Here is a 110934-nt window from a genome sequence, read left to right as displayed (position 1 = left end):
CGGGCGATCCTCGGCTACATCGACGAGGCGTTCGACGGCCCGAGCCTGCTGCCGCAATGGGGCGTGACCGCACATGCGCGCGGCGAGCAGTGGATCAGCCTGATCAACTGCCACGCGTACGACGCGATGGTGCGCCGCTACGTGCTGCAGTACATCTTCCCGAAAGGTGAGAACGGCCAGCCCGATCACGCGGTGATCGACGCGGCGCTGCCCGACATCGACAAGCATCTGCAGGTGCTCGATGCGGCGTACGGCGCTCGCGACTATCTGGTTGGTACGGAGCTTTCGATGGCGGACCTGTTCCTCGCGCCGATTCTCGCTTACGTCGGCATGTTCCCCGAGGGCGCCGAGCTGTTGAAGAAGTATCGGAACATCGAGCGCGCGCAGGCGGCGATGCGGGCGCGGCCGAGCTTCGCCGCCACGCAGCCCGTGACGGGCTGAAGCAAGGCCGCACGACGCGAGCGGCAGGTTCGTGCGCACGATCGTCGTGCCGAAGTCGGCGGGCAAATGAAAAAGCGCCGATCGTCGATCGGCGCTTCTCTTCGTCAGGCAGTGCCCGTGGTCAGTGCTTGAGCTGGCCGAGCAGCAGGAATTCCATCAGCGCCTTCTGCACGTGCAGGCGGTTCTCCGCCTCGTCCCAGACCACGCTCTGCGGGCCGTCGATCACGCCGGCCGTCACTTCCTCGCCACGGTGCGCGGGCAGGCAGTGCATGAAGAGGGCGTCGGGGTTCGCGTGCCCCATCATTTCCTCGTCGACGCACCAGTCGGCGAACGCCTGCTTGCGTGCTTCGTTCTCGGCCTCGAAGCCCATGCTCGTCCACACGTCGGTCGTCACGAGATCGGCGCCCTTGCACGCTTCGTTCGGATCGTCGAAGACTTCGTAGAACGGCGCGCTTTCCGGCGCGACCAGCTTCATGTCGAGCGCGTAGCCCGGCGGCGTCGACAGGCGCAGCTTGAAGCCGAGGATCTGCGCGGCCTGGATCCACGTGTACAGCATGTTGTTCGCGTCGCCGACCCACGCGACCGTCTTGCCGGCGATCGGGCCGCGGTGCTCGTAGTACGTGAAGATGTCGGCGAGCACCTGGCACGGGTGGAATTCGTTGGTCAGGCCGTTGATCACCGGCACGCGCGAATTTTCGGCGAAGCGCTGGATGATCTCCTGCTCGAACGTGCGGATCATGATGATGTCGACCATCCGCGAGATCACCTGCGCGGAATCCTCGACGGGCTCGCCGCGGCCGAGCTGCGTGTCGCGGGTGCTCATGAAGACGGCATGGCCGCCGAGCTGGAAGATGCCTGCCTCGAACGACAGGCGCGTGCGCGTCGAGCTCTTCTCGAAGATCATCGCGAGCGTGCGGTCGTGCAGCGGGTGATAGGTCTCGTAGTTCTTGAACTTGCGCTTCAGGATTCCCGTGCGTTCGAGCACGTACTCGTAGTCTTCCAGCGAGAAATCCTTGAACTGCAGGTAGTGACGAATGGTCTTGGCGGTCATGAAACGAAATGCGGCGGGTTCGACCCGGCCGCCAGGGCCGGACGGCGCCGCCGTCGGATGTGGATAACTTCAAAGCAGCATAAAGGATTTTCTGTGCTTTGACGAGCCGCGCCGAAAACCGGGGCGCGATGGTTGCTCACCGTATCGGGGTGCCGCTGAGGGTGCACGAAACGACGCGCGATGGCGCGCTGCGGTATAATCCAAAAGTTTTCTCAAGCCCGGCAGGCAAGCATTCCCCCGCTCTGCCGGACACAAGCCGTGCGCTGCACAAATCCGGTGCGGCGTGCCGGGCGGATCGCGTCGACGGCCTGTCTTCGGGCATGCGGCGCGGGCATCCCGGCTTTTTCCTGCTTCGTGTTTGCGTGTCCAGGCCGTCGCCTGCGCATCGCCGGGCCGTCACCTGGGTAACAACATGGCTGAAACCCCTCCGACCGAGTACTTCATTCAGGGCATCACGAAAGATGGGAAAACGTTTCGCCCGAGCGATTGGTCGGAGCGCCTCGCTGGCGTGATGGCATGTTTCGGGCCCGGTGCAAGCGGTCCGAATGCGCGGCTGAAGTATTCGCTGTACGTGCGCCCGACGTTGCTGGGCGGCACGAAATGCGTGATTCTCGATTCCCGCCTGCGCGACGTCGAGCCGATGGCCTTCGATTTCGTGCTGAACTTCGCGAAGGACAACAACCTCGTCGTCACCGAGGCGTGCGAGTTGCCCGACTACAGCGAGAAGAAGTAAATGCCGCGCGCGGGCGCATGCTGCGCCCGGCCGGTCGTGTGACCCTCCGCGCGCGTCGCGCATCGGCGGGTCGAACCAAACAAAAAAGCCCGCGCATGCGGGCTTTTTCGTCGATCGCAGGAAACAGGGCGCCCGCGCAAGGCGGGCACACCGGACTTACGCTGCTGCCTGCAGGCCCTTGATGGCTGCGGCGAGGCGGCTCTTGCTGCGAGCGGCCTTGTTCTTGTGAACGATCTTCTTGTCGGCGATCGTGTCGATCGTCTTCACGGCAGCCTTGAACAGCTCGGCAGCCTTTGCCTGGTCGCCGGCGTCGACAGCCTTGCGAACAGCCTTGATCGCGGTACGGAATTTCGAGCGCAGCGCCGAGTTGTGCGAGTTTGCCTTCGCTGCCTGGCGGGCGCGCTTGCGTGCTTGTGCGGAGTTAGCCATGACGGTTCCTTATCCTGTCCTGTTTCCAGAGCTTGGAGCCTGACGGCCAAGCGCTGCTTTTCGATCCGTCCCCTGAGAGCGATTGCCCAGGGGCGCATAAAAAACGTTGGTTTTATCCGAGGCCGAGACACGAAAACGGCAGGTGCCGCGCATGCAACAGGCTCAGAAACGGCAGATTATAGCAACAAAATCAAGCGCGTGGCAAGTTTGGCGTCGGCTGCCGCGGGGCGGGGGCGCAACGGATGTCCTTTTCGGCCTGCGCCGTCGCCGGGCCGCGCAACGTCCGTATAATAAGCGCCCCATGAATCTATTCCGAGCCCTGCTGACGGTCAGCGGCTTCACGCTGCTGTCGCGCGTGACCGGACTGGCCCGTGAGACGCTGATCGCCCGTGCGTTCGGCGCCAGTCAATATACCGACGCGTTCTACGTCGCGTTCCGCATCCCGAACCTGCTGCGCCGCCTGTCCGCCGAGGGCGCGTTCTCGCAGGCGTTCGTGCCGATCCTTGCCGAGTTCAAGAACCAGCAGGGGCACGATGCGACGAAGGCGCTCGTCGACGCGATGTCCACCGTGCTCGCATGGGCGCTCGCCGTGCTGTCGCTGGCCGGCATCGCCGGCGCATCGTGGGTCGTGTACGCGGTCGCGTCCGGGCTGCGCACCGACGGGCAGGCGTTCCCGCTTGCCGTCACGATGACGCGCATCATGTTCCCGTACATCGTGTTCATCTCGCTGACGACGCTCGCGTCCGGCGTGCTGAACACGTACAAGAGCTTCTCGCTGCCCGCGTTCGCGCCGGTGCTGCTCAACGTCGCGTTCATCGTCGCGGCGGTGTTCGTCGCGCCGCACCTGAAGGTGCCGGTCTATGCGCTCGCGTGGGCGGTCATCGCGGGCGGCGTGCTGCAGTTCCTGGTCCAGCTGCCCGGCCTGAAGAAGATCGACATGGTGCCGCTGGTCGCGCTCAACCCGCTGCGCGCGCTGCGGCATCGCGGCGTGAAGCGCGTGCTCGCGAAGATGGTGCCGGCCACCTTCGCGGTATCGGTCGCGCAGCTGTCCCTCATCATCAACACCAACATCGCGTCGCGGCTCGGGCAGGGTGCGGTGTCGTGGATCAACTACGCGGACCGCCTGATGGAGTTCCCGACCGCGCTGCTCGGCGTCGCGCTCGGCACGATCCTGCTGCCGAGCCTGTCGAAGGCGCACGTCGACGCGGACGCGACCGAGTATTCGGCGCTGCTCGACTGGGGGCTGCGCGTCACGTTCCTGCTCGCCGCGCCGAGCGCGCTCGCGCTGTTCTTCTTCGCGGCGCCGCTCACCGCGACGCTGTTCAACTACGGCAAGTTCGACGCGTTCACCGTGACGATGGTCGCGCGCGCGCTCGCGACCTACGGGATCGGTCTCGTCGGCATCATCCTGATCAAGATCCTCGCGCCGGGCTTCTACGCGAAGCAGGACATCAAGACGCCGGTGAAGATCGCGGTCGGCGTGCTGGTGGTCACGCAGCTGTCGAACTACGTGTTCGTGCCGCTGATCGGCCACGCGGGCCTCACGCTGAGCATCGGCGTCGGCGCGTGCCTGAACTCGCTGCTGCTGTTCATCGGCCTGCGGCGGCGCGGCATCTACCAGCCGTCGGCGGGCTGGCTGCGCTTCTTCGCGCAGCTCGCCGGCGCATCGCTCGTGCTCGCGGGCACGATGCACTGGTTCGCGATCAGCTTCGACTGGACCGGGCTGCGCGCGCAGCCGCTCGAGCGCATCGCGCTGATGGCCGCATGCCTCGTGCTGTTCGCTGCACTATATTTCGGTATGTTGTGGGTGATGGGCTTCAAATACGCTTACTTCAGAAGGCGCGCCAAGTGACGACCGCAATGACCCGCGTCCTCGATTATTTCAGCACGCTCGTGGCGGAGGACGAAAGCCTGCCCGTCACCGAGGCGGCGCTGTCGCTCGCGCAGGACGCTTACCCCGACCTCGACCTGCAGGGCACGCTCGCCGAGCTCGACATGCTCGCGGCGCGCCTGCGCAGGCGGCTGCCCGACGATGCGAGCCTGAAGGACCGCATCGCTGCACTGAACACGTTCTTCTTCGGCGAACTGGGCTTCGCGTGCAATCACAACGACTACTACGACCCTGACAACAGCCACCTGAACATCGTGCTGAAGCGGCGGCGCGGCATCCCGATCTCGCTGTCGGTGCTGTACCTCGAACTCGCGGAGCAGCTCGGCGTGCCGGCGCGGGGCGTGTCGTTCCCGGGCCACTTCCTGCTGCGCGTGACGCTGTCTGACGGCGACCTGATCATCGATCCGACCAACGGCCATTCGCTGTCCGAGGCCGAGATGGTCGAGATGCTGGAGCCGTACGTCGCGCGCGCGGCGGGCGCGGTCGACAGCGCATTGCGCGCGCTGCTGCAGCCGGCGACGAGCCGCGAGATCATCGCGCGGATGCTGCGCAATTTGAAGACGATCTATCTGCAGACGGAACGCTGGCAGCGGCTGCTCGCGGTGCAGCAGCGCCTCGTGATCCTGCTGCCGGGGCAGCCCGACGAAGTGCGCGACCGCGGCTTCGCGTATGCGCGCCTCGACTACCTGCGGCCGGCGCTCGAGGACCTCGAGCATTATCTCGACGAGCGCCCGGACGCCGACGACGCGACCGTCGTCGAGTCGCAGCTGACCGAGCTGCGGCAACGGATGCAGCGCGGCGACGAAGACTGAGCGCGCGCCGCGCCGGATGCGAAACGCCCGCCATGCGCATTGCGCGCGGCGGGCGTTTTTTTCTGGCGCGCGGGCCGCGCGTTATTTCGGCTGCATCCGGATCGCGCCGTCGAGGCGGATCACCTCGCCGTTGAGCATCGGATTCTCGACGATCTGCCGGACCAGCATCGCGTATTCGGCCGGCTTGCCGAGCCGCGGCGGGAACGGCACCATCGCGCCGAGCGCATCCTGCACCTCCTTCGGCATGCCGAGCAGCATCGGCGTCTCGAAGAGGCCGGGCGCGATCGTCATCACGCGGATCGCGTTGCGCGACAGGTCGCGCGCGATCGGCAGCGTCATGCCGGCGACGCCCGCCTTCGACGCCGCATACGCGGCCTGGCCGATCTGGCCGTCGAACGCGGCGACCGACGCGGTGCTGACGATCACGCCGCGCTCGCCGAGCGCGTTCGGCTCGTTCGCCGACATCGCGACCGCGGCGAGGCGGATCATGTTGAACGTGCCGACGAGGTTCACGTTGATCGTCTTCGCGAACGCGTCGAGCGGATGCGCGCCGTCCTTGCCGACGGTCTTCGCGGCGGGGGCGATGCCCGCGCAGTTCACGAGGCCGCGCAGCGTGCCGGCGCGCGTCGCGGCGTCGACCGCGGCCTGCGCGTCTTCCTCGCGCGACACGTCGCACCGGACGAACACGCCGCCCAGCTCGTGCGCGAGCGCCTCGCCCGCGTCCTGGTTGAGGTCGGCGAGCACGACCTTGCCGCCTTCCTGCACGAGCATCCGGGCGGTGCCCGCGCCGAGGCCCGATGCGCCGCCGGTGATCAGAAAGACGTTCCCGCGAATCTCCATGACTGTCTCCTTGCTAGGGTCTGTTTACATACGGAACGCGCATGCGAATGCCCGAAATCGCTCGTAGGGCAAGAAGCAAGGAGCGCCGTTTGGCCGAGCCAAACAAGCGACGCGCGACGCCGCCATACGGGCGATTTCGGGCATTCCCCTGGCATGGTTTTTCAATTTGGGGTTGCCACGAGAACGGCCGCTCGCCGCGTTGTGCTCCTTGCGAATACGTCCAGTATTCGCGGCGTCGCACGCCTCGCGAGCGGCCGTTCTCGTGGCAACGCATGCGCGTTCCGTATGTAAACAGACCCTAGTGTAAGCGCCGGCCGGCCCGCCTGCATGCGGGCGGCCGGATACGATCGATCCGGCCGATTGTACGGGGCGCCGCCGTCGGCCGGAGAAAAGCGCACGATCGTGCGGGTAACGCCGGCGCGAAAAAAAAGCCGCCTGGGTCAGGCGGCTTCGAGATGCGGGACGCGGTGCTTACTTCAGCGCGTCGAACGCACGGTCGCGGATCTCGTCGACGGTGCCGAGACCGGAGATCTTCCGGTACTGCGGCGCCTTCAGGCCGTTCTCCTCGCCGCGCGCGGCCCAGTCGCCGTAGTAGGTGATGAGCGGCTTGGTCTGTGCTTCGTACACTTCGAGACGCTTCTTGACCGTCTCTTCCTTGTCGTCGTCGCGCTGGATCAGCGGCTCGCCGGTGACGTCGTCGAGGCCTTCGACCTTCGGCGGGTTGAACTTGACGTGATAGGTGCGGCCCGACGCCGGGTGCGTGCGGCGACCGCTCATGCGCTCGATGATTTCCGAGAACGGCACGTCGATTTCCAGCACGTAGTCGATCGCGACGCCGGCTTCCTTCATCGCGTCGGCCTGCGCGATCGTGCGCGGGAAACCGTCGAACAGGTAGCCGTTCGCGCAGTCCGCTTCCTTCAGGCGCTCCTTCACGAGGCCGATGATCAGATCGTCCGTGACGAGCTTGCCTTCATCCATGAAGCGCTTCGCCTCGATGCCGAGCGGGGTGCCGGCCTTCACGGCCGCGCGCAGCATGTCGCCCGTCGAAATCTGCGGGATGCCGAATTTTTCCTTGATGAAGTTTGCCTGGGTGCCCTTTCCCGCGCCGGGCGCGCCCAACAGGATCAAACGCATGGTGAATATCTCCAAGTATGTAGATTCGTATGGCGAGGCTCAAAGGCGCCGGCAACAGCGTGCGCGGGGCTTGCCTGGCGCGCGCGGCGGGACCGGTCTGACGCGGCGCGTCGGCTTGGCGACGCGCGGCTGCCGGCAGGGCCGCGGGCGGGGTCAAGCGAGGACGCGCAGGTCGCGGACGGCTCGCACAACCGTCCGATTATGCCACGGGTTATTTTGAATCCGGCCGAAAAAGGGCCTGCACGCGTTCGAGATCGGCCGGCGTATCGATGCCGGCTTCGGGCGCGTGCGCGGTGATCATCACGGCGATCCGCTCGCCGTGCCACATCGCGCGCAGCTGTTCGAGCTGTTCCGCCTGCTCGATCGGCGCCTGCGCGAGCGACGGATACGTGCGCAGGAAACGCGCGCGGTACGCGTAGAGGCCGATGTGCCGGTACACCGGAAACGCCGGCGCAGGCATCGCCGCGACGTCGGGCCAGTGCGGCTGGTACGCGTCGCGGCTCCACGGGATCGGCGCGCGCGAGAAGTAGAGCGCGACGCTCTGTGCGTCGAGCGCGACCTTCACGATGTTCGGATTGAACACGTCGGCCGCCGTGTGGATCGGGTGCGCGGCGGTCGCGATCGCGCAGGCCGGATGCGCGGCCAGGTGCGACGCTACGTCGCGGACCAGCGCCGGATCAATCAGCGGCTCGTCGCCCTGCACGTTGACGACGACCGTGTCGTCGCTCCACCCGAACGCGGCCGCGACTTCGGCGAGGCGGTCGGTGCCGGACGGATGGTCGGCGCGTGTGAGCACCGCTTCGAAGCCGTGCTCGCGCGCGGCGTCGAGCACGCTCTGCGCGTCGGACGCGACGAGCACCTGCTGCGCGCCTGCTTCGCGCGCCCGTTCGGCGACGCGCACGACCATCGGCTTGCCGCCGAGATCGGCGAGCGGCTTGTTCGGAAGCCGGGTCGACGCGAGCCGGGCGGGAATGACGGCGATGAAGGGCTGCGGATGGGTCATCGGACGGATCGGAAGCGGGTGACGGAAGCGGCGGGCGGCGCGTGCGCGGCGCCCGCGGGGCGGCAAGGCGCGCCGGGGCCGGGATGAGCGGCCGGGTTCAGCGGCTGGATTCAGCGGCCGGCCGGGTCGACCGGCGTGCCTTCGACGGTCTGGCGCGCCTCGTCGACCAGCATCACGGGAATGCCGTCGCGGATCGGATAGGCGAGCTTGTCCGCGTTGCAGATCAGCTCCTGCGCGGCGCGGTCATAGTGGAGCGGGCCTTTGCAGATAGGGCACACGAGAATTTCAAGCAGGCGAGCGTCCACGGAGTTTCTCCACAACGAGGGCAATGAGGCGAGGATCGAGCGCGGCTTCGACAGGGACGACCCAGATTCGAGCGTCGCGCCAGGAAGCGCCCAATTTTACTGCATCCTTCTCGGTGATCAGGATCGTGTCGACCTGATCGCCGTCGAACGGATTGTGCGCGAACGCGTAGTGGTCGGGCAGCGCGCGGGTCGCCGGCGCGAGGCCGGCCGCGCGCAGCGTCGCGAAGAAGCGCTCGGGCGCGCCGATGCCGGCCGCCGCGAGCACGCGCTCGCCGGCAAACTGCGACAGCGGGCGGCGCAGCGCCGGCTGGTCGAGATGCCACGCGGCGCCGGGCGCGAGCGCGAGCGCGTAGGTGTCGGGCCACGGCGGCAGCGCGCCGCTGTACGGATCGTTGACGAGGGTCGCGTCGCGGCGCCGCGACAGCGGCTCGCGCAGCGGCCCGGCCGGCAGCAGGAAGCCGTTGCCGCCGAGCCGGTGGTCGAATACGACGAGCTCGACCGTGCGCGCAAGGCGGTAGTGCTGCAGGCCGTCGTCGCTGACGATCACGTCGACGTCCGGGTGCGCGGCGCGCAGCGCCTGCGCGGCCGCGACGCGATCCGGGCAGACCCACACTGGCGCGTCGGTGCGGCGGGCGATCAGCAGCGGCTCGTCGCCGGCCTCGCTCGCGCGCGAGCCCGGCGTCACCGCGGTCGGCGTGCGCACGTTCGCGCCGTAGCCGCGCGACACGACGCCGGGCGTGAAGCCGGCGGCGCGCAGCGCATCGACGAGCGCGATCACGGTCGGCGTCTTGCCGGTGCCGCCGACGGTCACGTTGCCGACCACGACGACCGGCACGCCGACGTCGACCGGCTTCTTCCAGCCTTGCGCGTAGGCCGCGCGGCGCAGCGCCGCGCACAGCCCGAATACGCAGGCGAACGGCGTGAGTGCCCACGCGAGTGCGCCGCGGCGTTGCCATTCGCGCGTGAGGCGCGTCTCGAGCCGGGCAAGCGGGCCGCCGGGCGTGCTCATCGGTCAGCGCGCGGCGTGTGGCGCCGCGTGGCGTGGGACGGGGTCGTCAAGGCGAATTCTCCGGATGGCGGCGCATGCCGCAGGTTCTGCGGAAGGCGGCACTCTAGCGCGCGCCGCGCCGGCCCGGCAAGCGCCGCGCCGTCACGACGCAGGCGGGGCCGGATCGCCCGGGCCTGTGGATAACTCTGTGAAGAACCCGGCGGGCGATCGCCGCACATGCCCGTCCGGCGGACTTCGAATCGGATGAGAACCATTTCTAAAGATTTAAAACTTTTTAAAAATCAACGTGTTGTCACAAATTGTCAGGGGTTTTGGGGAGTTTTGCGGGGTTTTTTGCAGTCGATTGCCGGGGTGTGGACACTTTCCGCGTTGTGCAATGCACGCATCGCCGTTAGGGCCTGTTCACGCTAATAACGGGCATGCGCTGGCCGCCAGAAGGGCCGATCGCCGCGTCATGCTCCTTGCGAATACGTCCAGTATTCGCTGCGTCCCATTCCTTGCGCTCGGCCCTTCTGGCGGCCAGCCCCAAGAGAGATTTTTTAGTTACGGGAACGTGCCTTGCCGGCCGTATTGTGGCGTCGCGCGTCGCTTGTTTGGCGCGGCCAAACGGCGCTCCTTGCTCCTTGCACTACGACCGGCAAGGCACGTTCGCAAGCCCGTTATTAGCGTGAACAGGCCCTAGACGCCGGGCGGATGTCGGACTATCGTGTCGCCGCCAGCATTCAACCGATCGTCCATGCTTTCCGACTCCTCATTTACCGCGCCGGGCGCGACGCGCGGCGGCGACGAAGTGATCCCCGTCTCGGTCCTCAACCGCGCGATTTCGACGATGCTCGAGCGCTCGTTTCCGCTGCTGTGGGTCGCGGGCGAAGTGTCGAACTTCACGCGCGCCGCGAGCGGCCACTGGTATTTCTCGATCAAGGACCAGCAGGCGCAGATGCGCTGCGTGATGTTCCGCGGCCGCGCGCAATACGCGGAGTTCACGCCGCGCGAAGGCGACCGGATCGAGGTGCGCGCGGTCGTCACGATGTACGAGCCGCGCGGCGAGGTGCAGCTCAACGTCGAGGCCGTGCGGCGCACCGGGCAGGGGCGTCTGTACGAGGCGTTCCTGCGGCTCAAGGCGCAGCTCGAGGCGGAGGGCCTGTTCGCGCCCGAGCGCAAGCGGCCGCTGCCCGCGCATCCGCGCGCGATCGGCATCGTCACGTCGCTGCAGGCCGCCGCGTTGCGCGACGTGCTGACCACGCTCGCGCGCCGCGCGCCGCACGTGCCGGTGATCGTCTATCCGGCGCCCGTGCAGGGCGCGGGTTCGGCCGAGAAGCTCGTCGCGGCGGTCGAGACCGCCAACGCGCGGGGCGAGGTCGACGTGCTGCTCGTATGCCGCGGCGGCGGCTCGATCGAGGATCTGTGGTCGTTCAACGACGAGGCGCTCGCGCGCGCGATCGCCGCGAGCGCGCTGCCCGTCGTCAGCGGCGTCGGGCACGAAACCGATTTCACGATTGCCGATTTCGCCGCCGACGTGCGTGCGCCGACGCCGACCGGCGCGGCCGAACTGGCGAGCCCGCAGCGCGCGCTGCTGCTGCGCGAGGTGAGCGACCGGCAGGGCGCGCTCGCGCGCGGAATGCGCCGCGTGCTCGAACAGCGTGCGCAGCAGCTCGACTGGCTCGCGCGCCGGCTCGTCAGCCCGGCCGAACGGCTGCAGCGGCAGCGCACGCATGTCGAGCAGCTCGCGGTGCGCCTCGCGTCCGCGGCGGCGCGGCCGGTGCGCGACGCGCGCGCCCGCTTCGCGCTTGCGCAATTGCGCTGGCAGCGCGCGCGGCCCGACGTGACGCAGGCGCGTCACGCGCTCGCCGGGCTGGAGCAGCGTCTTTCGGTCGCGCTGCAGCGCCGCCACGAACGCGATACGGCGCGCGTGGCAGCCTGTGCGGCGCGGCTCGAGGTGCTGAGCCCGCAACGCACGCTCGAGCGCGGCTATGCGGCGCTCATCGATGCGCAGACGGGCCGCGCGGTGCGCGCGCCGAGTGCGCTGAAGCCGCAGCGGCGGCTGACCGTGCATCTCGCCGAAGGCTCGGCGGACGTGTCGCTCGCCGACGTGCAGCCGCGGCTGTCGGATACGTTCTGACGCGGCGTCCGGCATCGGGAACGCAACCTGCTCGCTGCCTCGACGTGCTGCGCGAACGCCGCTTTTCCGCATACCGCGGATAAATGGCCCGCGAGTTTGCGGGGTTATTCGTCCTCGCCTACAATCGGACGCTCGGCAGCATTCAACACAGCCTCCCTACATACTCAACGAAGGAATCGCCATGGCTCATACGCTCCCGCCGCTCCCGTACGCTGAAGACGCGCTCGCGCCGACCATCTCGCAAGAGACGATTCAGTACCACTACGGCAAGCATCACCAGGCTTATGTGACGAACCTGAACAACCTGATCCCCGGCACGGAATTCGAAAACCTGTCGCTGGAAGAGATCGTGAAGAAGTCGTCGGGCGGTATTTTCAACAACGCCGCGCAAATCTGGAACCACACGTTCTTCTGGAACAGCCTGTCGCCGAACGGCGGCGGCGCTCCGACGGGCGCGCTGGGCGACGCGATCAATGCGAAGTGGGGTTCGTACGACGCGTTCAAGGAAGCCTTCACGAAGGCGGCAGTCGGCACGTTCGGCTCGGGCTGGGCATGGCTCGTGAAGAAGGCGGACGGTTCGCTCGACATCGTGTCTACGAGCAACGCGGCAACGCCGCTGACGACGGCCGACAAGCCGCTGCTGACGATCGACGTGTGGGAGCACGCGTACTACATCGACTACCGCAACGCGCGTCCGAAGTTCGTCGAAGCGTTCTGGAACATCGTGAACTGGGACTTCGCCGCGAAGAACTTCGCGTAAGTCACCGGCACCTTCGCCGCGCCCCCGCACCGGGCGCGCGGCATCCCGCAAAAAGCCCTCGTTCACGGACGAGGGCTTTTTGCTTTTCGGCCGCCGCATGGCCGAAGGCCGGCCGGGCCTTATAACCGGAGGCAATCAGTCGATGCCATAAATTCAATAGACGCTCGACGGCCCGGCTCCGACACTCGTTCTCCAGCAATTCGTGACACGAATGACCGCGCGCATCGAGACCCCGGCCACGGGGCCGCGCGCCGCTCCTGGAGGAGACACCATGTTTCGACGCCCCCGCGTCAGTCGGTCGGTCCTCGCGCTGATGTGCGCGATGTCGTTCATCATGTACCTCGATCGCGTGAACCTGTCGGCGTCCGCCGGCGTGATCCGCGACGACCTGTATCTGTCCAATACCGGCATCGGCCTCGTGTTCGCGGCATTCGCGTACACGTATGCGATCTGCCAGGTGCTCGGCGGCTGGGCGAGCGACCGCTACGGCGCGAAGCGCACGCTGATCGCCTGCGCGACGATCTGGATCGTCGCGACCGTCGCCACCGGGCTCGCCGGCGGCCTCGTGTCGCTGTTCTGCGCGCGCATGCTGCTCGGCATCGGCGAGGGCGCGGCGCTGCCCGCGCAGGCCCGCGCGCTGACCAACTGGTTCCCGGCCGGCCGGCGCGGTTTCGTGCAGGGGCTCACGCATTCCTTCTCGCGGCTCGGCAACGCGGTGACGCCGCCGCTCGTCGCGTTCGTCGTCGCGATCGCATCGTGGCGCGCGTCGTTCGTCGCGGCGGGCGCGCTCACCGCCGTGTGGGTGATCGTCTACGCGTGGTACTTCGCCGACGATCCGCGCCGGCACCGCCACATGTGCGCGGCCGAAGCGGCCGACCTGCCGCCAGCCCGCGCCGCGGCCGACTCGCAGGCGCATGCACGCACGCCGTGGCGGCGGCTGCTCGCCCGCATCGCGCCGACGATGGTCGTCTATTTCTGCTACGGCTGGACCGGCTGGCTGTTCTTCACGTGGCTGCCGACCTTCTTCATGCACGGGCGCGGCCTCGACCTGAAGCAATCCGCGCTGTTCTCGGCCGGCGTGTTCCTGTCGGGCGTGGTCGGCAACACGGCGGGCGGCGTGCTCAGCGATCGCGTGCTGAAGCGCACCGGCAACGTCGTCGCCGCGCGCCGCAACGTGATCATCGTCGCGTTCGCCGGCGCGCTCGTGTTCCTCGCGCCGGTGATGTTCGCGAAGTCGCTGACCGTGACGGCCGCGTCGATGAGCCTGTCGTTCTTCTTCCTCGAGATGACGATCGGGCCGATCTGGGCAGTGCCGATGGACATCACGCCGCGGCACGTCGGCGTCGCGAGCGGCCTCGTGAACGCGGGTTCGGCGATCGCGGGCATCTTCACGCCGATCGTGTTCGGCTTCGTCGTCGACCGCACCGGCAGCTGGACGCTGCCGTTCGCCGGCTCGATCGCGCTGCTCGGGCTCGGCATCGTGATGACCTTCTTCATGCGGCCCGACCTGCCGCTGCGCGACGATGCACGTGCGCACGCGGACGATGCGGCTTTCGAGATGGCCGGTCCGTCAGGACACTGAACGGGGAGACGACATCGATGAACCTGCCGACCGTCGACGCATCGCCGGCACTGGATGCCGCCACCCGCAAGGCCCGCGCCCGCCTGCTGCCGTTCCTCGTGCTGATGTACGTGCTCGCGTTCGTCGATCGCGCGAACGTCGGGTTCGCGAAGAGCGTGCTGCAGGCCGACACCGGCCTGAGCGACGCGGCGTTCGCGTTCGGCGCCGGCATCTTCTTCGTCGGCTACGCATTGTTCGAAGTCCCGAGCAACCTGCTGATGCATCGCTTCGGCGCGCGTGTGTGGATGAGCCGCATCATGCTCACCTGGGGCCTCGTGTCCGCATGCACGGCGTTCGTGCACGACGCGGCGAGCTTCTACCTGCTGCGCGTGCTGCTCGGCATCGCGGAAGCGGGCTTCTTTCCCGGCATCATCCTGTTCCTGTCGAACTGGTTTCCGGCGCGAATCCGCGCGCAGGCGATGGGCCTGTTCTACTTCGGGCTGCCGCTCGCGCTCGTGCTCGGCAGCCCGGTGTCCGGCTGGCTGCTCGACCTGCCGATGCCGTTCGGCCTGCATCCGTGGCAGGGCATGTTCGCGGTCGAGGGGCTCGCGGCATCGATGGTCGGCGCGATCGCGTTCTTCTACCTGACCGACCGGCCCGCCGACGCACGCTGGCTGTCGGCCGACGAGCGCGCGGCGCTCGCGGCGACGCTCGGCGACGAGGACGCGCACAAGCGCGCGCATGGCCCGGCGTCGGTGGCGGCGGCGCTGCGCGACCCGCGCGTGCTGTTCTTCAGCGCAATCTATTTCGCGATCCAGGTCAGCGTGTACGGCGTCGTGTTCTACCTGCCGACGCGCATCGCCGGGCTGACGGGCGGCCACGTCGGCACGGCGGTGGGTTTCCTGACCGCGATCCCGTGGTGCGCGGCGATCGCCGGCACGTTCGTCGTCACGCGGCGCGCGGACCGCTCGGGCCGCCACCGTGCGTGGGCGGCCGCGATGCTGGCGTTCGCGGCGGCGGGCATCGCCGCGTCGGCGCTTGGCACGTCGCTGCCGGTCGTGCTGGTGGCGTTCTGCGTGGCCGCGACCGGGTTCGTCGCGGTGCAGCCGCTGTTCTGGACCTTGCCGACCGGCTACCTGGGCGGCGCGGCCGCGGCGGGCGGGATCGCGTTCATCAATTCGGTCGGCAATCTCGGCGGCTTCGTCGCGCCGAACCTGAAGAGCGTCGCGGAGCGCGTCGCCGGGCATCCGCAGGCCGGCATGCTGACGCTCGCGCTGTTCGGTTGCGTCGGCGCGGTGCTGTTGATGAGGGCGGGCCGGCGCGGCGACGGCGTCGCGTGGCGCGGGGAGCCGGGGCGGTCGTGACGGGCGCGGCGCGCCGGTGGCTTCTCAGCCTGGCAGCCCGCTTGCGCGCCGCAGCGCGTCGACGTCGACGAGTTCGATCTCGCCGACGTGCAGCCGCACCACGCCGTCCGTCTCCAGCGATTTCAGCAGCTGATTCGTGGTCTGCCGCGTCAGCGACAGCATCGCCGCGAGCTTTTCCTGCGACAGCCGGATGCGCGTGCGGCCGGCGCTGATCCCGCCGTAGCCGTCGGCGATCATCAAGAGGCGCGCGGCGAGCCGCTGCGCGGCCGGCATCACGCTCATCGACTCGACGCTCAGGAAGCTGAGCCGCAGCTTCTGCGCCATCAGCAGCGCGAATTGCCGCCAGTATTGCGGCGTCGCGTCGAGGATCGCGAGCAGCGCCGCCTGCGGTACGTGCAGCAGCAGCGTGTCGTCGAGCGCGATCGCGTCGTGCGTGCGCGGCAGGCCGTCGAACAGCGCGATCTCGCCGAACCACGTGACCGGCTCGGCGACCGTCAGCAGCGCCTCCTTGCCCTGCGGATCGACCGCGCCTATCGTGAGGGAGCCGCCCAGCACCGCGTACAGCCCGCACGGCGGGTCGCCGCGGCGGAACAGCGCGTGGCCTGCCGGCAGGCGGCGCAGCACGGCGCGCGCGAGCAACGCCGCGCGCAGTGCCGGCGGCAGCGCGGCGAACCACGGGTGCGCGTCGAGTTGCGGCAGGTATCGGTCGAAAGACTTGGGGTCGAAAGGCTCGGGGTCGAAGGACTCGGGCATGGGCGGCGCGATGTCGGGTAGCCGACAGAGGTTCTCGGGCGTGACGGGCATCATAGCGCGCATCGAACGACGAGGAGACGCCATGAAGACCCTTGAAGACCATCTCTCCCAGTACGCGGCCTATCACCGCGACGCACGCAACATCGCGACGCATCTGGTCGGCATCCCGATGATCGTGTTCGCGGTCGAGGTGCTGCTGTCGCGGCCCGCGTTCGGCGCGCCGGCGGGCATCGCGCTGTCGCCGGCGCTGCTGCTCACGATCGCGTTCGTCGTGTTCTACCTGCGCATCGACCTGCGCTTCGGCGCCGTGATGACTGCACTGTTCGCGCTCGGCCTGTGGGCCGGGCAGACGCTCGCCGCGCTGCCGACCGCGCAATGGCTCGGCATCGGGATCGGCGCGTTCGTCGTCGGCTGGATCGTGCAGTTCGTCGGGCACTGGTTCGAAGGGCGCAAGCCCGCGTTCGTCGACGATCTCGTCGGGCTGATGGTCGGGCCGCTGTTCGTCGTCGCCGAGGTCGCGTTCTTCGCGGGGCTGCGCGGCGACGTGCGGCGCGCGGTCGAGGAGCGGGCCGGGCCCGTGCACGGCGGCGCGCACGACGCGCATGTCTGAACGGCCGATGGCGCCATCTGCGTGGTCGGCGCCGGCGCGCTCGGCTGCTACGTCGGCGGCCGGCTCGCGGCGGCAGGGCAGCCCGTCACGCTGATCGGCCGCGCGCGGATCGGCGACGCGATCCGGAACCATGGGCTCACGCTGTCGGATCATCGCGGGTATCGCGCGCAGCGCGCGCCGGGGGACGTCGCGTTCGACACGGACATGGCCGCGGCGGCCGACGCGGCGCTCGTGCTCGTCACGGTGAAGTCGGCGGCTGCGCCGGAGGCCGCCGCGCAGCGGCCCGTGTGGCGCGGCGACGCGCTGTGGGCCGCGCTGGCGAAGTGAGCGCAGGACGCCAAACGATTGCGTGCCGATGTGACGCCGTGCAATGACTAAGATGGGATTGGCGTCATGTGACGTCATTGCGGAGCGCAATCGCCATGGTGGATCGCCCGACACTCGACGCGTACGACACCTACGCCGCCGACTATGCACAGCTCTGGCTCGACGAGGGGCCGCCCGACGACATGTATGCGCTCCTCGAACAGCATTTCGCGCCGGGACCGACCGCGGACGTCGGCTGCGGCGCGGGACGCGATACGGCCTGGCTTGAATCCCGCGGCTTCGACGTGCGCGGCTACGACGCGAGCGCGGCGCTGCTCGACGAGGCGCGCCGCCGCCATCCCGGCCTGCGCTTCGAGCAGGCGGCGCTGCCGGCGCTTCCCGGCGTGCCGTCCGGCGCGTTCCGCAACGTGCTGTGCGAGACCGTGGTGATGCACCTCGATCATGTCGAGGCGGCGGCGGCGGCCGCGCGGCTCGTCGAGCTGCTCGCGCCGGGCGGCACGCTGTACATGAGCTGGCGGGTGGCCGGCAGCGGGTCGCTGCGCGACGAGCGCGGGCGCCTGTACACGGCGCTCGACGGCGCCCGGATGCGCGCGGCGCTCGGCGGCGGCGTGCAGGTGATCGACGAGCATGAAGTCGTCAGCGCGTCGTCGGGCAAGCGCGTGCACCGGCTGATCGTCCGCAGGGCGGACGGGGCGGCCTGACGCAGGTTCGCGTGACGCGCGCGCGGCGTTGCGGGCGTCAGTCGCGGTGCGCGGCCGCTTCCCAGTTGATGTCGACGCAGAGCACCTGCATCCCGCCAGCGACGGGCGCGGCGATCGACGCGGTTACGCACAGGTGCGCCTCGTTGATCGACAGGTAGGGCGGCGTCAGGTGCACGCGGCCCGGCGTGCGCATCGCGTGGATGAAGTACGGGCGGCGCTCCCAGCTCGCGCCTTCGGAGTGCAGCAGCGGGCGAAAGCGCTTCGCGCGTTGCGACACGCTGCCGCGCGCGAGCACGTTGTCGCCGATCTGCCGCCCGGACGCGTCGAGCAGGAAGCAGCGCGCGGTCTCGGGCAGGCCGAGCACCGTGGCGGCCGCGTCGACGAGCGTGTCGCCCGCGCCGAGCTTCGTGCCGGCCTCCTCGAGCGCGGCGACGTACGGCGCGAGCCGCGTCGCCTGCGAGCGCTCGCGTTCCGCGACGCGCAGGCGCAGCGCGGCCGACAGCGTATCCATGCAGCCCGCCGCGGCCTGCGGCTGCACCGGCTCGACGCTCGGGCCCGCGAAATACTGGCCCTGCACGAAATCGACGTCGCATTCGAGCGCGATCAGCGCGTCGCGCTCGGTCGCGAGGCCGCCCATCAGCACGAGCTGGCCGGATTCGTGCAGCAGCGACACGAGCCCCGGCAGCACCCGTTCGAGATGCGAATGCTCGCTCGCCTGCGCGAGGATGCCGCGGTCGAGCGTGACGATGTCGGGATGCAGGTGCCAGACGCGGTCGATGTTCGAATGCTTCGCGCCGAAGCCGCCGAGCGCGATCAGGAAGCCGGCCTTGCGCAGGCCGTCGACGATCGCCGCATAGCGCGGCGTCTCGCCGCCCGCCTGCTCGGGCACCTCGAGCACCACGCGGTGCGGCGGCAGGCCGAGCGCCTTCAGGTTCGCGAGCAGCGCGTCGCCGTAGACGGTGTCCATCAGCGCAGCGGGATGCAGGCTCAGGAAGAGCCATTCGTCGTGGCTGTCGAACGCATGGAAGTTGCCGAGGTGCAGCGATTCGGCGAGCCGGCCGAGCTCGAGCAGGTCGCCGCGCCGCGCGGCCTGCGTGAAGACCTCGTGCGACGCGACCTGGCGGCTTTCCTCGTCGTGCGCGCGCAGCGACGCGTGATAGCCGATCGCGCGCCGGTGCGACACGGAAAACACCGGCTGGAACACGCTGAAGACGGTATAGCCGCCGTACAGCACGGTGCGCCGGTTGCCGTCGTCGCCGGCGACGGGGCGGGGCGGCTGAAAGCCGGGGGGATCGATGTCGATCATGCTCATCATGATGTCGGCCGGGGGAGGCTGCCAGTTTACCTACAGAATAGGCGAGCAAGAAGCGTGCGCAATCGCGCGGCCGGTGCGGCCCGCTGACGCGGTGCGAACGCGGGCATCGGCCGGGCCGGTTGCACCGTTGTGGTGCGCCGCATGCCGGTGCGCCGTCCGAACCGGGGCGCGCCGGCCCGCGTCATGCGCGCTCGGACGGATCGGTCTTGCGTGCGGCGCCGCGGATCTCCGGCGCGAGCTGCGCGAAGATCCACGCCGACCCCGCGGTGATCACGCCGACGCAGATGAAGGTCGCGTGGAACGCGGGCAGCGTGTTGCTCGGCGTCACGGTGCGCAGCATCCCGGTGAAGGTCGCGAGCAGCGCGCCCGCAACCGTCACGCCGAGGCTCATCGACAGCATCTGCACGAGCGAGAACAGGCTGTTGCCGCTGCTCGCGCCGCCGGTGCCGAGATCCTTCAGCGTCAGCGTGTTCATCGCGGTGAACTGCATCGAGTTGAAGCCGCCGAACAGCGCGAGCTGCGCGACCTTGAGCCACACGGGCATCGAATCGTGCATCAGCGCGAAGCTTGCCATCATCGCGCCGACCATGACCGTGTTCGCGAGCAGCACGTTGCGGTAGCCGTGCTTCATGATGAGGCGCGTGATGAGGCGCTTCGAGGACATCCCGGCCGCCGCGACCGGCAGCATCATCAGGCCCGCCTCGAACGCGGTGTAGCCGAGGCTCACCTGCAGCAGCAGCGGGATCAGGTACGGCATCGCGCCGCTGCCGATCCGCGCGAACAGGTTGCCGAGCAGGCCGACGCTGAACGTGTGGATCCGGAACAGCTCGAGCGAGAAGATCGGCTGCGGGGCGCGCACCGCGTACAGCCCGTAGGCGACGAAGCACGCGAGGCTCAGGATCAGCAGCACGAGCACGGCCGCATGCTGCATGCCGAGGTCGGCGAGCCCGTCGAGCGACAGCGAGATCGCGACCATGCCGATCGTCAGCAGCAGATAACCCTTCAGGTCGAAGCGGCCGACGGCCGGATTGCGCGCGTCGGGCATCGAATACCAAGTCGCGATGCAGCCCGCGACGCCCACCGGCACGTTGATCAGGAAGATCCAGTGCCACGACGCGACCTTCACGAGCCAGCCGCCGAGCGTCGGGCCGATCAGCGGGCCGATCAGGCCCGGAATCGCGACGAACGACAGCGCCGGCAGGTAGCGCTCGGCCGGGAACGTGCGCAGCACCGCGAGCCGTCCGACCGGCAGCAGCATCGCGCCGCCGATCCCCTGCACGACGCGGAACGCGACGAGCTGCGGCAGCGTATGCGCGTTCGCGCACAGCAGCGAGCCCAGCGAAAAGACCAGGATCGCGCTGAAGAACACCCGCCGCGTGCCCAGCGTATCGGCGAGCCAGCCGGACACCGGGATCATCACCGCCATCGTCAGCGAATACGCGATCACGACCGACTGCATCCGCAGCGGCGATTCGCCGAGGCTCGCCGCCATCGACGGCAGCGCGGTGTTGACGATCGTCGCGTCGAGCGTCTGCATGAAGAAGCCCGTCGCGACGAGCCAGAGCATCACGGTGAGGTTCTTTTCGCCGGCGGCGGCGGCGGTCGGGCGTTGAAACATGGGCGGCGGGCGAACGTTGAAACGTGGGCACGCGGGCGGCGCCGCGTGAACGCAGGACAGCCGACATTGTAGGGAAAGCCGCTGCGCCGCGCAGTTTCGACCCCGTGCCAGCGGGCCGCCCGATGGACCGGTACAGTTCAGCCGAAAGTGTCTGCGGGCGTATCTGTGAGCGTGCTGCTGCTGTCCGGATACTGGACGGGTGCGATCGACCACGACCGGGAGCGGGCCATGCGTGAACTGCGACTCTACGAACTGGATGCCGACGAGCCTGCCGTGTGTTGGCGGCTGGTCCGCCGCAGCGTGCTGCGCGCCACGGCGGGCGAAGTGTGGCTGACGATCGAGGGCGAGCCCGCCGACCACTGGCTGCGGCCCGGCGACAGGCTTGCGCTCGGGCCCGGCGCGCAAATCTGGGTCAGCGCCGGATCGCGCGGGGCGCGCTTCACGCTGAGCCGCGCGGATGAGCGGGCGGCGCCGTTCGCCGCGGCGCTGCGGCAGCGTCTGGCCGCGTGGCGCGGGCGCCGCCGTCAGGCCGGCGCGTCGCTGCCGACGTAGCGTGCGCGCGGCCGGATCAGCTTGCCGTCCGCGTACTGTTCGAGTGCGTGCGCGATCCAGCCGGCCGTGCGGCCGGCCGCGAACAGCGTGAACGCGGCGCCGTCGGGCAGCGCGAGCGCGCGTTCCAGCGCCGCGAGCGCGTAGTCGATCGTCGGGCGCTGCCCGGTTGCCGCTTCGACGCGCGCGGCGAGCGCGAGCGCCGCGCGCAGCGCGGGGCGGTCCGGCACCGCGGCCTGCAGTGCGCCGAGCAGCGCCTGCGCGCGCGGGTCGCCGGCCGGATAGAGCGGATGGCCGAAGCCGGACAGCGCCGCGCGGCCGCCGGCCGCGCGTTCGTCGTGCGCGAGGCGGAACGCCAGATAGCGGTCCGGGTCGGCGGCGCGAGCCGCTTCGTCGAGCAGCGTGCCGGCCCGGAACGTCTCGCCGCCGTGGCGCGGGCCGGCCAGCGCCGCGAGTCCGCCCGCGATCGCGCCGAACAGGTGGCTGCCGGTCGACGCGATGCAGCGCACCGCGAACGTCGACGGGTTCAGTTCGTGATCCGCGCACAGCACGAGCGCCCGGCGCAGCAGGTCGGCCTCGCCGCGTCCGCGCACCTGCCACGCGTCGGCGAGCTGGCGATGCAGCGGCGCGTCGCCGGGCGCGATGCCCGCGAGCGCGGCGGTCGCGACGCGCAGCAGCAGGGCGGCGGTATCGAGCTGCGCGTCGCGCCCCTGCGCCAGGATGCGCGGGATCGACGCGGCCGCGGCCGGCAGCAGCACGAGCGTGCGCTCGAGCGGCGCGAGATGCGCCCACGGGCGCGCCCAGTCCTGCCACTGCGCGGCGTCGAAGCCGCCGGTCGCGGCGGGTGCTGCGGCAAGCCGCGCGGGCGGGCAGTCCCAGAGCAGCGCGGCAGTGGCTTCGAGCGTCGCATCGGCGGCGAGCACGGTCGCGTCGGCGCCGCGATAGAACAGGCGGCCGTCGGCGATCTGCGTGATGCGCGATTCGAGCACCGGCACGCCCCAGTCGAGCGAGCGTTCGGCGACGCCGCCCGCGCGCTTCGCATCGGCGCGGCGGCGCGCGAGCAGGCGTACTTCGTTCGCGTCGTAGCGGCGGCGCTTGCTGTCGCCGTCGGGCAGCGAGCGCAGCAGGCCGCGGCTCACGTACGCATAGAGGGTGCTCACGCTGACACCCAGTACGTCGGCGGCTTCGGGGGCGCTGAGAGACGTCACGCGGATCGCTCCTGGTCGATCGTGATGGCGGGAGGCGCGATCAAGGTTGATCGTGCCTGCGGCGAATTCTAGACTCAATTCGACATTCCCTTCCGCGAGGCGACCGATCATGACGCCCAGGCTCGCGTTGACGCATCTCTGGCAGCTCGCGCACGGCGAGCCCGGCGCGCTCGCGCGCGTGGCGATCGACGGGCAGGATCCGGCGCTGCCGTCGGCGTTCCATGTCGGCACGCTGGCCGCGGCGTCGATCGCGGCGGCCGGGCTGGCGGCCGCCGAGTGCCATCGGCTTCGCACGGGCGTCGCGCAGCGCGTCGACGTGTCGGTGCGCGACGCGCTCGTCGCGTTTCGCAGCGAACGCTACCTGCGCGTCGACGACGGGCCGCCGCCCGAGCTGCGCCATCCGGTGACGGGTTTCTACGAGACGCGCGATGCGCGCTGGATCCAGCTGCACGCGAACTTCCCGCATCACCTGCGCGGGATACTCGGCGTGCTCGGCTGCGGCGAGCGCCGGGCGGAAGTCGCGGCGGCGATCCGCACGCGGGACGGCGCGCCGCTCGACGCCGCACTCGCGGACGCGGGCCTGTGCGCGGCGCTGATCAGAACACCTGACGAATGGGCGGCGCACGAGCAGGCGCGCGCGCTCGCGGCGCTGCCACTGTTCGAGATCGAACGCATCGGCGACGCGCCGGTGCAGGCGCTCGGCGGCGCCGACGCGAGCCGGCCGCTCGCGGGCGTGCGCGTGCTCGATCTCACGCGCATCATTGCGGGCCCGGTCGCCGGCCGCACGCTCGCGTCGCATGGCGCGCAGGTGCTGCTCGTCAATGGCCCGCATCTGCCGAACATCGCGCCGCTCGTGATCGACAACGGGCGTGGCAAGCGGTCCGCGTGGCTCGATCTGCGCGACACCGCGGGCGTCGACGCGCTGCAGCGGCTCGCGCGGCAGGCGGACGTGTTCATCGACGCGTACCGTCCCGGCGCGCTTGCGTTGCGCGGCTTTTCGCCGGACGCGCTGGCGGCGCTGCGGCCGGGCATCGTGTGCGTGTCGATTTCCGCGTACGGGCACGCGGGGCCATGGTCGCGGCGGCGCGGCTTCGACAGCCTCGTGCAGTCCGCGAGCGGGATCGCATGGCGCGAGCGGCAGGCGGCCCACGCGGACGCGCCGCGTCACCTGCCGTGCCAGGCGCTCGATCATGCGACCGGCTATCTCGCGGCGTTCGGCGCGATGATCGCGCTGGCGCGCCGCGCGCGCGAAGGCGGCAGCTGGCAGGTGCGGCTGTCGCTCGCGCAGACGGGCCGCTGGCTGCAGTCGTTCGGCCTCGTGCCGGACGGCGCGCATGCGCCCGAGATCACGCCCGACGACGTAGGCGACCGGCTCGACCGGATCGTGTCGCCGTTCGGCGTCGTCGATGCGGTGCGCCCGGCGGAACGGCTGTCGGCGACGCCGCCGTTCTTCGCATTGCCGCCCGTGCCGCTCGGCGCGGACGAAGCGCGCTGGATCGAATAGGGGCCGCTCGTGTGACGTTGCGGATTACTTGCGCAGCTCGACGACGAAGTCGTAGTAGTCGTTGCGGCAGTAGGTGTCGGTCAGCTCGATTGCGCGCTGGTCGGCCGTGTAGCCGATCCGCGTGATCAGCAGCAGCGCGTCGTGCGGCGCGATGCCCATCTGCCGCGCGATCTCGTCGGTCGCGTTGACCGCGCGGAAGTGCTGCAGCGCGCGCACGATCGGCGTGCCGCGCGCTTCGAGGTAGCTGTACAGCGAATCGCCGATCGCCTGCGGATCGGGGATCAGCGTCGCGGGAAACGTCGAGTTCTCGACGGCCATCACGATGCCGTCGGCGAGGCGCAGACGTTTCAACCGTGTAACCGACGCGGCCGGCGACAGCCCGAGCTGGATCACTTCGTCGCGGCTCGCGGGCTGGATCTCGCGTGAGAGCCACTGCGAACTCGGCTTGAAGCCGCGCCGTTCGAGCATTTCGCTGAAGCTCGACAGGCGCGACAGCGGATCCTCGTAGCGCAACTGGATGAAATTGCCCGCGCCTTGCGTGCGCCGGATCAGCCCCTGTTCGACGAGCAGCGCGATCGCCTTGCGCGCGGTGATGCGCGACACGCCGAGCGCATCCGACAGCACGCGTTCGGACGGCAGCGCCTCGCCGGCTCTCCAGCGGTTGTCGTGAATCGCGTCGCCGAGCTTGCGGGCGAGCTGCAGATAGAGCGGGGTATCGTTGTCGGGGTCCGGGCGCAGGTCCTGCCAGCGGTCGTCCGTCGTTGACTTCATGGAATGGGTATCGATCAGGTTGCGGCCATTCTAAGTCATCATGCGGCGGCGTTATAGCCGGTTTTTGCCGCACGGCGCTCGCGCGCCGCGCCGAATGGCTACACTGATGCGTCGCATTCCGTACCACCGACGCCGCGCGCGGCCACGAATTTGCACGGAGTAACGCATGACGGACACGATTGCCACGGTCGTCCTGCCCGACGGCGAGACGATCCCGAAGCTGGGGCAGGGGACGTGGGAGATGGGCGAGCGCGCGTCCCGGCGCGCGGGCGAGATCGCCGCGCTGCGCGAGGGTATCGCGCTCGGCATGGCGTTGATCGACACCGCCGAGATGTACGGCGACGGCGCGACCGAGGAGCTCGTCGGCGACGCGCTGGACGGCTTGCGCGACGACGTGTTTCTCGTCAGCAAGGCGTATCCGCATCATGCGAGCCGCCGGGGCGTCGTGGCCGCGTGCGAAGCGAGCCTCAAGCGCCTGCGCACCGATCGCATCGATCTCTATCTGCTGCACTGGCGCGGCTCGGTGCCGCTCGAGGAGACGGTCGAGGGCTTCGACGCGCTACGCCGCGCCGGCAAGATTCGCCACTGGGGCGTGAGCAACTTCGATACGGCCGACATGCAGGCGCTCGTCGACGAGGCGGGCGGCGCGGCGTGCGCGACCAATCAGATCCTTTACAACATCGCGCGGCGCGGGCCGGAGTTCGATCTGCTGCCGTGGCTCGCGGCGCGCCGGATCCCGGCGATGGCGTACAGCCCGGTCGATCATGCGCGTCTGCCGAAACACTCGCCGCTCGACGAAATCGCCCGCGTGCGCGGCGTGTCGGTGACGCGTGTCGCGCTGGCCTGGGTGCTCGCGCAGCCCGGCGTGTTCGCGATCCCGAAGGCGGCGCGGATCGAGCACGTGCGAGACAACCGCGCCGCGCTCGATCTCGTGTTGAGCGATGACGAGCGCGCACAGCTGGACGCGTACTTTCGTCCGCCGCGCAGCAAGCGCGCGCTCGAAATGCTCTGACCACGATGGCGCCGGACGGCACCGCCGATCAGTGGCCGTGGCTGCCCGACCCGCCATTGCCATGGCCGCCGCCGTTGCCGTGACCGCCGTTGCCATTACCGACGCCGTTGGCGCCACCGTTGCCGCCGCCGCCACTGCCGTTGCCATTGCCGTTGCCGCCACCGTTGCCGTGGCCGCCGTTGCCATGACCGCCAACGCCGCCGCCGGCGCCACCATGACCGCCGCCGTTGCCGCCGCCGTTGCCGCCGCCGTTGCCGCCGCCGTTGCCGCCACCGTTGCCGCCGCCGTTGCCGCCGCCGTTGCCGCCGCCGCCGCCACCGCCACCGCCACCGCCACCGCCACCGCCACCGCCACCGCCACCGCCACCGCCACCGCCACCGCCACCGCCGCCGCCGCCGCCACCGCCACCGCCGCCACCGTGACCGCCGCCACCGCCGCCACCGCCACCGTGACCACCATGACCACCGCCGCCCGAAGTGCCGCCACCCGAGGTACCGCCGCCCGAAGTGCCGCCGCCCGAAGTGCCGCCACCCGAAGTACCGCCACCCGAACCACCGCCACCGGATCCGCCGCTGTTAGATGCATTGCCCGTAGAGTTGCCGCCGCTGCGACCGTTACCGGTCGCGCCACCCGCAGTCGAGCCTGTCGTTCCGCCGACACTTGCGGGCCCGACGGTGCCGTTTCCGTTACTCCCGCTGCTGCCGCTTCCGCTGCCCGGGCCGGCACCGGCACCACTGCCGGCGCCACCATTGCCGCCGACACCGCCGCTGGCGTACTTGCCTGGCGCGCATGCAGCCGGATCGACGGCGCATCCGGCCGCGTGCCCGGCAACGGGCACCGTGACGTCCTCGCCGCCGATTGCCATGGGCGCGGCGTCGGGCATCGCATTCTGCGCGACCGGCGATGGCGCGGTGAAGGGTGGGGCGTCGTCGCCCGACTGTCCGGCGACGGGTCCGATGGAAGTTGCGTCCTGCGCGACGGCATATGAGCCGCAGCAGCAAGCGAACGCGGCCGCGGCCAGCAAGGTCGCGCGGTAGCACCGTCCCGCGGCGCGGAACGGCTGTTTGGTCTTGTGCATCATTGGTCTCCCAAAGCGCGCGATGCCTCGTCGCCGCGCGACTGTGTGCGTGTAGTGCCCGGGAGCCGGAGATGCGTTGTGGTTTCAGCGGCCGATTCGGTCCGGGCCGGCGCGTGGCGTCGGTCTGGAACATCGATCGGCACGCGGGCCCGCCGTGCGCAGCCCTATCTGCGAGATTCGTGCCATTGGCCGGTCACGCCCGTGCCGCAAGGCGCGCGCGTTGTGCAAGACGGAGCCTGAAAGGTCGGGGAGGAGGTTTTGTTTCCGGAATGAAACGTCTGGAGGAAGGTCAGCGCGCCGGCGCGTCGGCCGCGCGCTGCCAGCGGTGGAACAGGATCGACGCAATCCAGCAGATCAGGAACAGCGCGACGATCCCGTATCCGAGCGCGCCGAACCGCTCGCCGACCGCGTCGAGCGCATCGCGCACGGGGCCCGTCAGCGCGAGCTTGTCCGCGAGCAGCCCCGCGGCCTCGATGCCGCCGATCGCAAGCGCGACGGCCGCCGAGACGAACGTGATGCTCGCGTTGTACAGGAGCTTGCGCTGCGGATCGTCCATCGCCCAGCCGTACGCGTGGATCATCAGCACGTTGTCGGTCGAGTCGATCAGCGTCATGCCGGCCATGAACAGCGCGGGAAACAGCAGGATCGCGTAGAGGGGCAGGCCCTGGCTCGCCTGCGCGGCGGCGATCGCGAGCAGGCCGATTTCAGTTGCAGTATCGAAACCGAGTCCGAACAGCACGCCGACCGGATACATGTGCCAGCTCTTCGTGACGAACCGGAACAGCGGACGCAGCAGGCGCGCGATGACGCCGGCCCTGCGATGCGTGTGCGCGGCGTCGGCGCCGCCCGATCCGCCGTCGCGATAGCGCCGCCACACGTCGCACAGGATCGCGAGGTTCACGCACGCGAGCACGAGCAGGAACGTCGCGGACACCGCGGTGCCGATCGTGCCGCCGATGTCGCGCAACGCATCGAAGCGCTCGCGCAGCGCGAACGCGGTCAGCGCGACGCCGAGCGTCGCGGCGACCACGATCGTCGAGTGGCCGAGCGAGAAGAACAGGCCGACCGTCAGCGGACGCCGGCCTTCCTGCATCAGCTTGCGCGTCGCGACGTCGATCGCGGCGATGTGATCGGCGTCGACCGCGTGGCGCAACCCGAGCCCGTACGCGATCGCGGCCGTGCCGAGCAGCAGCGGCCGCTCGCGCAGCGCCGCGAGCGCCCATAGCCAGACGGCCGCATTGGCGGCGAGCAAGCCCGCATAGAGCATCAGCAGGCGGCGCAGGGCAGGGGTGGGCGGCATCGGCGTCGATTCGTCGGATGGATTGCAGCGGATTGTGGCACGGGCAAAAAAGCGCTGCGGCCCGGTCAAAAATCCTGCGCCGCGTTCTCCGGTCATCTTCGATGAACACAAAAAAAGCCCGTCCGCGAACGGACGGGCCGGATGGACTTCAGGTGCAGCCTTGGCCGACGTTACCGCGTGTCGGTGCGCTTCGCGTTGATCACCGCATCCGACACGTTCGCCGGCGTCTCCGCATAGTGCTTGAACTCCATCGTGTACGTGGCGCGACCCTGGGTCGCTGAACGCAGCGACGTCGAGTAGCCGAACATCTCGGCGAGCGGCACCTCGGCGCGCACAAGCTTGCCGCCGCCGCCCGCGATGTCCTCCATGCCCTGCACGATGCCGCGCCGGCTCGACAGGTCGCCCATCACGTTGCCCATGAAGTCCTCGGGCGTCTCGACCTCGACCGCCATCATCGGCTCGAGCAGCACCGGCTTCGCGCGACGCATCGCTTCCTTGAACGCCATCGAGCCGGCCATGCGGAACGCGTTTTCGTTCGAGTCGACGTCGTGGTACGAGCCGAACGTCAGGTGCACCTTCACGTCGACGACCGGGTAGCCCGCGAGCACGCCGCTCTTCAGCGTCTCCTCGATGCCCTTGTTGACCGCCGGGATGAACTCGCGCGGAATCACGCCGCCCTTGATCTCGTCGAGGAATTCATAGCCCTTGCCGGGGTTCGGCTCGAGCTTGATCACCGCGTGGCCGTACTGGCCGCGGCCGCCCGACTGCTTGACGAACTTGCCCTCGACGTCGTCGGCGGTGGTGCGCACCGTCTCGCGATACGCGACCTGCGGCTTGCCGACCGTCGCCTCGACGCCGAACTCGCGCTTCATCCGGTCGACGATGATCTCGAGGTGGAGCTCGCCCATCCCGGAGATGATCGTCTGGCCCGACTCTTCGTCGGTCTGCACGCGGAACGACGGGTCTTCCTGCGCGAGGCGGTTCAGCGCGAGGCCCATCTTTTCCTGGTCGGCCTTGGTCTTCGGCTCGACCGCCTGCGAGATCACCGGCTCCGGGAATTCCATCTTCTCGAGGATGATCGGCTTGCCCGGGTCGCACAGCGTGTCGCCCGTCGTCGCTTCCTTCAGGCCGACCGCGGCCGCGATGTCGCCCGCGCGCACTTCCTTGATTTCCTTGCGCTCGTTCGCGTGCATCTGCAGGATCCGGCCGAGCCGTTCCTTCTTGTCCTTGGTCGGGTTCAGCACCGTGTCGCCCGACTCGACGACGCCCGAATACACGCGGAAGAAGATCAGCTGGCCCACGAACGGGTCCGTCATGATCTTGAACGCGAGCGCGGAGAACGGCTCGTCGTCGCTCGGATGACGTTCCGCTTCCTTGTCGTCGAGCGTATGGCCGAGGATCGCGGGCACGTCGACCGGCGACGGCAGGTAGTCGATCACCGCGTCGAGCATCGCCTGCACGCCCTTGTTCTTGAACGCGCTGCCGCACAGCATCGGCACGATCTCGTTGGCGATCGTGCGCTTGCGCAGCGCGGCCTTGATCTCGTCCTCGGTCAGCGAGTTGTGGTCGGTCAGGTACTTCTCGAGCAGTTCCTCGCTGGCTTCGGCGGCGGCCTCGACCATCTTCTCGCGCCACTCGTGCGCGATGTCGACGAGGTTCGCCGGGATGTCCTCGTAGGCGAACTTCACGCCCTGGCTGTCGTCGTCCCAGACGATCGCCTTCATCTTGACGAGATCGACGACGCCCTGGAAATGGTCCTCCGCGCCGATCGGAATCTGGATCGGCACGGCAACGCCCTTCAGGCGCTCGCCGATCTGCCGCTGCACGCGGAAGAAGTCGGCGCCGACGCGGTCCATCTTGTTGACGAACGCGATGCGCGGCACCTTGTACTTGTTCGCCTGGCGCCACACGGTTTCCGACTGCGGCTGCACGCCGCCGACGGAGTCGTAGACCATGCACGCGCCGTCGAGCACGCGCATCGAACGCTCCACTTCGATCGTGAAGTCGACGTGCCCGGGGGTGTCGATGATGTTGATCCGGTGTTCCGGATAATTGCCGGCCATGCCCTTCCAGAACGCGGTCGTCGCGGCCGACGTGATCGTGATGCCGCGTTCCTGCTCCTGCTCCATCCAGTCCATCGTGGCCGCGCCGTCGTGCACTTCGCCGATCTTGTGGCTCACGCCGGTATAGAACAGGATGCGTTCGGTAGTCGTGGTTTTGCCGGCATCGATGTGAGCGCTGATCCCGATGTTGCGATAGCGCTCGATGGGGGTTTTGCGGGGCACGTGAACCTCCAGTGGTTCGGGTCGTAAGCCGGCCGGCGGCGCCGGACCGGGGGAATCGATTGAAATTTAAAGCATAGCGCTTGCGTGTGGCTTTTGCAGATGCGGGCCGCATGGCCGGAATCAAGCGGGCGCCGCGCGAAAAAAAAGCCGGCGCGCGCGAGGCGGCCGGCCGGCATGCATGGGGTCGCGCCGCGCGCGTCACTGCGGCTTCGGCAGCCCGTCGAGCTTCATGCCGGGCTTGATGCCCTTCGCCGCGAACCAGCCCTTGCTCATCTCGAGCGCATAGACGCCGTTGTTGCGCGGGCAGTGGTTGCTGGTCGTCTCGGCCTGCATCTCGTCGATGTCGGTAATCGTGCCGTCCGCGCGGATGAAGGCGATCGACAGCGGGATCAGCGTGTTCTTCATCCAGAAGCAGTGCACCGCGTTCTCGTTGAACACGAACAGCATCCCTTCGTTCGGCGCGAGCTGCGAGCGGTACATCAGCCCCTGTTCGCGGTCGGCGTCGTTGGCCGCGACGGCCGCGTCGATCACGTACATGCCGGCGCGCAGCTTCGCGCGCGGAAACTCGCTCGGCTGCTTGGCGCCGGGCGGCATCTGCGCGACGGCGGTTTGCATGCCGAGCGCGGCGACGCCGAACGCGACGGGAAACATGGCGGCGCGCGCAAGGCGGCCGAGCGACGAGCGCAGGGAGAATCGCACAGCAGGGCTCCTTTCGGGAAAACGAGACCCGCATGGTACGCGAAGCGCACACGCGGGCACACAAAAGAAAAAGGCAGATCGCCTTGCGGTGACCTGCCTTTCAACGCCGTAAGAACGGCAACTGCTGGTTCTTGACTGCGTTATTTTTACAGCTTGCTTACTTAGTTCGAAGCAGCAGCCGGGGCTTCAGCGGCGCTAGCAGCAGCCTTCTTCGAAGCGTGGTGCTTCTTTGCGTGGTGCTTCTTTGCAGCCTTCTTCGCCGGTGCCGAAGCAGCTTCTGCCTTTTCTGCTGCCGGAGCTGCCGGAGCAGCTGCCGGTGCCGAAGCTTGTGCGAAAGCTGCCGTTGCGAAGAGGCCAGCGACCAGAGCGGCGATCAGTTTGTTCATGTTGTGTTCCTCAGCTTTAGTTAATTAACCAAATGACCCGGCATAGGAGTCATGTCGTCTAACGGTGCCATCCACCTTTCGGTTGACAGACGCTCCAAGAAATTTCTCTTTGCGCTGCGGGCGCCGAATCGCATTCGAAAAAACGTCGTTTGCACGACGCAAAGCGGCTCGGACGCCAATGCCGGATAGCTCTGGGTGGCATCTGCGTCGTTTAACGCACGATCTTCGCAGGTGGTTGACGAAAAAAATCACGCGTCACGCAAATGTCATTCGGTGCGCGCGTAACCGTCCCACGGCGCACGCGGCGGCAGGGTGATTGTTTCTCTCGGCGCAATGCCGAGCGCAAATATATCCAGTGAACCGATGCCGACCCGCACGAGGCGCAGCGTCGGAAAGCCGACCGCCGCCGTCATCCGGCGCACCTGGCGGTTCTTGCCTTCGGTGATCGCGAGCTCGATCCAGGTGGTCGGGATCGCGGCGCGGTAACGGATCGGCGGATTGCGCGGCCACAGCGCGTCGGGCGGCTCGATGAATTCGGCGCGGCACGCGCGCGTCACGTAGTCGCCGAGATCGACGCCGCGCGCGAGCGCCTTCAGGTCGGCCGGCCCCGGCGCGCCTTCGACCTGCGCCCAGTAGCGCTTGACGAGCTTGTGGCGCGGCTCGGCGATGCGGGCCTGCAGCGCGCCGTCGTCGGTGAGCAGCAGCAGGCCTTCGCTGTCCGCGTCGAGCCGGCCGGCCGCGTAGACGCCGGGCGTCTTGACCCAGTCGCCGAGCGACGGTCGCGTTTCGTGCGCGGAAAACTGGCAAATCGTACCGAACGGCTTGTTGAGGGCGATCAAGGTCATGGCAGGGACGCGCGCCCGGCGCGACGGTGCGCGCCGGGCGGTCTATGGCAAATGGCGGAATCTTAATGCATAATACGGAACGCCAAGTCATCTGTCTTATATAAGACATAAGGGGAGACTTGATACGCAGCGCCGCGCATCGCGCCGCCGCGCCCGAATCGGGCGCTAGAATAGCGGCTCGCTGCGGCAGTCACGGGGGTGCCCTTGATGCGCGCCCCGGCGCACGCAGCTTCGACCAGAATCACCTGCTCAGCCACGTCACTGGAGTCGATCATGCCGTATCAGCACATCAAGGTTCCGGACGGCGGTGACAAGATCACCGTCAACCAGGATTACACGCTCAACGTTTCCGACCAGCCGATCATTCCGTACATCGAAGGCGACGGCACGGGCTTCGACATCACGCCGGTCATGATCAAGGTCGTCGACGCCGCGGTCGAACGGGCGTACAAGGGCAAGCGCAAGATCCACTGGATGGAGATCTACGCGGGCGAGAAGGCGACGAAGGTCTACGGCCCGGACGTGTGGCTGCCGGACGAGACGCTGCAGGTGCTGAAGGAATACGTGGTGTCGATCAAGGGGCCGCTGACGACCCCGGTCGGCGGCGGCATCCGCTCGCTGAACGTCGCGCTGCGCCAGGAGCTCGACCTGTACGTGTGCCTGCGCCCGGTCCAGTACTTCAAGGGCGTGCCGTCGCCGGTGCGCGAGCCGCAAAAGATCGACATGGTGATCTTCCGCGAGAACTCGGAAGACATCTACGCGGGCATCGAATGGGCGGCCGGCTCGGAGCAGGCGAAGAAGGTCATCCAGTTCCTGCAGGACGAGATGGGCGTGAAGAAGATCCGCTTCCCGGAAACCTCGGGGATCGGCGTCAAGCCCGTGTCGACGGAAGGCACCGAGCGGCTCGTGCGCAAGGCGATCCAGTACGCGATCGACAACGACCGCAAGTCGGTCACGCTGGTGCACAAGGGCAACATCATGAAGTTCACGGAAGGCCTGTTCCGTGACGCCGGCTACGCGCTCGCGCAGAAGGAGTTCGGCGGCGAGCTGATCGACGGCGGCCCGTGGATGCGCGTGAAGAACCCGAAGACGGGCGGCGAGATCGTCATCAAGGACTCGATCGCCGACGCGTTCCTGCAGCAGATCCTGCTGCGCCCGGCCGAATACGACGTGATCGCGACGCTGAACCTGAACGGCGACTACATCTCCGACGCGCTGGCCGCGCAGGTCGGCGGCATCGGCATCGCGCCGGGCGCGAACCTGTCGGATTCGGTCGCGATGTTCGAGGCGACCCACGGCACCGCGCCGAAGTACGCGGGCAAGGATTACGTGAACCCCGGTTCCGAGATCCTGTCGGCCGAAATGATGCTGCGCCATCTCGGCTGGACCGAGGCGGCCGACACCATCATCGCCGCGATGGAAAAGTCGATTCAGCAGAAGCGCGTCACGTACGACTTCGCGCGCCTGATGGAAGGCGCGACGCAGGTGTCGTGCTCGGGCTTCGGTGAAGTGCTGATCGAGAACATGTAAGTCCCTCCGGGGTGTGCCGGCGCATGGCCGGCCGCCCCGGCGCCCACTGCCGGCGCCGGGGCGTTTCGTGGATGGCAGGTTTGGCAGGGCGCTCCGGTGCCCGGAAACGCGACGCCGCGTCGCGGCCCGCGTGCCCTGCAAGGTAGAACATGACGGCCCTCGCAATACCCGCGCCCGGTTGACCGCGCGCTTTCTCTTACGCGACCGACCCGGTCGCCCTCCCGCCGGTTACCGCCGGCGATCTTCAGTCCCAATTCTCACGTAGCAACGCATCGACCATGTCCACTTCGCCCAAGATCATCTACACCCTCACCGACGAAGCGCCCGCGCTCGCGACCTACTCGCTGCTGCCGATCGTCAAGGCCTTCACGCGCTCGTCCGGCGTCGCCGTCGAGACGCGCGACATCTCGCTCGCCGGCCGCATCATCGCCGCATTCGCGGACGTCCTGCCGCCCGGGCAGAAGGGTTCGGACGATCTGGCCGAACTGGGCCAGCTCACGCTTAAGCCGGAAGCGAACATCATCAAGCTGCCGAACATCAGCGCGTCGGTGCCGCAGCTGAAGGCCGCGATCGCCGAGCTGCAGGCACAGGGCTACGCGCTGCCGGCCTATCCGGAAGAGCCGTCGACCGATGAAGAGAAGGCCGTCAAGGCCCGTTACGACAAGATCAAGGGCAGCGCGGTGAACCCGGTGCTGCGCGAAGGCAACTCCGACCGCCGCGCGCCGCTGTCGGTCAAGAACTACGCCCGCAAGCATCCGCACAAGATGGGCGCGTGGCAGGCCGACTCGAAGGCGCACGTCGCGCACATGAGCGAAGGCGACTTCTACGGCAGCGAGAAGTCGGCGCTGATCGCCGACGCCGGCAGCGTGAAGATCGAACTGACGAAGGCCGACGGCACGAAGCAGGTCCTGAAGGAAAAGACGGCCGTCAAGGCCGGCGAGATCATCGACGCGTCGGTGATGAGCAAGAAGGCACTGCGCAGCTTCCTCGAAGCGCAGATCGCCGACGCGAAGGCGCAGGGCGTGCTGTTCTCGGTGCACCTGAAGGCGACCATGATGAAGGTCTCGGACCCGATCCTGTTCGGCCACGCCGTGTCGGTGTACTACCAGGATGCGCTCGCGAAGCACGCCGACGTGCTCGCGCGGGCCGGCTTCAACCCGAACAACGGCATCGGCGACCTGTACGCGCGCCTGAGGGACATGCCGGCCGACACGCGTGAAGCGATCGAGGCCGACATCAAGGCCGTGTACGCGGCGCGTCCGCGCCTCGCGATGGTCAACTCCGACAAGGGCATCACGAACCTGCACGTGCCGAGCGACGTGATCGTCGACGCGTCGATGCCGGCGATGATCCGCGAGTCGGGCCGCATGTGGGGCCCGGACGGCGAGCTGTACGACGCGAAGGCCGTGATTCCGGACCGCTGCTACGCGGGCGTCTACCAGGCCGTCATCGAAGACTGCAAGCGGCACGGCGCGTTCGACCCGGTCACGATGGGCAGCGTGCCGAACGTCGGCCTGATGGCGCAGGCGGCCGAAGAATACGGTTCGCACGACAAGACGTTCCAGATTCCGGCGGACGGCGTCGTGCGCGTCACCGACGAAGCGGGCAACGTGCTGCTCGAGCACGCGGTCGAAGCGGGCGACGTGTGGCGCATGTGCCAGGCCAAGGATGCGCCGATCCAGGACTGGGTGAAGCTCGCGGTGAACCGCGCCCGCGCGACCGGCGCGCCGGCCGTGTTCTGGCTCGATCCGGCGCGCGCGCACGACGCGCAGGTCATCGCGAAGGTCGAGCGCTACCTGAAGGATCACGACACGAACGGCCTCGACATCCGCATCATGACGCCGGTCGACGCGACCCGCTTCTCGCTCGAGCGCATCCGCGCGGGCAAGGACACGATCTCGGTGACGGGCAACGTGCTGCGCGACTACCTGACCGACCTGTTCCCGATCATGGAACTCGGCACCAGCGCGAAGATGCTGTCGATCGTCCCGCTGATGGCAGGTGGCGGCATGTTCGAAACGGGTGCGGGCGGCTCCGCGCCGAAGCACGTCCAGCAGTTCGTCGAAGAGGGCTTCCTGCGCTGGGATTCGCTCGGCGAATTCCTCGCGCTCGCGGCGTCGCTCGAGCACCTCGGCCAGGCTTACGGCAACCCGAAGGCGCTCGTGCTCGCGAAGACGCTCGACCAGGCGACCGGCAAGTTCCTCGACGAGAACAAGTCTCCGGCGCGCAAGGTCGGCGGCCTCGACAACCGCGGCAGCCACTTCTACCTGTGCCTGTACTGGGCGCAGGCGCTTGCCGCGCAAACCGACGACGCGGCGCTGCAGGCGCAGTTCGCCGGCGTCGCGAAAGCGCTCGCCGACAACGAGGCGCGCATCCTCGAGGAGCTGGGCGCGGCGCAGGGCAAGCCGGTGAGCATCGGCGGCTACTATCGCCCGAACGTCGACCTGACGAGCCAGGCGATGCGTCCGAGCGCGACGCTGAACGGCATCGTCGACGCGGTCGCTTGACGACGCGCGCGGCCTGGCATCGAGGCCGGCCGGAAAGAGAAACGCCCCGCACGCGCGGGGCGTTTTTCGTTGCAGGACTATTACTTACACGTGGACGATTTCCCATTCCGCGATTTCGTGCGGAACTTCGAGTGTCGCCGTATCCAGATCGGGCAGTTGCGGGCAGTCGCCGCGGGAGATGTGGTCTGCGGCTTGCTCGGGGCACGAGAACGCGCCGAGCAATGCATTGCCGAACGTCGCTTCCCAGCCGCCGTTGCCCGGCAGGATGTAGAACGACCCGAGCGCTGAGCCAAAGCGAAATCCCTTCATTTCCGTTCTCCCTTTCTGATCACATGCGATTCGTTTGCGCCGCCTGCCGGTGTCCAGCAGATGCTGGCTCGACTGGCGGTTGCGTCGGGCTTGTCGATCGTGCGTGCCGAACGTCGTTGCGTAACGCCAGTGCATGTGAGGAAGTCTACGTCCGGGGGCCGCTCGGATGGTGCGTGTAGAAGCACTGATCAAAACAAAAATTCATGTTAAAAAACAATGAATTACATATTTTGTTTTGTATTGCGGAACGGTTTTCGGCATCGCGAAACAGGATATTTGTGCTCTGCACCACGAATTTTTATAAGGCAATGGCGTGTTCCGCATCGTGAAATTTTGGTCAACCTGGACGAGCGAAGCGCGTGACGGACGCGGCATGGCCGCGGAGTGAGCGTCGCGCACGCAATCACGAGGAGGTGGAGCGATGGGAGAGGCACGCGGTCACTTGACAGGGCGGGTACCCGGTTATGATGACGCGGGCAGCCCGGACAGCCGCCACTTCCCGAACCATACCGTCGAGAACGAGGAACGATTGATGATACGGAGAACCTTCCTGTCGCGCGCCGTCGGCGTCGCCGTCGCGTCGCTGGTCGCGCGCAGCGCGTGGGCGCAGCACGCGGGTCACGCCGGCATGGCCGACATGGAGATGGGCGACATGCCCGGGATGCCGGGCACGGCGTCGCACGGGCAGCACGGCAAGCATGCGCCGGCGGCGCGACCGGCCCCGCTCGCCGCCGCCGATGCGTTGCCGGCCGGCGCGCCGCTGGCGTCGCTGCGCACGCTCGCGAACGAGAGCCGCGAGCCCGGGACGTTTCGCGCGACGCTCGTCGCGCAGCCGGTCACGCGCCCGATGCTGCGCGGCGCGCGACCGACGACGTTCTGGCAATTCGGCGACGGCGCCCAGGGGCCGGTCGTTGGCCCGCTGATCGACGTGCGCGAAGGCGAGACGGTCGAGATTCGTTTCGTGAACCGGTTGCCGCAGCCGTCGACGATACACTGGCACGGGCTGCCGGTGCCGCCCGACCAGGACGGCAATCCGTCCGCGCCGGTCGCGCCGGGCGCGTCGCACGTCTATCGCTTCACGCTGCCGAAGGGGAGCGCGGGCACGTACTGGTATCACCCGCATCCGCACATGATGACGGCCGAGCAGGTGTTTCGCGGGCTGGCGGGGCCGTTCGTCGTGCGCGCGGCGGACGATCCGCTCGCCGGCTGGCCGGAACGCAACCTGTTCGTGTCCGATCTGAAGCTCGCTCGCGACGGCACGATCGCGTCGAACGACATGATGGACTGGATGAACGGCCGTGAAGGCCAGTTCGTGCTGGTCAACGGCGCGCGGCGGCCGCGCATCGAGGTCGCGGGCGACGAGCGCTGGCGCGTGTGGAACGCGTGCAGCGCGCGCTATCTGCGGCTCGCGTTCGACGACGGCCGCGCGTTCGAGCAGGCGGGCACCGACGGCGGGCTGCTGGAGACGCCGCGCCGCGTCACGTCGCTACTGCTCACGCCGGGCGAGCGCGCGGAGTTGCTGGTGCGTGCCGGCGACCGCGCGTCGCGCGCGGTGCTGGTCGCGGCCGAATACGACCGGCGCAAGATGGCGATGTCGGACGACGGGCACGGCAGCCTGCCGCCGGATCCGGCGCTGCCGCTCGCCGACGTCGCATTCGCGCCGGCCGCCGCGCGATCGCTGCCCGCGACGCTGCGCGCGGTGCCCGAACTCGGGAAGCCGGTCGCGGACAAGACGGTGGCGTTCGGCGAGGAAATGGACATGGACGCGATGATGGCTGGGCCCGCGCACGGCCGTCCGTCCGGCATGCGCTTCACGATCAACGGTGATGTGTACGCACCGCACCGGGCGACGCTGACGAGCCGTGCGGGCGACGTCGAACGCTGGACGATCCGCAACGAAACCGACATGGATCACCCGTTCCATCTGCACGGAACGCAGTTCCAGGTGATCGAGCGCGCGTCGGGTGGCGCCCGCACGCCGGAGCCGTTCCGAGCATGGCGCGATACGGTGAACGTGCGCAGCGGCGAAACCGTGACGTTGCTCACGACGCAGGACTTGCGCGGCGAGCGCATGTTCCATTGCCACATCCTCGAGCACGAGGATCTCGGCATGATGGGGACGCTGAAGGTCGTATGACGCGCCGTCGACGACGGTCGACGATTCCGCCCTGCCCGCTGGCGCGGGGCGGGCGTTGTCCGCTCAGGCGTGGAGCATGGCGTTCGGTTGACGTCGTCATGACACGCGCCGCCGTTGTTTCACAAAATGGCGCACCGTGTGCGATCTGCACGCACGGCAAGATAATCAACTGCGACTCATCGCAATTAGACGAAAAGCTCGGCCAATCAAAAAGACACCTGCCGACTGCAAAAAAAGAAACCCGGCGTTTCGCCGGGTTTCCTCGTCCGAAATCCGTTGCCCTCAGGCAGCCTGGATATTCGAAGCCTGCTTGCCTTTCGGTCCTTGGACGACCTCGAAGCTCACCTTCTGGCCTTCCTTCAGGGTCTTGAAACCCTGCATGTTGATGGCCGAGAAGTGTGCGAACAGATCCTCACCGCCCTCGTCGGGAGTGATGAAACCGAAGCCCTTCGCGTCATTGAACCATTTGACAATACCAGTTGCCATACCTACTTCCCCTGTCACACAGTCGCTACCTACCACGAGCACGCTCGAAAAGCTAAACGACCGGAAAATACAGCCGTTCCCCCCTCACAGCTCACCTCGGCCTTTCTCGTTTGCCGTTCAGACAAATTGAAAAAAGTGCCAGCTTGATTGTTGGCGCTCTTTATTGGAGTGTCAAGAAAATTTTTAGACGTATAGGGGGCCGTTGTAAAGAACCCATTTTCAGGGTTTTTCCGGCTTTGCCCGTCGGCATCGTCGCAAGCGCGCGGACTTGAAAAGTCGCATAATCGGCTCACATACCAGGCTCGAGTGACACGCGTTCGAGCTTCCCTTGCTTGTGGGATACTGGATGCGGACGCGACGTCGCGGTGCGAATCCCCGTGACGGTGCGTGTCCCGCGCCACCTGTGAAAGCCGGCACCGCAGCCGGCTTTCGCATGGCGCGAGCGCAAGCGCGTGATTCCGGGCTTCCGGGGAGGGCGCCGGCCGGTCGGTCGGGTAATGGCAGGATTGCGGGCCTGTCCGAGTTGTTTAGAATGGGTGTATGGCGATTATCCCGGACAAGCAGGACAGCACCGTCCTGGAACGCAAGCAGCAGAAGCTGAAGCCGCCTTCGATGTACAAGGTGGTGCTGCTCAACGACGACTTCACGCCGATGGAGTTCGTCGTGATGGTCGTGCAGGAGTATTTCAAGAAGGATCGCGAGACGGCCACGCAGATCATGCTGAAGGTCCATCGCGAAGGGCGAGGGGTTTGTGGGGTCTATACGCGGGACATCGCGTCGACCAAGGTTGAGCAAGTCGTTACCCATGCGCGGCAGGCAGGGCATCCGCTGCAGTGCGTGATGGAGGAAGCATGATTGCCCAGGAATTGGAAGTCAGCCTGCACATGGCGTTCATGGAAGCACGTCAGGCGCGCCATGAGTTCATAACGGTCGAGCATCTGCTGCTGGCCCTGCTGGATAATCCGACGGCGGCCGAGGTGTTGCGCGCGTGTGCGGCGAACATCGAGGACCTGCGTCAGAACCTGCGCAATTTCATCCACGACAATACGCCCACGGTCCCGGGCACCGACGACGTCGATACGCAACCGACGCTCGGTTTCCAGCGCGTGATCCAGCGCGCGATCATGCATGTCCAGTCGACTTCCAACGGCAAGAAGGAAGTCACCGGCGCGAACGTGCTCGTCGCGATCTTCGGCGAGAAGGACTCCCACGCGGTGTACTACCTGCAGCAGCAGGGCGTCACCCGCCTCGACGTCGTCAACTTCATCTCGCACGGCATCGCGAAGACGAACAGCGGCGAGGCCGCGAAGGCGAGCGACGCGAATGCGGAGAGCGAGGACGCGAACGCGCAGAAGGAAACCCCGCTCGCGCAGTTCACGCAGAACCTGAACCAGATGGCGAAGGACGGCCGCATCGATCCGCTGATCGGGCGCGAGTCCGAAGTCGAGCGCGTCGTGCAGGTGCTGTGCCGCCGCCGCAAGAACAATCCGCTGCTCGTCGGCGAGGCCGGCGTCGGCAAGACCGCGATCGCGGAAGGGCTCGCGTACCGCATCACGCGCGGCGAAGTGCCGGACATCCTCGCGAACGCGCAGGTCTACTCGCTCGACATGGGCGCGCTGCTCGCGGGCACCAAGTATCGCGGCGATTTCGAGCAGCGCCTGAAGACGGTGCTGAAGGAACTGAAGGAGCGTCCGCACGCGATCCTGTTCATCGACGAGATCCATACGCTGATCGGCGCGGGCGCCGCGTCGGGCGGCACGCTCGATGCGTCGAACCTGCTGAAGCCCGCGCTGTCGTCGGGCACGCTCAAGTGCATTGGAGCCACGACGTTCACCGAATATCGCGGCATCTTCGAGAAGGATGCGGCGCTGTCGCGGCGCTTCCAGAAGGTCGACGTTACCGAGCCGACCGTCGAGCAGACGGTCGCGATCCTGCGCGGGCTGAAGTCGCGCTTCGAGGAGCACCACGGCGTCAAGTATTCGTCGGGCGCGCTGTCGGCGGCGGCCGAGCTGTCGGCGCGCTTCATCACCGACCGTCACCTGCCCGACAAGGCGATCGACGTGATCGACGAGGCGGGCGCCGCGCAGCGCATCCTGCCGAAGTCGAAGCAGAAGAAGACGATCGGCAAGAGCGAGATCGAGGAAATCATCGCGAAGATCGCGCGCGTGCCGGCGCAGAGCGTGTCGCAGGACGACCGCAGCAAGCTGCAGACGCTCGACCGCGACCTGAAGAGCGTCGTGTTCGGCCAGGACCCGGCGATCGACGCGCTCGCGGCATCGATCAAGATGGCGCGCGCGGGCCTCGGCAAGATGGACAAGCCGATCGGCGCATTCCTGTTCTCCGGCCCGACGGGCGTCGGCAAGACCGAGGTGGCGCGCCAGCTCGCGTTCACGCTCGGCATCGAGCTGATCCGCTTCGACATGTCGGAATACATGGAGCGCCACGCGGTGAGCCGCCTGATCGGCGCGCCGCCGGGCTACGTCGGGTTCGACCAGGGCGGCCTCCTGACCGAAGCCGTCACGAAGAAGCCGCACTGCGTGCTGCTGCTCGACGAGATCGAGAAGGCGCATCCGGACATCTTCAACGTGCTGCTGCAGGTGATGGACCACGGCACGCTGACGGACAACAACGGTCGCAAGGCGGATTTCCGCAACGTCATCATCATCATGACGACGAACGCGGGCGCCGAGTCGATGCAGAAGGCGACGATCGGCTTCACGACGCGCCGCGAAACCGGCGACGAGATGGCCGACATCAAGCGTCTGTTCACGCCGGAGTTCCGCAACCGTCTCGACGCGATCATCAGCTTCCGCTCGCTCGATGAGGAAATCATCATGCGCGTGGTCGACAAGTTCCTGATCCAGCTCGAGGAGCAGCTGCACGAGAAGAAGGTCGACGCGCTGTTCACCGACGCGCTGCGCAAGCATCTCGCGAAGCACGGCTTCGACCCGCTGATGGGCGCGCGGCCGATGCAGCGGCTGATCCAGGACACGATCCGTCGCGCGCTCGCCGACGAGCTGCTGTTCGGCAAGCTGGTGAACGGCGGTCACGTGACGGTCGACGTCGACGAAAGCGACAAGGTGCAGTTGTCGTTCGACAAGCTGGCGAATCCGCCGCACAAGCCGAACGAGGAAGCGGTCGAAGTCGAATAAGCCACGGTTCGTTAGTTTCAGCCAACGGCGCGGGAAGTCTTCCGCGCCGTTTCGTTTTGTCTGGCGCCGGCGGCGCCAGCGCGGGTGCAGGGGAGTGAGAGAAGTGTCGCAACAACAACGGACGTTCGACAGCATCGTCGAACGCGAACAAGGGCTGCGCCACGCATTGTCGTCGGGGCAGATGGCGATGATCGCGATCGGCGGCGCGATCGGCACCGGGCTGTTTCTCGGCAGCGGCTTCGCGATCGGGCTCGCCGGCCCGAGCGTGATGGTTTCGTATGCGATAGGCGCGCTGATCGCACTGCTGCTGATGGGCGCGCTCGCGGAAATGACCGTCGCGCATCCGACCGCCGGTTCGTTCGGCGCGTATGCGGAGCATTACGTCGGCCCGCTCGCGGGCTTTCTCGTGCGCTACGCGTACTGGTTCGCGGTCGTGTTCGCGATCGGCACCGAGATCAGCGCGATCGCGGTGTTCATGAAGTACTGGTTCCCGACGGTGCCCGGGTGGTACTGGGTGGTCGGCTTCTCGATGCTGCTGATCGCCGTGAACATGGCGAGCGTCACGCTGTACGGGGCAGTCGAGTACGCGTTCTCGCTGCTGAAGATCGCGGCGATCGTCGTGTTCGTCGTGCTCGGCGCGTATCTGGTCTGGTCCGCGCCGGCCGCGTCCGGCATCGGCTTCGCGAACTACACCGCGCACGGCGGCTTCCTGCCGAAGGGGCCGTGGGGCACCTGGGTCGCGGTGATCGTCGCGATCTTCAGCTACATGAGCATCGAAGCCGTCGCGATCGCGGCGGGCGAGGCGTGCGACCCGGAGCATGCGGTCACGCGCGCGTTCCGCTCGACCGTGTTCCGGCTCGTGCTGTTCTATCTGCTGACGCTCGCGCTGATGCTCGCGATCGTGCCGTGGACGCAGGCCGGCACCGACGAAAGCCCGTTCGTGAAGGTGATGGCCGCGACGCGCGTGCCGTATGCGGCCGGCGTGATCAATTTCGTCGTGCTGGTCGCCGCGCTGTCGGCGATGAACAGCCAGCTCTACGTGACGACGCGGATGATGTTCAGCCTGTCGCGCGCCCGCCTCGCGCCGGCGGTGTTCGGCCGGCTCGGCGCGAACGGCGTGCCGCGCGCGGCGCTGTGGGTGTCGACGAGCGGCGTCGCGGTCGCGGCCGTGCTGGTCGCGCTGTCGCCGGACACCGCGTTCACCGTGATGATGGCGATCGCGATGTTCGGCGCGCTGTTCACGTGGCTGATGATCTTCGTTACGCATCTGCGCTTTCGCCGGCATTATCGCGGCCCGGCGCTCGCGTTCCGGATGTGGTGGCATCCGTTCGGCAGCCTGCTCGGCGCGGGCCTGCTCGCCGCGATCCTCCTGACGACCGCGTTCACGCACGAGTTCCGGATGACGATGGTGGTCGGCATCGCGTTCGTCGTGCTGCTGACGCTCGCTTACGCGCTGCATTACCGGCACCGGCACGCACGCTGAGCGCTCCGGCAACCGCGCACGGCCCGTGCCCGGGATGCACGGATGCTAAGGCTGCGTTAAGCGTGCACCGATTACATTCGACCCATCCGCACGGAGGCGGCTTGCGCCGCCTCGCGTTTCCCGCATGAGGTTCGAATGAAAAAACTGCCCGAAATCACCCTCGCATTCTGGATCATGAAGATCTGCGCGACCACGCTCGGCGAAACCGGCGGCGACCTGCTGTCGATGACGCTGAACGTCGGCTACGCGGTGAGCTCGATCCTGCTGTTCGGTTTCTTCCTCGTCACGCTCGGCGCGCAGCTGAAGACGACGCGCTATCGTCCGGCGATCTACTGGGCGGTGATCGTCGCGACCAGCACCGCCGGCACGACGATGTCCGATTTCATGGACCGCACGCTCGGCCTCGGCTATGCGGCCGGCTCGTCGATTCTCGTCGCGATCCTGCTGGCGATCTTCGCGGTGTGGCGCCTGACGGGCGAGTCGCTGTCGGTCGACACGATCCGCACGCGCAAGGTCGAGTTGCTGTACTGGGTGGCGATCCTGTTCTCGAACACGCTCGGCACCGCGCTCGGCGATTTTCTCGCGGACAGCTCGGGCCTCGGCTTTGCCGGCGGCGCGCTGCTGATCGGCGGCCTGCTCGCGGCGATCGTGCTGGCGCACTATTTCACGCGGATCTCCGGCGTCTTCCTGTTCTGGGCGGCGTTCGTGCTGACGCGCCCGTTCGGCGCGACGGTCGGCGACCTGCTGACGAAGCCGGTCGCGAAGGGCGGGCTCGCGCTCGGTACGGTCGGCTCGTCGGCGGTGCTGCTGGGCGTGCTGGTGGCGATGGTCGCATACGCGACGTTCGCGGCGGCGCGTCGGCCGGCGCCGGGCATGGCGCGAATCGGCCGGCCGGCGCAAGAGTAAGCGGGGAAGGGAGCGGGGCGGCGCAGGCGCCGCCCCGGTTGCCGATCAGTGACGGCCGGTGCTGCCGAAGCCGCCCGCGCCGCGATCGCTCGCGGCGAAATCGCTGACGATGTTGAACTGCGCCTGTACGACCGGCACGATCACGAGCTGCGCGAGGCGTTCGAACGGGTTCAGCACGAATTCGGTCTGGCCGCGGTTCCACGTCGAGATCATCAGCTCGCCCTGGTAGTCGGAGTCGATCAGGCCGACCAGGTTGCCGAGCACGATGCCGTGCTTGTGGCCGAGGCCCGAGCGCGGCAGGATCAGCGCCGCGTAGCCGGGGTCGGCGAGATGGATCGCGAGGCCGGTCGGCACGAGCGCGGTCTCGCCCGGCTTCAGCGTCAGCGGCGCGTCGAGGCACGCGCGCAGGTCGAGGCCGGCGCTGCCGGTCGTCGCATAGGCGGGCAGGTAGTCGCGCATGCGCGCGTCGAGGATCTTCAGGTCGAGTTTCATTCGGTCGTCGATTCGGGGAAGAGACGCGGCGGCGGCCGTTGCGCCGCCGCGCGCGGGTCGGATGAGGTGGTCAGATCAGTCGGTTGTCGGGCAGGCGCTTCGCGATTTCGTCGACGAGCACGTGCGCGAGTTCGTCCTTCGGCGCGCGCGGCAGGCGCGTGATGCCGGCCGCATCGAACAGCGCGACTTCGTTGTCGTCGCGGCCGAACGTCTGCGGGCCGAGATTGCCGACGAGCAGCGGCACGTTCTTGCGCTTGCGCTTCTCGTCGCCGTGCACGTCGAGGTCGCCGCTTTCCGCCGCGAAGCCGACGCAGAACGGCGGATCGGGGAGCGCCGCGACCGACGCGAGGATGTCCGGGTTCTCGACGAACGTCAGCGCGGGCATCTTGCGGTCGGCGGTCTTCTTCATCTTGTGTTCGGCCGGGTGCGCCACGCGCCAGTCGGCCACCGCGGCCACCGCGATGAAGATGTCGGCGTCGGGCACCGCGTTCATCACCGCGTCGTACATCTGCTGCGCGGTCTGCACGTCTTCCCGGTACACGCCCCACGGCGTTGCCAGCGCGACGGGGCCGGCGACCAGATGCACTTCCGCGCCGGCCTGCTGCGCCGCGCGCGCGAGCGCGAAGCCCATCTTGCCGCTCGAGCGGTTGGTGAGCCCGCGCACCGGGTCGAGCGGTTCGAAGGTCGGGCCGGCCGTGATCAGCACGCGCCGGTGCGCGAGCCGCTTCGGCTGGAAATGCGCGACGATCGCCTCGTAGATCGCCTCCGGCTCGAGCATGCGGCCGTCGCCGACCTCGCCGCACGCCTGCGCGCCGGAATCGGGACCGAGCACCGACACGCCGTCCGCGCGCAGCTGCGCGACGTTGCGCTGGGTGGCCGGGTTCTGCCACATCTGGCGGTTCATCGCGGGCACGACGAGCAGCGGACAATCGCGCGCGACGCACAGCGTCGACAGCAGGTCGTCCGCGAACCCGTGCGCGAGCTTCGCGAGGAAGTCGGTCGACGCGGGCGCGATGACGATCGCGTCGGCGTCGCGCGACAGGTCGATGTGCGCCATGTTGTTGTCGACGCGCGGGTCCCACTGGCTCGTGTAGACGGGCCGGCCGGACAGCGCCTGCATCGTGACGGGCGTGATGAACTGGGTCGCGGCTTCCGTCATCGCGACCTGCACGGTCGCGCCCGCCTTGGTGAGCAGGCGAGTCAGCTCGGCGATCTTGTAGCAGGCGATGCCGCCCGTCAGGCCGAGGACGAGGTGTTTTCCTGCGAGTTCTGCGTGTGCCAACTCGGGCCTCCGAAGGGGTCGATCAAGACGGCCGGCGCGAGGCCGGCCGTCGACGCAGAGTATGCGCGCTTAGCGTGCGCCGCGCACGCGACGCAGCTCGTCGTAGATCAGCAGCACCGCGCCGACCGTGATCGCGGAATCGGCGAGGTTGAACGCCGGGAAATGCCAGGCGCCGACGTGGAAGTCGAGGAAGTCGATCACGTGACCATAGACGAGCCGGTCGATCACGTTGCCGAGCGCGCCGCCGAGGATCAGCGCGAGCGACAGGCTGAACAGGCGCTGGTGGCCGTGGCGCTTCAGCAGGTAGCAGATCACGAGCGTCGCGCCGATGCCGAGCACGGTGAACGCCCAGCGCTGCCAGCCGCCTGCCGCCGCGAGAAAGCCGAACGCGGCGCCGCGGTTGTAGACGAGCACGAGGTTGAAGAACGACGTCAGCGCATGCTGCGCGCCGTATGCGAAGGTCTTCAGGATCGCGATCTTCGTCAGCTGGTCGAACAGGATGACGATCAGCGAAATGCCGAGCCACGGCGCGAGCGCGCCACTTGCCGATTTCGACAGGGTTTTCGCCATTTATGCTGCGCTCCGGATTTCGCCGTTTTCAAACAGGTTCGAGAAGCAGCGGCCGCACAGCGTCGGGTGATCGGCGTGCGCGCCGACGTCCTCGCGGTAGTGCCAGCAGCGCTCGCACTTCTGGTACGTCGACGCGGCCACGTCGACGCTCTCGTGCGCTTCGTCGTCGACCTTGACGACCGTCGCGGCCGACGTGATCAGCACGAACTTCAGGTCGTCGGCGAGGCTCGTCAGCGCGTCGTAGCGCTCGCCGCTCGCGTGCACCGTGACTTCCGCCTGCAGCGACGAGCCGATGCGGTTCGCGGTGCGCGCTTCCTCGAGCGCCTTCGTGACGTTGCCGCGCACGTCGCGCAGCAGCGTCCACTTCGCGATCAGCGCGTCGGCGTTGCCGACTTCCGGATACGCGTAGTACGTTTCCGTGAAGATCGTGTCGCTGGCCGGCTGGAATACCTTCCACGCTTCCTCGGCGGTGAACGACAGGAACGGCGCGAGCACGCGCAGCAGGCCCTGCGTCAGGTGATAGAGCGCCGTCTGCGCGGAGCGGCGTGCGGTCGAATCGGCCGCGCTCGTGTACAGGCGATCCTTCAGCACGTCGAGGTAGAAGCCGCCGAGGTCTTCCGAGCAGTACGTCTGCAGCTTCGCGACGACCGGGTGGAACTCGTATTTCTCGTAGTGCGCGAGCAGCTCCGCCTGCAGCTGTGCGGAGAACGCGACCGCGTAGCGGTCGATCTCGAGCCACTCGCCGACCGGCAGCGCATGCTGCGCGTAGTCGAAATCGGACAGGTTCGCGAGCAGGAAGCGCAGCGTGTTGCGGATGCGGCGATAGCCTTCCGTCACGCGCTTCAGGATTTCCTCGGAGATCGCGAGCTCGCCCGAATAGTCGGTCGACGCGATCCACAGCCGGATGATCTCCGCGCCGAGGCGGTTCGCGACTTCATGCGGATCGATGCCGTTGCCGAGCGACTTGCTCATCTTGCGGCCTTCGCCGTCGACGGTGAAGCCGTGCGTGAGCAGGCCCTTGTACGGCGCGCGGCCGTCGAGCATCGACGCGGTCAAGAGCGACGAGTGGAACCAGCCGCGGTGCTGGTCCGAGCCTTCGAGGTACAGGTCGGCCGGGAACTGCAGCGCGTCCTTGTGCGAGCCGCGCAGCACGTGCCAGTGCGTCGTGCCCGAGTCGAACCACACGTCGAGCGTGTCGCGGTTCTTCTCGTACATGTTCGCGTCGTCGCCGATCAGCTCGCGCGGGTCGAGCGACTGCCACGCCTCGATGCCCGACTGCTCGACGCGCTTCGCGACTTCCTCCAGCAATTCGAGCGTGCGCGGATGCAGCTCGCCGGTTTCCTTGTGCACGAAGAACGCCATCGGCACGCCCCACTGGCGCTGGCGCGACAGCGTCCAGTCCGGGCGGTTCTCGATCATGCTGTGCAGGCGCTGCTTGCCCCACGACGGGTAGAACGCGGTCGCGTCCACGCCCGCGAGCGCGGTTTCGCGCAGCGTCGCGCCGCCGTCGTGCGGCGTCACGTCCATGCCGGCGAACCACTGCGACGTCGCGCGGTAGATGATCGGCGTCTTGTGGCGCCAGCAGTGCATGTAGCTGTGCGTGTACTTCTCGTTGCGCAGCAGCGTGCCGGCGGCGTTCAGCGCGTCGACGATCTTCGGGTTCGCGTCCCAGATCGACAGGCCGCCGAACAGCGGCAGCGATTCGATGTAGCGGCCGTCGCCCATCACCGGGTTGATGATGTCCGAATCGGTCATCCCGTGCGCCTTGCAGGACACGAAGTCCTCGACGCCGTAAGCGGGCGACGAGTGCACGACGCCGGTGCCGGTGTCGGTCGTCACGTAGTCGCCGAGATAGACGGGCGACGTGCGCTTGTAGCCGGGGTGGGCCGCGGCGAGCGGGTGGTTGAAGCGCAGGTTGACGAGCTTCTCGCCGGGCGTCGTCGCGACGACGCGGCCGGTCAGCTTGAACTCTTCCATGCACGCGGCGACGCGCTCTTCCGCGATGATCAGCAGGCCGCGCTCGGTGTCGACGAGCGCGTAGACGATCTCCGGATGCAGGTTCAGCGCCTGGTTCGCCGGGATCGTCCACGGCGTGGTGGTCCAGATCACGATGCCGCCGTCGGGGCGCGGCAGCGCGTCCAGGCCGAACGCCTGCGCGGTCTTTTCCGGTTCCGCGAACGTGAACATCACGTCGATCGTCGGGTCGGTGCGGTCCTTGTACTCGACTTCCGCCTCGGCGAGCGCCGAGCCGCAGTCGAAGCACCAGTTCACCGGCTTCAGGCCGCGATACACGTAGCCCTTCTCGATGATCTTGCCGAGCGCGCGGATCTCTTCCGCCTCGTTGACGAAATTCATCGTCTTGTACGGGTTGCCCCAGTCGCCGAGCACGCCGAGCCGCTTGAAGCCGCCCTTCTGCTTCTCGATCTGCTCGGTCGCGTACGCGCGCGCCTTGGTCATCACTTCGGCCGCCGGCAGCGACTTGCCGAACTGCTTCTCGATCTGGATCTCGATCGGCATCCCGTGGCAATCCCAGCCCGGCACGTACGGCGCATCGAAGCCCGCCATGTTGCGCGACTTGACGACGATGTCCTTCAGGATCTTGTTCACCGCGTGGCCGAGGTGGATGTCGCCGTTCGCGTACGGCGGGCCGTCGTGCAGGATGAACTTCGGCCGGCCCTGGCTGGCTGCGCGGATCTTCTCGTAGATGCCGCGTTCTTCCCATTCCTTGACCCACTGCGGCTCGCGCTTGGGCAGGTCGCCGCGCATCGGGAACGGCGTGTCGAGCAGGTTGACCGGATACTTCGCCTGCGGTTTCGAATCGGCTTTCTTGTTGCTCATGATGAGATCGCTATCAAATCGGGGGACGCTCGAGCGTCGTGAATCGGGTGAGCGCGCGCGTCGCGCGGCGCCGGGATGCGGCGCACGGCGCCGCCAGCCGGGGTCAGCTAATTCGGTCGGTGGCCGACGTCGAGAAGCCGGTCGTGCGGCTGCCGGGCGCGTGGTCGCGCGCCGCGAAGTACGCGCGGGCGTTCGCGACGTCCTGCGCGATCGCGCGCGACAGCGCTTCGAGATCGTCGAACTTCGCCTCGTCGCGCAGCTTCTGCAGGAATTCGACGCGCACGAGCTTGCCGTAGGCGTCGCCGTGCCAGTCGAGCAGGTGGACTTCGAGCAGCACGCGGCCCGAATCGACGACGGTCGGGCGCAAACCCAGGCTCGCGACGCCGGGCAGCGGGGTGTCGGCGAGGCCGTGGACCTGGACGACGAAGATGCCCATCAGCGCCGGCCGCTTGTGCGCGATCGGCAGGTTCAGCGTCGGGAAGCCGAGGTCGCGGCCGAGCTTCAGGCCGTGCGTGACGTGGCCGCTGATCGCGTAGCCGTGGCCGAGCGCCTGCGCGGCCGCGGCGAGATTGCCCGCCGCGAGCGCGGCGCGCACGCCCGAGCTGGAGATGCGCGCGCCGTCGCTGCCGGCGACCGTGCCCATCTGCTCGACCTCGAAGCCGTACTGCTCGCCGGCCGCCTTCAGCGTGTCGAACGTGCCCGCGCGCTTCGCGCCGTAGCAGAAATCGTCGCCGACCATCATCCAGCGCGTGTGCAGCCCGCCCACGAGCGTGTGCTCGACGAACGCCTGCGGCGACTGGCTGGCGAACGTATGGTTGAAGTGCTCGACGACGACCCGGTCGACGCCGTGCTCGCGCAGCGCCTCCAGCTTGTCGCGCAGCATCGCGATGCGCGGCGGCGCGCCGGCCGGATTGAAGAATTCGCGCGGATGCGGCTCGAAGGTCATCACGCAGACGGGCAGGCCGCGCGCGTCCGCTGCCGCGCGCACGCGCGCGAGCAGGGCCTGGTGGCCGCGATGGACACCGTCGAAGTTGCCGATCGTCAGCGCGCACGGGGCGCGGCTTTCGGCGTTGGGCAGGCCGCGGAAGACTTTCACGATAGCGGGTGCAGCGTCGGGGAATGAGCGGATCGAGGCCGCAAAGCAGAAGATTATAAACGCTCGGGCGGGCCGGCGGCTCAGGAGGCGGGAAACGCGAGGCCGAATGGTAAAATTCGCGGATGAAAAAACTCGTCATCTTGATTTCCGGTCGCGGCAGCAACATGGAAGCCATCGTCCGCGCGTGCGCGCAGGAGCGTTGGCCCGCCGAGATTGCCGCCGTGATCGCCAACCGGCCCGACGCGGCCGGCCTTGCCTTCGCGGCGTCGCACGGGATCGCGACCGCCGTGGTCGACCACCGGTCGTTCGACGGCCGCGACAGCTTCGATGCGGCGCTGGCCGACGAAATCGACCGCTTTGCGCCGGATCTCGTGATCCTCGCCGGCTTCATGCGCATCCTGACGCCGGCATTCGTCAGACGATACGAGGGCCGGATGCTGAACATCCACCCGTCGCTGCTGCCGAGCTTCAAGGGCATCCACACGCACCAGGCGGCGCTCGACGCGGGCTGCGCGCTGCACGGCGCGACCGTGCACTTCGTCATTCCCGAACTCGACAGCGGCGCGATCGTCGCGCAGGGCGCGGTGCCGGTGCGCGCCGGCGACGACGCGGCGGCGCTCGCGCAGCGCGTGCTCGCGGTCGAGCACGTGCTGTATCCGCGCGCGGTGCGCTGGTTCGTCGACGGGCGCCTGCGCCTCGAGAACGGCCGTGCAGTGGTCGCGCCGGAGGAGGCGCGCTGGATTTTCGCGGATCAACCGCAACCCATGACGAGCGAGGGCGTATGAAGCTGCACGGATTCCTGATCGGCCAGACCGAGACTTTGCTGGCCGAGGTGCTGAAGTTCGCCGGCCCCGCCGACGCGACGACGAGCCGGTTCTTCCGGGCCCATCCGAAGCTCGGGCACGCGGAGCGCGGCGTGATCGCCGAGGCCGTGTTCGCGGTGCTGCGCCGGAAGATGGAGTATGCGCACCTCGCCGAGAGCGGCACCGGCAGCCCGGCGCGGCGGCTCACGCTGCTCGGCCTGATGCAGACGGCCGGCCGCAACGCGCTGAAGCCGTTCGTGTCCGACGCCGAGGCCGCGTGGCTCGAGCATGTGTCGAAGATCGATCCGGCGAGCCTGCCGGTGCGCGTGCGCGCGAACCTTCCGGACTGGATCCAGCAGGCGCTGTCGTCGCGCTTCGACGCCGAGGAACTCGCGCAGCTCGCCGCCGCGATGAACTACCCGGCGCCGCTCGACCTGCGCGCGAACGCGCAGAAGGCGACGCGCGACCAGGTGATCGACGCGCTGCGCGCGAACGGCATCGACGCCGGCGCGACGCCGTTCGCGCCGTTCGGCGTGCGGGTCGCCGGCAAGCCGGCGCTCACCAAGCTCAAGGTGTTCGAGGAAGGCATGATCGAGGTGCAGGACGAGGGCAGCCAGCTGCTGTGCTCGCTCGTCGCGCCGCGCCGCGGCGAGATGGTCGTCGACTTCTGCGCGGGCGCGGGCGGCAAGACGCTCGCGCTCGGCGCGATGATGCGCTCGACCGGCCGCCTGTATGCGTTCGACGTGTCCGAGAAGCGGCTCGCGAAGCTGAAGCCGCGCCTTGCGCGCAGCGGGCTGTCGAACGTGAACCCGGTGCTGATCGACAGCGAGCACGACGCGAAGATCAAGCGGCTCGCCGGCAAGATCGACCGCGTGCTGGTCGATGCGCCGTGCAGCGGCCTCGGCACGCTGCGCCGCAACCCGGACCTGAAATGGCGCCAGTCGCGCGCGTCGATCGACGAGCTCACGCCGAAGCAGGCGTCGATCCTGGCGAGCGCGGCGCGTCTCGTGAAGAAGGGCGGGCGGCTCGTCTACGCGACCTGCAGCGTGCTCGACGCGGAGAACGAGGCGATCGTCGCGCAGTTCCTCGCCGATCATCCGGAGTTCGTGCTGGTGCCGGCGCAGAAGGTGCTGGCCGACCAGCGCATCGCGCTCGATACCGGCGACTACCTGTCGCTGTGGCCGCACCGCCATGCGACCGACGGCTTCTTCGCCGCCGTGCTCGAGCGGCGCGGGCAGGCCGCGCAGGCGTAACGGCGGGCCGCACGGATGATGCAGAACCTGCAGAGCCGCCTGCTGTCGCGCCGCCTCGCGTCGGTGATCCGGGACTTCAACCAGCCGGTGATGCTCTGGCAGGCGGCGATCCTGGTCGGCGCGCTGTGCTTCGCGTGGCTCGCCGCGCGCTTCGTGCACGGCCGCATCGACGCGCGCCGCCGCTCGGCCGGGCGCGGGCCCGGCGCCGGCGCGCAGAGCCTGAAGCGCGCGCTGTTCCCGCTGTTCGGCGGCGTGTTCGTGTGGATCGCGCAGCTCGCGTTCGACCCGTTCATGTCGACGGCGCTGCTGTCGCTCGCGCTCGTGCCGCTCATCGGCATCGGGCTCATCTACGTGCTGTTCTTCTTCGCGCGGCGCGTGTTCGCGCGCGACGGCAGCGCCCATGCGTGGCTGTCGATCGTCGAGAAGATCGTGTCGACCGTCGTGTGGGCCGCGATGGTGCTGACCGTGCTCGGCATCCAGCGCGACGTGATCGCGTGGCTCGACAGCGTGCAGTTCCGCGTCGCGAATGCGCACCTCACGCTGCTGTCGCTGATCTCCGGCGCGCTGTGGATCTGCGTGACGCTGCTGGTCGCGATGTGGCTCGGCTCGGTGCTCGAGGATCGCCTGACGCGCGCGAGCACGCTCGACGCGAACCTGAAGGTCGTGCTGTCGCGGGTCGGGCGCGCGCTGCTCGTGTTCGCGGCGGTGCTGATCGGGCTGTCGCTCGTCGGCATCGACGTCACCGTGCTCGGCGTGTTCGGCGGCGCGGTCGGCGTCGGGCTCGGCTTCGGCCTGCAGAAGATCGCGAGCAACTACGTGTCGGGCTTCATCATCCTGCTCGACCGGTCGCTGCGGCTCGGCGACGCGATCAGCGTGGGCGGCCTGCAGGGCATCGTCACGCAGATCCGCACGCGCTACACGGTCGTGCGCGGCCTCGACGGCAACGAGACGCTGATCCCGAACGAGAAGCTGATCACCGACGTCGTGCAGAACCAGTCGTCGTACCTGACGCGCGGCTACGCGAAGGTCGCGGTGCAGGTCGCGTACACGAGCGACGTCGAGCACGCGCTGACGCTGCTCGCCGAAGCCGCGAAGGGCGTGCCGCGCGTGCTCGACGAGCCGGCGCCGACGCCGTATCTGGTGAGCTTCGGCGCGGACGGCATCGATCTCGAGCTCGGCTTCTGGATCGAGGATTCCGCGAAAGGCACGTCGGGCGTGCGCTCGACGGTGAACCGCAACATCTGGCGGCTCTTCAGCGAGCACGGGATCTCGATCCCGTTCCCGCAGCGCGAGGTGCGCGTCGTCGGCCTGCCGGACGGCTTCGCGGCGACGCGCGCCGAGGACGGCGACGGCACGGCCGCCCGCGCGGTCGTGTAAGCCGGCCAGACGCGGAGCGCCGGGCCGGCGGAGTCCGCCGCTGGACTGCCGGCGTTGCGTCAAGGCAAGAAATATTCATTTTTTACAAAGACTTGGAACGGTTGAAGTAAAATTCTGGTCTATTCAGCGGTATGCTTTCATTTTTCTGACGCCGGCGCGTGCCGGCGTCGTTCACTCCACAGGTAACTGCCTTGTTGAATTCCCTGCTCGACTTTCTTTCTCACGGGCTTCTGCGCTTCTCGTGGTGGCAGATCGTGCTGTTCGCGCTCGCGGTCACGCATGTGACGATCATCGGGGTGACGGTCTACCTGCACCGCTGCCAGGCGCACCGCGCGCTGGAGCTGCATCCGATCGCCAGCCATTTCTTCCGCCTCTGGCTGTGGATGACGACCGGCATGCTGACCGGCCAGTGGGCCGCGATTCATCGCAAGCACCATGCGAAGTGCGAGACCGAGGAAGATCCGCACAGCCCGCAGACCCGCGGCATCTGGAAGGTGTTCCTCGAAGGCGCCGAGCTGTACCGTGCGGAAGCGAAGAACGAAGAGACGATGCGCAAGTTCGGCCACGGCACGCCGAACGACTGGATCGAGCGCAATATCTACTCGAAGTACCCGATTCTCGGCGTCAGCCTGATGATGGTGATCGACGTCGCGCTGTTCGGCGTGGTCGGCCTGACCGTGTGGGCCGTGCAGATGGTCTGGATCCCGTTCTGGGCGGCGGGCGTCGTCAACGGTTTCGGCCACTACTGGGGCTACCGCAACTTCAACTCGGCCGATGCGAGCACGAACCTGTTCCCGTGGGGCATCGTGATCGGCGGCGAGGAACTGCACAACAACCATCACACGTTCGCGACGTCCGCGAAGCTGTCGAACAAGTGGTACGAGTTCGACATCGGCTGGATGTACATCCGCATCATGTCCGCGTTCGGTCTCGCGAAGGTGAAGAAGGTCGCGCCGACGCCGCGCCTGAACAAGCCGAAGACGGTGCTCGACCAGGAAACGCTGCAGGCCGTGCTGTCGAACCGCTACGAGGTGATGGCGCGCTACGGCAAGGCCGTCAAGCGGGCGTACCGGCAGGAGCTCGTGCGCCTGAAGGAGCTCGGCTCGGGCGAGAAGTACCAACTGATGCGCGGCGCGCGCAAGTGGTTCCACAAGGACGCGGACGGCCTCGACGAGCCGCAGAAGAAGCTGCTGCCGGAAATCTTCGCGAACAGCCAGAAGCTGCAGACGTACTTCCAGCTGCGCCAGGATCTCGCCGCGATCTGGGATCGTTCGACCGCGTCGCGCGAACAGCTGCTGGCCCAATTGCAGGATTGGTGCCATCGCGCCGAACAAAGCGGCATCAAGGCGTTGCAGGAATTTGCGATGCGCCTGCGCCGCTACGCCTGATTCGAAATCGATTAGAATCTCAAGACGTCACAAACCCCGCGCTGGCGGGGTTTTTTCTTTTGGGCGACCGTAAAGCATGGGGCGGGAGTAGGTGCTGAAGCGCTAACTCCCGCCGACCGCGAAGCATGGGGCCAGAGTAAGCGCTGAAGCGCTAACTCTGGCCGACAGGAGATATGGAGATGCAATCGACGATCAAACCCGTCGAGTACGACCGGCCGGTCGCGGCAGGCGCAGTCTGCGGCGTCGGGCAAGCTTGGGCAAAGGTGCCCGAGACGCCGTCCGCCGAGGAGCGCGCCGCACTGAAGGCGCGCATCAAGGCGCTGCTGGCCCGCGAGAAGGCAGTCCTGGTCGCGCACTATTACGTGGACGCCGAATTGCAGGAACTCGCCGACGAAACCGGCGGCTGCGTCGCCGATTCGCTCGAAATGGCCCGCTTCGGCCGCGACCACGACGCGCAGACGCTCGTCGTCGCGGGCGTGCGCTTCATGGGCGAAACCGCGAAGATCCTGAGCCCGGCCAAGCGAATCCTGATGCCGGACCTCGACGCCACCTGTTCGCTCGACCTCGGCTGCCCGGCCGACGAATTCTCCGCGTTCTGCGATGCGCATCCGGACCGCACCGTCGTCGTCTACGCAAACACCAGCGCCGCCGTGAAGGCGCGCGCGGACTGGATGGTCACGTCGTCGATCGGCCTTGAGATCGTCGCGGATCTCCACGCCCGCGGCGAGAAGATCATCTGGGCGCCGGATCGCCATCTCGGCAGCTACATCCAGAAGAAAACCGGCGCGGACATGCTGCTGTGGCAGGGCTCGTGCCTCGTGCACGACGAATTCAAGGGCATCGAGCTCGACCTGCTGCGCGCCGAATACCCGGACGCGAAGGTGCTCGTCCATCCGGAATCGCCGGAGAACGTCGTCGCGCTGGCCGACGTCGTCGGCTCGACGACGCAGTTGATCGACGCGGCGGTGAAGCTGGACGCGACGCATTTCATCGTCGCGACCGATCTCGGCATCCTGCACAAGATGCAGCTCGCGGCACCGGGCAAGACCTTCATCGCGGCGCCGACGGCCGGCAACAGCGCGACCTGCAAGAGCTGCGCGCACTGCCCGTGGATGGCGATGAACGGCCTCGCGAACCTCGCGGACGTGCTCGAGCGCGGCCACAACGAGATCTTCGTCGATCCGGCGGTCGGCGCGCGCGCGCGCCTGCCGATCGACCGGATGCTCGATTTCGCGGCCGCTCACAAGAAGCGCGTGCAGGCGAGCGGCGACCTGCAGCGCGACCAGCAACTGTTCGCGAACGTGGGGGCGGCATGACGACCAGTGCCGTTTCCCCGCTTTACGAAGCGATCCGTGCGCAATACGGCGCCGCGTTCGACGAGGCGCTCGCGCGCAACGTCGCCGATGCGATTGCCGAGGACGTCGGCATGGGCGACCAGACCGGGCGGCTCGTGCCGGCCGGCGAGCGCCGCCGTGCGCGCATCATCGTGCGCGAAGAAGCCGTGCTGTGCGGCGTGCCCTGGTTCGACGCGGTGATGCGCCGGATCGATCCGACGATCGACGTGCGCTGGCAGTATCGCGAAGGCGACCGGATGAAGGCCGATTCGACCGTCTGCGAACTCGAAGGCCCGGCGCGCGCGCTGCTGACCGCCGAGCGCAACGGGCTGAACTTCCTGCAATTGCTGTCGGGCGTCGCGACGGCGACGCGCCGCTACGTCGACCGGGTCGAAGGCACGCGCGCGCAGATCCTCGATACGCGCAAGACGCTGCCGGGCCTGCGGCTCGCGCAGAAGTACGCGGTGCGGGTCGGCGGCGGCGCGAACCAGCGGCTCGCGCTGTACGACGGAATCCTGATCAAGGAGAACCACATTGCCGCCGCGGGCGGCGTCGGCGAAGCGCTCGACGCGGCGTTCGCGCTGAATGCCGGCGTGCCGGTGCAGATCGAGGTCGAGACGCTCGCGCAGCTCGACACGGCGCTCGCGCACGGCGCGCAGTCGGTGCTGCTCGACAACTTCACGCTCGACATGATGCGCGAGGCGGTGCGCGTGGCGGCTGGCAAGGCCGTGCTCGAAGTGTCGGGCGGCGTCAATTTCGATACGGTGCGCACGTTCGCCGAGACGGGCGTCGACCGCATCTCGATCGGCGCGCTGACGAAGGACGTGCGCGCGACCGATTATTCGATGCGCATCGTCGACTGACCGCGCGGCGCAATCCGCAGACGAATAAGCCGTTGGCGTTTTGCCAACGGCTTTTTTGCTGATGCGGCGCGCGGCTCAGCGGCGCGCTTTCGGCGTCAGCACGCTCGGCAGCGCCTTCGGCAGCGTGTGCGGCCAGTCGCGGCTGAAATGCAGCCCGCGGCTTTCGCGTCGCGACTGGGCGCTCTTGACGATCAGCATCGCGACGTCGACGAGGTTGCGCAGCTCCAGCAGGTCGCGGCTCACGCGGAAGTTCGCGTAATACTCGTGGATTTCGTCGCGCAACAGCGACAGCCGGTGCTTCGCGCGTTCGAGGCGCTTGTCGGTGCGCACGATGCCGACGTAGTTCCACATCAGGCGCCGCAATTCGTCCCAGTTGTGCGCGACGACGACTTCCTCGTCGGGATCCGACACGCGGCTCTCGTCCCACGCGGGCAGCGCGCCCGGCGAGTCGACTTCGAAGCCGGCCGTCTCGATCGCTCCGGCAGCCGCGCGGCCGATGACGAGGCATTCGAGCAGCGAGTTGCTGGCGAGCCGGTTCGCGCCGTGCAGCCCCGTGTACGACGTTTCGCCGACCGCATACAGGCCGGCGAGGTCGGTACGGCCCGCGAGATCGGTGACGACGCCGCCGCACGTGTAGTGCGCGGCCGGCACGACCGGAATCGGCTGTTTCGCGATGTCGATGCCGAACTCGAGGCAGCGCGCGTGGATCGTCGGGAAATGTTCGCGCAGGAACGCTTCCGGCTGGTGGCTGATGTCGAGGTACACGCAGTCGATCCCGCGCTTCTTGATCTCGAAGTCGATCGCGCGCGCGACGATGTCGCGCGGCGCCAGTTCCTCGCGCGGGTCGTGCGCGGGCATGAAGCGGGTGCCGTCCGGCAGCTTCAGCAGGCCGCCTTCGCCGCGCACGGCCTCGGAGATCAGGAACGACTTCGCGTACGGGTGGAACAGGCAGGTCGGGTGGAACTGGATGAATTCCATGTTCGCGACGCGGCAGCCCGCGCGCCACGCCATCGCGATGCCGTCGCCGGTCGCGGTGTCCGGGTTGGTCGTGTACAGGTAAACCTTGCCTGCGCCGCCGGTGGCGAGCACCGTGTGCGGCGCTTCGATCGTGACGGTGCGGCCGCTGTCGACGTCGAGCGCGTACAGGCCGTGGCAGCGGCGGCCGGGCAGGCCGAGCCGCTCCGACGTGATCAGGTCGACCGCATGGTGATTTTCGAGGAACGTGATGTTCGGATGCCGGCGCGCGCGCTCGGACAGCGTCGCGAGCACCGCGTGCCCGGTCGCGTCGGCGGCGTGGATGATGCGGCGGTGGCTGTGGCCGCCTTCGCGGGTCAGGTGAAAGCCGAGTTCGGCGGCATCGTCCTTCGTGAACGGCACGCCCTGCGAAATCAGCCATTCGATCGCTTCGCGGCCGTGCTCGACGATGTAGCGCGTCGCGCTCTCGTCGCACAGGCCGCCGCCGGCGACCAGCGTGTCGTCGACGTGGTTCTCGATGCTGTCCGCGGAATCGAGCACGGCGGCGATGCCGCCTTGCGCGTTGTCGCTCGCGCCTTCCATCATCGAACGCTTCGCGATCAACGCGACCCGCCGCGTGCCGGCCAGATTGAGCGCGACCGACAGCCCTGCCAGGCCGCTGCCGACGATCGCCACATCGAATTTCATTGCTGCATCTCCATCATTTCACGCTTGATCTTGTGTCTTCCGGCGGCGCCGCCGCGGAAAGGGGAGAGCATACCGCGTCGGGCGAAAGCGTGCGCGCAAAACAAAAAGCCCCGCGATTGCGGGGCTTTTTGGTCACCGTCAGGCTGGCAGAAACCGGAGATTACTTGATCTTGGTTTCTTTGTATTCCACATGCTTGCGGACGACGGGATCGAACTTCTTGATCGCCATCTTTTCCGGCATGTTGCGCTTGTTCTTCGTGGTCGTGTAGAAGTGACCCGTGCCAGCGGTCGACTCGAGCTTGATCTTGTCGCGTGCGCCTTTTGCCATGATTGTGCTCCTTGGGCTTAGGCTTCGCCGCGTGCGCGCAGGTCAGCGAGCACGGAATCGATGCCGTTCTTGTCGATCAGGCGCAGGCCGGCGTTCGAAACGCGCAGGCGCACCCAGCGGTTTTCGCTCTCCACCCAGAACCGGCGGTTTTGCAGGTTCGGCAGGAAGCGGCGCTTCGTCTTGTTGTTTGCGTGGGAAACGTTGTTGCCGCTCATCGGCGCTTTCCCAGTTACTTGGCATACGCGTGCCATGAGAGCACTCCTAATACGCTAAATTCGGGGTTCGATCGCCGGTGAAGGTTCTCATCGAGCAGCCACGTGATCCATAGCTGCACTCAGAACGCCCAAGCCCTTAACAGACAAGGCCCTTCGATGGCTAGAACTGGTTGGAAAAAAGACAGACGGCGATTCTAGCAGAAAAAGTTCAGGAAAATCAAACGCAATTTCATCGTGCCGTCGTGGCGCGCGTGAGTCGTCCGCCGGAGTCCGTCTGGTGGCGGGCTCCGGCGGGCCGGCCTGCGCGGCACGGCGCAGTTTACAGCAAGCCGGCGCGCGCGAACGAGAACGTTTCGGTCGCGCCGACGACGACATGATCCAGCAGGCGCACGTCGAAGAGCGCGAGCGCATCGCGCAGCACGCGGGTCAGGCGCCGGTCCTCCGCGCTCGGCTGCACCGCGCCGGACGGGTGGTTGTGCGCGACGACCATCGCGGCGGCGTTCACCGACAGCGCGCGGCGCACGATCTCGCGCGGGTAGACGGCCATCCGCGTCAGCGAGCCGCGCGCGCTTTCCTCGCTGTCGACGAGCCTGTTGCGCGCGTCCAGGTACAGGGTCATGAACACTTCGTACGGGCGCGTGCCGATCACGAGGCGCAGGTAATCCTCGACCGCGCCGGGGGAATCGATCAGCAGATGCTCGCGCGCCTTCTCCGCGAGCGCGCGCCGCGCGAGCTCGGCGACCGCGGACAGCCGGGCGATCCGGGCTTCGCCGATGCCGGGGCGGCCGCGGAAATCGTCCGGAGTCGCGTCGAGCAGCCCGCGCAGCGACTTGCCGAAGTGTTCGAGCAGCGCACGCGCGCTGTCGAACACGTTGTGGCCGGGCACGCCGGTGCCGAGCAGCAGCACGATCAGCTCGTCGTCGGACAGCGCGGCCGGCCCGCGCTCGAGCAGCCGCTCGCGCGGCAGGTCGGGCCGTTTCGCGCGCGCCGCGCCGCGCTTGGGCTGCCCGGGCGCGCGCGGCGCGGCATCGGCGGCGGCGCGGCATTCGGGGAGGGGCGACAATGATTGCGGCATGGTTGATTCTCCATTGTGGCGGGCAGGCAGGCCTGTGCAACGTCGTCGCACTTTCCGCCTTGCGCGCTCAGGTGACTTACAATATCGGTTTTGCGCCGGGCCTCGCGGCCGCATCGGGCGCCGACTGAACGAGTAATTCATGAGCCTCATCGATCTTTCCGAAGTGAAGCCCGGTTCGCACGTCACGCTGCACTACCGGCTGGCACTGGCCGACGGCGCCGACATCGTCAACACCTTTTCCGACAAGCCCGCGACGCTGCTGCTCGGCGCAGGGCAGCTGGCGCCCTCGCTGGAACAGATTCTCGTCGGGCTCAGGGTGGGCGACCATTCGACTTATCAGCTAGCGCCCGAACAGGCATTCGGGCCCCGAAATCCGGACATGCTCCAGCGCGTGACGCTGAAGACGCTGCGCGAGAACGGGATGATCGGCGAGGACTTCACGCCGGGCGACCTGATCGAATTCAACGCACCGGACGGCGGCCGATATGCAGGGGTGCTGAAGGAAGTCGGCGAAACCTCCGCGCTGTTCGACTTCAATCATCCGCTCGCGGGCCAAGCGCTCAGTTTCGAAGTGAAAATCATCGGGATCCTGTAATCATGAGCACCACCGATACGCTGTCCGGACAGACCGTCGCCGCCGACGCCGAAATCCTGCTGGCCCAGCCGCGCGGCTTTTGCGCGGGGGTCGACCGCGCGATCGAGATCGTCGAGCGCGCGATCGCGATGTACGGCGCGCCGATCTACGTGCGCCACGAGATCGTCCACAACAAGTACGTGGTCGAGGACCTGAAGAAGAAGGGCGCGATTTTCGTCGAGGAACTCGAGGAAGTGCCGTCCGGCAATACCGTGATCTTCAGCGCGCACGGCGTCTCGAAGGCGGTGCGCGACGAGGCCGGCGTGCGCGGGCTGCGCGTCTACGACGCGACGTGTCCGCTCGTCACCAAGGTGCACGTCGAAGTGGCGAAGATGCGCCAGGATGGTGTCGACATCGTGATGATCGGGCACAAGGGGCACCCGGAGGTCGAGGGCACGATGGGGCAGGTCGAGCGCGGTATGCATCTCGTCGAGAGCGTCGAGGACGTGCAGAAGCTCGAGCTGGCCGATCCGGAGCGCATCGCGCTCGTCACGCAGACGACGCTGTCAGTCGACGACGCGGCCGAGATCATCGCCGCGCTGAAGGCGAAGTATCCGAAGATCCGCGAGCCGAAGAAGCAGGACATCTGCTATGCGACGCAGAACCGCCAGGACGCGGTGAAGTTCATGGCGCCGCAGTGCGACGTCGTGATCGTCGTCGGCAGCCCGAACAGCTCGAATTCGAGCCGGCTGCGCGAGGTGGCCGAGAAGCGCGGCGTCGCGGCATACATGGTGGATGCGCCCGACCAGATCGATCCGGCGTGGGTCGCCGGCAAGCGCCGCATCGGCGTGACGGCCGGCGCGTCGGCGCCCGAGGTGCTCGCCCAGGCAGTGATCGCGCGTCTGCGCGAACTCGGCGTGCGCAATGTCCGCGCGCTCGACGGGATCGAGGAGAGCGTGTCGTTCCCGCTGCCGCGCGGCCTGAACCTTCCGCCCGCCGCCTGACCCGCCCTACAACACTGCGGTACACCGAAGCGCGCCCCACGGCGCGCTTTTTTTTCACCTCGAAACCGCAATCGCAACCAACATTCCCGCAGATGGTGCAACCGGGTTGCTATTCTCCGCCCGGCCCTTGTCTCAAAATTGGTTGCAATGCAGGAAAACCCCATCAAATCAGGAATATTGGCGTTCTATAAATGGAGTTACAATTCGCCCGTTTTCAGGCCGGAATGGTCTTGGAACCCGGTTTTGGCAAGGCGCAGGAGACCTATTTAATGCATGTGAAGTTGGCTTACGCCGTGTCCGTCGCCGCAGCGGTTGCAATGTTCGCCGCCTGCAGCAAAAAGAGCGACGACGGGGCGGGCAAGGAGGCTGCGGCGTCCGCGGCACCGCCGGCCAGCGACGTGCGCGTCGTCAAGATCGGTCATGCCGCCCCGTTGACGGGCAGCATCGCGCATCTCGGCAAGGATAATGAAAACGGGGCACGTTTGGCGATCGAGGAAATCAATGCGCATGGCCTGACGATCGACGCGCACCCGGTGCGGCTGGAACTGGTCGCCGAGGACGACGCAGCCGATCCGAAGGTTGGCACGCAAGTTGCACAGAAGCTGGTCGACGACCGGGTCGTGGCCGTGGTGGGGCACCTCAATTCGGGGGTGTCGATCCCGGCGTCGAAAATTTACAGCGACGCAGGCATCGTGCAGATTTCACCATCCTCGACCAACCCCGCTTATACGAAGCAGGGGTTCAAGACCACCTATCGCGTCGTGGCGACGGACGCGCAGCAAGGCCCTGCGCTCGCCAGCTACGCGCTGCATGCGCTTCACGCGAAGCGCTTCGCGGTCGTCGACGACGCGACCGCCTACGGCAAGGGGCTTGCCGACGAATTCGAGAAGACCGTCAAGGCAGCGGGCGCGCAGATCGTCGCGCGCGAATCGGCCAACGACCGCGCGACGGACTTCAAGGCGATCCTGACGAAGATCAAGCGTGACCATCCCGACGTCATCATGTACGGCGGCATGGACGCGACGGGCGGCCCGTTTGCGAAGCAGGCGATGGCGCTCGGTATCGGAGCAAAAATCCTTGGCGGCGACGGCGTGTGTACCGACAAGGTGGTCGAGCTCGCGGGCAACGCGGTGCAGAACCTGGTCTGTTCGCAGGCGGGGCTCGCCCTGTCGCGGATGGAGAAAGGGGCGGACTTCGAGAAGAAGTATGAAGACCGTTTCCACACGCCGGTGCAGATCTACGCGCCGTTCACGTATGACGCGGTCTACGTGATCGTCGATGCAATGAAGCGCGCCAACTCGATCGAGGCGTCCAAGGTGCTGGCTGCGATGCCGTCGACCGACTACCGCGGGGTGATCGGTCACATCGCATTCGCGCCGAACGGCGATCTGAAAGAGGGGGCGATTACGCTCTACGACTTCAAGGAGGCAAAGAAAACCGTCCTCGATGTCGTGACGATGTAGCGACGGGACTCGTGACGGCACCGGAACAGTGCGGTGCCGTTTCTGTATCCGCTCCGGCGGCAGGTCCGGCCGTACAGGCCGGGCGGCGCGCGCCGGGACGATCCACCCTTACCGGTCTTTTCTAGTACCCGCAGTGCCGCCGAGACGACGTGATTCTCCGCTTACCCGCGGGGCGCAGCCTCATCCGGCAGCACGGGCCAAGGAGCTTTAAATGGATATTTTCGTCCAGCAGATCCTCAACGGGCTGGTGCTCGGCAGTGTCTACGCCATCATCGCGTTGGGCTACACGATGGTGTACGGCATTCTCGGCATCATCAACTTCGCGCACGGCGATGTGCTGATGATCGGCGCGATGGTCGCGCTCTCCGCGATCACCGTGCTGCAGAACCATTTCCCGCAGCTCGGCAACGTCGCGACACTGACGATCGGCTTGGGCATCGCCGCGATCGTGTGCGCCGTCGTCGGCTACACGATCGAGCGGGTCGCGTACCGGCCGCTGCGCCGCGCGCCGCGTCTCGCGCCGCTGATCACCGCGATCGGCGTGTCGATCCTGCTGCAGACCGCCGCGATGATCATCTGGTCGCGCAACCCGCTGCCGTTCCCGCAGCTGCTGCCGACTGATCCGATCAACGTGATCAAGGCCACCGACACGACGCCCGGCGCCGTGATCTCGATGACCGAAATCGTGATCATCGCTGTCGCGTTCCTCGTGATGGGCGGCCTGCTGCTGCTGGTGCACAAGACCAAGCTCGGCCGCGCGATGCGCGCGATCGCGGAAAGCCCGAACACCGCCAGCCTGATGGGCGTGAACCCGAACTTCGTGATCTCGGCGACCTTCATGATCGGCTCGGCGCTCGCCGCGCTCGCCGGCGTGATGATCGCGTCGGAGTACGGCAACGTGCACTTCTACATGGGCTTCATCCCGGGCATGAAAGCGTTCACGGCAGCCGTGCTGGGCGGCATCGGCAACCTCGCGGGCGCGATGGTCGGCGGGGTGGTGCTCGGTCTCATCGAGCAGCTGGGCGCCGGCTATATCGGCAATCTGACGGGGGGCGTGTTCGGCAGCAACTACCAGGACGTGTTCGCGTTCATCGTGCTGATCATCGTGCTCGTGTTCCGTCCGTCCGGCCTGCTGGGCGAACGTGTCGCGGACCGCGCGTAACGGAAGGGGAGCAACAACATGACATCCATTCAACCGATCGAAACCTCGACGACGCTCGTCGAAGAACGCAACACCGCGAAGACCGTCACCATCGGGATCCTCACCGCGGCGTTCGTGATCGCCGCGCCGATCATCATCGGCGCAGCGGGCGGCAACTACTGGGTCCGCGTGCTGGACTTCGCGATGCTGTACGTGATGCTGGCGCTGGGGCTGAACGTGGTGGTCGGCTTCGCCGGCCTGCTGGACCTGGGCTACATCGCGTTCTACGCGGTGGGCGCATACACGGCGGCGTTGCTGAGCTCGCCGCACCTGACCTCGCAGTTCGAGTGGATCGCGCAGCTCGCGCCCGGCGGGCTGCACGTGCCGTTCCTGATCATCGTGCCGATCGCGATGGCGATCGCCGCGATCTTCGGGATCCTGCTCGGCGCGCCGACGCTGCGGCTGCGCGGCGACTACCTCGCGATCGTCACGCTGGGCTTCGGTGAGATCGTGCGGATCTTCATGAACAACCTCGACCGTCCGGTGAACATCACGAACGGCCCGAAGGGGATCACGGGGATCGATCCGGTGCACGCCGGCGATTTCAGCCTCGCGCAGACGCACTCGCTGTTCGGCATCCAGCTGCCGTCGGTCTACATGTACTACTACCTGTTCGTGCTGTGCGCACTGCTGGTGATCTGGACGTGTACGCGCCTGCAGCACTCGCGCATCGGCCGCGCATGGGCGGCGATCCGCGAGGACGAGATCGCGGCGAAGGCGATGGGCATCAACACCCGCAACGTGAAGCTGCTCGCGTTCGCGATGGGCGCGTCGTTCGGCGGCCTGTCGGGCGCGATGTTCGGTTCGTTCCAGGGCTTCGTGTCGCCGGAATCGTTCACGTTCTGGGAGTCGATCGTCGTGCTGGCCTGCGTGGTGCTCGGCGGCATGGGCCATATCCCGGGCGTGATCCTCGGCGCGGTGCTGCTCGCGATCTTCCCGGAATTCCTGCGTTCGACGATGAGCCCGCTGCAGCATGCGATCTTCGGCCACGACGTCGTGGATACCGAAGTGATCCGCCAGGCGCTGTACGGCCTCGCGATGGTGATCATCATGCTGTATCGCTCGGAAGGCCTGTGGCCGGCGCCGAAGCATGAGGACAAGATCGCGAAACTGGCGAAGCGCAGCGCCAAGTCGGCGCGCGCATAACGGACTGACAGCGGAAGGAGAAACACACATGAGCGACAAGCAAATCCGACTGTCCGTGAAAGGCGTGAACAAGCGCTTCGGCGGCCTGCAGGCGCTGTCCGACGTCGGCCTCGAGATCAAGGAAGGCGAGATCTACGGCCTGATCGGCCCGAACGGCGCCGGCAAGACGACGTTCTTCAACGTGATCACGGGCCTGTACACGCCGGACTCCGGCGAATTCAGGCTGGACGGCGCGGAATACAAGCCGACCGCGGTGCATCAGGTCGCGAAGACGGGCATTGCGCGGACGTTCCAGAACATCCGCCTGTTCGGCGGGATGACGGCGCTCGAGAACGTGATGGTGGGCCGCCACGTGCGGACCAAGCACGGGCTGCTGGGCGCGGTGTTCCAGACGCCGGCGGAACGCCAGGAGGAGCGCGAGATCAAGGAGCGCGCAATCGAGCTGCTCGAATACGTCGGCGTGCTGCAGTACGCGGACTACACGTCGCGCAACCTGTCGTACGGCCACCAGCGCCGCCTGGAAATCGCGCGCGCGCTCGCGACCGATCCGAAGCTGCTCGCGCTCGACGAGCCGGCGGCCGGGATGAACGCGACGGAGAAGGTGGAACTGACGCGCCTGCTCGACAAGATCCGCTCGGACGGCCGCACGATCCTGCTGATCGAGCACGACGTGAAGCTCGTGATGGGATTGTGCAACCGGATGACGGTGCTCGATTACGGCAAGGTGATCGCCCAGGGTCTGCCGCAGGACGTGCAGAAGGACCCGAAGGTGATTGAGGCATATCTCGGCGCAGGGGTGCACTGATGGCAGCGGCAATGTTGAAAATCAAGGGCTTGCAGGTCAACTACGGCGGCATCCAGGCCGTCAAGGGCGTTGACATGGAAGTCCGCCAGGGCGAGCTCGTGACGCTGATCGGCGCGAACGGCGCAGGCAAGACCACGACGATGAAGGCGATCACGGGTCTCAAGCCGTACTCGGCGGGCGACATCGAGTACGACGGCAAGTCGATCAAGGGCGTGCCGACGCACGAACTGCTCAAGCGCGGCCTCGCGATGGTGCCGGAAGGCCGCGGGATCTTCGCGCGGATGTCGATCATCGAGAATATGCAGATGGGCGCGTATCTGCGCAACGACGCGGACGGGATCAAGAAGGACGTCGACCGGATGTTCGGCTTCTTCCCGCGCCTGAAGGAGCGCGCGACGCAGCTCGCCGGCACGCTGTCGGGCGGCGAGCAGCAGATGCTCGCGATGTCGCGCGCGATCCTGTCGAAGCCGAAGCTGCTGCTGCTCGACGAGCCGTCGATGGGCCTGTCGCCGATCATGGTCGAGAAGATCTTCGAAGTGGTGCGCACGATCTCGAATGAGGGCATCACGGTGCTGCTCGTCGAGCAGAACGCGCGCCTCGCGCTGCAGGCGGCCGACCGCGGCTACGTGATGGATTCGGGCACGGTCACGATGGAAGGCGACGCGAAGCAGATGCTCGACGACCCGAAGGTGCGGGCCGCGTATCTGGGCGAATGAGCGGGCTCCGCGCGTCGCCGCAGGCGGCGCGCAAGGGCTTTCGAAAGGCTGTCACGGTTCGCCGTGACGGCCTTTTTTCATGATGAGCCCCGTCTGCAACCGGCCGTCTGCAAATCGACATGCGCGCGGCGTAGGATGGGAAGTCCATCGGCACACGGAGAACACGCATGAGCCTGGATTACGGTTTCGTGAAGGCGAAGGTCAAGGCAGTGGCGGGGCTGAAGGCGTTGCCGCACGGCAGCGAGATCCAGTACCACATCCACCTGACGCTCGCGCTGCCGGATGGCGACTGGGACGTCGCGATCAACGTCGGCACCAACGACGCGGACGACCTGTTGAACTACAAGCTCGTCTACGACTTCCATCACCCGATCACGCAGACGCTCGCCGACGCAGGGGAGGGCTATGCCGATCTGACGGGGCAGGCCGCGCTGCCCGCGCTCGACTATCTGCGCAGCGACATCCTGAACGAGACCGGCGCGTGGCGCGCGAGCGACGTGATGGACGGCAGCGCGCATCCGGAGCCGATTCCGTCGCTGCTGCGCCTCGTCGAGGCCGCGCAGTCGCAGGGGCTCGACGTGGTCGTGTTCGGCCGCACGTACGTCGAAGGCAACGGCATCCACGACACGCACATGAACCAGGGCTCGTCGGGCCCGCACTTCCTGCATCGCGCGGGCGACGACCACAACGACCACAACGACATCTGGCAGGACGGCGCGCTGATCGTGCGCGTGAGCGACACGCAGTGGGCCGCGTATTTCGCCGCGTTCGAACAGCAGACGGTGCCGACCGACGCGCTCGGCAATCCGCTGCCGGGCGCGGAGCCGATCACGCATTGAGGCCGGCTGACGCCGGCGCCGGCGCGCGCGTCACGCCGCCGGCAGCGTCTTGCCGAACGAAATGCGTTCCTCGATGCGGTAGCCGAGCGCCGCATAGAAACGGCACGCGTCGTCGTTGCCGGGCAGCACCTGCAGGTTGACCTTCAGGCAGCCGCGCGCGGCGAGCGCGGCCTCCGCGTGGGCGATCAGCGCGCGGCCGACGCCGAGCCGGCGCGCGTCATGCGCGACGCCGAACGAATACAGCCAGCCGCGATGCCCGTCGAAGCCGGCCATCAGCGTGCCCACGACGCGCGCGCCGCTGACCGCGACGAAGAACAGCTCCGGCTGCGTCGCGAGCTTCAGCTCGATCGAGCGCAGCGGGTCGCGGTGCGGCGGCGCATCCGTCTCGCTGTACTGAGGGAACGCATCGCGCCAGACCGCGAGCACGGCGTCGGTATCGGCGCGATCGAACGGACGAATCGCAACGTCATCGGCGGCGGCATCCATCGCGCGGATCGCCTCAGAGCGTGTCGAGAATCGAGCGCAGCATCGCCATCATCTGGTCGATTTCGTCGGTCGTCACGTTCAGCGCGGGCATGAAGCGCAGCAGGTTCGGGCGCGCCGCGTTGAGCAGCAGGCCGTCCGGCTGCATCTCGCGCGCCTTCTCGACGATCTGCGGACCGATGTCCTTGCCGAGCAGCAGCGCGCGCAGCAGGCCCTCGCCGCGCTCGCCCTCGAAGCCGCGCTCCTCCGACAGCTCGAGCAGCTTGCGCTTCAGGTATTCGCCGCGCGCGCGCACGCCTTCGAGGAAGCCGGGCGCGACGAGCTGCGAGATCACCGAGTAGCCGGCCGCCGTCATCAGCGGGTTGCCGTTGTAGGTGCCGCCCTGGTCGCCGGCCTCGAACACCGCGACATCGGCCTTCGACAGCAGCGCCGCGAGCGGCACGCCGCTGCCGATGCCCTTGCCGAGCGTCATGATGTCCGGCTCGATGTCCGCGAGCTCGTACGCGAACAGCGTGCCCGCGCGGCCGCAGCCGCTCTGCACTTCGTCGACGATCAGGAGCAGGTTGTGCTGCTTCGTCAGCGCCCGCAGCGCGCGCATGAATTCGCGCGTCGCGGGGATCACGCCGCCTTCGCCCTGGATCGGTTCGAGCATCACCGCGACGGTCTTCCCGTTGATCAGCTTCTCGACCGACTCGATGTTGTTCAGCTCGGCCTTCGGGAAGCCCGGCACCTGCGGCGCGTACAGCGTGTCCCAGCCCGGCTTGCCGCTTGCCGACATCGTCGCGAGCGTGCGGCCGTGGAAGCCGTGGTCGAACGTGATGATCTCGTACGCGCCGTCCTTGAACTTGCGGCCCCACTTGCGCGCGAGCTTGATCGCGCCTTCGTTCGCTTCGGCGCCGCTGTTCGTGAAGAACACCTTGTCGAACGCGCTGTGCTGCGTGAGCAGGCCCGCGAGCTTCGCCATCGGCTCGTTGTAGAACGCCGGCGACGGGTTCAGCAGCTTTTCGGCCTGCGTCTTCAGCGCTTCGACCACGCCGTCGTTGCAATGCCCGAGGCTGTTGACCGCCCAACCCTGAATGAAGTCCAGATAGCGCTTGCCGGTGTGATCGTAAAGCCACGACCCCTTGCCGTGCGTGAACACGATGTCGGGGCGGTTCGTGATGTACATCAGCGAGTCGATCGGAAAATCGTTCAGCGGCATGGCAGCAGACTCCAGCGGAGGTTGAAAGGGAAACAGGCAAGAAAAAAGCCACGGGTGATGCCGTGGCTGGGTGGTTCGAACAGCTTGTGCGTAACGGGGTAGGGGTTACGCGCGAGTCCGTGACGAGCCGGCGGCATCCGGGCGGAGCGGCGAGCGGCGACGTCGGAGAGTGGACAGGAAGCGGTTCATGTGCGCAAGCATACGGCATCCCGCGTCCCACTGTAAACCGCCGCGATGCAACAAATATGTCGCAGCAGTCTTGGGGCGCGGGAGCCGGCCGGGGCTCAGACCGGATGCGCGAGATCGGCGGCGCTCGTGAACGAGTCCGCGTAGAACTCGTCCGCGGGCAGCCCGTGATGCTGCGTGAAGTCGCGCTGCGCGGACTCGACCATCACCGGCGCGCCGCACGCGTAGACCTGGTGCGCCGACAGGTCGGGCAGGTCTTCGATCACCGCGCGATGGACGAAGCCGGTGCGGCCGGTCCACTGGTCGGCGTCGTCCGGCTCGGACAGCACCGGCACGAACCGGAAGTTCGGAATCTCGTTCGCCCATTGCTCGGCGAGCTCGGCGAGGTAGATGTCCTTCTTGCGGCGCGCGCCCCAGTAGAGCGTCATCGGACGCGTGATGCCCCGGTGCTTCACGTGCTCGATGATCGCCTTGATCGGCGCGAAGCCGGTGCCCGACGCGAGCAGCACGATCGGCTTGTCCGAATCCTCGCGCAGGAAGAACGTGCCGAGCGGGCCCTCGAAGCGCAGGATGTCGCGCTCCTTCATCGCGCCGAACACGTGGTCGGTGAACTTGCCGCCCGGCATGTGGCGGATGTGCAGCTCGATCGGGCCTTCTTCGTGCGGCGCGTTCGCCATCGAGTAGCTGCGGCGCGAGCCGTCCTTCAGGATGAATTCGATGTACTGGCCCGCGAGGTACTGCAGGCGCTCGTTGGCCGGCAGCTGCAGCTTCAGCACCATCACGTCGTCGGCCTTGCGCTCGAGCGCGGCGATGCGGCACGGCAGCTTCTTGACCTGCACGCCGTCGACGCCGGCGATCTCGCGCACGTCGATCTCGAGATCGCATTGCGCCTTCGAGCAGCACAGCAGCGCGAGGCCGCGGGTGCGCTCGTCGTTGGACAGCGCCGACGCGGCGTGCGGGCCCTGCTCGATCTGGCCCGACACGATCTGCCCCTTGCAGGAGCCGCACGCGCCGTTCTTGCAGCCGTACGGCAGATGGACGTTCTGGCGCAGCGCGGCCGCCAGCACGGTTTCGTCCGACTCGACCTGGAATTGCCGGCCGCTTTGCTTGAGAGTGACGTTAAATGCCATAGAACCAACTAGAACAAAATGTGGGGACCGTGCATGTTGCGCACGGCAGCTACAATGCAAGCCGTTGCGCGCTGCGCAACGGTGGCTACTGAATTCGCAAACATCATGATCGCGACACGAATCCTGCGCCGTCCGCGCGTGCTGATCGTCGGCTGCGGCGACGTCGGCCTGCGCTGCATCGCGCAATGGCGCGCGCGGCGCGGCGAGCTGCGGATCGTCGCGCTGACGAGCCATGCGGCCCGGCGTGACGAACTGCGCGCCGCGGGCGCGACGCCGATCGTCGGCGACCTCGACCGTCCGTCGACGCTGGCCCGCCTCGCGGGGCTTGCGCCGCGCACGATCCTGCATCTCGCGCCGCCGCAGCCCGACGGCCGCGACGACCGGCGCACGCGTGCGCTCGTTGCCGCATTGACCATGCCCGGGCGGCGGCTCGCGCAGCCCGCGCCGGCATCCGGCAGGCTGCGGGCCGCGCGCGCGGCGCTCCGGCAGGCCGGTGCGTCCTCGCGGGAAACGCGTATTGTACCCGACGGTCTTCGCGCGCCCACGCTCGTCTACGCGAGCACGACCGGCGTGTACGGCGACTGCGGCGGCGCGCGCATCGACGAAACGCAGCCGCTCCATCCCGCCAATCCGCGCGCGTTGCGCCGGGTGTCGGCGGAGCGGCAACTGCGCGCCGCGACCGTGCGCGGCGGGCTGTCGGCGCGCATCGTCCGGATCCCCGGCATCTACGCGGCGAACCGGCTGCCGCTCGCGCGCCTCGAACGCGGCACGCCGGCGCTCGCGCCGGCCGACGACGTCTACACGAACCACATCCATGCCGACGACCTCGCGACGATCCTGCTGCGCGCGGCCGCGCGCGGCAGGCCGTCGCGCGCCGTGCACGCGTCGGACGACAGCGAACTGCGGATGGGGGAGTATTTCGACCGGGTCGCGCAGGCGTTCGGCCTGCCGCCGCCGCCGCGCGTGAGCCGCGCCGACGCCGAGCGCCTGCTCGAGCCGACGCTGCTGTCGTTCATGCGCGAGTCGCGGCGGCTGTCCAACGCACGGCTCAAGCGCGAATTGTGCGTGACGTTGCGCTATCCGACCGTAGACGATTTCCTTCAAACGCTCGCGCCCGGCGGCGCGTCAGGTCAGCGCGGGTAACGCCTCGATCAGCAGGAAGCAGAGCAACGCGCCGATCAGCGCCCCGATCAGGTTCGGATGGTATTTGTGCGTCGCGCGCATGAAGGCCAGCAGCCCGCCGATCGCAAGCGAGCCGACCACGGCGAACGCGATCATCACGTAGGACAGGTAGATCGAATCGGTGATGTGCATGATGTCTCCCCAGCATCGCTGCTCGTAACAGCTTGTAATTCGAGTATAGCGGGGGATCGGGCGGCCGCTGCGCGGCCGATCGCCGAACGGTCGTGCGGATTTTCCCTTACAGGGTTTTGACGGTATTGCGCAGCGACGCCAGATCGGCCTCGCTCAACCAGCGCCAGGTGCCTGGCTCGAGGTCGGCCGGCAGCGCGAATCCGCCGATGCTTTCGCGGTGCAGCGCCTCCACGCGATTGCTCGCCGCCGCGACCATCCGTTTCACCTGATGATATTTGCCTTCGAGCACGGTCAGCGCGAGCACGTGCGCGTCGCGCGCGTCGGCCGCGACCGCGGCGATCGGCTTCGGCTCGCCGTGCAGCTGGACGCCCGTGCGCAGCGCGTGCAGCTGCGCGTCGTCGAGCGGGTGGCGCACGGTCGCGACGTAGGTCTTCGGCACCTTGCGCTTCGGCGACGTGTAAGCGTGAACGAACTGGCCGTCGTCGGACAGCAGCAGCAGGCCGGTCGTGTCCTGGTCGAGGCGGCCGACGCACTGCACGCCGCGCGCGACGAGCGGCGGCGGCAACAGGCTGAACACGCTCGCATGATGCTGCGGATCGCGCGAGCACTCGTAGCCGGCCGGCTTGTTCAGCGCGAGATACGCGCGCGCATGGAACGGCCATGCGACGCCGTCGACCGAAACGACCAGGCCGTCGGTGTCGAATTCGGCGTCGGGGTCGGTGCAGGGCGCGCCGGCGACCGCGACGCGTGCCGCCTCGACGAGGCCGCGGCACTGGCGGCGCGAGCCGAAGCCCTGGGTGAAGAGAATGCTTTCGAGATCCATAGCGCGCGCATTCTATCAAGCGGCGCCCGCTCCCCGGCACGACGGCGCGTGCACTGGTAAGCTGCCGGAGCGCCGCGGGCGGTTCGCGCGCGCGGCATCCGATTCTTCATCACGAACAAGAACATGACCTTCGATCTGCTCTCCCTCGGCCGCAAGGCGGCCGCCGTCGCGCTCGCCGCGACCGTGTCGACGGCCGCATTCGCGCATGCGCGGCCGGCGAAAACCGATCCGGCGGCCAACGCCGCCTTGGACGTCGCACCGGCCGCCGTCACGCTCGACTTCACCGAGCCGCTCGAGCCGGCCTTCAGCTCGATCATCGTCGTCGACGGCGCCGGCAAGACGGTGTCGGACGGCAAGGCGAGCATCGAGGCCGCGAACCGCAAGCGGATGACGGTGCCGCTGTCCGCGCTCGCGGCGGGCGGCTATACCGTCAAATGGGTGGCCGTCGCGACGGACGGACACCGCACGCAAGGCACGTACCGCTTCGGCGTGAAATGACCGCGGTGGCGGGGCGCGTCCGCTGCCCCGCATTCGACACGGAGACGCTCGCATGAACCCGACGACGCTTGACGCACTCGCCGATTTTCCCCGGCTGCTCGAAGCCCACTACGCGGCGGTGCCCGACGGGTACGCGCGCTGGACGCCCGGCGACTGGGAGGGCATGCCGAGCGAACGGTTTTCGCCGCTCGGGCAGCTTTGCCATGTGCGGGACATCGAGATCGACGGGTATCACGTGCGCTTGCGCCGGATGCTCGAAGAGGATCGGCCGCGGCTCGTGTCGCTCGACAGCGATGCGCTCGCGCTCGAGCGGCGCTACGACGACGCCCGCGCATCCGACGTGCTCGCCGCGTTTCGCGACGCCCGGCGCCGGACGGTCGACATCGTGTCGCGCCTCACACCGGCCCAGCTGGCGCGCATCGGCGAATTCGACGGCTACGGCGCGCTGACGGTGCGCGGGCTCGTCCATTACCTGTGCAGCCACGATCAGCAGCACCTGGCCGGAATGCAGTGGCTGCTCGGCAGGATCGACGCCGAGCAGCACGCGCGCTGAGCGTGCGCATAAGGCGCATGCGGCGCCGGATTGGCTCGAATTTCTGGATAATCCATCCAGCCTCGGCCGGCTGACCTGCGGCGCGGACCTGCCTACACTCGGAGCTTCGTTCAACGAGAAAGGAGTCAACCGTGGCCACTCATACGCTCGCAGGCAAGGTCGTCCTGATCGCAGGCGGCGCCAAGAACCTCGGTGGATTGATCGCGCGGGACCTGGCGGGCCACGGCGCGAAGGCGGTGGCGATCCATTACAACAGCGCGGCGACGCAGCCGCAGGCCGAGGAAACGGCCGCCGCGGTGCGGGCGGCGGGCGCCGACGCCGCGACGTTCCAGGCCGACCTGACGACGGCCGGCGCGGTCGAGCGGCTGTTCGACTTGGTGAAGCAGCGCTTCGGCAGGATCGACATCGCGATCAACACCGTCGGCAAGGTGCTGAAGAAGCCGATCACCGAGATCACCGAAGCCGAGTACGACGAGATGTTCGCGGTCAACAGCAAGTCGGCGTTCTTCTTCATCAAGGAAGCGGGGCGGCATCTCGAGGATCACGGCAAGCTCGTCACGCTCGTGACGTCGCTGCTCGGCGCGTTCACGCCGTTCTATGCCGCTTACGAGGGCGCGAAGGCGCCGGTCGAGCACTTCACGCGCGCGGCGGCGAAGGAGTACGGCGCGCGCGGGATCTCGGTGACGGCCGTCGGGCCGGGCCCGATGGACACGCCGTTCTTCTATCCGGCCGAAGGCGCCGACGCGGTCGCGTACCACAAGACGGCGGCCGCGCTGTCGCCGTTCAGCAAGACCGGCCTGACCGACATCGAGGACGTCGTGCCGTTCATCCGCCACCTCGTGACCGACGGCTGGTGGATCACCGGCCAGACGATCCTGATCAACGGCGGCTATACGACCAAGTAATCGACCAAGTAACCGGCCGGGCGGGTCCGCGCACCGCAATGGCCGGTTTGCGTGGACAATGGACGGGCGCGCGGGCATCACGGCCGCGCGCCTTTTTCACATCCGGCGCGCCGGACGACGGCGCGCGCCCGAACCCACGCTTCTTGCCGATGGACAAGCTGGACCAGGTCAGGATCTTTCTTCAGGTTGCCGAGATGGGCAGCTTCATCAAGGCGGCGCACGCGCTCGACGTGCCGCGCGCGACCGTGTCGGCGGCCGTCCAGCAGCTCGAGGCGGGCTTCGGCACGCGCCTCCTGCATCGCACGACGCGGCAGGTGCAGCTGACCGCCGACGGCGCGCTGCTGCTCGAGCGCGGCCGGCGCCTGCTCGCCGAGGCCGACGAGCTCGACCGCCTGTTTCATGGCCGTGACCGGGACGTGGTCGGGCGGCTCAACGTCGACGTGCCGAGCCGAATCGCGCGCCGCGTGATCGCGCCCGCGCTGCCGTCGCTGTTCCGGCGTCATCCGAAGCTGCAGCTGTCGCTCGGCTCCACCGACCGCTCGATCGACCTCGTGCAGGAGGGTGTCGACTGCGCGATCCGGGTCGGCCGGCTCGCGGACAGCAGTCTCGTCGTGCGGCCGCTCGGGCAATTCGTGCTGATCAACTGCGCGAGCCCCGCCTATCTGCGCGAATGCGGCGTGCCCGAGCATCCCGATGTGCTCGCGCACGGGCACTACGCGGTCGGCTACGCAGCGCCGACGACGGGGCGCGAGCTGCCGTGGGAAGTGTGCGAGCACGGCACGACGCGCCAGTTCGCGCTGCCGAGCCGCGTGATCGTCAACAACGCGGAGACCTACATCGCGAGCTGCATCGCGGGGATGGGGCTGATCCAGATTCCGCGCTTCGACGTCGCGGATCTGCTCGCCGGCGGCGCGCTCGTCGAGGTGATGCCGGGGCATCGCGCCGCGCCGATGGACGTGTCGGCCGTGTATCCGCATCGCCGGCACCGGTCGCGCCGGCTCAATGCGTTCATCGAGTGGTTCGCGGAGCTGATGGGCGATGCGCTGCGCGAGACTGGGCGCGCCGGCTGAGCGGCGCGATGGCGGATTGGCCGGGAGAGCGGCTTGTGGCGCCTCGGAGGGCCGCATCGGTCATTCGGTGCGATGCGGGACGTTGTCCGGAAACGGGTAAGGGGCGTGCGGCCCGGGCCAATCCGGCACGGGCGGTTCGCGCAGCACGTCGCACCCGGACAGCGTGAGCCATAGGGTCGACGCGAGCATGCCGCCGCCGAGCCATCGTGAAATCGCTCGCAGGAACATGGGGTGCCTCCGGTTGCGTCTTGGTGCTGTCGGTTGGACAGTCGCACGGGCAGGTGCGTTGCGACGGCGAATGCACTTGGCGAGCGCGCCGAAAAGAAAAAACCCGCGAAGCGTCTGGCTTTCGCGGGTTTCGATGGCAGGCCACGCATGATGCGCGGCGTGTCTGGTGCCCAGGGCCGGAATCGAACCGGCACGCCTTGCGGCGGGGGATTTTGAGTCCCCTGCGTCTACCAATTTCACCACCTGGGCTGATCCTGGCCGCGCATGCGGTTGCGCGCGGCGAAAACGCGGATTATCCCTGAAAACGCGGGGCCGGGCAAGCTCGGAAAGTCGATGGCGCGTGACTGGCCGAGATGGACGAACGCGCCGTGCCCGAAAAAAGGGGCAATGTGCACCCCCTGTCATCATGCGCGCCGGTCAAAGCTCGTACGACTCGGCTTCGCCCTTGAGCGCCTGCTCGATCAGCTTGCGGTTCAGCGTCGGCGACAGCAGCTCGACGAGCGTATACACATAGCTGCGCAGGTACGCACCCTGCTTGAGCGCGACGCGCGTGACGTTGCTGCCGAACAGGTGGCCGACCGGAATCAGCCGCAGGTTGCGGTCGCGCTCCGGGTTGAATGCGATGTCGGCCATGATCCCGACGCCGAGGCCGAGCTCGACGTAGGTCTTGATCACGTCGGCGTCGATCGCCTCGAGCACGATGTCCGGCGACAGCCCGCGCAGCGCGAACGCATGATTGATCTTCCTGCGGCCGGCGAACGCGTCGTCGTAGGTGATCAGCGGGTATTGCGCGAGGTCGTCGAGCGTGAGCGGCGCCTTGCGTTCAAGCAGCGGATGGTCGGCCGGCACCACCACCGCGTGATGCCACTGGAAGCAGGGCAGCGACACGAGCTCCTTGTAGTCGGCGATCGCCTCGGTCGCGATCGCGAGGTCGGCCTGGTCGTGGATCACCATCTCGGCGACCTGCGTCGGGCTGCCCTGCAGGATCGACAGGTGCACCTTCGGGAAGCGCTTCTTGAATTCGGCGATCGCGGCCGGCAGCGAGTAGCGGGCCTGTGTGTGGGTGGCCGCGATCGTCAGGTTGCCCTGATCCTGCGCGGCGTAATCCTTTCCGACCCTTTTCAGGCTTTCGACCTCCTGGAGGATCCGCTCGACCGACGCGAGAATGATCCGCCCCGGTTCGGTGAGCGAACGCACGCGCTTGCCGTGCCGCGTGAAGATCTCCACGCCGAGCTCGTCTTCGAGCTCGATGATCGCCTTCGATACGCCCGGCTGCGACGTGTACAGCGCCTTGGCGGCCTCGGTGAGGTTGAAATTCTGCCGGACGGCCTCGCGCACGAAGCGAAATTGGTGCAGGTTCATTTATAACCCTTCTGCATATCAACAGAATTTTTTAGTCGTTTGAAATATAAGGGGAGTTTATTACGATTCACCGGAGTTTTTCAAATATGGATATCTGTTTTCGTCATTAGCAATCCACCGGCCCGCGGATGGCCGGGCGCGGCGGCGAAACGGAGATTCGGGCGCGACGTGGCTAGGACGTCGCGCGGTCAACACGAAAACCCTGGGGTCCCCGAATGTATCAGTACGACCAGTACGACCAGACGATCGTCGACGAGCGTGTCGCGCAGTACCGCGATCAGGTGCGCCGCCGCTTGTCGGGCGAGTTGAGCGAAGACGAGTTCCGTCCGCTGCGCCTGCAGAACGGCCTGTACATGCAGCGTCACGCATACATGCACCGCATCGCGATTCCGTACGGCAACCTGCGCAGCGACCAGTTGCGGATGCTGGCCCGCATCGCGCGCGAGCACGACCGCGGCTACGGCCACTTCTCGACCCGCTCGAACATCCAGTTCAACTGGATCAAGCTCGAGGAGACGCCCGAGATCCTCGCGAAGCTCGCGTCGGTGCAGATGCACGGCATCCAGACGTCGGGGAACTGCATCCGCAACATCACGGCCGACCAGTTCGCCGGCGTCGCTCAAGACGAGGAGATCGATCCGCGCCCGTGGTCGGAAATCCTCCGCCAGTGGTCGACGTTCCATCCCGAATTCGCATGGCTGCCGCGCAAGTTCAAGATCGCGGTATCGGGCTCGAAGGTCGACCGCGCGGCCGTGCAGATCCACGACCTCGGCGTGTACCTGAAGAAGAACGCGCAGGGCGAGGTGGTCGCGAGCATCCTCGCGGGCGGCGGCCTCGGCCGCACGCCGATCGTCGGCGCGGTGATCAAGGAAGACCTGCCGTGGCAGCACCTGCTGACCTACTGCGAAGCCGTGCTGCGCGTGTACAACCGCTACGGCCGCCGCGACAACCTGTACAAGGCCCGCATCAAGATCCTCGTGAAGGCGCTGTCGCCGGCGAAGTTCGCGCAGCAGGTCGAGGAAGAGTGGCAGCACCTGAAGGACGGCCCGTCGACGCTCACGCAGGCGGAGCTCGACCGCGTGTCGCAGTACTTCCTGCCGCCCGTCTATGAAAAGCTCGCCGACACCGACGCGTCGTTCGAGCAGCACCTGCTCGAGAACAAGGCGTTCGCGCGCTGGGTCGAGCGCAACGTCGCGCCGCACAAGGTGCCCGGCTATGCGGCCGTCACGCTGTCGCTGAAGAATCATCGCATCGCCCCGGGCGACGCGACCGACGCGCAGATGGAGCAGGTTGCCGACTGGGCGGATGCCTATTCGTTCGGCGAGCTGCGCGTGTCGCACGAGCAGAACCTGATCCTCGCGAACGTGAAGAAGCGCGACCTGTTCGCCGTGTGGGAGAAGGCGAAGGCGGCCGGTTTCGCGACGCCGAACGTCGGCCTGCTGACCGACATCATCGCGTGCCCGGGCGGCGACTTCTGCTCGCTCGCGAACGCGAAGTCGATCCCGATCGCGCTCGCGATCCAGCAGCGCTTCGACGATCTCGACTACGTGTACGACCTCGGCGACCTGTCGCTGAACATTTCCGGTTGCATGAACTCGTGCGGCCATCACCACGTCGGCAACATCGGCATCCTCGGCGTCGACAAGGACGGTGCAGAGTGGTACCAGGTGTCGCTCGGCGGCGAGCAGGGCACGGGCCACAACGGCGCGCGCCTCGGCCGCGTGATCGGCCCGTCGTTCTCGGCCGAGGAAGTGCCGGACGTGATCGCCAAGCTGATCGACACGTTCGTCGAGTCGCGCGCCGACGGCGAGCGCTTCATCGACACGTATGATCGCATCGGCCTCGCGCCGTTCAAGGAGCGCGTCTACGCGGCGCGCCAGACGGTGAACGCGTAACCAACCGGGTAGAAGGAATTTGCAGATGGCTTCGATTATCAAGAACCGCGCAGTGATCGACGATGCATGGCAGGTCGTGCGCGCGGCGGAAGACGGCGCGCTGCCCGCGGTCGACGCGTTGCCGGCCGGCAAGGTGCTGGTGCCGTTCGCGCTGTGGCAGGCCGAGCGCGCGGCGCTCGTCGCCGCGAAGACGAAGGACGAGCTCGGCGTGTGGCTCGCGCCGGACAGCGAGCCGGCCGATCTCGCCGCCGACTTCGACGCGATCTCGCTGATCGGCGTCGAGTTCCCGCGCTTCGCGGACGGCCGCGGCTACAGCATCGCGCGCCTGCTGCGCGAGCGCCACGGCTGGACGGGCGAGCTGCGCGCGATCGGCGACGTGCTGCGCGACCAGCTGCTGTACATGTCGCGCTGCGGCTTCGACGCGTTCGCGGTGCGCGCGGACAAGGACATCCACGACGCGCTGAACGCGTTCGGCGAATTCTCGCAGCGCTACCAGGGCGCGTTCGACGAGCCCGCGCCGCTGTTCCGCCGTCGCGGTGCGGCCGCTGACGCAGCGGCGTCCGACGCGAAGGTGGACGCATGAGCGACGCCATCGCCACCGCGCTGACGCCGGAACTCGCCGCGAAGGTCGAACGGCTCGACGCGCTGCTCGCGCAGATCGCCGCGCGCCATCCGAAGGTGAAGTTCGCGAGCAGCCTTGCGGCGGAAGACATGCTCGTCACGCACGCGATCCTGTCGAAGGGCGTGTCGATCGGCATCTTCTCGCTGAACACGGGCCGCCTGCATGCGGAGACGCTCGGCATGATCGACCGCGTGCGCGAACGCTACGGCTACGAGATCGAACAGTTCCATCCGCAGCAGGACGCGGTCGACCAGTACGTCGCCGACCACGGCCTGAACGCGTTCTACGAGAGCGTCGAGCTGCGCAAGTCGTGCTGCCACGTCCGCAAGGTCGAGCCGCTGAACCGCGCGCTCTCCGACGTCGACGCGTGGGTCACCGGCCAGCGCCGCGAGCAGTCGGTCACGCGCGCGGAGCTGCACGAGGAAGAGCAGGACGAAGCGCGCGGGATCGCGAAGTACAATCCGCTCGCCGACTGGACGGAGAGCGAAGTGTGGGCGTACCTGAAGGCGTTCGACGTGCCGGTCAATCCGCTGCATGCGCGCGGCTATCCGAGCATCGGCTGCGAGCCCTGCACGCGGGCGATCCGCCCTGGCGAGGACAGCCGCGCCGGCCGCTGGTGGTGGGAGTCGCGCGACACGAAGGAATGCGGGCTGCACATCACGATCACGCCGATTCCCGCGACGTCCGATGCGAGCGCCGCGCACTGAGCGCCCTACAAGACACTGAATATTGCGCCGCTCGCGAAAGCGGGCGGCACGAACCCGGAAGAGAAGGACTGAAATCATGAGCACGACGCTCGAGCAATCCGCCTTTGCCCCGCCCACCGGCGACAGCAGCCGCATGGGCCACCTCGACTGGCTCGAGGCCGAGTCGATCTACATCCTGCGCGAGCTGGTCGCCGAGTGCAGCAAGCCGGCGCTGCTGTTCTCGGGCGGCAAGGATTCGGTCGTCGTGCTGCATCTCGCGCTGAAGGCGTTCGGCCTTGGCGCGAATCGCAAGACGTCGCTGCCGTTCCCGCTCGTGCACATCGACACGGGCCACAACTACGACGAAGTGATCGACTTCCGCGACCGCCGCGCGCAGGAGATCGGCGCGGAGCTGATCGTCGGCCACGTCGAGGATTCGATCAAGCGCGGCACCGTCGTGCTGCGCCGCGAGACCGATTCGCGCAACGCCGCGCAGGCCGTCACGCTGCTCGAGACGATCGAGCAGCACGGCTTCACCGCGATGATCGGCGGCGCGCGCCGCGACGAGGAGAAGGCGCGCGCGAAGGAGCGCATCTTCTCGTTCCGCGACGAATTCGGCCAGTGGGACCCGAAGGCGCAGCGCCCGGAGCTGTGGAGCCTGTACAACGCGCGCCTGCACAACGGCGAGCACCTGCGCGTGTTCCCGATCTCGAACTGGACCGAGCTCGACGTGTGGCAGTACATCGCCCGCGAGAACCTCGAGCTGCCGTCGATCTACTACGCGCACGAGCGCGAGATCGTGCGCCGCAACGGGCTGCTCGTGCCGGTCACGCCGCTCACGCCGATGCGCGAAGGCGAGACGAGCGAGCGCGCGCAGGTGCGCTTCCGCACGGTCGGCGACATCAGCTGCACGTGCCCGGTCGAGAGCGACGCGGACGACGTCGAGAAGATCATCGCCGAGACGGCGGTGACCGAGATCACCGAGCGCGGCGCGACCCGGATGGACGACCAGACCTCCGAAGCCGCGATGGAGCAGCGCAAGAAGCAAGGTTATTTCTGAAGCACACGAGGACATTCACATCATGAGCATCATCGAGAACAACGAAGACCTCGGCGTGCTGCGCTTCATCACCGCGGGCAGCGTCGACGACGGCAAGAGCACGCTGATCGGCCGCCTGCTGTACGACAGCAAGGCCGTGCTGTCCGACCAGCTGTCCGCGCTGTCGCGCGCGAAGAACAAGCGCACCGTCGGCGACGAGCTCGACCTCGCGCTGCTGACCGACGGGCTGGAGGCCGAGCGCGAGCAGGGCATCACGATCGACGTCGCGTACCGCTACTTCGCGACCGCGAAGCGCAAGTTCATCATCGCCGACACGCCGGGCCACGAGCAGTACACGCGCAACATGGTGACGGGCGCATCGACCGCGCACGCGGCGATCATCCTGATCGACGCGACGCGCGTGACGGTCGAGAACGGCGTCGCCGAGCTGCTGCCGCAGACCAAGCGCCACAGCGCGATCGTCAAGCTGCTCGCGCTGCAGCACGTGATCGTCGCGATCAACAAGATGGACCTCGTCGACTACAGCGAAGCGCGCTTCAACGAGATCCGCGACGCGTACGTCGCGCTCGCGCAGCAGCTCGGCCTCGCCGACGTGCGCTTCGTGCCGGTGTCGGCGCTCAAGGGCGACAACATCGTCGGCGCGAGCGAGCGCATGCCGTGGTACGCGGGCGAGCCGCTGCTCGACGTGCTCGAGTCGCTGCCCGTCGAGACGCAGGCGCATGACGCGCTGCGCTTCCCGGTGCAGTGGGTCGCGCGCCAGGACGGCAGCTCGGCCGACGATTTCCGCGGCTACATGGGCCGCATCGAGTCGGGCGAAGTGAAGGTCGGCGACGAGATCGTCGTGCTGCCGTCGAACCGCACCGCGACGGTCGCCGAGATCATCGCGCCGGCGCCGGGCGGCACCGCAGCCGTCGAACAGGCGTTCGCGGGCCAGACGGTGACGATCCGCCTCGCGCAGGACGTCGACGTGTCGCGCGGCGACATGTTCGTCGCGGTCGCGCAGACGGTCGCGCCGGCGAAGAAGCTCGAGGCGGATCTGTGCTGGTTCGACGAAGCGCCGCTGTCGCCGCAGCGCAAGTACCTGCTGAAGCAGACCACGAGCACGGTGTTCGCGAAGATCGGCGCGGTCAAGGAGGTGCTCGACGTGCACACGCTGTCGCACGCGACCGACCGTCACGAGCTGAAGATGAACGACATCGGCCGCGTCGCGCTGACGCTGCAGAAGCCGATCGTGTGCGACACGTACGACGCGCATCCGGGCACGGGCGCGTTCGTGCTGATCGACGAGGCGACGCATCACACGGTCGCCGCAGGCATGATCCGGGCGTTCTCGGCATAAGCGGCGAACCGCGCCGCCTTTCGGGCGGCGCGGGCCGATGCCGGCGCCTCCGGACAAGTGAAGCGATGAATATGGGCAAGGTATATCTGATCGGAGCCGGGCCGGGCGCGGCGGACCTCATCACGGTGCGCGGCGCACGGCTGCTCGCGCAGGCCGACGTTGTGCTGCACGACGCGCTCGTCGAGCCCGCGATGCTCGACTACGCGCCGAACGCGCGCAGGATCGCGGTCGGCAAGCGCTGCGGGCAGCGCTCGACCGCGCAGCAGTTCATCAACAAGCAGATCGTCGACGCGGCGCGCGAGCATGCGTGCGTCGTGCGGCTGAAGGGCGGCGACCCGATGCTGTTCGGCCGCGCGGACGAAGAGATGCGTGCGCTCGAAGCGGCCGGCATCGACTACGAGATCGTGCCGGGCATCACCGCGGCGCTGGCCGGCGCGGCGACGCTGAAGCGCTCGCTGACGCTGCGCGGCGTCGCGCGCAGCGTCGCGTTCGCGACGCACAGCCGCGCGCCGGGCAGCGACGAGATTCGCGAAGCGGCGCGCGCCGATTCGATCGTCTACTACATGGGCCGCGACAGCGCGCCGGGCATCGCGCAGGAACTGATCGACGCGGGCCGAGCGAGCGCGACGCCGGTCGCGATCGTCGAGGCGTGCAGCACCACGCGCGAGCGCACGCTGACGCTGACGCTCGGCGAGATGGCGGCGGGCGCGGCGCAGGCGTGGCTCGATCCGGCGCAGCCGAGCCTGCTGATGATCGGCGATGCGTTTGCCGAACGTGGCGAGCACGCGAAACGGGCCGGCGGGATGCGCGACGCGGCCTGAGCGGCGCAGGGCGTCCGAAATAAGAAAGCGCCGGCTTGTGAAGGCCGGCGCTTTTTTCTTGTGCGGCAGGCGGGGCAGGTGCAGCGCTTACGCGCCGTCGTCCAGCTGATCGAGGCAATAGCGCGCGATCGCATCGAGCACGCCGTCGTCCTCGCCGACCGCGGTCGCGCAGCGGATCTCGACGCCCGGATGCGCGGCGCGGCACGCATCGACGAGCTGCGGCAGGTCGCGCCGGATGTGGCCGCCCTGGCCGAAGAACACCGGCACCACGGTGACGCGCGTGCAGCCGGCCGCGACCTGCGCGGCGACCGCGGTGTCGAGCGACGGCGTCATCAGCTCGAGGAACGCGAGCGACACGGACGAAGCGGGTTCGCCGCGCGCGGCGCGCAGCCGCGCGGCGAGCCGCTCGAACGGCTCTGCCCAGCGCGGATCACGGGCGCCGTGAGCGAACAGGACGATGCCGTGCGAACCCATGTCGAACTCCGTCGCGAGGCCGGCGCTCAGTGCCGGTCGACCCATTTGAGCGCGAACAGGCCGAGCCCCAGGTAGAGCAGGCCGGGGAGCGCCGCCGTCAGCGGCGCGGGCCATGTGTTCAGCGTGCCCATGTGCGAGAACAGCGTATTGAGCAGCTGGAAGCTCATGCCGAGCATGATGCCGCCGAACACCTTCACGCCGACCACGCCCGCGCGCGTATGCAGGTATGCGAACGGCAGCGACAGCACCAGCATCACGAACACCGCGAACGGATACAGCAGCTTGCGCCACAGCGCGATGTCGTAGCGCTGCGTGTCCTGCTGGTTCTCCTTCAGGTGCTGGATGTAGCGGAACAGGTTGATCAGCGACATCCGTTCCGGCGATACGAGCAGCACCGACAGGATCTGCGGCGTCAGGTCCGAGCGCAGCCGGAACTCGGGCAGCGTGACCTGCTGCGACCGGTACACGGGGTTCAGCGCGTCGGCGGGCTGGCCGCCGATCGGTTTGATCGGCGTGAGCTCGGTCTCGGTGACGCCCGTCAGCAGCCAGTGGCCGGGCGCCTCGTAGCGGCCGGTCTGCGCGATGCGCACGTTCTGCAGCTGGAATTTCGAATCGAATTCGTAGATCCGCACGTTGCTGATCGTCGAATCCGGCGACAGGCTGCCGACGTTCACGAAGCGCGTGACCTGCTCGCCGTTGTCGCGCGCGGCGAGCGTGTCCTTCACCCACACGCCGGACTGGAAGTTCGACGACACCGACGCGCCGAGCGCCTGCAGCCGCACGCGCTCGGACAGCTGGTCGGCGTAGGGGCCGACGAATTCGCCGATCAGGTAGGTGACGATCACGAGCGGGATGCCGATCTTCAGCAGCGAGCGCAGCGCCTGGTTGGTCGCGAGGCCCGACACGCGGAAGATCGTGAATTCCGAGTTCGCGGCCATCTGCGCGAACACGTAGATCGCGCTGATCAGCGCGGCGACCGGGATGATCTCGTAGAAGCGCGACGGCGTCTGCAGCGCGACGCGCAGCACCGCGTAGCCGAACTTGTAGTTGCCGTGCCCGACCGAGTTCAGCTCGTTGATCAGGTCGAAGAAGAAGAACAGGCCCGAGAACGCGAACAGGATGAAGACGAACGTGACGTAGATCTGCCGCGCGAAGTACTTTTCAAAGAGCCGCATCGATCATGCTCCCGTCGAGCGGCTGAACAGCGCGCGCGTGAACAGCGGGCGGTTGCGCACCCGCAGCCAGAAGATGAAGCCGACGATCGCCGCGACGATCACGTGCAGGCCGACGAGGCCGACGCCGAACGGCAGCTTGCCCTGCTCGATCTGCGCCTGCACGACGTTCAGCAGGTTCGAGTAGGTCAGGTAGATCAGCACGGCCATCACGAGGTTGATCGTGCGGCTGCGGCGCGGGTTCTGGTACGCCAGCGGGATGCCGAGCACCATCAGGTTGATCGCGATCAGCGGCAGCCCCGCGCGCCAGGCGAATTCCGCGAGCTTTTCGCGCGTCGGGTCGCGCAGCAGTTCGGGCGTCGGCGTGCTGCTGGTCGTCTGCACGTTGACGACCGGCTTGCTCGTGATCTTCACGCCGTAGCGCTCGAATTCCATGATCTTGAAGTTCGGCTGGCCGGGCGAGCCGTCGTAGCGGCGGCCGTCCTCGAGCACGACGAAGCGGTCGCCGTCCTTCGTGGTCTCGGTGTGGCCCGTCTGCGATACGACGACGTTGACCTTGCCGTTCTCGGTCGACGTGACGAACACGTTCTGCACCTTGCTCTGGTCCGGCGCCATCTTCTCGATGAAGAACACGCGGCGGCTCGCCGCCGATTCGCGGAACTGGCCGGGCGCGAGCAGCGAGATCTCGTCGCGCTGCTGGAAGCGCGCCTTGATCATCTTGCTCTGCTGGTTCGACCACGGCCAGCCGACGAACGCGAAGAACGCGATCAGCAGGATGATCGGCGTCGCGAACACGCCGATCGGCTTGATGAGGCGGGTCAGGCTCACGCCGGACGCGAGCCAGACGACCATTTCGGAGTCCCGGTACCACCGGGTCAGCACGAACAGGATCGACACGAACAGCGTGACGACGAGCATCACGGCGAGGTAGCCGATCACGGTGAGGCCGATCAGCACGAGCACGTCCTTCGGGTCGATTTCGCCGGACGCGGCGTAGCCGACGATGCGGATCATCATCGTCGTGAGCATGATCGTGAGCAGCACCATGAACACGGCGCCAGCCGTATACGCAAGCTCGCGCTGGAGGGAGCGTTCGAAGATCATTCTTGAAGAGAAGAGGGCGGGAAGCTGCGCACGCGTGGGCAGGCGCTCGCGCCGCCACGGGAAAAATAGCGGATAATTGCGGCTTTCATCCTTAGCCCAGATTTTATCCGAGGACAAGCGCGATGGACTTTAGCATAAAAGGCTGTGATTGGAGCAAAGGTGAGTCGAAGGGGTTCCTGACCGGCAAGTCGGACTGCATCGTGCTCGGCATCTTCGAGGCGCAGACGCTGTCGGGCGCCGCGCTCGACATCGATACGGCCACCAAGGGGCTGATCTCGCGCGTCGTGAAGGCCGGCGACATGGACGGCAAGCGCGGCAAGACGCTGTTCCTGCACGAAGTGCAGGGCATCGGCGCATCGCGCGTGCTGCTGGTCGGCCTCGGCAAGCAGGATGCTTTCAATCAGAAAGCCTATAACGACGCGGTCACCGCCGCATGGCGCGCGCTGCTCGCGACCAAGGTCGTTCAGGTTACCTTCACGCTGGCCCAGTTGCCGGTCGACGAGCGCGGCTCCGACTGGGGCGTGCGTGCCGCGATTCTCGCGCTGCGCAACGAAACGTATCGCTTCACGCAGCTCAAGAGCAAGCCGGAACCGGCGTCGCATGCGCTCAAGCGCATCGTGTTCAGCGTCGATCCGGCCGACGAGAAGGCCGCGAAGGTCGCGGTCAAGCAGGCCGTCGCGCTCGCGAACGGGATGGATCTGACCCGCGATCTCGGCAACCTGCCGGGCAACGTCTGCACGCCGACCTATCTCGCGAACACCGCGAAGCAGCTCGCGAAGGACTGGGGCCTGAAGGCCGAGGTGCTCGGGCTCAAGCAGGTCCAGGCGCTCAAGATGGGCTCGTTCCTGTCGGTCGCGCGCGCATCGGTCGAGCCGCCGCAGTTCATCGTGCTGCACTACCAGGGCGCCGCCGCGAAGGCCAAGCCGGTCGTGCTGGTCGGCAAGGGCATCACGTTCGACACGGGCGGCATCTCGCTGAAGCCGGGCGAGGGCATGGACGAGATGAAGTACGACATGTGCGGCGCGGGCTCGGTGCTCGGCACGATCCGCGCGGTCGCGGAGATGGGCCTGAAGATCAACGTCGTCGCGATCGTCCCGACCTGCGAGAACATGCCGGGCGGCAACGCGACGAAGCCGGGCGACATCGTCACCAGCATGAAGGGGCTGACGATCGAGGTGCTGAACACCGACGCCGAGGGCCGCCTGATCCTGTGCGACGCGCTGACCTACGCGGAGCGCTTCAAGCCGGCCGCGGTGATCGACGTCGCGACGCTGACGGGCGCCTGCGTGATCGCGCTCGGCGGCCACAACAGCGGCCTGTTCTCCAAGGACGACGCGCTCGCGGGCGAACTGCTCGACGCGTCGCGCGAGGCGAACGATCCGGCATGGCGCATGCCGCTCGACGACGAATACCAGGACCAGCTGAAGTCGAACTTCGCGGATCTCGCGAACATCGGCGGGCGTCCGGCCGGCGCCGTGACGGCCGCGTGCTTCCTGTCGCGCTTCACCGACAGCTACCCGTGGGCGCACCTCGACATCGCGGGCACCGCGTGGAAGAGCGGCGCTGCGAAGGGCGCGACCGGCCGTCCGGTGCCGCTGCTCGCGCAATTCCTGATCGACCGCGCCGGCCAGTGATGGCAGAGTGGTCGACAATGCGGGCAGGCGGGCGATGACGCGGATCGATTTCCACACGAACGTCGGCGATTCGCTCGCTTACGCGTGCCGGCTGCTGCGCAAGGCCTACCAGGCCGGGCAGCCGGTCGTCGTGCTCGCGGAGCCCGCGCGCCTGCGCGCGCTCGACGAGCGGCTCTGGACGTTCTCGCCGCTCGATTTCATCCCGCATTGCGGGATCGACAGCCGGCACGCGGCCGACACGCCGATCGTGCTGACCGCCGAGCTCGACAAGGCGCCGCATCACCAGGTGCTGCTGAATCTCGGCGCGGCGGTGCCCGCGCAGTTCGCGCGCTTCGAGCGGCTGCTCGAGGTGGTCGGCAACGAGCCGGCCGAACTGAACGCGGGCCGCGAGCGCTACCGCTTCTATCGCGATCGCGGTTATGCACTGAACAACTACAAGCAGGGCAGCTAGCCAGTCGACGGAGTATCACCGTGGGACAAGCCGAAACCTCCTCCATCCCGATGCTGACGGACGTGCTGGTGCCGGGCCATCCGGCGCCCGCGCGCCGGCCCGAGGCCGGATTGCCGCAGGACGACGCGGCGATTCCGGTGCTCACCGACGTGATCGCGCCGGGCAATCCGGCCGCGGTGGCGCCGGAGGCTGCGGCGCAGGCGGTGCCAGCGCCCGAAACGGCTGCGCCTGCCGACATCGAAGCCGGCCCCGCGACGGTCGTGGTCCAGCCGGTGCCGACGCCGGAGGTGCCGGTCGTCGAGCTGGCGCCGGTCCAGCGGGAGGCGGAAGCGCCCGAGATAGCCACGCAGGCTGCCGAGACGGCGGCAGCGTTGACGCCGGAAGACACACAGCACATCGCCGAGCGGCTGCGCGATCGTCTGACGAATTACCTGACCGGGGAAGGGCGGGAGGCGATCGAGGCGCGCTGCCGCGACGCGCTGCACGGCCATACGGCATGGCTCGTCAGCCAGATCACGCGCGAAGTGGCGCTGGCGCTCGAGACCGAGGTGATGGATTGGGTGCGGGACGCGGTCGACGACGAGATTGCACGCCGCCGCATCGGACATTCGGGCTGACCGGGCCGGCCTTATCTGAGCGACATCACCCAGTTCGCGAGGGCGTGCGCTTCGGCGCCCGTCAGCTGGGTATTGGCGGGCATCGGTACGCTGCCCCACACGCCGACGCTGCCCTTCACGATCGTCTGTGCGAGGTAGTCGCTCGCGTCGCCGCGCGGCGCGTATTTGCCCGCGATGTCGTGGAATGACGGGCCCATCAGCGGCTTGCTGACCGCATGGCAGGCCATGCAGTTCTTGCGCTGCGCGAGCGCGAGGCCGTCCGCCTCGGCGGCGTGCGCGGCCGTGCCGCCGAGCAGCAGGGTCAGGAGCGTCGCGCGCAATATCATCTGTTTCATGCCGTTCTCCGCCGGCAGGCACCGCCGGCTTGACTCCCGGGCATTATAAAAGCAAAGGGAGCGCGAGTTTTTCGCGCTCCCTTTGCGTGCGGTCAATCAGGGCCGCATTCCGGCCCGGCCGGGCGTCAGCCGGTCACGGCGCCCTGGTTCGCCGGGCGGGCGAGCGCGGCGAACTTCGCGAGCACGCCGCGCGTGTAGCGCGGCGCCGGCTGCTTCCACGCGGCGCGACGGCGCGCCAGTTCGGCGTCGTCGACATTCAGCTGCAGCAGCAGCTGGTGTGCGTCGATCGTGATCGAATCGCCTTCCTGCACGAGCGCGATCGTGCCGCCGACGAACGCTTCCGGCGCGACGTGGCCGACCACCATCCCCCAGGTGCCGCCGGAGAACCGGCCGTCGGTGATGAAGCCGACCGATTCGCCGAGGCCCTTGCCGATGATCGCCGAGGTCGGCGCGAGCATCTCCGGCATCCCCGGGCCGCCCTGCGGGCCGAGGTAGCGCAGCACGAGGATGTCGCCCGCGTGGATCCGGTCGCCGAGGATCGCTTCCAGCGCGCTCTGCTCGTCGTCGAACACGCGCGCCGGGCCCGTGATGACCGGGTTCTTCAGGCCGGAGATCTTCGCGACCGCGCCGTCTTCCGCGAGGTTGCCCTTCAGGATCGCGAGGTGGCCTTCCTTGTACAGCGCCTGCTCGATCGGGAAGATCACCTTCTGGTCCGCGCGCGGCGCGCTCGACACGTTCTTCAGCTCGTCGGCGAGCGTGCGGCCCGTGATCGTCACGCAGTCGCCGTGCAGCAGGCCGGCGTCGAGCAGGATCTTCAGCACCTGCGGAATGCCGCCGGCCTGGTGCAGGTCGGTGGCGACGTACTGACCCGACGGCTTCAGGTCGCAGATCACCGGCACGCGCTTGCGGATGCGCTCGAAATCGTCGATCGTCCAGTCGACCTCGGCCGCGTGCGCGATCGCCAGATAGTGCAGCACCGCGTTGGTCGAGCCGCCGGTCGCCATGATCAGCGACACCGCGTTCTCGATCGACTGCCTCGTGATGATGTCGCGCGGCTTCAGATCCCGCTTGACCGCCTCGACCAGCACGCGCGCCGATTCGGCCGCGGAGTCGACCTTTTCCTGGTCCGGGTTCGCCATCGTCGACGAATACAGCAGCGACATGCCGAGCGCCTCGAACGACGAACTCATCGTGTTCGCGGTGTACATGCCGCCGCACGAGCCCGTCGTCGGGCACGCGTTCTGCTCGACCCCTTCGAAATCCTCCTGCGACATCCGGCCCGCGGTGAACTCGCCGACCGCCTCGAACGACGACACGATCGTCAGGTCGCGGCCCTTCCAGTGGCCCGGGCGGATCGTGCCGCCGTACACGTAGATGCCCGGCACGTTCAGGCGCGCGAGCGCGATCATCCCGCCCGGCATGTTCTTGTCGCAGCCGCCGACGACGACCACGCCGTCCATCCACTGGCCCTGCGCGCAGGTCTCGATGCAGTCGGCGATCACTTCGCGCGACACGAGCGAGTACTTCATCCCCTCCGTGCCCATCGACATGCCGTCCGAAATGGTCGGCGTGCCGAAGATCTGCGGATTCGCGCCGGCGTCCTTCACGGCCGCGACCGCCGCGTCCGACAGGCGCTGCAGGCCCGCGTTGCACGGCGTGATCGTCGAATGGCCGTTGGCGATGCCGATCATCGGCTTGTCGAAATCTTCCTTCCGGTAGCCGAGCGCGTAATACATCGAGCGGTTCGGCGAACGGGCCACGCCCTGCGTGATGTTCTTCGAGCGGCGGTTGTATGACATGGGGGACTCCATCCTTGTTGGCGGGGACGTCGGCGGGTGCGTTCGGCGGCGACGCATCGACTCGGCTGAGGCAAGCATGCAATGTCCGTTTGCGCGTGTCCAATATATTATTCATCGCTTATTAGGTCGATTTTCATATCACTGACGGATGCCTGACCTGACCCCCGATCTGCGCCAGTGGCGCTATTTCGTGACCGTCGCCGAGGAGCGCCACTTCGGCCGCGCGGCGACGCGCCTGTCGATGACGCAGCCGCCGCTGTCGCAGGCGATCCGCGCGCTCGAGGACCTGCTCGGCGTCGCGCTGTTCGTCCGCACCAAGCGCTCGGTCGCGCTGACCGCGGTCGGCGCGGCGCTGCTGCCGGACGTGCGCAAGCTGCTGGAGGCGGCCGATGCGCTGCCGCCGCGCGCGCAGAGCCTCGCGCGCGGCGAGACCGGCTCGCTCGCGCTCGCGTTCGTGTCGACCGCCGACTACGGGCTCTTGCCGTCGCTGCTGCGCGCGTTCGGCGCGCGCTATCCGCAGGTGCGGCTGCAACTCGAGGAGGCGACCAGCGACGTGCAGATCGAGGAGCTTGCCGCCGGCCGGATCGACGCCGGGCTGATCATTCCGCCGGTGCCGCCGCGTCACGCGGCCGAGCTGTCGTACCTGCCGGTCGTGCGCGAGCCGCTCGTGCTGGCGATGCCGGCCGCCGCGGCGCCGGCCGACGCGCCCGAGGATGCGCCGGTGCGGCTCGCCGACGTTGCCGCGCTGCCGCTCGTGATCTTTCCGCGCCGTTTGGCGCCCGGCTTTTATGACATCATTACGGGCTGCTACGGCGCGGCGGGGGCGACCCCGCGCATCGGCCAGGAAGCGATCCAGATGCAGACGATCGTGAGCCTCGTGTCGGCCGGCATGGGCGTCGCACTGGTGCCGCAATCGCTGCGCAACCTGCGGCGCACCGGCGTGGTCTACCGGCCGCTCGCGGACGGCGCGCCCGTCGTCGAGACGGGCCTCGTGTGGCGCACCGGCGACGTCAGCCCCGTGCTGGCCGGCTTCATCGACATCGTGCGCGCGCAGGCGTTCGTGCGCGCATGACGCGAACGATGGCGCGCCGGTGCCGTCCTATGTGCGACGCGACGCAGGTGCGCGCGCCGCGCCGAATTCGAAAACTTCACCGCTAACCCATGATCATTCACCCGAATTTCGACCCCGTTGCGATCCATCTCGGGCCGCTGGCCGTGCGCTGGTACGGGCTCATGTATCTCGTCGCGTTCATCGCGGCGATCGTCGTCGGCCGGCTGCGTCTGAAGCTGCCGCATGTGGCCGCGCAGGGCTGGACCGTGAAGGACATCGACGACATGATGTTCTACGGCGTGCTCGGCACGGTGCTCGGCGGCCGGCTCGGCTACGTGCTGTTCTACAAGGCGGGCTACTACTTCGCGCATCCGCTCGACGTCTTCAAGGTATGGGAAGGCGGGATGTCGTTTCACGGTGGCTTTCTCGGCGTGACGCTCGCAATGATGCTGTTCGCATGGCAGCGCAAGCGCCACTGGCTGCAGGTCACCGACTTCGTCGCGCCGATGGTGCCGACGGGGCTGGCGGCGGGCCGGCTCGGCAACTTCATCAACGGCGAGCTGTGGGGCCGTGTGACCGATCCGAATGCGCCGTGGGCGATGCTGTTCCCGGGCGCGATGCGCGACGATGCAGCCTGGCTGCCCGCGCATCCGGCGCTCGTCGCGAAGTGGCATCTGGCCGACGTGTTCATGCAGTACCAGATGCTGCCGCGCCATCCTTCGCAGCTCTATGAAATCGCGCTCGAAGGCATCGTGCTGTTCTTCGCGCTGTTCTTCTTCTCGCGCAAGCCGCGGCCGATGGGCGCGGTGTCCGCGCTGTTCCTGATCGGCTACGGTCTCGCGCGCTTCACGGTCGAGTTCGCGCGCGAACCGGACGACTTCCTCGGGCTGCTTGCGCTCGGCCTGTCGATGGGGCAGTGGCTGTCGCTGCCGATGATCCTCGCGGGCGTCGCGCTGATGGTCTGGGCATATCGCCGCCGTGCGGCGGCCTCGGCTGCGTGATGCGATCGCGCAACTGACGCACCAACGAAAAACGCCGGCCACCGGGCCGGCGTTTTCGCATCCGAAGTGCTCGAGCGTCGTGCGTTATTTCATCTGCACCGAGCCGTTGACCGTGACCGACACGGTCGCCTTGCCGCCTTCGACCGCGATCGGCGCACTCATCTTCGCGCTGTCCATCGCGGGTGCGGCCATCGCCATCATGCGCGGATACGGCTGCACGTTGCGGCCGCTGCCGACGTTCACGTCGCGAATCGAATAGTTGTTGTAGCCGAACGCCTTCGCGGCTTCGTCCGCGCGCACGCGGAACGACTTGATCGCTTCGGTCGTGAGCTTCTGCTCGGCCGCGCGCTGCGCTTCCGGCGACAGCGAGAACTCGACGTTCGCGACCTGCATCAGGTTCGACAACTGGCCCGCGAGCTTCGACGCCGCGGCGAAATCGCGCGATTCGAGCACGACCTCGGTGCGGCCGCGCCATGCGGAGATCCTGCCGTCGCGATCGGTGCTCGGATAGACGGAGAACGCGCCCGTGTGCGCAGTGACGCCCGACACGCTCTTCGCCTGCGCGAGCGCGGCGTCGGCGCGCTGGTTCAGCGCGGACGTCAGGCTGCCCGGGTCCTTCGCCTGCTGCTCGTAGAACAGCGTGATGTGGATGATGTCCTGCGGCACCTCGGCGCTGGCCTGCGACGACAGCGACAGCACGCCCGACGGCTCCGGAAAGTGCGGGTTGACGGCCTGCGCGTGCGCGGCGGGCGACGCGAGCGTCAGCGCGACGGGAACGGCGGCGGCGAGAACGAGCGACAGCGCGAGTGCGGATTTCTTGGTCATTGTTGGACTCCTTGTGCGAGGGCGCGCACGCGGATCACGCGTGCGCGACGCGGGCGGGCCGCGCGACGAAAAAACGACGGCCGGCCCGACTGGCCGGCAGCGGTTGCTTAGGCTGCGCGACCGCGTCGCGAGTTCCGGACGGGCGGTCGTGCGTTGACCAAATTTAATGTTTGCCCTTTGCGTTCACTTCATCAGCCGTTCGGTGATGAAGCGCCATTCGGCGCGCGTGACGGGCGTGATCGACAGCCGGTTGCCTTTCGCGAGCACGCGCATGTCGGCGAGCTCGTCGTATTCGCGCAGCGCGGCGAGCGGCACGAGCGCCGCCTTCTTCACGAAGCGCACGTCGACGAGCAGCCAGCGCGGCGATTCCTGCGTCGACTTCGGATCGTAATAGGGGCTCTTCGGATCGAACTGCGTGGGATCGGGGTAGGGGAGCGACGACACTTCGGCGAGGCCCGCGATGCCGGGCTCGGGGCAGCTCGAGTGATAGAACAGCACGCCGTCGCCGATCTGCATCGTGTCGCGCATGAAATTGCGCGCCTGATAGTTGCGCACGCCGGTCCACGGCAGCGTGCGCTGCGGCGCATCCGCGAGATCGTCGATGCTCGCTTCGTCCGGTTCGGACTTCATCAGCCAGTATTGCATGGATCGTGATCGACGCAGAATGGGCTGCTACAAAAGGAAACGGCATCGGGATAGGTACCCGATGCCGTTGAATAGGCCCCCGCCTTAGCCGCTAGGCCGGCATCCTGAACCTGGGGTTCAGAATTGGTCGCAGTTAGCAGCACTTCGGGTACATCAGACAGAGTGACGCGCGCGCGCCCGTGCTACAAATTTCCGCAACCGTGCACATGGCATTGGTTCAAGGAATATATGACCTTGGCGAACCAGGCAGGGAAGCTGACTAAACTGTGAATCTATGTGTCCAATTTGACCACCGTTGATCGTGGAGATCAAGGGAAATCGACGCATCGATTCGGGTTACTGCGTCTCGTGCTGTGCGAGCACCGCACCGAGCTGTTCATTCATCTGGCGCATTGTACGCCGGATTTCTTCCGCGGGAAATGCTTCACCGTGACGCACGCTCTGCTGCAGCCGCAGCAGTTCCGACGCGAGCGACAGCGCCGCCATCACGGCGATGCGGTCGGTGCCGCGCACCGAGCTGTTCGAGCGGATCTTCGTCATTTCCGCGTCGACGCGCGCGACGGCTTCCAGCAGCGCCGCTTCGGTTTCGGCCGAGCAGGCGAGCCGGTAGGCCTGGCCGAGAATCGAGACTTCGATCTGCTTGGTGCTCATGCATGTTCTCCGTGGCTGGCTGCGTCGTCGCTATCGGTGCGCGACTGCGCATCCAGCAGGTCGAGCTGGTTGTCGGCTTCCGCCGCGCTCTTCGTGCGCGGCAGCTTCTCGAGAATCGCGTTCAGCTTGACCTGCGCGTCGTCGATCTTCGCCGACAGCGTGTCGCGTTCCTCCGCGAGCGCGTTGCGTTCCTCGCGCAGTTGCGCGAGCTCGCTGCGCACCGTGTCCGCTTCCGCGCGCAGTTGCGCGACCTGCTCCTCGAGCGCGAGCCGTTCCGAGTGATAGCGCTGGTTCAGCGCAATCAGTCGGCCAATATTTTGAGATAAGGTTTCGAGTTCGTTGAGCATCTGCTGCGTCCTCTAAAGACCCAGCATTTTAGCGCGGAATAACGCACATTCCGACATATGTAACGTTTCCAGTCGTAACACCCCCGCTTCTTGCCGCGAATATGCGGGTTGCGCATCGCGCGGACCGTTTTCTTGACGCTCTCGCGGCCCGCTCCTAAACTTGGCGCCGCCTCGGTGCTCGCGCGTGCGACGCGCGGTTAAACGGGAAGCAGGGCGCGGGCTCCGCCAGGAGCCGCCAACCTGCGCTGCCCCCGCAACGGTAAGCGGCCGCATCGGACGATGCAGGCCGGCTCGGGTGCGCTCGGCGTGTGCGGTTCGCACGCGGGCGCAGGCCACTGCGCGTGTCTTGCGCGGGAAGGCGAGCCGGAACGCCGCCAGCCCGGATACCGGCCGAGGCGGGGAGCCCGTGCGCGGGCTTCGTGACGCGCGGCCTGCGGGGAAGCGGGGCGCGCTGCGGTTCACAGGACTTTCTTCGATGCTGACCCCAATCGCTCGCACGGCGCTCGGCGCGCTTTGCGGGCTGCCGCTTGCCGCCGTTGCGCAGACGACGGCCGCCGACGGCAATGGCCCCGCCGCACCCACGGCCGCATCCGCCGGCCATGCCGTCGACGCCGCGCTGCTCGCGCCGGTCGTCGTCACCGCGCAGCGTGCGCCGCAGGCGCTCGCCGACGCGATCCCGCAAACCACCGTGTTCGACGCGCAGGACATCGCCGCGCATCCCGGCGCCGACCTGCCGACGCTGCTCGCGCTTGCGCCGGGCGCGCAGATTGTGCGCAACGGCGGCCCGGGCGCGACCGCGACGCTGTTCCTGCGCGGCGCGCAGGCGACGCAGTCGCTCGTGCTGATCGACGGCGTGCGGGTCGATTCCGCGAGTCTCGGCACAGCGCAACTGAGTCAGTTGCCGCTCGACCAGATCGAGCGCGTCGAGGTGGTGAACGGCAACGTGTCGTCGCTGTATGGCTCCGGCGCGATCGGCGGCGTCGTGCAGGTGTTCACGAAGCATGGCGGCAATCATCCGCCGCGCTTCAATTTCGCGGTCGGCCTCGGCAGCTACGGCACGCAGACCCAGCAGGCGGGCGTGTCGGGCCGGCTCGACGGCGAAGGCAGGACGACCTTCAGCGTGTCGGTCGCGCGCGAAAAGGACAATGGATTCTCCGCGCTCGATCCGGCGAAGCGGCCGAAGGCGAACCCGAACGCGAACGGCTATCTGGACGAGAGCGTCACCGCGTCGCTGCGGCACCGCTTCGACGACCGCTGGGACGCAGGCGTCAGCTACTTTCAGTCGAACGGCAACAGCAGCTACGACAGCGCGTTCGGCGCGCCGACCGACCTGAACAACCTGTATTCGCGCGTGCAGCAGGCGCGCGCGTTCGCGAACGGCAAGCTGTTCGACTGGTGGACGACGCACGCGAGCGTCGCGATCGGCAACGACCGCGGCCAGTCGGAACTGAACGGCGCTTACACCGACCACTTCGATACCGACAGCCGCCAGTACACGTGGCAGAACGATTTCCGGATCGCGCCGGACCACGTGATCCAGGCCGGCTACGAGCGGCTCGACCAGCAGTTCACGTCGAACGTCTATGCGGTGCCGCAGCGTCACGTGAATTCCGGCTGGCTCGGTTACACGGCACGCATCGGCCGCCAGCAGTTCCAGGCGAACGTGCGGCGCGACCAGTATTCGGATTTCGGCGGCGCGAACTCGTACTATCTCGGCTACGGTCTCGATCTCACCGACCGTTGGAAAGTCACCGCGAGCTATTCGAGCGCGTTTCGCGCACCGACCTTCAACGACCTCTACTACCCGATTTACGGCAATCCGTCGATCCGGCCCGAGCGCAGCCATTCGGTCGAGGCCGCGGTGCAGTATGCGTCCGATGCGGTGGGCGTCGCGCGCCTGACCGCGTTTCAGACGCGTTACACGAACCTCATCGACTACCAGCCCGTCGCGCAGAACGTCGGCCGCGCGAAGGTGCAGGGGCTCGAAGCATCGTGGCAGGGGCATGTCGGCGCGACCGACGTGCGGGTCGCCGCCACCTTGCAGAACCCGGTCGACGAATCGCAGAATCGGGACCTGGACCGACGCGCGCGGCGTTTCGCGTCGACCGCGGTGAGCCGTGCGTTCGGCCCCGTGCGGGTCGGCGGCGAATGGCTCGTCAGTGGCGCGCGCAACGATCAGTATGGCGGACGTCTCGGCGGCTACGGGCTCGTCAACCTGTCCGCGCGCTACAACATCACGAAGGCGTGGTACGTCAGCGCGCGCATCGACAACCTCTTCGACAAGGACTACGAGCTTGCCTATGCCTACAACACGCCGCGCCGCGGCGCCTATGTCACGCTCGGCTGGCAGCAGCAGTAAGCGGCCGGGCGGCGCGCCCGCGCGCGCGGGACGGGACGCCGCATGAGCCCCGCGCGCGCCGCCGCGATCTGGGCCGCGCTCGCGGCCGCGGTCGCCGCGCTGTTCGTCGCGTCGCTGACGATCGGCAGCGTGCCGATCTCGCCGCTGCAGGCGCTCGCGTCGCTCGTGCCGCACGGCGGCGACGCGTCGGGCGGCACGGCGCTGTTCGGCGACATCGTCCGCACGCTGCGCGTGCCGCGCGCGCTCGCCGGCTTCGCGTGCGGCGCGCTGCTCGCGCTCGCGGGCGCGCTGCTGCAGGTGCTGCTGCGCAATCCGCTCGCCGAGCCGTACGTGCTCGGCGTGTCGGGCGGCGCGGCCGGTTTCGCGCTGGTCGCGATGATCGCGGGCGGCGCGTGGTGGCTCGTCGATGCGTCGGCGTTCGCCGGCGCGCTCGTGTCGATGCTGCTCGTGCTCGGCCTCGCGCGCCGCGAGCTGTGGCGCGGCGACGCGCGCGACGCGTCGCCGCGGCTGCTGCTCACTGGCGTCGTGATCGCGGCCGGCTGGGGCGCGCTCGTCACGCTGCTGCTGTCGCTCGCGCCCGATGCGCGGCTGCGCGGCATCATCTTCTGGCTGACGGGCGACCTGAACGGCGTCGCGACGCCGTGGTTCGCATGGGCCGCGCTCGCGCTCGCCGCGGGTGTCGCGCTGCCGGCCGCGCCGCAACTGAACGTGCTGCTGCGCGGCGACGCGACCGCGCTCGCGCTCGGCGTGCCGGTCGCGCGGCTGCGCGTGCGGATCTATCTCGTCGCGTCGCTGGCCGCCGCGGCCGCGGTGACGACCGCCGGCACGATCGGCTTCGTCGGGCTCGTCGTCCCGCACGCGCTGCGCCTCGCGTTCGGCAACGACCAGCGCATGCTGTTGCCCGCCGTGATGCTCGCGGGCGGCGGCGGCGTGATGGCGGCCGACCTGCTCGCGCGCACCGTGATCGCGCCCGCGCAACTGCCGGTCGGCGTGATGACCGCGCTGATCGGCGTGCCGGTGTTCCTGTGGATGTTGCTGAGGAGACCGATGCGATGAGCGTGACCGAATCCCGTCGTTCCGGCGATGCCGTATACGCGGCCGTTGACTTGACGCTGCGAGCCGGCGCGCGCACGCTGCTGAGCGGATTCACGCAGACGTTCCGGCCCGGCGAGATCTGGTGCGTCGCGGGGCCGAACGGCGCCGGCAAGACGACGCTGCTCGCGACGCTCGCGGGCCTTTCTGCGCCGTCGGGCGGCCACGTCGAAGCCGACGGCCGGCCGCTCGCCGCGTGGCCGGCCGCGCAGCTCGCGCAGCGGCGCGCGCTGATGCCGCAGCAACTGCACGACGCGTTCAGCGCGACCGTGTTCGACACGGTGCTGCTGAGCCGCTTCCCGTATCTCGGCGGCTGGGGCTGGGAGCGCGACGGCGATCGCGCGGCCGCGCGCGATGCGCTGGCGACCTTCGGCCTCGCGGCGTTCGCCGGGCGCGACGTGCTGTCGCTGTCCGGCGGCGAGCGGCAGCGCGTCGCGCTGGCCGCGACGCTGTGCCAGGGCGCGCCGCTGCTGCTGCTCGACGAGCCGCTCGCGCATCTCGACCTGCATCACCAGATCGACTGCCTGACCGCGCTGGCCGCGTGGCTCGCAGCCGGCCAGCGCACCGTGCTGTTTTCGTGCCACGATCTGAATCTCGCGCGGCGCTTCGCGACGCATGCGCTGCTGCTCGATGGACGCGGCCGCGCATCGGCGGGGCCCGTGCATGACGTGCTGACGCCCGAACGCGCGAGCGACGCGTTCGGCTATCCGCTCGTGCTGATCCGCCAGGACGGCCGCGATGCGCTGCTGCCCGCGTGGCCGGAGCGGCGATGAATGCCTTTCTTTCGATGCGCGGCGGTTGCCGCGCCCATGAGGTGAACTCACGATGACACCGATCGACTTCCTGCCCGAGATCGCGCCGCTCGATGCCGCGCTGCGCGCGCGCCTGCAACATGTGATCGACCACAAGACCAAGCCGCCCGGCAGCCTGGGCCAGCTCGAAGCGCTGGCGCTGCAGCTCGGCATGATCCAGCGCACCGAGCGGCCGCTCGTGCAGCGTCCGGTGACGATCGTGTTCGCCGCCGACCACGGAATCGCGGCCGAAGGCGTGAGTCCGTATCCGCAGGCCGTGACCGCGCAGATGGTCGCGAACTTCCTCGCCGGCGGCGCGGCGATCAACGCGTTCTCGGGCGTCGCGCAGAGCACGCTCGAGATCGTCGACGCGGGCGTCGCGTCACCGCTGCCCGCATCCGACCGGCTGATCGCGCTGCCGATCGCGCGCGGCACGCGCAACTTCGCGCAAGAGAGCGCGATGACGCGCGACGAGGCCGTCGCCGCGCTCGCGGCCGGCGCGGCGCGCGTGCGTCATCATGCGGCGCTCGGCACCAACGTGATCGGCTTCGGCGAAATGGGCATCGCGAACACGTCGTCCGCCGCGTGCCTGATGAGCCGCCTGCTCGACGTGCCGATCGACGCCTGCGTCGGGCGCGGCACCGGCCTCGACGACCAAGGGCTCGCGCACAAGCGCACGGTGCTCGGGCGCGCGCTCGCGCGGCATTCGCATGCGATCACGCCGCTCGACGTGCTCGCGACGTTCGGCGGCTTCGAGATCGCGATGATGACGGGCGCGTTTCTCGCGGCGGCGAGCGAGCGGATGACGATCCTCGTCGACGGCTTCATCGCGACGTCCGCGCTGCTGGTCGCCGAGCGGCTCGCGCCGGCTGTGCGCGAATATTGCGTGTTCTCGCACACGTCGCACGAGGCGGGGCACCGCCGGATGCTCGAGCATTTCGGCGCGAAGCCGTTGCTCGCGCTGGACCTGCGGCTCGGCGAGGGCACCGGCGCGGCGCTCGCGCTGCCGCTCGTGCGCGCGGCGGCGGCGTTCATGAGCGAGATGGCGAGCTTCGAATCCGCGGGCGTCGACGATCGTGACGCCTGACCGGCCGGCCGGCCTGCGCGCCGAGCTGCGTTACTTCTTCGTCGCGCTCGGCTATTTCACGCGCGTGCCGGTGCCGCGCGCGATCGGCCATGCGGCGGGCGATCTCGATCAGGCCGCGCGCTACTTCCCGCTGGTCGGCGCATGCGTCGGCGCGTGGGGCGCGCTCGTCTACCTGGCCGCGCTGCGCGTGTTCCCGGCATCGATCGCGGTCGGACTGTCGATCGCCGCGACACTGCTCGCGACCGGCGCATTCCACGAGGACGGGCTTGCCGACAGCTGCGACGCGTTCGGCGGTGGCTACACGCGCGACGATGTGCTGCGCATCATGCACGACTCGCGGATCGGCACGTTCGGCGCCGCCGCGCTCGTGATCGCGCTCGGCCTGAAGTGGCAGGCGCTCGTCGCGCTGCCGCCGCTGCGCGCCGCGTGGACGATGATCGCCGCGCACGCGGCGAGCCGCGTGGCGGCGGTGAGCCTCCTGACGTCGCTCGACTATGTGCGGGCGGAAGGCAAGGCGAAGCCGGTCGCGCGGCGCATGGGGCCGCGCGCCGCGCTCGTCGCGGCGGCGTTCGGGCTGCCGTGGCTGTTCTGGCCGGACTGGCGCATGGGCGTCACCGCGCTCGGCGCGCTCGTGCTGCTGCGCGCGTGGCTCGCACGCTATCTGGTCCGGCGGATCGGCGGCTATACCGGCGATTGCCTGGGCTTCGCGCAGCAACTGGGCGAATTGACGATCTATCTGGTCGTGCTCGGATGGACGTCGTCCTGATTCGCCATCCGGCAGTCGCCGTCGATCCGGGCGTGTGCTACGGGCGCAGCGACGTGCCGCTCGCCGCGTCGGCGCAGGCCGGCGCGCAGGGTGTGCGCGAGCGGCTCGACGCGTTGCGCGCGCCATTGCCGCAGTGCATCTGGTCGAGCCCGCTCGCGCGTTGCGCGTCGGTCGGCGAACGGCTCGCGCAGGCGCTCGGCGTGCCGTTGCAGTACGACGGATGCTGGCAGGAGATGGACTTCGGCGCGTGGGAGATGCGGCGCTGGGACGACATCGACCGCGCGGCGCTCGATGCGTGGGCCGCCGATCTGATGCATGCCTGTGCGCACGGCGGCGAAAGCGTCGCGCGCTTCGCCGCGCGGGTCGCGCAAGGCGTCGACGCGACCGTGCAGGCCGACGCGCCGCAATGGGCAGTCACGCATGCCGGCGTGATCCGCGCGTTTGCGTCGCAGGTGCTGCGCGTGCCGCTCGACGCGCTGTTGTCGCGGACGGTGCCGTTCGGCGGCATCGTGTGGCTGCGCATGCGCGATGCGGCCGGCGCGTGGGAGATCGTGCACTGGGACGCATGAGCGTCGCGCGTCCGTCAGCGTGCGGGCCGCCGCGTGCGCGCGGCGTCGAGGTCCTCGCACAGCGCGGCCGCGCCCTGCGCGACGCGCGGCGACGCGCGGGTCAGCAGGTCGCCGTCGATCGCGAACAGGTTGCCGCGCGCGACGGCCGTCAGCGCCGGCCATGCACGCCAGCGCGCGAGGCTCGGCAGCGCGTCGTTCGACGGCGTCGCACCGGCGCTCGTCGTCACGATCGCTTCGGGATTGGCCGCGAGCACGGCCTCGTCGGTCACCGTCGGCACGAGCGGCTTGAGCGACGCGAACACGTTGCGGCCGCCGCACAGCGCAATCACGTCGCTGATCAGATGCGCGCCGTTGAGCGTCACCAGCGGCCGGTCCCACACCTGGAAGAACACCGTGACGCTCGGGCGCGCCGCATAGCGCGTGCGCAGCGCGGCGACGTCGCGCGTGAACGATGCCGCCGCCGCGTCGGCCGCGGGCTGCGTGCCGAGCAGCGCGCCGAGCTGGCGCAGTGACGTTGCGATGTCGTCGAGATGTTTCGGCTCGCTGTAGAACAGCGGGATGTGCAATGCGCGCAGCGCATCGGTCTGCCGCTCGGCGTTGCCGTGACGCCAGACGACGATCAGGTCGGGCTTCAGCGCGGCGATGCGTTCGAGATCGAGCGACTTGTTGTCGCCGACGCGCGGCACCGATTTCGCGGCGCTCGGGTAGTCGCTGTACGTGACCGTGCCGACGAGCTTCGCGCCGCCGCCTGCCGCATAGATCAGCTCGGTCGCGTGCGGCGCGAGGCTGACCACGCGCTGCGCGGGCGCGGGAAGCGTGACCGTATTGCCGGCGTCGTCGCTTGCGCTGACGTCCGCATGCGCGAACGGGGCGGCGCCGAGCGCGATCAATGCCGCAAGCGCCGGCAGGGCGCGGCGCGCGTCGTTCGTCATCGCGGCTGCGCGCGCAATGCCGGCACGCACTGTGCAAGCGCGCGCTCGAGACGCCGCCATTCGTCGTCGTTGCCCGGCAGGCCGAGGCGCACGCTCGACGGCTGCGCGAAATGGCGCGTCCAGATGCCGTGCCGCGCCAGCGCCGCATGCAAGCCCGCCGCGTTCGGATCGGCGGTCCAACTGAACAGCGGCGTCGAATGCACGACGTAGCCGTGTCCGCGCAGCAGCGCCGCGAGCCGCGCGCCGTCCGCGGCGAGCCGTTCGCGGGCGGCCGCCTGCCACGCACGGTCGGCGAACGCGGCGGCCACCGCGTGACGCGCGGGGCCGCCGACCGTCCATGCGCCCAGCGTGTCGCGCAGCGAGACGATCAGCTCGGGATGGGCCAGCACGAAACCGGCGCGGATGCCGGCGAGGCCGAAGAACTTGCCGACCGAGCGCAGGACGACGAGACCCGGGCGGTTCACGCAAGCGGCGAGCGAGCCAGCCGCGCCCGTATCGGCGAACGCCTCGTCGACGATCAGCGTGCCGCCGCGCGCCGCCAGCTGCGCATGCCAGCCGAGCAGGCGCTCGGCGGCGACGCGCTCGGCGGTCGGGTTGTTCGGACTCCCGACAATCACGTGGCGCAGCGTCGCGGGCAGCGTGTCGACGGCGATGTCGAGCGGTGCGACGCGATGGCCGCGCCGCGCGAACGCGGGCCCGTATTCGCCGTACGCGAGCGGTGCGACGCCCACGTCGCCGTCGGGCAGCAGCGCGGGCAGCGCGCGGATCGCGGCCTGGCTGCCGGCGACCGGCAGCACGTGCGCCGGGTCCGGCGCGCCGTAGTAATCGGCCGCGCACGCGGCGAGCCCGTCGCCGTCGTCGGGCAGGCGGCGCCACGCGTCGGCGGGCACGGGCGGCACCGGATAGCCGACCGGGTTGATGCCGGTCGACAGGTCGAGCCACGCGTCGTACGGAATGCCGTGGCGGCGCGCGGCGTCATGCAGGTTGCCGCCGTGCGCGATGCGGGTGTCAGACATGTTGGGTGCCCATGACGAGGATGGCGCTCGCGACCAGCAGCGCGAGCCAGAGCGCGAGCGTGCGCGTGACGAGCGACAGCGCGGCGACGATGTGCGCGGCGCTCGCGGGCGAACCCGCGCCGAGCACCGGGCGGTGCTCGAGCTCGCCGTGATAGACGGCCGGGCCGCCGAGCTGCACGTTCAGGCTGCCGGCGCCGGCGGCCATCACCGGGCCCGCGTTCGGGCTGTCCCAGTGGCGGGCTTGCGTGCGCCAGCAGCGCCACGCCGACGCGGTGTCGCCAAGCAGTGCGTAGCTCGCGGCCGTGAGGCGCGCGGGCGCCCAGTTCAGCAGGTCGTCGATCCGTGCGGCGGCCCAGCCGAAGGTCAGGAAGCGCGGCGTGCGGTAGCCCCACATCGCGTCGAGCGTGTTCGCGAGCCGGAACATCAGCGCGCCGGGGCCGCCGGCGATGACGAACCAGAAGAGCGCGCCGAAGATCGCGTCGTTGCCGTTCTCGAGCGCCGATTCGACGGCCGCGCGCGACAGCGCGCCCTCGTCGGCGGCGCTGGTGTCGCGCGACACGATGCGCGCGGTCAGCGCCCGCGCGCCCGGCAGGTCGTGCCGGAACAGCGCGGCGGCGATCGGCGCGAGATGGTCGGCGAGACTCTTCGCGCCGAGCGCGAACCAGAGCAGCGCGACGTGCAGCGCGGCCGCGAGCGGCGCGGGCAGCGCGGCGGCCAGCCACGCGGCGATCAAGACCGGCGGCGCGACGGCCGCGAGCCACGCGGCGATGCCCGTCAGGCGGCCGCGCCGGCCCGTGTTCAGCGCCGCTTCGATGCGCGCGGCGAGCCGCCCGAACGCGACGAGCGGATGCGCGGCCGACGGCTCGCCGACCACGCGGTCGACGATGACCGCGATGACCGCGAGCATCGCGACCGTGGGCAACGACAGCATCAGCATGACGCGGGCTCCGTCTTGATCGCGACCGGCACCCCGGCGACGAGCAGCGTGACGCGCGTCGCGAGCGCGGCGACGCGCTGGTTCAGGCGGCCGAGCTCGTCGACGTAGCGGCGCGTCACCGCGCCGAGCGGCACGACGCCGAGCCCGATCTCGTTGCTGACGACGATCACCTTCGCGCGGGCGTCGCGCAGCGCGGCTTCGAGCGCGGCGACGCGCGCTTCGTAGTGCGCGTCGTCGTGCGGTTCGCCTTCGGCCGGGCACAGCAGGTTCGTGAGCCACAGCGTCAGGCAGTCGACGAGCAGGCACGCACCGGGATCGTCGAGTCGCGCGAGGGTTTCGGCGAGCTCGACGGGCGCGTCGGCGAATCCCCAGCTCGCGGGCCGGCGCGCGCGATGATGCGCGATGCGCTGCGCGAATTCGGCGTCGGCAGCCTGTGCGGTCGCGATATAGGTGACGGGGCGGCCGCAGTCGGCCGCGAGCCGCTCGGCATGCGCGCTCTTGCCCGAGCGTGCGCCGCCGAGGACGAAGGTGAGATCGTGCGGAATCATCGCGTGATTGTAACGGCGCGGGCGATAATGCGGCCTTCGATTCGCCACGCCTTTCACACGATGAATGCACCCGAGTTGCGGCCGCGCGGCACGCTGATGATCCAGGGCACGACGTCGGACGCCGGCAAGAGCACGCTCGTCGCGGGCCTGTGCCGCCTGGCGCGCCGCGCCGGCGCGCGCGTCGCGCCGTTCAAGCCGCAGAACATGGCGCTCAACAGCGCGGTGACGGCCGACGGCGGCGAGATCGGCCGCGCGCAGGCGCTGCAGGCGCTCGCCGCGGGCGTCGCGCCGCATACCGATTTCAACCCCGTGCTGCTCAAGCCGACCAGCGACCGCGGCGCGCAAGTGATCATCCACGGCAAGGCGCGCGCGAACCTGAACGCGCGGGCGTACCACGACTACAAGCCGGTCGCGTTCGACGCGGTGCTCGATTCGTATGCGCGGCTGCGCGCCGGCTACGACACGGTGATCGTCGAGGGCGCGGGCAGCCCGGCCGAGATCAACCTGCGCGAAGGCGACATCGCGAACATGGGCTTCGCCGAGCGCGTCGACTGCCCGGTCGTGCTGGTCGCCGACATCGACCGCGGCGGCGTGTTCGCGCATCTGGTCGGCACGCTCGCGTGCCTGTCGGACAGCGAGCGCGCGCGGGTGCGCGGCTTCGTGATCAACCGCTTCCGCGGCGACTTCAAGCTGCTCGAACCGGGCCTCGACTGGCTGCGCGCGCAGACCGGCAAGCCGGTGTTCGGCGTGCTGCCGTACCTGCACGGCCTCACGCTGGACGCGGAGGACATGCTGCCCGCGCAGGCGCGCAGCGGCGCCGCCGCGCACGCCGGCGGCCGCGTGCTGCGCGTCGTCGTGCCGGCGCTGCCGCGGATCAGCAACCACACCGATTTCGATCCGCTGCGCGCGCATCCGCAGGTCGAGTTCACGTACTGGAAGAGCGGGCCCGTGCCGGCCGCCGACCTGCTGATCCTGCCCGGCTCGAAGAGCGTGCAGCGCGATCTCGCGTGGCTGCGCGACGCCGGCTGGGACGCGGCGATCCGGCGGCACCTGCGCTATGGCGGCAAGGTGATCGGCATCTGCGGCGGCATGCAGATGCTCGGCCGCTCGCTCGACGATCCGCTGGGCCTCGAAGGGGCGCCCGGCAGCGTGCCGGGGCTCGGCCTGCTCGAGTTCGACACGACGCTGCAGCCGGACAAGACGCTGAAGAACGTGACGGGCCGCCTGGCCCTGCCGGGCGGCGCGGCCGTGCGCGGCTACGAGATCCACATGGGCGAGACGCGCGGCCCCGCGCTCGCGGCGCCGGCGCTCGAGCTGACGGCCGACGGCGCGGCCGCCGCGCACGCGGACGGCGCGCGGTCCGACGACGGCCAGATCCTCGCCACCTACGTGCACGGGCTGTTCGACACACCGGACGCGTGCGCGGCGCTGCTCGCGTGGGCGGGCCTCGACGCGGCCGAGCGGATCGACTACCCGGCGCTGCGCGAGGCGTCGCTCGAGCGCCTCGCCGACACGTTCGCCGCGCATCTCGACCTGCCGGCGCTGTACGCCGAATTCCGCTGAGCGATTCGTCCTCGCTTTTTCCGTCGCGTGGCGTACAACCAAAGGAGGGCGGATGTCCGTCCGGAGGAGCGCGACGATGAAAGCTCGACGGTGGTGGGCGGTATTGCTGCTGGCGTTGCTGACGGTCCCGACGTGGGCGCAGGCCTGCGATTACGGATCGGGCGGCGGCAGCTCGTCCGGCTACAGCGGATCGCAGGGCAAGGGCGGCGGCTACTGACGCACGAATCGGGGCATGATGGATCATGCCCTTTTTTATTCTGATTCGTTCTCGCGGAGAGATAATTTAAGCGGTGTTGCGTGTTTATTGGTGGAAAAGGTTCGAATAGAGTGCGGTTCATTCCAATCCACTCACGAAGGAACCCCGACATGAACCCGAACCGCCTCAACGATTTCGCCGCCACGCTGCTGCGCGTCGCGCTCGGCGTGCTGTCCTCGCGCACGTCGCGCAGAAGGTGTTCGTCTTCACGCTGCCCGGCACCGCGCAGTTCTTCGCGTCGATCGGCCTGCCCGCGTGGCTTGCGTACGTCACGACGGCCGTCGAGCTGGCGGGCGGCATCGCGCTCCTCGCCGGCTTCCGTGTGCGCGTCGCCGCGCTGGCGCTGCTGCCGTTCATGCTCGGCGCGACGGCCGCGCACCTGCCGAACGGCTGGAGCTTCGGAGCGCCGCACGGCGGCTGGGAATATCCGGCGTTCTGGGCCGTGACGCTCGCCGTGCAGGCGCTCCTGGGCGGCGGCGCATTCGCGCTCGGCGCGCCGCGGGCCGCGGCGCAGCGCGCGGCGTGACCCGGTCCGGCACCGGGCGGCATCGATGCCGCCGGTTCCGGTGATGCCCCATTTGCCGATATCATCGCTCCCTGTATCCGCAATTGTGCGACGCCCGCCTGCCGGCCGGCGCCGCACGGCTTCTTCGGGGGAATTCATGACGGTGATCGTGGTGGCGAATCCGAAGGGCGGCGTCGGCAAGAGCACGCTGTCCACCAATCTCGCTGGTTATTTCGCGGCGCAGGGCGCATGGGTCGCGCTGGCCGATCTCGACCGGCAGCAGTCCGCGCATGCGTGGCTCGACCTGCGCCCGGCCGGGCTGCCCGCCATCGAGGCGTGGGGGCTCGACCCGGATGCGCCGTCGAAGCCGCCGCGCGGCCTCGAATACGCGGTGATCGACACGCCGGCCGGCCTGCACGGCAACCGGCTGAACGTCGCGCTGCAACTCGCGGACAAGGTGATCGTGCCGCTGCAGCCGTCGATGTTCGACATCCTCGCGACCCAGCACTTTCTCGAACGGCTCGCGAACGAAAAGGCGGTGCGCAGGGGCAGCGTCGAAGTCGGCATCGTCGGGATGCGGGTCGATGCGCGCACGCGCTCGTCCGAGCAGCTGCATCGTTTCGTCGAGGGGCTCGAGCTGCCGGTGCTCGGCTACGTGCGCGACACGCAGAACTACGTGCAACTCGCCGCGCACGGGCTCACGCTGTGGGACGTCGCGAAGAGCCGCGTCGACAAGGATCTCGAACAGTGGGGCCCGATCGTCGCGTGGGCGGAGCGCAAGGCGTCGAAGGGCGCATGACGGCACGGCGCGGCTCGGCCGCCGGCGGCAACCGCCCGCACACCGCGCGCACGTGACAAGGGCCGGATTCCGTGCTGGACGGAATCCGGCCCTTTGCATTGGGCGGCGCCGCCTGACGCGGCGCTCCGGCTCAGGACCAGCTCTGGGTCGGCACGTGATCGCGGCTGCCCTTGATCTTGTTGCCG

The 110934-nt window shown here is 68.3% G+C and carries 110 protein-coding genes, 1 tRNA gene, 1 other RNA gene, 2 pseudogenes and 1 riboswitch (2 of these 115 running past the window's edge); of the genes and pseudogenes, 62 read left to right on the top strand and 52 right to left on the bottom strand.

The features are described from left to right. On the top strand, positions 1 to 441 hold the final stretch of the coding sequence (locus KY49_RS19075) for an SRPBCC domain-containing protein (protein ID WP_042586151.1). It extends 642 nt beyond the left edge of the window; 441 of the gene's 1083 nt are visible here — the last part of the coding sequence; the start codon falls outside the window, past its left edge; the stop codon is at positions 439 to 441. A 121-nt stretch (positions 442 to 562) separates the two neighbouring features. On the opposite strand, the gene argF is transcribed toward KY49_RS19075, so the two are convergent. Continuing rightward, complete coding sequence (argF, locus tag KY49_RS19070) at positions 563 to 1492, bottom strand: ornithine carbamoyltransferase (RefSeq protein ID WP_042586150.1); 930 nt, start codon at positions 1490 to 1492, stop codon at positions 563 to 565. Positions 1493 to 1904: 412 nt separating this feature from the next. Between argF and KY49_RS19065 the strand changes: the two genes are divergently transcribed. Further along, positions 1905 to 2225 carry a DUF3579 domain-containing protein gene (locus tag KY49_RS19065; protein ID WP_042586149.1) on the top strand — a complete coding sequence of 107 codons (321 nt, stop codon included), beginning with the start codon at positions 1905 to 1907 and terminating at the stop codon, positions 2223 to 2225. Positions 2226 to 2381: 156 nt separating this feature from the next. Here KY49_RS19065 and rpsT read toward each other — a convergent pair whose 3' ends face one another. Further along, the gene (gene rpsT / locus KY49_RS19060; RefSeq protein ID WP_042586148.1) at positions 2382 to 2654 is read right to left on the bottom strand and encodes a 30S ribosomal protein S20; all 273 of its coding nucleotides are present in this window, start codon (positions 2652 to 2654) and stop codon (positions 2382 to 2384) included. Between the two features lie 301 nt (positions 2655 to 2955). Here rpsT and murJ point away from each other — a divergent pair, with 301 nt between their 5' ends. Beyond that, complete coding sequence (gene murJ / locus KY49_RS19055; RefSeq protein WP_042586147.1) at positions 2956 to 4506, top strand: murein biosynthesis integral membrane protein MurJ; 1551 nt, start codon at positions 2956 to 2958, stop codon at positions 4504 to 4506. Positions 4507 to 4514: 8 nt separating this feature from the next. After that, the gene (locus tag KY49_RS19050) at positions 4515 to 5357 is read left to right on the top strand and encodes a SirB1 family protein (RefSeq protein ID WP_042586866.1); all 843 of its coding nucleotides are present in this window, start codon (positions 4515 to 4517) and stop codon (positions 5355 to 5357) included. An 81-nt stretch (positions 5358 to 5438) separates the two neighbouring features. On the opposite strand, the gene KY49_RS19045 is transcribed toward KY49_RS19050, so the two are convergent. From KY49_RS19045 to lpxK, 5 genes are all read right to left on the bottom strand, one after another. Continuing rightward, a complete protein-coding gene (locus tag KY49_RS19045; protein WP_042586146.1) occupies positions 5439 to 6197 on the bottom strand; it encodes a 3-hydroxyacyl-CoA dehydrogenase in 759 nt (252 codons plus the stop codon). 471 nt (positions 6198 to 6668) lie between these two features. Then, positions 6669 to 7331 (bottom strand): adenylate kinase, encoded by a 663-nt coding sequence (gene adk, locus KY49_RS19040; RefSeq protein ID WP_010090896.1) that lies wholly within the window; start codon positions 7329 to 7331, stop codon positions 6669 to 6671. A gap of 211 nt (positions 7332 to 7542) precedes the next feature. Then, entirely contained in the window at positions 7543 to 8334 is a 792-nt protein-coding gene (kdsB, locus tag KY49_RS19035) for a 3-deoxy-manno-octulosonate cytidylyltransferase (protein WP_010090897.1), read from the bottom strand. 110 nt (positions 8335 to 8444) lie between these two features. Beyond that, entirely contained in the window at positions 8445 to 8639 is a 195-nt protein-coding gene (locus KY49_RS19030; RefSeq protein ID WP_010090898.1) for a Trm112 family protein, read from the bottom strand. Then, positions 8620 to 9648: a tetraacyldisaccharide 4'-kinase gene (gene lpxK / locus KY49_RS19025; protein ID WP_042586145.1), complete on the bottom strand. Its 1029-nt coding sequence runs from the start codon at positions 9646 to 9648 to the stop codon at positions 8620 to 8622. The genes KY49_RS19030 and lpxK overlap by 20 nt, the downstream gene beginning before the upstream one ends. Before the next feature lie 736 nt (positions 9649 to 10384). Between lpxK and xseA the strand changes: the two genes are divergently transcribed. The 4 genes from xseA to KY49_RS19005 all read left to right on the top strand — a co-directional run bounded on the left by xseA (position 10385) and on the right by KY49_RS19005 (position 15452). Next, positions 10385 to 11767: an exodeoxyribonuclease VII large subunit gene (xseA, locus tag KY49_RS19020; RefSeq protein ID WP_042586144.1), complete on the top strand. Its 1383-nt coding sequence runs from the start codon at positions 10385 to 10387 to the stop codon at positions 11765 to 11767. A gap of 181 nt (positions 11768 to 11948) precedes the next feature. Next, complete coding sequence (gene sodB, locus KY49_RS19015) at positions 11949 to 12527, top strand: superoxide dismutase [Fe] (protein WP_010100165.1); 579 nt, start codon at positions 11949 to 11951, stop codon at positions 12525 to 12527. 271 nt (positions 12528 to 12798) lie between these two features. After that, positions 12799 to 14109 (top strand): MFS transporter, encoded by a 1311-nt coding sequence (locus KY49_RS19010; RefSeq protein WP_042586143.1) that lies wholly within the window; start codon positions 12799 to 12801, stop codon positions 14107 to 14109. 17 nt (positions 14110 to 14126) lie between these two features. Next, positions 14127 to 15452 (top strand): MFS transporter, encoded by a 1326-nt coding sequence (locus KY49_RS19005; protein WP_042586142.1) that lies wholly within the window; start codon positions 14127 to 14129, stop codon positions 15450 to 15452. Positions 15453 to 15476: 24 nt separating this feature from the next. Here the strand turns inward: KY49_RS19005 and KY49_RS19000 are convergent, their stop codons facing one another. Beyond that, complete coding sequence (locus tag KY49_RS19000; RefSeq protein WP_042586865.1) at positions 15477 to 16205, bottom strand: Crp/Fnr family transcriptional regulator; 729 nt, start codon at positions 16203 to 16205, stop codon at positions 15477 to 15479. A gap of 82 nt (positions 16206 to 16287) precedes the next feature. Between KY49_RS19000 and KY49_RS18995 the strand changes: the two genes are divergently transcribed. The 3 genes and pseudogenes from KY49_RS18995 (at position 16288) to KY49_RS18985 (ending at position 17843) form a co-directional block, all read left to right on the top strand. Beyond that, positions 16288 to 16815 carry an Mpo1 family 2-hydroxy fatty acid dioxygenase gene (locus KY49_RS18995; RefSeq protein ID WP_042586141.1) on the top strand — a complete coding sequence of 176 codons (528 nt, stop codon included), beginning with the start codon at positions 16288 to 16290 and terminating at the stop codon, positions 16813 to 16815. Between the two features lie 15 nt (positions 16816 to 16830). After that, positions 16831 to 17094: pseudogene (locus KY49_RS18990) on the top strand (2-dehydropantoate 2-reductase N-terminal domain-containing protein); the annotation flags it as partial. A 143-nt stretch (positions 17095 to 17237) separates the two neighbouring features. Continuing rightward, positions 17238 to 17843 carry a class I SAM-dependent methyltransferase gene (locus KY49_RS18985; RefSeq protein WP_042586139.1) on the top strand — a complete coding sequence of 202 codons (606 nt, stop codon included), beginning with the start codon at positions 17238 to 17240 and terminating at the stop codon, positions 17841 to 17843. Between the two features lie 37 nt (positions 17844 to 17880). On the opposite strand, the gene KY49_RS18980 is transcribed toward KY49_RS18985, so the two are convergent. After that, positions 17881 to 19155 (bottom strand): EAL domain-containing protein, encoded by a 1275-nt coding sequence (locus KY49_RS18980; protein WP_042586138.1) that lies wholly within the window; start codon positions 19153 to 19155, stop codon positions 17881 to 17883. A gap of 184 nt (positions 19156 to 19339) precedes the next feature. Beyond that, positions 19340 to 20776 carry a multidrug transporter subunit MdtD gene (mdtD, locus tag KY49_RS18975; protein ID WP_042586137.1) on the bottom strand — a complete coding sequence of 479 codons (1437 nt, stop codon included), beginning with the start codon at positions 20774 to 20776 and terminating at the stop codon, positions 19340 to 19342. A gap of 165 nt (positions 20777 to 20941) precedes the next feature. Between mdtD and KY49_RS18970 the strand changes: the two genes are divergently transcribed. Then, positions 20942 to 21328: a DUF2917 domain-containing protein gene (locus KY49_RS18970; RefSeq protein ID WP_331456558.1), complete on the top strand. Its 387-nt coding sequence runs from the start codon at positions 20942 to 20944 to the stop codon at positions 21326 to 21328. Here KY49_RS18970 and KY49_RS18965 read toward each other — a convergent pair. Next, a complete protein-coding gene (locus KY49_RS18965; protein ID WP_042586136.1) occupies positions 21301 to 22533 on the bottom strand; it encodes a citrate/2-methylcitrate synthase in 1233 nt (410 codons plus the stop codon). The two genes, KY49_RS18970 and KY49_RS18965, sit on opposite strands and share 28 nt — an antisense overlap. Before the next feature lie 109 nt (positions 22534 to 22642). Here KY49_RS18965 and KY49_RS18960 point away from each other — a divergent pair, with 109 nt between their 5' ends. Continuing rightward, positions 22643 to 24037, top strand: a complete 1395-nt coding sequence (locus KY49_RS18960) for a CoA transferase (protein ID WP_042586135.1) — start codon at positions 22643 to 22645, stop codon at positions 24035 to 24037. Between the two features lie 24 nt (positions 24038 to 24061). Here the strand turns inward: KY49_RS18960 and KY49_RS18955 are convergent, their stop codons facing one another. Beyond that, a complete protein-coding gene (locus KY49_RS18955; RefSeq protein ID WP_042586134.1) occupies positions 24062 to 24808 on the bottom strand; it encodes a GntR family transcriptional regulator in 747 nt (248 codons plus the stop codon). Positions 24809 to 24974: 166 nt separating this feature from the next. On the opposite strand from KY49_RS18955, the gene KY49_RS18950 reads away from it, so the two are divergent. Then, entirely contained in the window at positions 24975 to 25820 is an 846-nt protein-coding gene (locus KY49_RS18950; protein ID WP_042586133.1) for an aldo/keto reductase, read from the top strand. 37 nt (positions 25821 to 25857) lie between these two features. Next, positions 25858 to 26808 (top strand): hypothetical protein, encoded by a 951-nt coding sequence (locus tag KY49_RS39155; RefSeq protein WP_197083590.1) that lies wholly within the window; start codon positions 25858 to 25860, stop codon positions 26806 to 26808. A 379-nt stretch (positions 26809 to 27187) separates the two neighbouring features. On the opposite strand, the gene KY49_RS18940 is transcribed toward KY49_RS39155, so the two are convergent. The 6 genes from KY49_RS18940 to KY49_RS18920 all read right to left on the bottom strand — a co-directional run bounded on the left by KY49_RS18940 (position 27188) and on the right by KY49_RS18920 (position 32688). Next, positions 27188 to 28198, bottom strand: a complete 1011-nt coding sequence (locus KY49_RS18940; protein WP_042586132.1) for a HoxN/HupN/NixA family nickel/cobalt transporter — start codon at positions 28196 to 28198, stop codon at positions 27188 to 27190. 170 nt (positions 28199 to 28368) lie between these two features. Continuing rightward, complete coding sequence (fusA, locus tag KY49_RS18935) at positions 28369 to 30483, bottom strand: elongation factor G (protein WP_042586131.1); 2115 nt, start codon at positions 30481 to 30483, stop codon at positions 28369 to 28371. Positions 30484 to 30681: 198 nt separating this feature from the next. Beyond that, a complete protein-coding gene (locus KY49_RS18930) occupies positions 30682 to 31182 on the bottom strand; it encodes a DUF192 domain-containing protein (protein ID WP_042586130.1) in 501 nt (166 codons plus the stop codon). A 161-nt stretch (positions 31183 to 31343) separates the two neighbouring features. Further along, on the bottom strand, positions 31344 to 31568 hold the full coding sequence (locus tag KY49_RS35865) for a hypothetical protein (RefSeq protein ID WP_071733224.1): 225 nt from the start codon (positions 31566 to 31568) through the stop codon (positions 31344 to 31346). Positions 31569 to 31834: 266 nt separating this feature from the next. Continuing rightward, positions 31835 to 32413, bottom strand: coding sequence for a pseudouridine synthase (locus KY49_RS18925; RefSeq protein WP_042586129.1), 579 nt, complete (start codon positions 32411 to 32413; stop codon positions 31835 to 31837). Positions 32414 to 32475: 62 nt separating this feature from the next. Continuing rightward, complete coding sequence (locus tag KY49_RS18920; RefSeq protein WP_042586128.1) at positions 32476 to 32688, bottom strand: hypothetical protein; 213 nt, start codon at positions 32686 to 32688, stop codon at positions 32476 to 32478. On the opposite strand from KY49_RS18920, the gene icd reads away from it, so the two are divergent. Together icd and KY49_RS18910 are read left to right on the top strand one after the other, a co-directional pair. Beyond that, positions 32687 to 33943, top strand: a complete 1257-nt coding sequence (gene icd, locus KY49_RS18915; protein WP_010090922.1) for an NADP-dependent isocitrate dehydrogenase — start codon at positions 32687 to 32689, stop codon at positions 33941 to 33943. The two genes, KY49_RS18920 and icd, sit on opposite strands and share 2 nt — an antisense overlap. Positions 33944 to 34221: 278 nt before the next feature. Then, positions 34222 to 36450, top strand: coding sequence for an NADP-dependent isocitrate dehydrogenase (locus KY49_RS18910; protein WP_042586127.1), 2229 nt, complete (start codon positions 34222 to 34224; stop codon positions 36448 to 36450). Positions 36451 to 36534: 84 nt separating this feature from the next. Here the strand turns inward: KY49_RS18910 and KY49_RS18905 are convergent, their stop codons facing one another. Continuing rightward, positions 36535 to 36759 (bottom strand): hypothetical protein, encoded by a 225-nt coding sequence (locus KY49_RS18905; protein ID WP_042586126.1) that lies wholly within the window; start codon positions 36757 to 36759, stop codon positions 36535 to 36537. A gap of 532 nt (positions 36760 to 37291) precedes the next feature. Here KY49_RS18905 and KY49_RS18900 point away from each other — a divergent pair. Then, a complete protein-coding gene (locus KY49_RS18900; RefSeq protein WP_042586125.1) occupies positions 37292 to 38896 on the top strand; it encodes a multicopper oxidase family protein in 1605 nt (534 codons plus the stop codon). Positions 38897 to 39178: 282 nt separating this feature from the next. Here KY49_RS18900 and KY49_RS18895 read toward each other — a convergent pair whose 3' ends face one another. Continuing rightward, the gene (locus KY49_RS18895) at positions 39179 to 39382 is read right to left on the bottom strand and encodes a cold-shock protein (protein ID WP_004196460.1); all 204 of its coding nucleotides are present in this window, start codon (positions 39380 to 39382) and stop codon (positions 39179 to 39181) included. Positions 39383 to 39922: 540 nt separating this feature from the next. Here KY49_RS18895 and clpS point away from each other — a divergent pair. From clpS to KY49_RS18875, 4 genes are all read left to right on the top strand, one after another. Further along, positions 39923 to 40237: an ATP-dependent Clp protease adapter ClpS gene (clpS, locus tag KY49_RS18890; protein WP_006398529.1), complete on the top strand. Its 315-nt coding sequence runs from the start codon at positions 39923 to 39925 to the stop codon at positions 40235 to 40237. Continuing rightward, positions 40234 to 42534, top strand: coding sequence for an ATP-dependent Clp protease ATP-binding subunit ClpA (gene clpA, locus KY49_RS18885; protein ID WP_010090927.1), 2301 nt, complete (start codon positions 40234 to 40236; stop codon positions 42532 to 42534). The genes clpS and clpA overlap by 4 nt, the downstream gene beginning before the upstream one ends. Before the next feature lie 103 nt (positions 42535 to 42637). Next, a complete protein-coding gene (locus KY49_RS18880) occupies positions 42638 to 44017 on the top strand; it encodes an amino acid permease (RefSeq protein ID WP_042586862.1) in 1380 nt (459 codons plus the stop codon). A 135-nt stretch (positions 44018 to 44152) separates the two neighbouring features. Further along, positions 44153 to 44923 (top strand): COG4705 family protein, encoded by a 771-nt coding sequence (locus KY49_RS18875; protein WP_042586124.1) that lies wholly within the window; start codon positions 44153 to 44155, stop codon positions 44921 to 44923. A 45-nt stretch (positions 44924 to 44968) separates the two neighbouring features. Here the strand turns inward: KY49_RS18875 and dut are convergent, their stop codons facing one another. The 5 genes from dut to KY49_RS18850 all read right to left on the bottom strand — a co-directional run bounded on the left by dut (position 44969) and on the right by KY49_RS18850 (position 51201). After that, positions 44969 to 45415: a dUTP diphosphatase gene (gene dut / locus KY49_RS18870; RefSeq protein ID WP_042586123.1), complete on the bottom strand. Its 447-nt coding sequence runs from the start codon at positions 45413 to 45415 to the stop codon at positions 44969 to 44971. Positions 45416 to 45485: 70 nt separating this feature from the next. Then, positions 45486 to 46697: a bifunctional phosphopantothenoylcysteine decarboxylase/phosphopantothenate--cysteine ligase CoaBC gene (gene coaBC, locus KY49_RS18865; protein WP_042586122.1), complete on the bottom strand. Its 1212-nt coding sequence runs from the start codon at positions 46695 to 46697 to the stop codon at positions 45486 to 45488. Between the two features lie 69 nt (positions 46698 to 46766). After that, positions 46767 to 47267: a signal peptidase II gene (gene lspA / locus KY49_RS18860; protein WP_042586121.1), complete on the bottom strand. Its 501-nt coding sequence runs from the start codon at positions 47265 to 47267 to the stop codon at positions 46767 to 46769. Further along, positions 47268 to 50105: an isoleucine--tRNA ligase gene (gene ileS / locus KY49_RS18855; RefSeq protein WP_042586120.1), complete on the bottom strand. Its 2838-nt coding sequence runs from the start codon at positions 50103 to 50105 to the stop codon at positions 47268 to 47270. 103 nt (positions 50106 to 50208) lie between these two features. Beyond that, positions 50209 to 51201 (bottom strand): bifunctional riboflavin kinase/FAD synthetase, encoded by a 993-nt coding sequence (locus KY49_RS18850; protein ID WP_042586119.1) that lies wholly within the window; start codon positions 51199 to 51201, stop codon positions 50209 to 50211. A gap of 122 nt (positions 51202 to 51323) precedes the next feature. On the opposite strand from KY49_RS18850, the gene purN reads away from it, so the two are divergent. The 6 genes from purN (at position 51324) to nadC (ending at position 58219) form a co-directional block, all read left to right on the top strand. Then, positions 51324 to 51986: a phosphoribosylglycinamide formyltransferase gene (purN, locus tag KY49_RS18845; RefSeq protein ID WP_042586118.1), complete on the top strand. Its 663-nt coding sequence runs from the start codon at positions 51324 to 51326 to the stop codon at positions 51984 to 51986. Then, positions 51983 to 53257 (top strand): RsmB/NOP family class I SAM-dependent RNA methyltransferase, encoded by a 1275-nt coding sequence (locus KY49_RS18840; protein WP_010090936.1) that lies wholly within the window; start codon positions 51983 to 51985, stop codon positions 53255 to 53257. The genes purN and KY49_RS18840 overlap by 4 nt, the downstream gene beginning before the upstream one ends. Before the next feature lie 18 nt (positions 53258 to 53275). Next, a complete protein-coding gene (locus KY49_RS18835; RefSeq protein WP_042586861.1) occupies positions 53276 to 54634 on the top strand; it encodes a mechanosensitive ion channel family protein in 1359 nt (452 codons plus the stop codon). A 191-nt stretch (positions 54635 to 54825) separates the two neighbouring features. After that, on the top strand, positions 54826 to 56022 hold the full coding sequence (locus KY49_RS18830; RefSeq protein WP_010090939.1) for a DesA family fatty acid desaturase: 1197 nt from the start codon (positions 54826 to 54828) through the stop codon (positions 56020 to 56022). A gap of 179 nt (positions 56023 to 56201) precedes the next feature. Further along, positions 56202 to 57338: a quinolinate synthase NadA gene (gene nadA / locus KY49_RS18825; RefSeq protein WP_042586860.1), complete on the top strand. Its 1137-nt coding sequence runs from the start codon at positions 56202 to 56204 to the stop codon at positions 57336 to 57338. After that, positions 57335 to 58219: a carboxylating nicotinate-nucleotide diphosphorylase gene (gene nadC / locus KY49_RS18820; protein WP_042586117.1), complete on the top strand. Its 885-nt coding sequence runs from the start codon at positions 57335 to 57337 to the stop codon at positions 58217 to 58219. The genes nadA and nadC overlap by 4 nt, the downstream gene beginning before the upstream one ends. A gap of 75 nt (positions 58220 to 58294) precedes the next feature. On the opposite strand, the gene nadB is transcribed toward nadC, so the two are convergent. From nadB to radC, 4 genes are all read right to left on the bottom strand, one after another. Continuing rightward, a complete protein-coding gene (gene nadB, locus KY49_RS18815; protein ID WP_010090942.1) occupies positions 58295 to 59881 on the bottom strand; it encodes an L-aspartate oxidase in 1587 nt (528 codons plus the stop codon). Positions 59882 to 60041: 160 nt separating this feature from the next. Beyond that, entirely contained in the window at positions 60042 to 60209 is a 168-nt protein-coding gene (gene rpmG, locus KY49_RS18810) for a 50S ribosomal protein L33 (RefSeq protein WP_006478046.1), read from the bottom strand. Between the two features lie 17 nt (positions 60210 to 60226). Next, positions 60227 to 60460, bottom strand: coding sequence for a 50S ribosomal protein L28 (gene rpmB / locus KY49_RS18805; RefSeq protein WP_004186391.1), 234 nt, complete (start codon positions 60458 to 60460; stop codon positions 60227 to 60229). Positions 60461 to 60743: 283 nt separating this feature from the next. Then, positions 60744 to 61499 (bottom strand): RadC family protein, encoded by a 756-nt coding sequence (radC, locus tag KY49_RS18800; protein ID WP_042586116.1) that lies wholly within the window; start codon positions 61497 to 61499, stop codon positions 60744 to 60746. 139 nt (positions 61500 to 61638) lie between these two features. Between radC and KY49_RS18795 the strand changes: the two genes are divergently transcribed. The 8 genes from KY49_RS18795 to KY49_RS18760 all read left to right on the top strand — a co-directional run bounded on the left by KY49_RS18795 (position 61639) and on the right by KY49_RS18760 (position 69247). Next, positions 61639 to 62094 carry an FKBP-type peptidyl-prolyl cis-trans isomerase gene (locus tag KY49_RS18795; RefSeq protein ID WP_042586115.1) on the top strand — a complete coding sequence of 152 codons (456 nt, stop codon included), beginning with the start codon at positions 61639 to 61641 and terminating at the stop codon, positions 62092 to 62094. Positions 62095 to 62096: 2 nt separating this feature from the next. Next, positions 62097 to 63077: a 4-hydroxy-3-methylbut-2-enyl diphosphate reductase gene (ispH, locus tag KY49_RS18790; RefSeq protein ID WP_010090946.1), complete on the top strand. Its 981-nt coding sequence runs from the start codon at positions 62097 to 62099 to the stop codon at positions 63075 to 63077. A 269-nt stretch (positions 63078 to 63346) separates the two neighbouring features. Then, a complete protein-coding gene (locus tag KY49_RS18785) occupies positions 63347 to 64540 on the top strand; it encodes a branched-chain amino acid ABC transporter substrate-binding protein (protein ID WP_042586114.1) in 1194 nt (397 codons plus the stop codon). Positions 64541 to 64751: 211 nt separating this feature from the next. After that, a complete protein-coding gene (locus KY49_RS18780) occupies positions 64752 to 65702 on the top strand; it encodes a branched-chain amino acid ABC transporter permease (RefSeq protein WP_010090948.1) in 951 nt (316 codons plus the stop codon). A gap of 18 nt (positions 65703 to 65720) precedes the next feature. After that, positions 65721 to 66887, top strand: a complete 1167-nt coding sequence (locus KY49_RS18775) for a branched-chain amino acid ABC transporter permease (protein WP_042586113.1) — start codon at positions 65721 to 65723, stop codon at positions 66885 to 66887. A gap of 28 nt (positions 66888 to 66915) precedes the next feature. Next, positions 66916 to 67692 carry an ABC transporter ATP-binding protein gene (locus KY49_RS18770; protein WP_010090950.1) on the top strand — a complete coding sequence of 259 codons (777 nt, stop codon included), beginning with the start codon at positions 66916 to 66918 and terminating at the stop codon, positions 67690 to 67692. Further along, entirely contained in the window at positions 67692 to 68408 is a 717-nt protein-coding gene (locus KY49_RS18765; protein ID WP_029226375.1) for an ABC transporter ATP-binding protein, read from the top strand. Before KY49_RS18770 ends, KY49_RS18765 begins: the two co-directional genes overlap by 1 nt. A gap of 167 nt (positions 68409 to 68575) precedes the next feature. Continuing rightward, the gene (locus tag KY49_RS18760) at positions 68576 to 69247 is read left to right on the top strand and encodes a DUF2278 family protein (RefSeq protein WP_042586112.1); all 672 of its coding nucleotides are present in this window, start codon (positions 68576 to 68578) and stop codon (positions 69245 to 69247) included. Between the two features lie 30 nt (positions 69248 to 69277). Here KY49_RS18760 and KY49_RS18755 read toward each other — a convergent pair whose 3' ends face one another. The 3 genes from KY49_RS18755 to KY49_RS18745 all read right to left on the bottom strand — a co-directional run bounded on the left by KY49_RS18755 (position 69278) and on the right by KY49_RS18745 (position 72247). After that, entirely contained in the window at positions 69278 to 69733 is a 456-nt protein-coding gene (locus KY49_RS18755) for a GNAT family acetyltransferase (protein ID WP_042586111.1), read from the bottom strand. A gap of 13 nt (positions 69734 to 69746) precedes the next feature. After that, complete coding sequence (locus KY49_RS18750; RefSeq protein WP_042586110.1) at positions 69747 to 70931, bottom strand: acetylornithine transaminase; 1185 nt, start codon at positions 70929 to 70931, stop codon at positions 69747 to 69749. 284 nt (positions 70932 to 71215) lie between these two features. Further along, positions 71216 to 72247 carry a CDP-6-deoxy-delta-3,4-glucoseen reductase gene (locus tag KY49_RS18745; RefSeq protein WP_042586109.1) on the bottom strand — a complete coding sequence of 344 codons (1032 nt, stop codon included), beginning with the start codon at positions 72245 to 72247 and terminating at the stop codon, positions 71216 to 71218. Between the two features lie 105 nt (positions 72248 to 72352). On the opposite strand from KY49_RS18745, the gene KY49_RS18740 reads away from it, so the two are divergent. Then, positions 72353 to 73390 (top strand): NAD-dependent epimerase/dehydratase family protein, encoded by a 1038-nt coding sequence (locus tag KY49_RS18740; protein WP_042586108.1) that lies wholly within the window; start codon positions 72353 to 72355, stop codon positions 73388 to 73390. On the opposite strand, the gene KY49_RS18735 is transcribed toward KY49_RS18740, so the two are convergent. Both KY49_RS18735 and KY49_RS18730 read right to left on the bottom strand, forming a co-directional pair. Then, positions 73373 to 73561 carry a hypothetical protein gene (locus tag KY49_RS18735; protein WP_010090958.1) on the bottom strand — a complete coding sequence of 63 codons (189 nt, stop codon included), beginning with the start codon at positions 73559 to 73561 and terminating at the stop codon, positions 73373 to 73375. The two genes, KY49_RS18740 and KY49_RS18735, sit on opposite strands and share 18 nt — an antisense overlap. 106 nt (positions 73562 to 73667) lie before the next feature. Then, complete coding sequence (locus tag KY49_RS18730; RefSeq protein WP_042586107.1) at positions 73668 to 74384, bottom strand: pseudouridine synthase; 717 nt, start codon at positions 74382 to 74384, stop codon at positions 73668 to 73670. A 123-nt stretch (positions 74385 to 74507) separates the two neighbouring features. Between KY49_RS18730 and copC the strand changes: the two genes are divergently transcribed. From copC to KY49_RS18710, 4 genes are all read left to right on the top strand, one after another. Continuing rightward, complete coding sequence (gene copC / locus KY49_RS18725) at positions 74508 to 74882, top strand: copper homeostasis periplasmic binding protein CopC (protein WP_042586106.1); 375 nt, start codon at positions 74508 to 74510, stop codon at positions 74880 to 74882. A gap of 52 nt (positions 74883 to 74934) precedes the next feature. After that, on the top strand, positions 74935 to 75435 hold the full coding sequence (locus KY49_RS18720) for a DinB family protein (RefSeq protein WP_042586105.1): 501 nt from the start codon (positions 74935 to 74937) through the stop codon (positions 75433 to 75435). Positions 75436 to 75566: 131 nt separating this feature from the next. Continuing rightward, complete coding sequence (locus tag KY49_RS18715; RefSeq protein WP_042586104.1) at positions 75567 to 76340, top strand: SDR family oxidoreductase; 774 nt, start codon at positions 75567 to 75569, stop codon at positions 76338 to 76340. A 149-nt stretch (positions 76341 to 76489) separates the two neighbouring features. Then, positions 76490 to 77410, top strand: a complete 921-nt coding sequence (locus tag KY49_RS18710; RefSeq protein ID WP_042586859.1) for a LysR family transcriptional regulator — start codon at positions 76490 to 76492, stop codon at positions 77408 to 77410. A gap of 60 nt (positions 77411 to 77470) precedes the next feature. On the opposite strand, the gene KY49_RS38205 is transcribed toward KY49_RS18710, so the two are convergent. The 3 genes from KY49_RS38205 to KY49_RS18700 form a co-directional block, all read right to left on the bottom strand. Continuing rightward, complete coding sequence (locus KY49_RS38205) at positions 77471 to 77638, bottom strand: hypothetical protein (protein ID WP_175550672.1); 168 nt, start codon at positions 77636 to 77638, stop codon at positions 77471 to 77473. Positions 77639 to 77802: 164 nt separating this feature from the next. After that, a tRNA-Leu gene (locus KY49_RS18705) sits at positions 77803 to 77887 on the bottom strand. Between the two features lie 168 nt (positions 77888 to 78055). Beyond that, positions 78056 to 79000, bottom strand: coding sequence for a CysB family HTH-type transcriptional regulator (locus KY49_RS18700; protein ID WP_010090964.1), 945 nt, complete (start codon positions 78998 to 79000; stop codon positions 78056 to 78058). Between the two features lie 215 nt (positions 79001 to 79215). On the opposite strand from KY49_RS18700, the gene KY49_RS18695 reads away from it, so the two are divergent. The 6 genes from KY49_RS18695 (at position 79216) to cobA (ending at position 85423) form a co-directional block, all read left to right on the top strand. Further along, the gene (locus KY49_RS18695) at positions 79216 to 80895 is read left to right on the top strand and encodes a nitrite/sulfite reductase (RefSeq protein ID WP_042586103.1); all 1680 of its coding nucleotides are present in this window, start codon (positions 79216 to 79218) and stop codon (positions 80893 to 80895) included. Between the two features lie 25 nt (positions 80896 to 80920). Next, a complete protein-coding gene (locus KY49_RS18690) occupies positions 80921 to 81478 on the top strand; it encodes a DUF934 domain-containing protein (protein WP_042586102.1) in 558 nt (185 codons plus the stop codon). Then, entirely contained in the window at positions 81475 to 82224 is a 750-nt protein-coding gene (locus KY49_RS18685; RefSeq protein ID WP_042586101.1) for a phosphoadenylyl-sulfate reductase, read from the top strand. Before KY49_RS18690 ends, KY49_RS18685 begins: the two co-directional genes overlap by 4 nt. Before the next feature lie 76 nt (positions 82225 to 82300). Next, complete coding sequence (gene cysD, locus KY49_RS18680; protein ID WP_042586100.1) at positions 82301 to 83263, top strand: sulfate adenylyltransferase subunit CysD; 963 nt, start codon at positions 82301 to 82303, stop codon at positions 83261 to 83263. 22 nt (positions 83264 to 83285) lie between these two features. Then, on the top strand, positions 83286 to 84602 hold the full coding sequence (locus tag KY49_RS18675) for a sulfate adenylyltransferase subunit 1 (protein WP_042586099.1): 1317 nt from the start codon (positions 83286 to 83288) through the stop codon (positions 84600 to 84602). 71 nt (positions 84603 to 84673) lie between these two features. Continuing rightward, on the top strand, positions 84674 to 85423 hold the full coding sequence (gene cobA / locus KY49_RS18670) for a uroporphyrinogen-III C-methyltransferase (RefSeq protein WP_042586098.1): 750 nt from the start codon (positions 84674 to 84676) through the stop codon (positions 85421 to 85423). An 87-nt stretch (positions 85424 to 85510) separates the two neighbouring features. Here the strand turns inward: cobA and KY49_RS18665 are convergent, their stop codons facing one another. From KY49_RS18665 to lptF, 3 genes are read right to left on the bottom strand one after another with little or no spacing between them, the layout of a single operon-like run. Further along, complete coding sequence (locus KY49_RS18665) at positions 85511 to 85897, bottom strand: sirohydrochlorin chelatase (protein WP_042586858.1); 387 nt, start codon at positions 85895 to 85897, stop codon at positions 85511 to 85513. A gap of 26 nt (positions 85898 to 85923) precedes the next feature. Continuing rightward, on the bottom strand, positions 85924 to 87072 hold the full coding sequence (gene lptG, locus KY49_RS18660; RefSeq protein ID WP_042586097.1) for an LPS export ABC transporter permease LptG: 1149 nt from the start codon (positions 87070 to 87072) through the stop codon (positions 85924 to 85926). A gap of 3 nt (positions 87073 to 87075) precedes the next feature. Next, the gene (gene lptF, locus KY49_RS18655) at positions 87076 to 88173 is read right to left on the bottom strand and encodes an LPS export ABC transporter permease LptF (protein WP_042586096.1); all 1098 of its coding nucleotides are present in this window, start codon (positions 88171 to 88173) and stop codon (positions 87076 to 87078) included. 122 nt (positions 88174 to 88295) lie between these two features. On the opposite strand from lptF, the gene KY49_RS18650 reads away from it, so the two are divergent. The 3 genes from KY49_RS18650 to KY49_RS18640 are packed head-to-tail and all read left to right on the top strand — an operon-like array spanning position 88296 to position 90875. Beyond that, positions 88296 to 89807, top strand: a complete 1512-nt coding sequence (locus tag KY49_RS18650; RefSeq protein ID WP_042586095.1) for a leucyl aminopeptidase — start codon at positions 88296 to 88298, stop codon at positions 89805 to 89807. A 34-nt stretch (positions 89808 to 89841) separates the two neighbouring features. Continuing rightward, positions 89842 to 90258, top strand: coding sequence for a DNA polymerase III subunit chi (locus KY49_RS18645; protein ID WP_042586857.1), 417 nt, complete (start codon positions 89842 to 89844; stop codon positions 90256 to 90258). Positions 90259 to 90278: 20 nt separating this feature from the next. Continuing rightward, positions 90279 to 90875 (top strand): DUF2486 family protein, encoded by a 597-nt coding sequence (locus KY49_RS18640; protein WP_042586094.1) that lies wholly within the window; start codon positions 90279 to 90281, stop codon positions 90873 to 90875. 11 nt (positions 90876 to 90886) lie between these two features. Here KY49_RS18640 and KY49_RS18635 read toward each other — a convergent pair whose 3' ends face one another. Both KY49_RS18635 and ilvD read right to left on the bottom strand, forming a co-directional pair. Beyond that, positions 90887 to 91210, bottom strand: coding sequence for a c-type cytochrome (locus tag KY49_RS18635; RefSeq protein ID WP_042586093.1), 324 nt, complete (start codon positions 91208 to 91210; stop codon positions 90887 to 90889). Positions 91211 to 91335: 125 nt separating this feature from the next. Beyond that, positions 91336 to 93009: a dihydroxy-acid dehydratase gene (gene ilvD, locus KY49_RS18630; protein WP_042586092.1), complete on the bottom strand. Its 1674-nt coding sequence runs from the start codon at positions 93007 to 93009 to the stop codon at positions 91336 to 91338. 148 nt (positions 93010 to 93157) lie between these two features. Between ilvD and KY49_RS18625 the strand changes: the two genes are divergently transcribed. Next, on the top strand, positions 93158 to 94081 hold the full coding sequence (locus KY49_RS18625; protein ID WP_042586091.1) for a LysR substrate-binding domain-containing protein: 924 nt from the start codon (positions 93158 to 93160) through the stop codon (positions 94079 to 94081). Between the two features lie 89 nt (positions 94082 to 94170). Then, positions 94171 to 95061 (top strand): prolipoprotein diacylglyceryl transferase, encoded by an 891-nt coding sequence (gene lgt / locus KY49_RS18620; protein WP_042586090.1) that lies wholly within the window; start codon positions 94171 to 94173, stop codon positions 95059 to 95061. Between the two features lie 84 nt (positions 95062 to 95145). On the opposite strand, the gene KY49_RS18615 is transcribed toward lgt, so the two are convergent. The 5 genes from KY49_RS18615 to KY49_RS18600 form a co-directional block, all read right to left on the bottom strand. Beyond that, complete coding sequence (locus KY49_RS18615) at positions 95146 to 95886, bottom strand: SIMPL domain-containing protein (RefSeq protein WP_042586089.1); 741 nt, start codon at positions 95884 to 95886, stop codon at positions 95146 to 95148. 183 nt (positions 95887 to 96069) lie between these two features. Continuing rightward, entirely contained in the window at positions 96070 to 96531 is a 462-nt protein-coding gene (locus KY49_RS18610; protein ID WP_042586088.1) for an EVE domain-containing protein, read from the bottom strand. A 72-nt stretch (positions 96532 to 96603) separates the two neighbouring features. Further along, positions 96604 to 96787: non-coding RNA, 6S RNA (gene ssrS / locus KY49_RS34825), on the bottom strand. Positions 96788 to 96867: 80 nt separating this feature from the next. Then, on the bottom strand, positions 96868 to 97182 hold the full coding sequence (locus tag KY49_RS18605) for a cell division protein ZapA (protein WP_010090984.1): 315 nt from the start codon (positions 97180 to 97182) through the stop codon (positions 96868 to 96870). Next, positions 97179 to 97529: an ATPase gene (locus KY49_RS18600; RefSeq protein ID WP_042586087.1), complete on the bottom strand. Its 351-nt coding sequence runs from the start codon at positions 97527 to 97529 to the stop codon at positions 97179 to 97181. The genes KY49_RS18605 and KY49_RS18600 overlap by 4 nt, the downstream gene beginning before the upstream one ends. Before the next feature lie 155 nt (positions 97530 to 97684). Then, a riboswitch (cobalamin riboswitch) is annotated at positions 97685 to 97938 on the top strand. Positions 97939 to 98004: 66 nt separating this feature from the next. Between KY49_RS18600 and KY49_RS18595 the strand changes: the two genes are divergently transcribed. The 6 genes from KY49_RS18595 to cobC are packed head-to-tail and all read left to right on the top strand — an operon-like array spanning position 98005 to position 104193. Further along, positions 98005 to 99888: a TonB-dependent receptor domain-containing protein gene (locus KY49_RS18595; RefSeq protein ID WP_063840491.1), complete on the top strand. Its 1884-nt coding sequence runs from the start codon at positions 98005 to 98007 to the stop codon at positions 99886 to 99888. Positions 99889 to 99930: 42 nt separating this feature from the next. Then, positions 99931 to 100944: a FecCD family ABC transporter permease gene (locus KY49_RS18590; RefSeq protein ID WP_042586085.1), complete on the top strand. Its 1014-nt coding sequence runs from the start codon at positions 99931 to 99933 to the stop codon at positions 100942 to 100944. Continuing rightward, positions 100941 to 101753, top strand: a complete 813-nt coding sequence (locus KY49_RS18585) for an ABC transporter ATP-binding protein (protein ID WP_042586084.1) — start codon at positions 100941 to 100943, stop codon at positions 101751 to 101753. Before KY49_RS18590 ends, KY49_RS18585 begins: the two co-directional genes overlap by 4 nt. Before the next feature lie 52 nt (positions 101754 to 101805). Further along, positions 101806 to 102858, top strand: a complete 1053-nt coding sequence (gene cobT, locus KY49_RS18580) for a nicotinate-nucleotide--dimethylbenzimidazole phosphoribosyltransferase (protein ID WP_042586083.1) — start codon at positions 101806 to 101808, stop codon at positions 102856 to 102858. Continuing rightward, a complete protein-coding gene (locus KY49_RS18575; RefSeq protein WP_042586082.1) occupies positions 102848 to 103624 on the top strand; it encodes an adenosylcobinamide-GDP ribazoletransferase in 777 nt (258 codons plus the stop codon). The genes cobT and KY49_RS18575 overlap by 11 nt, the downstream gene beginning before the upstream one ends. Continuing rightward, positions 103609 to 104193 (top strand): alpha-ribazole phosphatase, encoded by a 585-nt coding sequence (gene cobC / locus KY49_RS18570; RefSeq protein ID WP_042586081.1) that lies wholly within the window; start codon positions 103609 to 103611, stop codon positions 104191 to 104193. The genes KY49_RS18575 and cobC overlap by 16 nt, the downstream gene beginning before the upstream one ends. A 14-nt stretch (positions 104194 to 104207) precedes the next feature. On the opposite strand, the gene KY49_RS18565 is transcribed toward cobC, so the two are convergent. The 4 genes from KY49_RS18565 to cobU are packed head-to-tail and all read right to left on the bottom strand — an operon-like array spanning position 104208 to position 107626. After that, positions 104208 to 105125 (bottom strand): cobalamin-binding protein, encoded by a 918-nt coding sequence (locus KY49_RS18565; protein WP_042586856.1) that lies wholly within the window; start codon positions 105123 to 105125, stop codon positions 104208 to 104210. Then, positions 105122 to 106141, bottom strand: coding sequence for a threonine-phosphate decarboxylase CobD (gene cobD / locus KY49_RS18560; protein WP_042586080.1), 1020 nt, complete (start codon positions 106139 to 106141; stop codon positions 105122 to 105124). Before cobD ends, KY49_RS18565 begins: the two co-directional genes overlap by 4 nt. Next, the gene (gene cbiB / locus KY49_RS18555) at positions 106134 to 107078 is read right to left on the bottom strand and encodes an adenosylcobinamide-phosphate synthase CbiB (protein WP_042586079.1); all 945 of its coding nucleotides are present in this window, start codon (positions 107076 to 107078) and stop codon (positions 106134 to 106136) included. The genes cobD and cbiB overlap by 8 nt, the downstream gene beginning before the upstream one ends. Continuing rightward, positions 107072 to 107626, bottom strand: coding sequence for a bifunctional adenosylcobinamide kinase/adenosylcobinamide-phosphate guanylyltransferase (cobU, locus tag KY49_RS18550; protein ID WP_029226379.1), 555 nt, complete (start codon positions 107624 to 107626; stop codon positions 107072 to 107074). The genes cbiB and cobU overlap by 7 nt, the downstream gene beginning before the upstream one ends. 60 nt (positions 107627 to 107686) lie before the next feature. Here cobU and KY49_RS18545 point away from each other — a divergent pair, with 60 nt between their 5' ends. The 4 genes and pseudogenes from KY49_RS18545 to KY49_RS18535 all read left to right on the top strand — a co-directional run bounded on the left by KY49_RS18545 (position 107687) and on the right by KY49_RS18535 (position 110749). Beyond that, a complete protein-coding gene (locus tag KY49_RS18545; protein ID WP_042586078.1) occupies positions 107687 to 109189 on the top strand; it encodes a cobyric acid synthase in 1503 nt (500 codons plus the stop codon). 76 nt (positions 109190 to 109265) lie between these two features. Further along, positions 109266 to 109406, top strand: a complete 141-nt coding sequence (locus KY49_RS37500; protein ID WP_155016851.1) for a hypothetical protein — start codon at positions 109266 to 109268, stop codon at positions 109404 to 109406. Positions 109407 to 109555: 149 nt separating this feature from the next. Continuing rightward, positions 109556 to 109971, top strand: a pseudogene (locus KY49_RS18540) (DoxX family protein). 136 nt (positions 109972 to 110107) lie between these two features. Further along, positions 110108 to 110749 carry a ParA family protein gene (locus KY49_RS18535; RefSeq protein WP_042586077.1) on the top strand — a complete coding sequence of 214 codons (642 nt, stop codon included), beginning with the start codon at positions 110108 to 110110 and terminating at the stop codon, positions 110747 to 110749. A gap of 130 nt (positions 110750 to 110879) precedes the next feature. Here the strand turns inward: KY49_RS18535 and panD are convergent, their stop codons facing one another. After that, positions 110880 to 110934 carry the final stretch of an aspartate 1-decarboxylase gene (gene panD / locus KY49_RS18530; RefSeq protein ID WP_010091002.1) on the bottom strand. It continues 332 nt past the right edge of the window, so the window shows 55 of its 387 coding nt (coding positions 333-387); its start codon lies beyond the right edge, outside the window — the gene reads right to left on this strand; it ends in the stop codon at positions 110880 to 110882.

Source organism: Burkholderia sp. MSHR3999 (genome assembly GCF_000833595.1).
In the GTDB taxonomy this organism is placed as follows: domain Bacteria; phylum Pseudomonadota; class Gammaproteobacteria; order Burkholderiales; family Burkholderiaceae; genus Burkholderia; species Burkholderia ubonensis.
Note: the sequence above shows the minus strand (reverse complement) of the source record. Positions and strands in the feature narration are given on the sequence as shown.

Excerpts from the sequence above, each read along its gene's own strand:
- murJ (WP_042586147.1), top strand. The coding sequence starts at position 2,956 with ATGAATCTATTCCGAGCCCTGCTGACGGTCAGCGGCTTCACGCTGCTG.
- dut (WP_042586123.1), bottom strand. The coding sequence starts at position 45,415 with ATGAAACTCGACCTGAAGATCCTCGACGCGCGCATGCGCGACTACCTG.
- KY49_RS19050 (WP_042586866.1), top strand. The coding sequence starts at position 4,515 with ATGACCCGCGTCCTCGATTATTTCAGCACGCTCGTGGCGGAGGACGAA.
- nadC (WP_042586117.1), top strand. The coding sequence starts at position 57,335 with ATGACGACCAGTGCCGTTTCCCCGCTTTACGAAGCGATCCGTGCGCAA.
- KY49_RS18995 (WP_042586141.1), top strand. The coding sequence starts at position 16,288 with ATGAAGACCCTTGAAGACCATCTCTCCCAGTACGCGGCCTATCACCGC.
- KY49_RS18545 (WP_042586078.1), top strand. The coding sequence starts at position 107,687 with ATGAATGCACCCGAGTTGCGGCCGCGCGGCACGCTGATGATCCAGGGC.
- KY49_RS18905 (WP_042586126.1), bottom strand. The coding sequence starts at position 36,759 with ATGAAGGGATTTCGCTTTGGCTCAGCGCTCGGGTCGTTCTACATCCTG.
- KY49_RS18700 (WP_010090964.1), bottom strand. The coding sequence starts at position 79,000 with ATGAACCTGCACCAATTTCGCTTCGTGCGCGAGGCCGTCCGGCAGAAT.
- KY49_RS18985 (WP_042586139.1), top strand. The coding sequence starts at position 17,238 with ATGGTGGATCGCCCGACACTCGACGCGTACGACACCTACGCCGCCGAC.
- KY49_RS35865 (WP_071733224.1), bottom strand. The coding sequence starts at position 31,568 with ATGAACAAACTGATCGCCGCTCTGGTCGCTGGCCTCTTCGCAACGGCA.
- KY49_RS19045 (WP_042586146.1), bottom strand. The coding sequence starts at position 6,197 with ATGGAGATTCGCGGGAACGTCTTTCTGATCACCGGCGGCGCATCGGGC.
- KY49_RS18960 (WP_042586135.1), top strand. The coding sequence starts at position 22,643 with ATGACGCCCAGGCTCGCGTTGACGCATCTCTGGCAGCTCGCGCACGGC.
- KY49_RS19010 (WP_042586143.1), top strand. The coding sequence starts at position 12,799 with ATGTTTCGACGCCCCCGCGTCAGTCGGTCGGTCCTCGCGCTGATGTGC.
- cysD (WP_042586100.1), top strand. The coding sequence starts at position 82,301 with ATGAGCACGACGCTCGAGCAATCCGCCTTTGCCCCGCCCACCGGCGAC.
- kdsB (WP_010090897.1), bottom strand. The coding sequence starts at position 8,334 with ATGACCCATCCGCAGCCCTTCATCGCCGTCATTCCCGCCCGGCTCGCG.
- cobD (WP_042586080.1), bottom strand. The coding sequence starts at position 106,141 with ATGTCTGACACCCGCATCGCGCACGGCGGCAACCTGCATGACGCCGCG.
- xseA (WP_042586144.1), top strand. The coding sequence starts at position 10,385 with ATGCTTTCCGACTCCTCATTTACCGCGCCGGGCGCGACGCGCGGCGGC.
- KY49_RS19005 (WP_042586142.1), top strand. The coding sequence starts at position 14,127 with ATGAACCTGCCGACCGTCGACGCATCGCCGGCACTGGATGCCGCCACC.
- lptG (WP_042586097.1), bottom strand. The coding sequence starts at position 87,072 with ATGCGGCTCTTTGAAAAGTACTTCGCGCGGCAGATCTACGTCACGTTC.
- KY49_RS18730 (WP_042586107.1), bottom strand. The coding sequence starts at position 74,384 with ATGGATCTCGAAAGCATTCTCTTCACCCAGGGCTTCGGCTCGCGCCGC.
- cobA (WP_042586098.1), top strand. The coding sequence starts at position 84,674 with ATGGGCAAGGTATATCTGATCGGAGCCGGGCCGGGCGCGGCGGACCTC.
- KY49_RS18955 (WP_042586134.1), bottom strand. The coding sequence starts at position 24,808 with ATGAAGTCAACGACGGACGACCGCTGGCAGGACCTGCGCCCGGACCCC.
- KY49_RS18585 (WP_042586084.1), top strand. The coding sequence starts at position 100,941 with ATGAGCGTGACCGAATCCCGTCGTTCCGGCGATGCCGTATACGCGGCC.
- lptF (WP_042586096.1), bottom strand. The coding sequence starts at position 88,173 with ATGATCTTCGAACGCTCCCTCCAGCGCGAGCTTGCGTATACGGCTGGC.
- mdtD (WP_042586137.1), bottom strand. The coding sequence starts at position 20,776 with ATGTTTCAACGCCCGACCGCCGCCGCCGCCGGCGAAAAGAACCTCACC.
- KY49_RS18685 (WP_042586101.1), top strand. The coding sequence starts at position 81,475 with ATGAGCGACGCCATCGCCACCGCGCTGACGCCGGAACTCGCCGCGAAG.
- ilvD (WP_042586092.1), bottom strand. The coding sequence starts at position 93,009 with ATGTCATACAACCGCCGCTCGAAGAACATCACGCAGGGCGTGGCCCGT.
- KY49_RS18605 (WP_010090984.1), bottom strand. The coding sequence starts at position 97,182 with ATGAGCACCAAGCAGATCGAAGTCTCGATTCTCGGCCAGGCCTACCGG.
- KY49_RS18635 (WP_042586093.1), bottom strand. The coding sequence starts at position 91,210 with ATGAAACAGATGATATTGCGCGCGACGCTCCTGACCCTGCTGCTCGGC.
- KY49_RS18625 (WP_042586091.1), top strand. The coding sequence starts at position 93,158 with ATGCCTGACCTGACCCCCGATCTGCGCCAGTGGCGCTATTTCGTGACC.
- sodB (WP_010100165.1), top strand. The coding sequence starts at position 11,949 with ATGGCTCATACGCTCCCGCCGCTCCCGTACGCTGAAGACGCGCTCGCG.
- icd (WP_010090922.1), top strand. The coding sequence starts at position 32,687 with ATGCCGTATCAGCACATCAAGGTTCCGGACGGCGGTGACAAGATCACC.
- KY49_RS18535 (WP_042586077.1), top strand. The coding sequence starts at position 110,108 with ATGACGGTGATCGTGGTGGCGAATCCGAAGGGCGGCGTCGGCAAGAGC.
- KY49_RS18770 (WP_010090950.1), top strand. The coding sequence starts at position 66,916 with ATGAGCGACAAGCAAATCCGACTGTCCGTGAAAGGCGTGAACAAGCGC.
- lpxK (WP_042586145.1), bottom strand. The coding sequence starts at position 9,648 with ATGAGCACGCCCGGCGGCCCGCTTGCCCGGCTCGAGACGCGCCTCACG.
- KY49_RS37500 (WP_155016851.1), top strand. The coding sequence starts at position 109,266 with ATGAAAGCTCGACGGTGGTGGGCGGTATTGCTGCTGGCGTTGCTGACG.
- KY49_RS18745 (WP_042586109.1), bottom strand. The coding sequence starts at position 72,247 with ATGGCATTTAACGTCACTCTCAAGCAAAGCGGCCGGCAATTCCAGGTC.
- nadA (WP_042586860.1), top strand. The coding sequence starts at position 56,202 with ATGCAATCGACGATCAAACCCGTCGAGTACGACCGGCCGGTCGCGGCA.
- KY49_RS18720 (WP_042586105.1), top strand. The coding sequence starts at position 74,935 with ATGAACCCGACGACGCTTGACGCACTCGCCGATTTTCCCCGGCTGCTC.
- rpmB (WP_004186391.1), bottom strand. The coding sequence starts at position 60,460 with ATGGCACGCGTATGCCAAGTAACTGGGAAAGCGCCGATGAGCGGCAAC.
- KY49_RS18610 (WP_042586088.1), bottom strand. The coding sequence starts at position 96,531 with ATGCAATACTGGCTGATGAAGTCCGAACCGGACGAAGCGAGCATCGAC.
- KY49_RS18650 (WP_042586095.1), top strand. The coding sequence starts at position 88,296 with ATGGACTTTAGCATAAAAGGCTGTGATTGGAGCAAAGGTGAGTCGAAG.
- KY49_RS18710 (WP_042586859.1), top strand. The coding sequence starts at position 76,490 with ATGGACAAGCTGGACCAGGTCAGGATCTTTCTTCAGGTTGCCGAGATG.
- KY49_RS18735 (WP_010090958.1), bottom strand. The coding sequence starts at position 73,561 with ATGCACATCACCGATTCGATCTACCTGTCCTACGTGATGATCGCGTTC.
- KY49_RS18615 (WP_042586089.1), bottom strand. The coding sequence starts at position 95,886 with ATGACCAAGAAATCCGCACTCGCGCTGTCGCTCGTTCTCGCCGCCGCC.
- clpS (WP_006398529.1), top strand. The coding sequence starts at position 39,923 with ATGGCGATTATCCCGGACAAGCAGGACAGCACCGTCCTGGAACGCAAG.
- KY49_RS19065 (WP_042586149.1), top strand. The coding sequence starts at position 1,905 with ATGGCTGAAACCCCTCCGACCGAGTACTTCATTCAGGGCATCACGAAA.
- KY49_RS18780 (WP_010090948.1), top strand. The coding sequence starts at position 64,752 with ATGGATATTTTCGTCCAGCAGATCCTCAACGGGCTGGTGCTCGGCAGT.
- KY49_RS18665 (WP_042586858.1), bottom strand. The coding sequence starts at position 85,897 with ATGGGTTCGCACGGCATCGTCCTGTTCGCTCACGGCGCCCGTGATCCG.
- KY49_RS18785 (WP_042586114.1), top strand. The coding sequence starts at position 63,347 with ATGCATGTGAAGTTGGCTTACGCCGTGTCCGTCGCCGCAGCGGTTGCA.
- KY49_RS18645 (WP_042586857.1), top strand. The coding sequence starts at position 89,842 with ATGACGCGGATCGATTTCCACACGAACGTCGGCGATTCGCTCGCTTAC.
- KY49_RS18765 (WP_029226375.1), top strand. The coding sequence starts at position 67,692 with ATGGCAGCGGCAATGTTGAAAATCAAGGGCTTGCAGGTCAACTACGGC.
- KY49_RS18835 (WP_042586861.1), top strand. The coding sequence starts at position 53,276 with ATGCAGAACCTGCAGAGCCGCCTGCTGTCGCGCCGCCTCGCGTCGGTG.
- KY49_RS18795 (WP_042586115.1), top strand. The coding sequence starts at position 61,639 with ATGAGCCTCATCGATCTTTCCGAAGTGAAGCCCGGTTCGCACGTCACG.
- KY49_RS18760 (WP_042586112.1), top strand. The coding sequence starts at position 68,576 with ATGAGCCTGGATTACGGTTTCGTGAAGGCGAAGGTCAAGGCAGTGGCG.
- KY49_RS18595 (WP_063840491.1), top strand. The coding sequence starts at position 98,005 with ATGCTGACCCCAATCGCTCGCACGGCGCTCGGCGCGCTTTGCGGGCTG.
- KY49_RS18775 (WP_042586113.1), top strand. The coding sequence starts at position 65,721 with ATGACATCCATTCAACCGATCGAAACCTCGACGACGCTCGTCGAAGAA.
- KY49_RS38205 (WP_175550672.1), bottom strand. The coding sequence starts at position 77,638 with ATGTTCCTGCGAGCGATTTCACGATGGCTCGGCGGCGGCATGCTCGCG.
- KY49_RS18940 (WP_042586132.1), bottom strand. The coding sequence starts at position 28,198 with ATGCCGCCCACCCCTGCCCTGCGCCGCCTGCTGATGCTCTATGCGGGC.
- KY49_RS18600 (WP_042586087.1), bottom strand. The coding sequence starts at position 97,529 with ATGCTCAACGAACTCGAAACCTTATCTCAAAATATTGGCCGACTGATT.
- rpsT (WP_042586148.1), bottom strand. The coding sequence starts at position 2,654 with ATGGCTAACTCCGCACAAGCACGCAAGCGCGCCCGCCAGGCAGCGAAG.
- KY49_RS18695 (WP_042586103.1), top strand. The coding sequence starts at position 79,216 with ATGTATCAGTACGACCAGTACGACCAGACGATCGTCGACGAGCGTGTC.
- KY49_RS18950 (WP_042586133.1), top strand. The coding sequence starts at position 24,975 with ATGACGGACACGATTGCCACGGTCGTCCTGCCCGACGGCGAGACGATC.
- clpA (WP_010090927.1), top strand. The coding sequence starts at position 40,234 with ATGATTGCCCAGGAATTGGAAGTCAGCCTGCACATGGCGTTCATGGAA.
- KY49_RS18920 (WP_042586128.1), bottom strand. The coding sequence starts at position 32,688 with ATGATCGACTCCAGTGACGTGGCTGAGCAGGTGATTCTGGTCGAAGCT.
- KY49_RS18675 (WP_042586099.1), top strand. The coding sequence starts at position 83,286 with ATGAGCATCATCGAGAACAACGAAGACCTCGGCGTGCTGCGCTTCATC.
- purN (WP_042586118.1), top strand. The coding sequence starts at position 51,324 with ATGAAAAAACTCGTCATCTTGATTTCCGGTCGCGGCAGCAACATGGAA.
- KY49_RS18740 (WP_042586108.1), top strand. The coding sequence starts at position 72,353 with ATGATCGCGACACGAATCCTGCGCCGTCCGCGCGTGCTGATCGTCGGC.
- ileS (WP_042586120.1), bottom strand. The coding sequence starts at position 50,105 with ATGAGCAACAAGAAAGCCGATTCGAAACCGCAGGCGAAGTATCCGGTC.
- copC (WP_042586106.1), top strand. The coding sequence starts at position 74,508 with ATGACCTTCGATCTGCTCTCCCTCGGCCGCAAGGCGGCCGCCGTCGCG.
- cobC (WP_042586081.1), top strand. The coding sequence starts at position 103,609 with ATGGACGTCGTCCTGATTCGCCATCCGGCAGTCGCCGTCGATCCGGGC.
- KY49_RS18980 (WP_042586138.1), bottom strand. The coding sequence starts at position 19,155 with ATGAGCATGATCGACATCGATCCCCCCGGCTTTCAGCCGCCCCGCCCC.
- adk (WP_010090896.1), bottom strand. The coding sequence starts at position 7,331 with ATGCGTTTGATCCTGTTGGGCGCGCCCGGCGCGGGAAAGGGCACCCAG.
- nadB (WP_010090942.1), bottom strand. The coding sequence starts at position 59,881 with ATGAAATTCGATGTGGCGATCGTCGGCAGCGGCCTGGCAGGGCTGTCG.
- KY49_RS18900 (WP_042586125.1), top strand. The coding sequence starts at position 37,292 with ATGATACGGAGAACCTTCCTGTCGCGCGCCGTCGGCGTCGCCGTCGCG.
- cobT (WP_042586083.1), top strand. The coding sequence starts at position 101,806 with ATGACACCGATCGACTTCCTGCCCGAGATCGCGCCGCTCGATGCCGCG.
- KY49_RS18840 (WP_010090936.1), top strand. The coding sequence starts at position 51,983 with ATGAAGCTGCACGGATTCCTGATCGGCCAGACCGAGACTTTGCTGGCC.
- KY49_RS18875 (WP_042586124.1), top strand. The coding sequence starts at position 44,153 with ATGAAAAAACTGCCCGAAATCACCCTCGCATTCTGGATCATGAAGATC.
- cobU (WP_029226379.1), bottom strand. The coding sequence starts at position 107,626 with ATGATTCCGCACGATCTCACCTTCGTCCTCGGCGGCGCACGCTCGGGC.
- KY49_RS18755 (WP_042586111.1), bottom strand. The coding sequence starts at position 69,733 with ATGGATGCCGCCGCCGATGACGTTGCGATTCGTCCGTTCGATCGCGCC.
- KY49_RS18910 (WP_042586127.1), top strand. The coding sequence starts at position 34,222 with ATGTCCACTTCGCCCAAGATCATCTACACCCTCACCGACGAAGCGCCC.
- ispH (WP_010090946.1), top strand. The coding sequence starts at position 62,097 with ATGAGCACCACCGATACGCTGTCCGGACAGACCGTCGCCGCCGACGCC.
- KY49_RS19000 (WP_042586865.1), bottom strand. The coding sequence starts at position 16,205 with ATGCCCGAGTCCTTCGACCCCGAGCCTTTCGACCCCAAGTCTTTCGAC.
- KY49_RS18925 (WP_042586129.1), bottom strand. The coding sequence starts at position 32,413 with ATGACCTTGATCGCCCTCAACAAGCCGTTCGGTACGATTTGCCAGTTT.
- KY49_RS18565 (WP_042586856.1), bottom strand. The coding sequence starts at position 105,125 with ATGACGAACGACGCGCGCCGCGCCCTGCCGGCGCTTGCGGCATTGATC.
- lgt (WP_042586090.1), top strand. The coding sequence starts at position 94,171 with ATGATCATTCACCCGAATTTCGACCCCGTTGCGATCCATCTCGGGCCG.
- rpmG (WP_006478046.1), bottom strand. The coding sequence starts at position 60,209 with ATGGCAAAAGGCGCACGCGACAAGATCAAGCTCGAGTCGACCGCTGGC.
- argF (WP_042586150.1), bottom strand. The coding sequence starts at position 1,492 with ATGACCGCCAAGACCATTCGTCACTACCTGCAGTTCAAGGATTTCTCG.
- cbiB (WP_042586079.1), bottom strand. The coding sequence starts at position 107,078 with ATGCTGATGCTGTCGTTGCCCACGGTCGCGATGCTCGCGGTCATCGCG.
- lspA (WP_042586121.1), bottom strand. The coding sequence starts at position 47,267 with ATGGCGAAAACCCTGTCGAAATCGGCAAGTGGCGCGCTCGCGCCGTGG.
- KY49_RS18750 (WP_042586110.1), bottom strand. The coding sequence starts at position 70,931 with ATGCCGCTGAACGATTTTCCGATCGACTCGCTGATGTACATCACGAAC.
- radC (WP_042586116.1), bottom strand. The coding sequence starts at position 61,499 with ATGCCGCAATCATTGTCGCCCCTCCCCGAATGCCGCGCCGCCGCCGAT.
- KY49_RS18590 (WP_042586085.1), top strand. The coding sequence starts at position 99,931 with ATGAGCCCCGCGCGCGCCGCCGCGATCTGGGCCGCGCTCGCGGCCGCG.
- KY49_RS18895 (WP_004196460.1), bottom strand. The coding sequence starts at position 39,382 with ATGGCAACTGGTATTGTCAAATGGTTCAATGACGCGAAGGGCTTCGGT.
- KY49_RS18690 (WP_042586102.1), top strand. The coding sequence starts at position 80,921 with ATGGCTTCGATTATCAAGAACCGCGCAGTGATCGACGATGCATGGCAG.